This is a genomic window from Streptomyces katrae, assembly GCF_000717655.1.
In the GTDB taxonomy this organism is placed as follows: Bacteria; Actinomycetota; Actinomycetes; order Streptomycetales; family Streptomycetaceae; genus Streptomyces; species Streptomyces katrae_B.
In genome coordinates this window covers 1-114,164 of record NZ_JNZY01000016.1, presented here as the reverse complement: position 1 = coordinate 114,164, position 114,164 = coordinate 1, and the positions used below count along the sequence as shown (strand labels likewise).

Annotated in this window: 98 protein-coding genes, 4 tRNA genes and 2 pseudogenes (1 of these 104 running past the window's edge); 53 read left to right on the top strand and 51 right to left on the bottom strand. The window is 72.6% G+C overall.

The annotated features are described in order from the left end of the window. Positions 1-955, bottom strand: the 5' portion of a protein-coding gene (locus tag IF09_RS0121045; RefSeq protein WP_030297970.1) for a Gfo/Idh/MocA family oxidoreductase. The gene continues 152 nt to the left of window position 1, outside the view; the window shows 955 of its 1,107 coding nt (coding positions 1-955); it begins with the start codon at positions 953-955; the stop codon falls past the left edge of the window. Positions 956-996: 41 nt separating this feature from the next. On the opposite strand from IF09_RS0121045, the gene IF09_RS0121040 reads away from it, so the two are divergent. From IF09_RS0121040 to IF09_RS0120980, 13 genes are all read left to right on the top strand, one after another. Continuing rightward, positions 997-2,100 (top strand): ROK family transcriptional regulator, encoded by a 1,104-nt coding sequence (locus tag IF09_RS0121040; protein ID WP_037635572.1) that lies wholly within the window; start codon positions 997-999, stop codon positions 2,098-2,100. Between the two features lie 466 nt (positions 2,101-2,566). Further along, positions 2,567-3,307 carry a hypothetical protein gene (locus tag IF09_RS40450; RefSeq protein WP_037635571.1) on the top strand — a complete coding sequence of 247 codons (741 nt, stop codon included), beginning with the start codon at positions 2,567-2,569 and terminating at the stop codon, positions 3,305-3,307. A gap of 278 nt (positions 3,308-3,585) precedes the next feature. After that, positions 3,586-4,350: a GntR family transcriptional regulator gene (locus IF09_RS0121030; RefSeq protein ID WP_030297957.1), complete on the top strand. Its 765-nt coding sequence runs from the start codon at positions 3,586-3,588 to the stop codon at positions 4,348-4,350. 160 nt (positions 4,351-4,510) lie between these two features. Continuing rightward, positions 4,511-5,632, top strand: coding sequence for a TIGR03364 family FAD-dependent oxidoreductase (locus IF09_RS0121025; protein WP_030297956.1), 1,122 nt, complete (start codon positions 4,511-4,513; stop codon positions 5,630-5,632). A gap of 5 nt (positions 5,633-5,637) precedes the next feature. Continuing rightward, positions 5,638-6,345 carry a phosphonatase-like hydrolase gene (locus IF09_RS0121020; RefSeq protein WP_030297953.1) on the top strand — a complete coding sequence of 236 codons (708 nt, stop codon included), beginning with the start codon at positions 5,638-5,640 and terminating at the stop codon, positions 6,343-6,345. Then, positions 6,342-7,391, top strand: a complete 1,050-nt coding sequence (locus IF09_RS0121015) for an ABC transporter ATP-binding protein (protein WP_030297951.1) — start codon at positions 6,342-6,344, stop codon at positions 7,389-7,391. Before IF09_RS0121020 ends, IF09_RS0121015 begins: the two co-directional genes overlap by 4 nt. Then, positions 7,384-8,382, top strand: coding sequence for a 2-aminoethylphosphonate ABC transporter permease subunit (locus tag IF09_RS0121010; RefSeq protein WP_078613369.1), 999 nt, complete (start codon positions 7,384-7,386; stop codon positions 8,380-8,382). The genes IF09_RS0121015 and IF09_RS0121010 overlap by 8 nt, the downstream gene beginning before the upstream one ends. Then, positions 8,369-9,166, top strand: coding sequence for an ABC transporter permease (locus IF09_RS0121005; RefSeq protein ID WP_030297947.1), 798 nt, complete (start codon positions 8,369-8,371; stop codon positions 9,164-9,166). Before IF09_RS0121010 ends, IF09_RS0121005 begins: the two co-directional genes overlap by 14 nt. 26 nt (positions 9,167-9,192) lie before the next feature. Continuing rightward, positions 9,193-10,290 (top strand): 2-aminoethylphosphonate ABC transporter substrate-binding protein, encoded by a 1,098-nt coding sequence (locus IF09_RS0121000; RefSeq protein ID WP_051832708.1) that lies wholly within the window; start codon positions 9,193-9,195, stop codon positions 10,288-10,290. A gap of 179 nt (positions 10,291-10,469) precedes the next feature. Then, positions 10,470-12,008, top strand: coding sequence for an alkaline phosphatase family protein (locus IF09_RS0120995; protein WP_051832707.1), 1,539 nt, complete (start codon positions 10,470-10,472; stop codon positions 12,006-12,008). A gap of 135 nt (positions 12,009-12,143) precedes the next feature. Further along, on the top strand, positions 12,144-12,923 hold the full coding sequence (locus tag IF09_RS0120990) for an HAD-IIA family hydrolase (RefSeq protein ID WP_030297937.1): 780 nt from the start codon (positions 12,144-12,146) through the stop codon (positions 12,921-12,923). Between the two features lie 79 nt (positions 12,924-13,002). Then, the gene (locus IF09_RS0120985; protein ID WP_051832706.1) at positions 13,003-13,650 is read left to right on the top strand and encodes a hypothetical protein; all 648 of its coding nucleotides are present in this window, start codon (positions 13,003-13,005) and stop codon (positions 13,648-13,650) included. Positions 13,651-13,660: 10 nt separating this feature from the next. Beyond that, positions 13,661-14,398 (top strand): class F sortase, encoded by a 738-nt coding sequence (locus IF09_RS0120980; RefSeq protein WP_051832705.1) that lies wholly within the window; start codon positions 13,661-13,663, stop codon positions 14,396-14,398. Between the two features lie 187 nt (positions 14,399-14,585). Here IF09_RS0120980 and IF09_RS0120975 read toward each other — a convergent pair. Next, positions 14,586-14,659: transfer RNA gene (locus IF09_RS0120975), tRNA-Lys, on the bottom strand. Positions 14,660-14,899: 240 nt separating this feature from the next. Here IF09_RS0120975 and IF09_RS0120970 point away from each other — a divergent pair. The 5 genes from IF09_RS0120970 (at position 14,900) to IF09_RS0120950 (ending at position 21,313) form a co-directional block, all read left to right on the top strand. Further along, entirely contained in the window at positions 14,900-16,258 is a 1,359-nt protein-coding gene (locus IF09_RS0120970; protein ID WP_030297931.1) for a peptidoglycan-binding protein, read from the top strand. Further along, positions 16,255-18,633 carry an SPFH domain-containing protein gene (locus tag IF09_RS47105; RefSeq protein WP_234321093.1) on the top strand — a complete coding sequence of 793 codons (2,379 nt, stop codon included), beginning with the start codon at positions 16,255-16,257 and terminating at the stop codon, positions 18,631-18,633. The genes IF09_RS0120970 and IF09_RS47105 overlap by 4 nt, the downstream gene beginning before the upstream one ends. 217 nt (positions 18,634-18,850) lie before the next feature. Further along, complete coding sequence (locus IF09_RS0120960; RefSeq protein WP_199920460.1) at positions 18,851-19,444, top strand: lytic polysaccharide monooxygenase auxiliary activity family 9 protein; 594 nt, start codon at positions 18,851-18,853, stop codon at positions 19,442-19,444. Positions 19,445-19,496: 52 nt separating this feature from the next. Then, complete coding sequence (locus IF09_RS0120955) at positions 19,497-21,176, top strand: AMP-binding protein (RefSeq protein WP_030297927.1); 1,680 nt, start codon at positions 19,497-19,499, stop codon at positions 21,174-21,176. Between the two features lie 63 nt (positions 21,177-21,239). Then, positions 21,240-21,313 (top strand) — tRNA-Lys (locus tag IF09_RS0120950). A gap of 120 nt (positions 21,314-21,433) precedes the next feature. Here IF09_RS0120950 and IF09_RS0120945 read toward each other — a convergent pair. Then, a complete protein-coding gene (locus IF09_RS0120945) occupies positions 21,434-22,192 on the bottom strand; it encodes an IclR family transcriptional regulator (RefSeq protein ID WP_030297926.1) in 759 nt (252 codons plus the stop codon). Positions 22,193-22,422: 230 nt separating this feature from the next. On the opposite strand from IF09_RS0120945, the gene IF09_RS0120940 reads away from it, so the two are divergent. Further along, positions 22,423-23,547: an LLM class flavin-dependent oxidoreductase gene (locus IF09_RS0120940; RefSeq protein ID WP_030297924.1), complete on the top strand. Its 1,125-nt coding sequence runs from the start codon at positions 22,423-22,425 to the stop codon at positions 23,545-23,547. 254 nt (positions 23,548-23,801) lie between these two features. Next, positions 23,802-25,499: a glycosyl hydrolase family 18 protein gene (locus tag IF09_RS0120935; protein ID WP_030297922.1), complete on the top strand. Its 1,698-nt coding sequence runs from the start codon at positions 23,802-23,804 to the stop codon at positions 25,497-25,499. Between the two features lie 88 nt (positions 25,500-25,587). Here the strand turns inward: IF09_RS0120935 and IF09_RS0120930 are convergent, their stop codons facing one another. Further along, positions 25,588-27,417: a putative bifunctional diguanylate cyclase/phosphodiesterase gene (locus IF09_RS0120930; protein WP_418953065.1), complete on the bottom strand. Its 1,830-nt coding sequence runs from the start codon at positions 27,415-27,417 to the stop codon at positions 25,588-25,590. Positions 27,418-27,805: 388 nt separating this feature from the next. Here IF09_RS0120930 and IF09_RS0120925 point away from each other — a divergent pair, with 388 nt between their 5' ends. After that, entirely contained in the window at positions 27,806-28,999 is a 1,194-nt protein-coding gene (locus IF09_RS0120925; RefSeq protein ID WP_078613367.1) for a M6 family metalloprotease domain-containing protein, read from the top strand. A gap of 81 nt (positions 29,000-29,080) precedes the next feature. Here the strand turns inward: IF09_RS0120925 and IF09_RS0120920 are convergent. Together IF09_RS0120920 and IF09_RS40440 are read right to left on the bottom strand one after the other, a co-directional pair. Next, a tRNA-Lys gene (locus tag IF09_RS0120920) sits at positions 29,081-29,154 on the bottom strand. Further along, positions 29,145-29,724 (bottom strand): annotated as a pseudogene (locus IF09_RS40440) (hypothetical protein). The gene IF09_RS0120920 and the pseudogene IF09_RS40440 overlap by 10 nt, the downstream one beginning before the upstream one ends. A gap of 377 nt (positions 29,725-30,101) precedes the next feature. Here IF09_RS40440 and IF09_RS0120910 point away from each other — a divergent pair. Then, positions 30,102-30,368, top strand: coding sequence for a hypothetical protein (locus tag IF09_RS0120910; RefSeq protein ID WP_030297919.1), 267 nt, complete (start codon positions 30,102-30,104; stop codon positions 30,366-30,368). A gap of 37 nt (positions 30,369-30,405) precedes the next feature. Here the strand turns inward: IF09_RS0120910 and IF09_RS0120905 are convergent, their stop codons facing one another. The 5 genes from IF09_RS0120905 to IF09_RS0120885 all read right to left on the bottom strand — a co-directional run bounded on the left by IF09_RS0120905 (position 30,406) and on the right by IF09_RS0120885 (position 35,650). Continuing rightward, on the bottom strand, positions 30,406-30,756 hold the full coding sequence (locus tag IF09_RS0120905; RefSeq protein WP_030297917.1) for a hypothetical protein: 351 nt from the start codon (positions 30,754-30,756) through the stop codon (positions 30,406-30,408). 77 nt (positions 30,757-30,833) lie between these two features. Then, complete coding sequence (locus IF09_RS0120900) at positions 30,834-32,168, bottom strand: AAA domain-containing protein (protein WP_030297915.1); 1,335 nt, start codon at positions 32,166-32,168, stop codon at positions 30,834-30,836. Continuing rightward, positions 32,165-33,742: a hypothetical protein gene (locus IF09_RS0120895; RefSeq protein ID WP_030297903.1), complete on the bottom strand. Its 1,578-nt coding sequence runs from the start codon at positions 33,740-33,742 to the stop codon at positions 32,165-32,167. Before IF09_RS0120895 ends, IF09_RS0120900 begins: the two co-directional genes overlap by 4 nt. After that, positions 33,730-34,899, bottom strand: coding sequence for a hypothetical protein (locus tag IF09_RS0120890; RefSeq protein ID WP_051832703.1), 1,170 nt, complete (start codon positions 34,897-34,899; stop codon positions 33,730-33,732). The genes IF09_RS0120895 and IF09_RS0120890 overlap by 13 nt, the downstream gene beginning before the upstream one ends. Beyond that, the gene (locus tag IF09_RS0120885) at positions 34,814-35,650 is read right to left on the bottom strand and encodes a phosphatase PAP2 family protein (RefSeq protein WP_030297900.1); all 837 of its coding nucleotides are present in this window, start codon (positions 35,648-35,650) and stop codon (positions 34,814-34,816) included. Before IF09_RS0120885 ends, IF09_RS0120890 begins: the two co-directional genes overlap by 86 nt. 143 nt (positions 35,651-35,793) lie before the next feature. Between IF09_RS0120885 and IF09_RS0120880 the strand changes: the two genes are divergently transcribed. Beyond that, positions 35,794-36,390: a histidine phosphatase family protein gene (locus IF09_RS0120880; RefSeq protein ID WP_030297899.1), complete on the top strand. Its 597-nt coding sequence runs from the start codon at positions 35,794-35,796 to the stop codon at positions 36,388-36,390. Between the two features lie 66 nt (positions 36,391-36,456). Continuing rightward, the gene (locus IF09_RS0120875) at positions 36,457-36,798 is read left to right on the top strand and encodes a VOC family protein (RefSeq protein WP_030297898.1); all 342 of its coding nucleotides are present in this window, start codon (positions 36,457-36,459) and stop codon (positions 36,796-36,798) included. Between the two features lie 28 nt (positions 36,799-36,826). Here the strand turns inward: IF09_RS0120875 and IF09_RS0120870 are convergent, their stop codons facing one another. Then, entirely contained in the window at positions 36,827-38,122 is a 1,296-nt protein-coding gene (locus tag IF09_RS0120870; RefSeq protein WP_030297897.1) for a hypothetical protein, read from the bottom strand. A 275-nt stretch (positions 38,123-38,397) separates the two neighbouring features. On the opposite strand from IF09_RS0120870, the gene IF09_RS0120865 reads away from it, so the two are divergent. The 3 genes from IF09_RS0120865 (at position 38,398) to IF09_RS0120855 (ending at position 40,101) form a co-directional block, all read left to right on the top strand. Beyond that, positions 38,398-38,859, top strand: a complete 462-nt coding sequence (locus IF09_RS0120865; RefSeq protein ID WP_030297895.1) for a hypothetical protein — start codon at positions 38,398-38,400, stop codon at positions 38,857-38,859. After that, positions 38,850-39,755 carry a fused MFS/spermidine synthase gene (locus tag IF09_RS0120860; protein ID WP_051832702.1) on the top strand — a complete coding sequence of 302 codons (906 nt, stop codon included), beginning with the start codon at positions 38,850-38,852 and terminating at the stop codon, positions 39,753-39,755. Before IF09_RS0120865 ends, IF09_RS0120860 begins: the two co-directional genes overlap by 10 nt. Positions 39,756-39,897: 142 nt before the next feature. Continuing rightward, on the top strand, positions 39,898-40,101 hold the full coding sequence (locus IF09_RS0120855) for a cold-shock protein (protein WP_030297891.1): 204 nt from the start codon (positions 39,898-39,900) through the stop codon (positions 40,099-40,101). A 7-nt stretch (positions 40,102-40,108) separates the two neighbouring features. Here the strand turns inward: IF09_RS0120855 and IF09_RS0120850 are convergent, their stop codons facing one another. Beyond that, entirely contained in the window at positions 40,109-40,651 is a 543-nt protein-coding gene (locus tag IF09_RS0120850; RefSeq protein ID WP_030297889.1) for a hypothetical protein, read from the bottom strand. A 79-nt stretch (positions 40,652-40,730) separates the two neighbouring features. Between IF09_RS0120850 and IF09_RS0120845 the strand changes: the two genes are divergently transcribed. The 4 genes from IF09_RS0120845 (at position 40,731) to IF09_RS0120830 (ending at position 43,985) form a co-directional block, all read left to right on the top strand. Beyond that, entirely contained in the window at positions 40,731-41,420 is a 690-nt protein-coding gene (locus IF09_RS0120845) for a response regulator transcription factor (RefSeq protein ID WP_030297887.1), read from the top strand. A gap of 7 nt (positions 41,421-41,427) precedes the next feature. Then, positions 41,428-42,813: a sensor histidine kinase gene (locus IF09_RS0120840; RefSeq protein WP_030297884.1), complete on the top strand. Its 1,386-nt coding sequence runs from the start codon at positions 41,428-41,430 to the stop codon at positions 42,811-42,813. A 110-nt stretch (positions 42,814-42,923) separates the two neighbouring features. After that, positions 42,924-43,610: an NADPH-dependent F420 reductase gene (locus IF09_RS0120835; RefSeq protein ID WP_030297883.1), complete on the top strand. Its 687-nt coding sequence runs from the start codon at positions 42,924-42,926 to the stop codon at positions 43,608-43,610. 81 nt (positions 43,611-43,691) lie between these two features. Then, complete coding sequence (locus tag IF09_RS0120830; RefSeq protein WP_030297881.1) at positions 43,692-43,985, top strand: hypothetical protein; 294 nt, start codon at positions 43,692-43,694, stop codon at positions 43,983-43,985. Here IF09_RS0120830 and IF09_RS0120825 read toward each other — a convergent pair. Together IF09_RS0120825 and IF09_RS0120820 are read right to left on the bottom strand one after the other, a co-directional pair. Continuing rightward, a complete protein-coding gene (locus IF09_RS0120825; protein WP_051832701.1) occupies positions 43,909-45,207 on the bottom strand; it encodes an MFS transporter in 1,299 nt (432 codons plus the stop codon). The genes IF09_RS0120830 and IF09_RS0120825 overlap by 77 nt on opposite strands. Positions 45,208-45,342: 135 nt before the next feature. Continuing rightward, complete coding sequence (locus IF09_RS0120820; RefSeq protein ID WP_051832700.1) at positions 45,343-45,846, bottom strand: MarR family winged helix-turn-helix transcriptional regulator; 504 nt, start codon at positions 45,844-45,846, stop codon at positions 45,343-45,345. A gap of 170 nt (positions 45,847-46,016) precedes the next feature. Here IF09_RS0120820 and IF09_RS0120815 point away from each other — a divergent pair, with 170 nt between their 5' ends. Then, entirely contained in the window at positions 46,017-46,838 is an 822-nt protein-coding gene (locus tag IF09_RS0120815) for an NAD(P)H-binding protein (RefSeq protein WP_030297874.1), read from the top strand. A gap of 223 nt (positions 46,839-47,061) precedes the next feature. Further along, on the top strand, positions 47,062-47,283 hold the full coding sequence (locus IF09_RS45700) for a hypothetical protein (protein WP_030297873.1): 222 nt from the start codon (positions 47,062-47,064) through the stop codon (positions 47,281-47,283). Positions 47,284-47,592: 309 nt separating this feature from the next. Here IF09_RS45700 and IF09_RS0120800 read toward each other — a convergent pair. The 4 genes from IF09_RS0120800 to IF09_RS40435 form a co-directional block, all read right to left on the bottom strand. After that, positions 47,593-47,665 (bottom strand) — tRNA-His (locus tag IF09_RS0120800). Between the two features lie 107 nt (positions 47,666-47,772). After that, positions 47,773-48,375, bottom strand: a complete 603-nt coding sequence (gene orn / locus IF09_RS0120795; protein WP_030297871.1) for an oligoribonuclease — start codon at positions 48,373-48,375, stop codon at positions 47,773-47,775. Between the two features lie 92 nt (positions 48,376-48,467). After that, positions 48,468-49,640, bottom strand: coding sequence for a helix-turn-helix domain-containing protein (locus tag IF09_RS0120790; protein WP_030297869.1), 1,173 nt, complete (start codon positions 49,638-49,640; stop codon positions 48,468-48,470). A 374-nt stretch (positions 49,641-50,014) separates the two neighbouring features. Next, entirely contained in the window at positions 50,015-50,488 is a 474-nt protein-coding gene (locus tag IF09_RS40435; RefSeq protein ID WP_030297867.1) for a hypothetical protein, read from the bottom strand. Between the two features lie 354 nt (positions 50,489-50,842). Between IF09_RS40435 and IF09_RS0120780 the strand changes: the two genes are divergently transcribed. After that, complete coding sequence (locus IF09_RS0120780) at positions 50,843-51,373, top strand: universal stress protein (protein WP_030297865.1); 531 nt, start codon at positions 50,843-50,845, stop codon at positions 51,371-51,373. A gap of 99 nt (positions 51,374-51,472) precedes the next feature. Then, a complete protein-coding gene (locus IF09_RS0120775; protein ID WP_030297861.1) occupies positions 51,473-52,042 on the top strand; it encodes a GPR1/FUN34/YaaH family transporter in 570 nt (189 codons plus the stop codon). Positions 52,043-52,123: 81 nt separating this feature from the next. Here IF09_RS0120775 and glmS read toward each other — a convergent pair whose 3' ends face one another. The 3 genes from glmS to IF09_RS0120760 all read right to left on the bottom strand — a co-directional run bounded on the left by glmS (position 52,124) and on the right by IF09_RS0120760 (position 55,307). Continuing rightward, on the bottom strand, positions 52,124-53,941 hold the full coding sequence (gene glmS / locus IF09_RS0120770) for a glutamine--fructose-6-phosphate transaminase (isomerizing) (RefSeq protein ID WP_030297859.1): 1,818 nt from the start codon (positions 53,939-53,941) through the stop codon (positions 52,124-52,126). 76 nt (positions 53,942-54,017) lie between these two features. After that, positions 54,018-54,293 carry a hypothetical protein gene (locus IF09_RS0120765; protein ID WP_030008735.1) on the bottom strand — a complete coding sequence of 92 codons (276 nt, stop codon included), beginning with the start codon at positions 54,291-54,293 and terminating at the stop codon, positions 54,018-54,020. Between the two features lie 108 nt (positions 54,294-54,401). Further along, a complete protein-coding gene (locus IF09_RS0120760) occupies positions 54,402-55,307 on the bottom strand; it encodes a DUF4429 domain-containing protein (protein ID WP_030297857.1) in 906 nt (301 codons plus the stop codon). Between the two features lie 51 nt (positions 55,308-55,358). Between IF09_RS0120760 and IF09_RS0120755 the strand changes: the two genes are divergently transcribed. Beyond that, positions 55,359-56,942: a beta-N-acetylhexosaminidase gene (locus IF09_RS0120755; RefSeq protein ID WP_030297855.1), complete on the top strand. Its 1,584-nt coding sequence runs from the start codon at positions 55,359-55,361 to the stop codon at positions 56,940-56,942. Positions 56,943-57,069: 127 nt separating this feature from the next. On the opposite strand, the gene IF09_RS0120750 is transcribed toward IF09_RS0120755, so the two are convergent. From IF09_RS0120750 to IF09_RS0120705, 10 genes are all read right to left on the bottom strand, one after another. Next, positions 57,070-58,854: an IucA/IucC family protein gene (locus IF09_RS0120750; protein ID WP_030297854.1), complete on the bottom strand. Its 1,785-nt coding sequence runs from the start codon at positions 58,852-58,854 to the stop codon at positions 57,070-57,072. Continuing rightward, the gene (locus IF09_RS0120745; protein ID WP_030297852.1) at positions 58,851-59,435 is read right to left on the bottom strand and encodes a GNAT family N-acetyltransferase; all 585 of its coding nucleotides are present in this window, start codon (positions 59,433-59,435) and stop codon (positions 58,851-58,853) included. Before IF09_RS0120745 ends, IF09_RS0120750 begins: the two co-directional genes overlap by 4 nt. Continuing rightward, positions 59,432-60,742 carry a lysine N(6)-hydroxylase/L-ornithine N(5)-oxygenase family protein gene (locus tag IF09_RS0120740; RefSeq protein ID WP_030297850.1) on the bottom strand — a complete coding sequence of 437 codons (1,311 nt, stop codon included), beginning with the start codon at positions 60,740-60,742 and terminating at the stop codon, positions 59,432-59,434. Before IF09_RS0120740 ends, IF09_RS0120745 begins: the two co-directional genes overlap by 4 nt. After that, a complete protein-coding gene (locus IF09_RS0120735) occupies positions 60,726-62,207 on the bottom strand; it encodes a pyridoxal phosphate-dependent decarboxylase family protein (protein WP_030297848.1) in 1,482 nt (493 codons plus the stop codon). The genes IF09_RS0120740 and IF09_RS0120735 overlap by 17 nt, the downstream gene beginning before the upstream one ends. A 141-nt stretch (positions 62,208-62,348) precedes the next feature. Then, positions 62,349-63,278 (bottom strand): siderophore-interacting protein, encoded by a 930-nt coding sequence (locus IF09_RS0120730; protein ID WP_030297846.1) that lies wholly within the window; start codon positions 63,276-63,278, stop codon positions 62,349-62,351. A gap of 52 nt (positions 63,279-63,330) precedes the next feature. After that, positions 63,331-64,374, bottom strand: coding sequence for an ABC transporter substrate-binding protein (locus IF09_RS0120725; RefSeq protein WP_030297845.1), 1,044 nt, complete (start codon positions 64,372-64,374; stop codon positions 63,331-63,333). Positions 64,375-64,508: 134 nt separating this feature from the next. Further along, positions 64,509-65,669: an acyl-CoA dehydrogenase family protein gene (locus IF09_RS0120720; RefSeq protein WP_030297843.1), complete on the bottom strand. Its 1,161-nt coding sequence runs from the start codon at positions 65,667-65,669 to the stop codon at positions 64,509-64,511. A 7-nt stretch (positions 65,670-65,676) separates the two neighbouring features. Next, positions 65,677-66,597, bottom strand: coding sequence for a hydroxymethylglutaryl-CoA lyase (locus tag IF09_RS0120715; RefSeq protein ID WP_030297841.1), 921 nt, complete (start codon positions 66,595-66,597; stop codon positions 65,677-65,679). An 11-nt stretch (positions 66,598-66,608) separates the two neighbouring features. Beyond that, entirely contained in the window at positions 66,609-68,720 is a 2,112-nt protein-coding gene (locus IF09_RS0120710; RefSeq protein WP_030297839.1) for a biotin carboxylase N-terminal domain-containing protein, read from the bottom strand. A 16-nt stretch (positions 68,721-68,736) separates the two neighbouring features. After that, positions 68,737-70,353, bottom strand: a complete 1,617-nt coding sequence (locus IF09_RS0120705) for a carboxyl transferase domain-containing protein (RefSeq protein WP_030297837.1) — start codon at positions 70,351-70,353, stop codon at positions 68,737-68,739. Positions 70,354-70,452: 99 nt separating this feature from the next. Here IF09_RS0120705 and IF09_RS0120700 point away from each other — a divergent pair, with 99 nt between their 5' ends. Together IF09_RS0120700 and IF09_RS0120695 are read left to right on the top strand one after the other, a co-directional pair. Beyond that, positions 70,453-71,031 carry a TetR/AcrR family transcriptional regulator gene (locus IF09_RS0120700; protein ID WP_030297834.1) on the top strand — a complete coding sequence of 193 codons (579 nt, stop codon included), beginning with the start codon at positions 70,453-70,455 and terminating at the stop codon, positions 71,029-71,031. A 56-nt stretch (positions 71,032-71,087) separates the two neighbouring features. After that, positions 71,088-71,909: a phosphatase gene (locus IF09_RS0120695; RefSeq protein WP_051832699.1), complete on the top strand. Its 822-nt coding sequence runs from the start codon at positions 71,088-71,090 to the stop codon at positions 71,907-71,909. A gap of 68 nt (positions 71,910-71,977) precedes the next feature. Here the strand turns inward: IF09_RS0120695 and IF09_RS0120690 are convergent, their stop codons facing one another. Then, the gene (locus IF09_RS0120690) at positions 71,978-72,838 is read right to left on the bottom strand and encodes an SDR family NAD(P)-dependent oxidoreductase (RefSeq protein WP_030297831.1); all 861 of its coding nucleotides are present in this window, start codon (positions 72,836-72,838) and stop codon (positions 71,978-71,980) included. Between the two features lie 77 nt (positions 72,839-72,915). Between IF09_RS0120690 and IF09_RS0120685 the strand changes: the two genes are divergently transcribed. Next, entirely contained in the window at positions 72,916-73,377 is a 462-nt protein-coding gene (locus IF09_RS0120685) for a MarR family winged helix-turn-helix transcriptional regulator (protein ID WP_030297829.1), read from the top strand. Here IF09_RS0120685 and IF09_RS40430 read toward each other — a convergent pair. From IF09_RS40430 to IF09_RS0120660, 5 genes are all read right to left on the bottom strand, one after another. Continuing rightward, a complete protein-coding gene (locus tag IF09_RS40430) occupies positions 73,355-73,855 on the bottom strand; it encodes a hypothetical protein (protein WP_037635559.1) in 501 nt (166 codons plus the stop codon). The two genes, IF09_RS0120685 and IF09_RS40430, sit on opposite strands and share 23 nt — an antisense overlap. A gap of 83 nt (positions 73,856-73,938) precedes the next feature. Then, positions 73,939-74,817, bottom strand: coding sequence for an acyl-CoA thioesterase (locus tag IF09_RS0120675; protein ID WP_030297825.1), 879 nt, complete (start codon positions 74,815-74,817; stop codon positions 73,939-73,941). Positions 74,818-74,852: 35 nt separating this feature from the next. Next, entirely contained in the window at positions 74,853-76,010 is a 1,158-nt protein-coding gene (locus tag IF09_RS0120670; protein WP_030297823.1) for an acyl-CoA dehydrogenase family protein, read from the bottom strand. Between the two features lie 171 nt (positions 76,011-76,181). Beyond that, positions 76,182-76,505 carry a hypothetical protein gene (locus IF09_RS0120665; RefSeq protein WP_030297822.1) on the bottom strand — a complete coding sequence of 108 codons (324 nt, stop codon included), beginning with the start codon at positions 76,503-76,505 and terminating at the stop codon, positions 76,182-76,184. Between the two features lie 131 nt (positions 76,506-76,636). Continuing rightward, positions 76,637-78,160, bottom strand: coding sequence for a PucR family transcriptional regulator (locus IF09_RS0120660; protein WP_030297819.1), 1,524 nt, complete (start codon positions 78,158-78,160; stop codon positions 76,637-76,639). A 115-nt stretch (positions 78,161-78,275) separates the two neighbouring features. On the opposite strand from IF09_RS0120660, the gene speB reads away from it, so the two are divergent. The 4 genes from speB (at position 78,276) to IF09_RS0120640 (ending at position 85,699) form a co-directional block, all read left to right on the top strand. After that, positions 78,276-79,238, top strand: a complete 963-nt coding sequence (gene speB, locus IF09_RS0120655) for an agmatinase (protein ID WP_030297817.1) — start codon at positions 78,276-78,278, stop codon at positions 79,236-79,238. 38 nt (positions 79,239-79,276) lie between these two features. Beyond that, complete coding sequence (locus IF09_RS0120650) at positions 79,277-80,962, top strand: thiamine pyrophosphate-binding protein (protein WP_030297810.1); 1,686 nt, start codon at positions 79,277-79,279, stop codon at positions 80,960-80,962. A gap of 102 nt (positions 80,963-81,064) precedes the next feature. Next, a complete protein-coding gene (locus IF09_RS0120645) occupies positions 81,065-81,670 on the top strand; it encodes a GntR family transcriptional regulator (protein WP_418953066.1) in 606 nt (201 codons plus the stop codon). A 192-nt stretch (positions 81,671-81,862) separates the two neighbouring features. Then, complete coding sequence (locus IF09_RS0120640) at positions 81,863-85,699, top strand: ABC transporter ATP-binding protein (RefSeq protein ID WP_030297806.1); 3,837 nt, start codon at positions 81,863-81,865, stop codon at positions 85,697-85,699. 60 nt (positions 85,700-85,759) lie between these two features. Here IF09_RS0120640 and IF09_RS0120635 read toward each other — a convergent pair whose 3' ends face one another. Continuing rightward, positions 85,760-85,966 carry a hypothetical protein gene (locus IF09_RS0120635; protein ID WP_030297804.1) on the bottom strand — a complete coding sequence of 69 codons (207 nt, stop codon included), beginning with the start codon at positions 85,964-85,966 and terminating at the stop codon, positions 85,760-85,762. A 415-nt stretch (positions 85,967-86,381) separates the two neighbouring features. Here IF09_RS0120635 and IF09_RS0120630 point away from each other — a divergent pair, with 415 nt between their 5' ends. Both IF09_RS0120630 and IF09_RS0120625 read left to right on the top strand, forming a co-directional pair. Continuing rightward, the gene (locus IF09_RS0120630; RefSeq protein WP_234321091.1) at positions 86,382-86,783 is read left to right on the top strand and encodes a hypothetical protein; all 402 of its coding nucleotides are present in this window, start codon (positions 86,382-86,384) and stop codon (positions 86,781-86,783) included. Positions 86,784-86,867: 84 nt separating this feature from the next. Further along, the gene (locus IF09_RS0120625; protein ID WP_030297799.1) at positions 86,868-88,301 is read left to right on the top strand and encodes a S28 family serine protease; all 1,434 of its coding nucleotides are present in this window, start codon (positions 86,868-86,870) and stop codon (positions 88,299-88,301) included. 78 nt (positions 88,302-88,379) lie between these two features. On the opposite strand, the gene IF09_RS0120620 is transcribed toward IF09_RS0120625, so the two are convergent. Both IF09_RS0120620 and IF09_RS0120615 read right to left on the bottom strand, forming a co-directional pair. After that, complete coding sequence (locus tag IF09_RS0120620; protein ID WP_037635583.1) at positions 88,380-90,233, bottom strand: glycoside hydrolase family 3 protein; 1,854 nt, start codon at positions 90,231-90,233, stop codon at positions 88,380-88,382. A 55-nt stretch (positions 90,234-90,288) separates the two neighbouring features. Further along, positions 90,289-91,263, bottom strand: coding sequence for a LysR family transcriptional regulator (locus tag IF09_RS0120615; protein ID WP_030297797.1), 975 nt, complete (start codon positions 91,261-91,263; stop codon positions 90,289-90,291). 111 nt (positions 91,264-91,374) lie between these two features. Here IF09_RS0120615 and IF09_RS0120610 point away from each other — a divergent pair, with 111 nt between their 5' ends. Further along, positions 91,375-92,331, top strand: coding sequence for an EamA family transporter (locus IF09_RS0120610; RefSeq protein ID WP_030297796.1), 957 nt, complete (start codon positions 91,375-91,377; stop codon positions 92,329-92,331). Here IF09_RS0120610 and IF09_RS0120605 read toward each other — a convergent pair. After that, a pseudogene (locus IF09_RS0120605) lies at positions 92,282-92,779 on the bottom strand (GNAT family N-acetyltransferase); the annotation flags it as partial. The gene IF09_RS0120610 and the pseudogene IF09_RS0120605 sit on opposite strands and share 50 nt — an antisense overlap. Before the next feature lie 52 nt (positions 92,780-92,831). Further along, on the bottom strand, positions 92,832-93,359 hold the full coding sequence (locus IF09_RS0120600; RefSeq protein ID WP_037635554.1) for a DUF937 domain-containing protein: 528 nt from the start codon (positions 93,357-93,359) through the stop codon (positions 92,832-92,834). Positions 93,360-93,648: 289 nt separating this feature from the next. Between IF09_RS0120600 and IF09_RS0120595 the strand changes: the two genes are divergently transcribed. Continuing rightward, positions 93,649-95,895 (top strand): ATP-dependent RecD-like DNA helicase, encoded by a 2,247-nt coding sequence (locus IF09_RS0120595; RefSeq protein WP_030297793.1) that lies wholly within the window; start codon positions 93,649-93,651, stop codon positions 95,893-95,895. 182 nt (positions 95,896-96,077) lie between these two features. Further along, positions 96,078-97,367: a citrate synthase gene (locus IF09_RS0120590; RefSeq protein ID WP_030297792.1), complete on the top strand. Its 1,290-nt coding sequence runs from the start codon at positions 96,078-96,080 to the stop codon at positions 97,365-97,367. A gap of 381 nt (positions 97,368-97,748) precedes the next feature. Here the strand turns inward: IF09_RS0120590 and IF09_RS0120585 are convergent, their stop codons facing one another. From IF09_RS0120585 to IF09_RS0120575, 3 genes are all read right to left on the bottom strand, one after another. Then, positions 97,749-100,031, bottom strand: a complete 2,283-nt coding sequence (locus IF09_RS0120585; protein ID WP_030297791.1) for a heavy metal translocating P-type ATPase — start codon at positions 100,029-100,031, stop codon at positions 97,749-97,751. An 87-nt stretch (positions 100,032-100,118) separates the two neighbouring features. Continuing rightward, the gene (locus tag IF09_RS0120580) at positions 100,119-100,355 is read right to left on the bottom strand and encodes a heavy-metal-associated domain-containing protein (protein ID WP_030297789.1); all 237 of its coding nucleotides are present in this window, start codon (positions 100,353-100,355) and stop codon (positions 100,119-100,121) included. A gap of 146 nt (positions 100,356-100,501) precedes the next feature. Next, positions 100,502-101,170 (bottom strand): TetR/AcrR family transcriptional regulator, encoded by a 669-nt coding sequence (locus tag IF09_RS0120575; RefSeq protein WP_030297787.1) that lies wholly within the window; start codon positions 101,168-101,170, stop codon positions 100,502-100,504. 131 nt (positions 101,171-101,301) lie between these two features. Between IF09_RS0120575 and IF09_RS0120570 the strand changes: the two genes are divergently transcribed. Then, entirely contained in the window at positions 101,302-103,602 is a 2,301-nt protein-coding gene (locus tag IF09_RS0120570; protein ID WP_030297785.1) for an MMPL family transporter, read from the top strand. Positions 103,603-103,696: 94 nt separating this feature from the next. On the opposite strand, the gene IF09_RS0120565 is transcribed toward IF09_RS0120570, so the two are convergent. The 3 genes from IF09_RS0120565 to IF09_RS0120555 all read right to left on the bottom strand — a co-directional run bounded on the left by IF09_RS0120565 (position 103,697) and on the right by IF09_RS0120555 (position 106,095). Further along, entirely contained in the window at positions 103,697-103,897 is a 201-nt protein-coding gene (locus tag IF09_RS0120565; protein WP_030297784.1) for a helix-turn-helix transcriptional regulator, read from the bottom strand. A gap of 252 nt (positions 103,898-104,149) precedes the next feature. Beyond that, complete coding sequence (locus IF09_RS0120560; RefSeq protein WP_030297782.1) at positions 104,150-105,160, bottom strand: Gfo/Idh/MocA family protein; 1,011 nt, start codon at positions 105,158-105,160, stop codon at positions 104,150-104,152. 20 nt (positions 105,161-105,180) lie between these two features. Next, the gene (locus tag IF09_RS0120555) at positions 105,181-106,095 is read right to left on the bottom strand and encodes a sugar phosphate isomerase/epimerase family protein (RefSeq protein WP_030297780.1); all 915 of its coding nucleotides are present in this window, start codon (positions 106,093-106,095) and stop codon (positions 105,181-105,183) included. A gap of 80 nt (positions 106,096-106,175) precedes the next feature. Here IF09_RS0120555 and iolC point away from each other — a divergent pair, with 80 nt between their 5' ends. Genes iolC through IF09_RS44755 form a run of 4 tightly spaced genes read left to right on the top strand, consistent with a single transcriptional unit; the run spans position 106,176 to position 111,381 of the window. Beyond that, the gene (gene iolC, locus IF09_RS0120550; protein ID WP_051832712.1) at positions 106,176-107,087 is read left to right on the top strand and encodes a 5-dehydro-2-deoxygluconokinase; all 912 of its coding nucleotides are present in this window, start codon (positions 106,176-106,178) and stop codon (positions 107,085-107,087) included. Positions 107,088-107,107: 20 nt separating this feature from the next. Beyond that, positions 107,108-108,004, top strand: coding sequence for a 5-deoxy-glucuronate isomerase (gene iolB, locus IF09_RS0120545; protein WP_030297776.1), 897 nt, complete (start codon positions 107,108-107,110; stop codon positions 108,002-108,004). Next, the gene (iolD, locus tag IF09_RS44760; protein ID WP_030297771.1) at positions 108,001-109,869 is read left to right on the top strand and encodes a 3D-(3,5/4)-trihydroxycyclohexane-1,2-dione acylhydrolase (decyclizing); all 1,869 of its coding nucleotides are present in this window, start codon (positions 108,001-108,003) and stop codon (positions 109,867-109,869) included. Before iolB ends, iolD begins: the two co-directional genes overlap by 4 nt. 12 nt (positions 109,870-109,881) lie before the next feature. Then, entirely contained in the window at positions 109,882-111,381 is a 1,500-nt protein-coding gene (locus IF09_RS44755) for a CoA-acylating methylmalonate-semialdehyde dehydrogenase (RefSeq protein ID WP_030297770.1), read from the top strand. Positions 111,382-111,547: 166 nt separating this feature from the next. Here the strand turns inward: IF09_RS44755 and IF09_RS0120530 are convergent, their stop codons facing one another. Then, entirely contained in the window at positions 111,548-112,582 is a 1,035-nt protein-coding gene (locus tag IF09_RS0120530; RefSeq protein WP_030297769.1) for a WxL protein peptidoglycan domain-containing protein, read from the bottom strand. A 106-nt stretch (positions 112,583-112,688) separates the two neighbouring features. Then, positions 112,689-113,981, bottom strand: coding sequence for a hypothetical protein (locus IF09_RS0120525; protein ID WP_030297768.1), 1,293 nt, complete (start codon positions 113,979-113,981; stop codon positions 112,689-112,691). Positions 113,982-114,164: the final 183 nt, after the last annotated feature.

Genomic DNA, 114,164 nt, shown 5'->3' with positions numbered 1-114,164 from the left:
CGGGGTAGTCGCCCGGCACGGTCGGCACCGGGGCCCCGCCGCCGGTCAGCGGGGACTCGCCGGAGCCCACCCGGCCCCACAGGTGCTCGGGCTCCTCGCCCCACGGGGTCTCCCCGACGCCCGGCCGCTGCCCGTCGCGCAGGGCCGCCTCCTGCGGATCCAGCCCGTACTTCACGTAGCCCGCGCGGGAGCCCAGCACACGGAAGCGCGGACCCAGCTGCGCGGTGGTGGCGCTGACGTAGAAGTGGGAACGGACGCCGTTCGCATGCGTGACGGCGATGAAGGTGTCGTCGTCCGCCTCGGCGCCGGGGCGGCGTACGTCGGTCTCCGCGTACACGCGCACGGCCGGGCCGAACAGCACCAGCGCCTGGTCGACGACATGGCTGCCGAGGTCGTACAGCAGGCCGCCGACCTCCTCCGGGGCCCCGGACTCGCGCCAGCCGCCCTTGAGCTGCGGGCGCCACCGCTCGAACCGGGACTCGAAGCGCTGGATCTCGCCGAGTTCGCCGTCGGCGAGGAGGCGGCGCAGGGTGAGGAAGTCGTTGTCCCAGCGGCGGTTCTGGAACACGGACAGGAACGTGCCGGTCTTGTCGGCGAGGGCGGCGAGTTCGCGGGCCTCGGCGGCGGTGGCGGCGAGCGGCTTGTCCACGACGACCGGGACGCCGGCGTTGAGCGCGGCGCTGGCGAGCGGGACGTGGGTCTTGTTGGGGGAGGCGACGACGATCAGGTCGAGGGCCGGGGTGAGGTCCCAGAGCTCCTGCGCGGAGCCGACGATCCGGACGCCGGGGTACGCCTCGCGCGCCTGGGCCTGCCGGCCGGGGTCGGAGGTGACGACCGTGTCGAGGACGAGGCCGTCCGTGGCCGAGACGAGCGGCGCATGGAAGACGGAGCCGGCGAGTCCGTAGCCGACGAGGCCGACGCGGAGGGGGGCGGAGGCGGAGGTGGTGGCGGTCATGGCTCCCACTTTGGCAACAGTGTTGCCTAAGTGCAAGGAGGGTGGACAATGGAGAGGTGGACCGGGAGAGCAAGGGCAACGGAAGCGGCGTGAACCTGCCGGCGCTGCGCGGGCACAACGACGCGCTGGTGCTCGGCCTGCTGCGCGAGGCGGGCATCGAAGGCCTCAGCCGCGCTGACCTCGCGGCGCTCACACGTCTCACCCCGCAGGCCGTCAGCAAGATTGCGGCGCGGCTGCGGGCGGAGGGGCTGGTCGCCGAAGCCGGGCGCGGCGAGTCCACCGGGGGCAAGCCGCGGACGCTGCTCCGGCTGGTCTCGGGTGCCCGGCACGCCGTCGGCGTCCACGCGGACCGCGACGAGCTGCGGGCGGTACGGGTGGACATTGCGGGCACCGTCGTCGACCGGCTCCGAGGCCCCCTGGACTTCCGGGCCGGACCGGAGGCCACCGCGGAGGAGGTCGTACGCGCCGTGATCCGGCTGTGCGGGGAGGCGGGAACGCGGTCCCTGCTGGGCGTGGGCGTCGCCACGCCGGGGCCGCTGGACTGGCAGACGGGCGTACTCGGGCGGGTGACGGGACACCCCGACTGGGAGGGGTTCCCGCTGCGGCAGGCGGTGGCGGAGCGGCTCGGAGCCGAGGCCCCGCCGGTGGTGCTGGACAAGGACACCAGCGCGGGCGCCGCCGCCCCCGGCCGCCGTGCCTTCGAAACCTCGCTCTACCTGCACCTGAGCACCGGGCTGGGGGCCGGGCTCCGGCTCAACGGCGAGGTCTACCGGGGGGAGCGGTCCGCGGCCGGGGAGTTCGGACACCAGGTCCTGAGCCTGGACGGCCCGCCCTGCCGGTGCGGAGGCCGCGGTTGCGCGGAGGTGCTCTGTCTCGCCGCGGTGGCCCGCGGCGACCTCCCGGAGGCAGCGCGGATCCTGGGCGAGGGCGCTGCGAACGTGGTCGCGCTGCTGGACGTGGACCGGGTGTGGCTCGGGGGGCGGGTGGTGGACTCCGCCCCGGAGGTTTTCACGCAGGGCGTCCGCCGCGTCCTGGCGGCCCGCACCCTGGGCGGCCCGATTCCGGAGGTCGCCGCGTCCGAGGACGGCGTCGCCGAAGGCGCGGCGGAACTGGCCCTGGCCCCGCTCTTCGGCCGCGTGCGCTGAGGGTCCATCGCCCGGCGCGATCACGCAGCCTTCCGCGGTGGCCGTCCGTGCGTCGCGGCGCCGTCCGTGCATCGAGGCCGTCCGTGCATTGAGTGAGGCGCCGTCCGTGCACCGAGGCCGTCCGTGCTTCACGTCCGTCCCCCGGAACCGTGATGCGGCGGCGGATTCCTGGCGCGACGTCATGCAACGCGCCGGCCTGCGTGTGGGGGTGAGCCGGTGCTGTCGCCGAGGGGCGCGGTGACGGTGGTGACGGTGTGGGTGCCGCCCGGCGGTGGGTGCGCCGCCGGCGGCGAGCCCGTGGGGGCGGTGGCCCGGCCCCGTGGGCCGATCAGGCGTAAGCGCGGGGTGGGGTGGCGTGGCGGGAGGAGGGGGGTGTGGGGGCGTGGGAGGGTGCGGGGAGGCCGGGGTGATTGTCGCCTCGTCCGACCATCCTCCCGTCCGGCGAGCAGCGAAGCGAAGGTCTTCCATGCGACTGCGCAAAGCCCTTGCCCTTTCCGCCGCCCTGGTCGTCGTCGCCCTCTCCGCGCCGAACTCCGCCGCGGACATCGGCAACGGCGGCGGCGCCCACCCCGCGCCCGCGCTGCCGTCCCGGATCGAGGCCACCTGCGGCGACGGGAAGAGCACCGCCTTCCCCATCGGTGCCCGGATCCGGGGCGGGCCGGCCGTGTACCGGACCGGCGGCGGGCCGCAGACCTGGTTCCTGGACCTCACGAACACGACGAACTCCGAGTGCACCGCCATCCACCCCGTCGTGGTGTTCACGGACAAGGCCCGCGCCCTGCTCCCCGCCCACTTCCGGATGGAGTTCGAGGCCCCCGGCGGAACCCTCCCCGTCAGCCTCGAGCGGAGTGACCGCGACGAGATCATCGCCGTCTTCGACGGCGGCGAGGCCTTCTCCGGCTTCGCCGTGCGCGGCGGAGGCTCGCTGACCGTCACGGTCCGCCTGTCCTTCGCGCCCAGCGCCCCCGCCGGCGAGGTGGTCGCCGACGCCGCCCTCGTGCAGCGGCGGGCCGACGACGGCGACTGGGTCGGCGAGGCCGGCGGCTACCGGTTCTCCATCGAGGGCCCCGAGGAGGAGAGGGGCGAGGCCGGCGCCCTCGCCCACACCGGGCCCCGCGACTGGGCGTTCGCCGCGGGCGCCGCGGCCGCCCTCGCCGCCGGCGGCGGCCTCCTGCTGACGGCCCGCCGACTGCGAACCCCCGCATAGCCGGGCCGCCGCCCCGACCCCGGGCCCGCCGACGCCCGCCGACGCCCGCCGACGCCCGTCGACCCCCGCCGGCCCGCCCCCGCGCACGCCGGGTGCCCCGCCGGTCCCCGTCCCCCTCGGCACCCCCGGGTACGGCCGGGCCCCCCGCGTACCCTCCCCGCACCCGGGGCCCCCGGTGCGGGGAGGTCCCCAGCCCCGCCGGGTACTCCCCGGCACGCCGCCGCCCCCGTACCCCGTCGCGCTGATCTGCGTACACCCCCGCCGCGTACAGTCCCAGGGTGGAAGAACAGAACCGGCATCACCGTCCCGGCTCGCCCGTTCGGTCCGGGATTCCGGAGCACGGGCGCATCCCCAAGTACTACGCCGTCAAGGCCCTCGTCGCCGACCTCCTCGACGACCTCGGCGAGGGCGGGCTGCTGCCCACCGAGCGGGATCTCGCCGAGCGGTACGAGGTGTCCCGCGAGACCGTGCGGCAGGCCCTGCGCGAGCTGCTGCTGGAGGGGCGGCTCCGCCGCTCCGGCCGCGGGACCGTCGTCGCCGGGCCGAAGCTCGAACAGCCCCTCTCCCTCGCGAGCTACACCGAGGGCGTACGGCGCCAGGGCCGCCGGCCCGGCCGTCACCTCATCGGGCTCGAGCAGTTCCCCTGCCCGCCCGAACTCGCCCCCGGCATCGGCGCCGAGCCCGGCGAGCCCGTCTGGCACCTGGAGCGCGTCCTGCTCGCCGACGACGAGCGGGTGGGCCTGGAGAGCACGTACGTCCGGGTGGCGCGGGCGCCCCGCCTCGACACCGAATTCCAGCCGGACTCCTCCTTCTACGGGTACCTCCTCGACCGGCTCGGCATCTCGTTCGGGGACGCCGACGAGAAGCTGGAGACCGTCCTCGCCACCCCCCGCGAGGCCCTGCTGATCGGCACCCCGCCGGCCCTCCCCATGCTGCTCATCCACCGGTTCTCCCGGGACCGGGACGGGCGTCCGCTGGAGCGGGTGCGTTCGCTCTACCGTGGTGACCGGTTCAGCTTCACGACCCACCTCCGCCCTGAGTAGCCCCGAGCGGATCACCGGTAAGGCGGCCCAAAAGGGACGTATTCACGACGCGTTCAAGTAACGAGAAGATAACGGGTCTAGTCCAGGCGTCGAGGGCTGTTCACCGTCCCGTCGTCACCGCGATCCCCCCGGTCCACGGGCCGCGACCACCGTGGAACGCGTGAGAGTCATAGTCGTCGGAGGCGGCGTGGTCGGCACCATGCACGCCTGGCAAGCAGTCGAACGCGGCCACGAGGTCGTCCAGATCGAGCGAGAGGCGGAGGCCCGAGGCGCGTCACTGCGCAATTTCGGCCAGATCTGGGTCAGCGGACGGGCCGGGGGCGAGGAGCTCGAGACCGCCCTGCGGGCCCGCGAGCTCTGGGAGCGGATCGGCGCGGAGGTGCCCGGCCTGGGCTTCCGCGCGATCGGCTCCCTCACCCCCGTCCGCAACGCCCGCGAGTACGCGGTCGCCGAGGCGGCCGCCGCCCGCCCCGACGCCGCCGCCCGGGGCTACGAACTGGTCACCGCCGAGGAGGCCCGGCGGATCAACCCCGCCCTGCGCGGCGCCTTCGAGGCCGCCCTGTGGTGCGAGCGGGACGCGGCCGTCGAGCCGCGCACCGCCCAGCTCCACCTGCGCGAAGCCCTCGAGGCGAGCGGCCGCTACACCTTCCTGCCCGGACGGGAGGTGCGCGAGGTCGTCGGCAACGGTGCCGTCCGCGACGACCACGGCGACGTCCACCAGGGCGACGCCGTCATCCTCGCCACCGGCGCCTGGCTGTCCGGACTCGTCCGCGAGCTGGTCCCCGGCCTGCCCGTGCGCCGCGTCCGGCTCCAGATGATGCAGACCGCCCCGCTAGGCGAGGAGCTCACCACCTCCCTCGCGGACGCCGACAGCTTCCGCTACTACCCCGCGTACCGGAGCGACGCGCTCGACGCCCTCAACGCCGAGCAGGCGCAGGCGCCGATCGCCGCCGCGCACAAGATGCAGCTGCTGATGGTCCAGCGCCAGGACGGGGGACTGACCATCGGTGACACCCACGAGTACGAGCACCCCTTCGCGTTCGACACCCGCGAAGACCCGTACGCGTACCTCACCGAGGTCGTCGAGTCCTTCCTGGGCCGCCCGCTGCCGGAGATCCGGCGCCGCTGGGCGGGCGTGTACGCGCAGTGCACCGACACCACCCGCGTCGTCCACCGCCAGCAGGTGGCCGACGGCGTATGGCTGGTGACCGGACCCGGCGGCCGCGGGATGACCTGCTCGCCCGCCATAGCCGAGACCACCGCGAACGAACTGGGCTGGTAGAGAACATGAGCGACAGCAGCATGAAGAACGCGTCCCGCAACCTCGTCGTCCTCGACATGGCCGGCACCACCGTCGCCGACGGCGGCCTCGTCGAGCGCGCCTTCGAGCGCGCCGCCGAACGCATCGGCGTCGAGCCGGGCACCACCGAGCACGCGGCCAAGCTCCAGTACGTCCGCGACACCATGGGCGAGTCGAAGATCTCCGTCTTCCGCCACCTCTTCGGCACGGAGGAGACGGCCCGGCGCGCCAACTCCGCCTTCGAGGAGGCGTACGGCGAGCTCGTCGACGGCGGGCTCATCGCCGCGGTCCCCGGCGCCCGCCGGGCCATCGAGAAGCTCCGCGCCGACGGCCGCACCGTCGTCCTGACCACCGGCTTCGCCCGCGTCACCCAGGACGCCATCCTCGACGCCCTCGGCTGGCAGGGCCTGGCCGACCTCACCCTCTGCCCCGCCGACGCGGGCGGCCGCGGCCGGCCCTACCCCGACATGGTGCTCGCCGCGTTCCTGCGCACCGGCGCCGCAGACGACGTACGGGAGGTCGTCGTCGCCGGCGACACCGCGTACGACATGCTCAGCGGCCGCCGCTCCGGCGCCGGGACCGTGGCCGGCGTCCTCACCGGCGCCCACGACCTCGCCGCGCTCACCGAGCACGGCGCGACCCACGTCCTCGACTCGATCGCCGAACTGCCCGCGGTCCTGATGGAGTCGCCGTGAGCGGCATCCGCTTCGAGGGCGTCAGCGTCGCGTACGGCGGCAACACCGTGCTCGACCGGCTCGACCTGACCGTCGGGCCGGGCGAGGTCATGGCGCTGCTCGGCCCCTCCGGCTCGGGCAAGACCACGGCGCTGCGCGCGGTCGCCGGTTTCGTACGGCCCTCCGCGGGCCGGGTGCTGATCGGCGGCCGGGACGTCACCGCGCTCCCGCCGCACAAGCGCGGCATCGGCATGGTCGTCCAGCAGTACGCGCTCTTCCCGCACATGCGGGTGGAGGACAACGTGGCGTTCGGCCTCAAGGCGCAGAAGGCCCCCAAGGCCGAGATACCCGGGCGCGTCGCCGAGGCGCTGGAGATGACCGGCATGGCGGCGTACGCCAAGCGCTACCCGCGCGAGCTCTCCGGCGGGCAGCAGCAGCGCGTGGCGATCGCACGGGCGCTGGCCATCCGGCCCGGGGTGCTCCTGCTCGACGAGCCGCTGTCCGCGCTCGACGCGCAGCTGCGCTCCGGGATGCTCGCCGAACTGGCCCGGCTGCACCGCGAACTGCCCGACGTGTCGATTCTGTACGTCACGCACGACCAGGTGGAGGCCCTGACCCTCGCCGACCGGATCGCGGTCATGGACAAGGCGCGGCTGCAGGACTGCGGCACTCCGCAGGAGCTGTACCGGGCGCCGCGCACCGAGTTCACCGCGTCGTTCGTCGGCAACGCGAACCTGCTGCCGGTCACCGTCGCCGACTCGGGGGCGCTCTTCGCCGGGCGGGTGCTGGAGCTGGACCGCGGGCAGGCGGCGCCGGGCGCGAGCGCGACCCTGTGCGTACGGCCGCACCTGCTCGGCCTCGGGGCCGGGCCCAACGCGCTGACCGGCACGATCACCGAGGTGCAGTGGCGGGGCTCGACGCACCGGCTGTACGTCGACGTCGACGGCCACCGCGTCAAGGCGGACCTGCCGGAGCTGCGCGAGACGCCCGCGCTGGGCGACCCGGTGACGCTGCACTTCGAACCGCGCGACGCGGTCCTGCTGTCGGCGGGGGTCTCCGATGGCTGAGGTCCCCGCCCCGGCCGCCACGACCGTCCCGCAGCAGACCCGCCCCGGGCACCGGGCCGGGGCCCGGCACCGGAACAAGACCCAGACCGTACGAAGCTTCGCACCGGGCCGTCCCGACGGCCCGGGCGGAGCCCCGGGCGGCTTTGCGGCCCCCGCCTCACGGGCGCCCCGTACCGTGCCCGGCTGGCTCTGGTCAGTACCGCCCGTGGCTGTGCTCGCGCTGGTCTTCCTCTACCCGCTCGCGCTGGTCGTCCAGCAGTCCCTCACGCCCGAGAACGGCGGCGGCGCCTTCGACGCGTACACCTCCGTCCTCGGCTCCCACGCCTTCCGCGAGGCGCTCGGGACCACGGTCTGGCTGGCCGCCGGCGCCACCGTCGGCTGCCTCGCCCTCGGCTTCGTGCTCGCGCTGATCATCGCGTTCGTGTCCTTCCCCGGGGCGCGCGGCGTCGCGAAGTTCATCGACGTCTTCCTCTCCTTCCCCTCCTTCCTCATCACCCTCGCCCTCCTCTTCATCTACGGCACCGTCGGCATGGCCAACGGGCTCTGGACCGACGCGACCGGCGCCGCCGAGGGGCCGTTCCGCTTCCTCACCACGCCGTGGGGGGTGCTGCTCGCGGAGATCACGTACTTCACGCCCTTCGTGATGCGTCCGCTGCTCGCCGCCTTCTCCCAACTCGACACCGCGCAGCTCGAAGTGGCCTCCTCGCTCGGGGCGAAGCCCGCCCGGATCATCCGGCGCGTGATCCTCCCCGAGGCCCTTCCGGCGCTCGCCGCCGGCGGCAGCCTCGTCCTGGTCATGTGCCTGAACGAGTTCGGGATCGTCCTGTTCACCGGAGCCAAGGACGTCACCACGCTCCCGATGCTCATCTACGGCAAGGCGATCCTCGAATCCGACTACTCGGCCGCCTGCGTGGTCGCCGTCGTCAACATCGTGATCTCCGTGGGCCTGTTCGGCCTCTACCGGGTGGTGAGCAAGCGTGCTGGTGCATAGCAGGACCGGCCGCTGGGCCGCCCGGGGCCTGTTCGGGCTCCTCTTCCTTCCCCTCTTCGCACTGCCGCTGCTCGTGGTGGTCGCCGCGTCCTTCTCCACCCACTGGTCGGGCGCCTTCCCCTCCGGCCCGACCACCGAGAACCACGCCTCCGCAGTACGGGGCGAATCCCTCCGGGCGCTGACCACCTCGCTGGTCACCGCCCTCGTCGCGAGCCTGCTCGCGCTCACCGTCGGCACCTGGGCCGCGCTGGCCGCAGCCGGGCTGAAGAAGCGTGGACGGCATTGCCTGGACGCCCTGTTCATGCTGCCGGTCGCCGTGCCGTCCGTGGTCGTCGGCCTCGCCGTCCTGGTCGCCTTCAGCAAGCCCCCGCTGCTGCTCAACGGCACCAGCTCAGTCGTGATCCTGGCGCACACGATTCTTGTCACGGCGTTTGCCCACCAGTCGGTTTCCGCCGCCATCGTTCGTCTCGACCCCGCGTACGAACAGGCGGCGGCCTCCCTGGGCGCCCGTCCCGCGTACGTGCTGTGGCGGGTCAAGCTCCCCCTCCTGCTGCCGTCCCTGACGGCGGCCGCCGGACTCTGCTTCGCCCTGTCCATGGGCGAGCTGAGCGCCACGATGATGCTCTACCCGCCGGACTGGACGCCCCTCCCGGTCCGGATCTTCACCGCCACCGACCGCGGTTCGCTCTTCGGCGGCTCCGCCGTCGCCGTGGTCCTGATGACCGCCACCCTGCTGGTCCTCCTGGCCGTCTCCCGCATCCGCACCAGGGCCACCTACCGCTGACTCCCTTTTCCCCGTAAGGAAGTTCCATGTCCAGCAACCTCGCAATCGCCCCCAGCCGTCGCCGCTTCCTGCGCATCACCGCCTCCGTCACCGGCAGCCTCGCCCTCGCCGCCGGCCTCACCGCCTGCGGCGGCTCGTCCTCCGACGGGTCCAAGGGCGGCGAGAAGACCGTCACCGTCTACAGCGCCGACGGCCTCAAGAGCGACAAGGGCGACGGCTGGTACGACAAGGTCTTCGCCGACTTCACGAAGAAGACCGGCATCGAGGTCAAGTACGTCGAGGGCGGCTCGGGCGAGATGGTGCAGCGCGCCGTCCGCGAGAAGACCAACACCCAGGCCGACGTACTGGTCACCCTGCCGCCGTTCATCCAGCAGGCGGACGGCAAGGGTCTGCTCCAGGCCTACGAGCCGCAGGGATCCGACAAGGTCAACGGGGCGAACAAGGCCGCCGACGGCAAGTGGACCTCGGTCGTCAACAACTACTTCGGCTTCGTCTACAACAAGAAGGAACTCGCCGAGGCGCCCAGGACCTGGGAGGAGCTGCTGGACGGCGAGTACAAGGGCAAGCTCCAGTACTCCACCCCGGGCGTCGCGGGCGACGGCACCGCCGTCCTCATCAAGGCGATGCACGACTTCGGCGGCAAGGAGCCGGCGCTGGAGTACCTGAAGAAGCTCCAGGCCAACAACGTCGGCCCGTCCTCCTCCACCAGCAAGCTCGCGCCGAAGACCGACAAGGGCGAACTGCTCGTCGCCAACGGCGACGTCCAGATGAACTTCGCGCAGTCCAAGTCCATGCCGAACCTGGGCATCTGGTTCCCCGCCAAGGACGCCGGCAAGCCGACCACCTTCGCCCTCCCGTACGCGGCCGGCCTGGTGGACAAGGCCCCGCACACCGAGAACGGCAAGAAGCTCCTCGACCACCTGCTCAGCGAGGACGCCCAGAAGCTGGTCAGCGAGGTCGGCGGCGGCTTCCCCGCGCGCACCGACGTCAAGCCGACCGACGCCAACGCCGTCGAACTCACCAAGCTGATGACCGGTGTCGAGGTCTTCGAGCCGGACTGGGCCGACATCGACAAGAACCTCGCGGGCTACGTCGGCGCGTGGAAGTCGGCAACCGGAAGCTGACCGGTTGCCTCCTGGTCACCCACGACCAGGAAAGTGACGCTTGCATAACGGGTCTGGACCGAAGACCGCACCTTCGGTCCGGGCCCGGCGCACGTCCACGCACTTCGCGGCGTACGCCCTCAGGTACGCCCCAGGCAAGTCCACCTGCGCCTTCCCCACGATCACTCCCGGAGGAGTACGTGCCCACTGTCCTGTCAGGACGCGCCCTCGCCGTGACCGCCACCGCCACGGCCCTGCTCGCCACCGCCCTCACTGCGCACGCCGCCACCGCCGAAACGGCCGCCACCACCACTGCGACGATCACCGGCAAGGTCCTCGTCATCGGCATCGACGGCACGGTCCTGGACCGCGTCAAGGCCGCCGACGCCCCCCACCTGCAAGGCCTGATGGCCCAGGGCCTGACCGCGAAGAGCACCCTCTACGCGAACCCGATGGCCGCCACCTCCTCGGGCCCCGGCTGGTCCACCATCGCCACCGGTGTCTGGCCCGACAAGCACGGCGTGAAGGACAACACCTTCACCGGCCGGAACCCCACGGCCCACCCCGACTTCCTGACCCGCATCGAGAACGCCAAGCCGTCGCTCAACACGTACGCGGCCGCCGACTGGGAGCCCATCACCTCCACCGACGCGGGCGGCCCGATCTTCTCCGCCAAGGTCGACAAGCGCCTCAGCCTCAAGGGTGACCGTGACGGCTACGGCACCGAGGACCCGAAGATCGCCGCCGCGGCCTCCGCCGAGCTGCGCGATCAGAACCCGGACGCCGCGTTCGTGTACTTCGGCCAGGTCGACGGCGCCGGGCACTCCTACGGCGCCGCCAGCCGGCAGTACCTCGACGCGATCGGCCGCGTCGACGCGATGGTCGGCCAGCTCCTCACCGCCGTCCAGAACCGCCCCACGTACGCCCAGGAGAACTGGAAGATCCTGGTCACCACCGACCACGGGCACACCGACGCCGGCGGCCACGGCGGCTCCACCATCCAGGAGCGCGGCACCTTCGTCATCGCCAAGGGCGGAGGCATCCCGGCCGGTTCGGTCCGCGCCGACGTCAAGCTCGTCGACGTGGCGGCCACCGCCCTCGCGCAGGTCGGCGTCGACCCCGGCTCCGCGATCGACGGCATCCCGCTGAACGCCCCCGGCGACAACGACCCGTTCGACACCCTGCGGCCGAACCTCCAGGGTCGCGTGGACGAGACGGGCATCCCCGCGGGCGTCAAGGGCTTCACGCACACCCCGCCGGCCGGCTGGGCGGTCGACAACTCCAAGATGGGCACCGGCGGCGTCACCGAGTGGGCCGGCTGGGCCTTCGCGACCGACGAGTTCTGGAGCCAGGCCCAGCGTGACCAGTGGCGCGAGCTGAACGTCCGCTCCCGCGACGTGTTCGCCGTCGCCGACTCCGACGAGTGGGACGACAAGTCCCACACCGGCTCCTACGACTCCACCCTGATCACCCCCAAGTGGGCGGTCACCGGCGGTACCACGAGGAACCTGACCTTCCAGACCCACTACCACCACGAGGCCGGCCAGACCGCCCAGGTCCTGGTCTCCTACGACGGCGGTACGCCGACCGTCGTCAAGAACTACACCGCCGACGCGGTCGCCAGGTCGGAGTCCCTGGGCCTCCAGGTCCCGGCCGGCGCCACCGACGTCCAGATCCGCTTCCGCTACGCCGGCACCAACAACTGGTACTGGACCGTCGACAACGTCGAGCTCGGCTGATCCAGACCCCCGCGTTCCGGGCTGTGGACGCCCGCAGCGTCCATGGCCCGGCCCCGATAGGGTGGTTCAGACCAGCGGTCACCGGCCGAAGGTGACAGGTCAGAGTCACGGCCACCGAGAGCGGAGAACAGTCCAGTGGCAGAGCGCAAGCCGATCGAATCCTGGCTCACCGACATGGACGGGGTCCTGATCCACGAGGGCACCCCGATCCCGGGCGCCGATGCCTTCATCAAGCGGCTGCGCGAATCCGGCAAGCCCTTCCTGGTCCTGACCAACAACTCCATCTACACCCCGCGCGACCTCCAGGCCCGGCTGTCCCGTATGGGCCTCGACGTCCCCGTCGAGAACATCTGGACCTCGGCGCTCGCCACCGCCAAGTTCCTCGACGACCAGCGGCCGGGCGGCACCGCGTACGTCATCGGCGAAGCCGGCCTCACCACCGCCCTGCACGACATCGGCTACATCCTGACCGACCACGAGCCCGACTACGTCGTCCTGGGCGAGACCCGGACGTACAGCTTCGAGGCGATGACGAAGGCGGTCCGCCTGATCAACGCCGGCGCCCGCTTCATCTGCACCAACCCCGACGAGACCGGCCCCTCCACCGAGGGACCGCTCCCGGCCACCGGCGCCGTCGCCGCGCTGATCACCAAGGCGACCGGCAAGCGGCCGTACTTCGCCGGCAAGCCCAACCCGCTCATGATGCGGACCGGCCTGAACGCCATCGGCGCGCACTCCGAGAGCAGCGCGATGATCGGCGACCGCATGGACACCGACGTCCTGGCCGGGCTCGAGGCCGGCATGCAGACCTTCCTCGTCCTGACCGGACTGACCTCCGCCGCGGACACCGAGAAGTTCCCCTACCGCCCGACCAAGACCGTCGACTCCATCGCCGACCTGGTCGATCTCGTCTGATCCGAACGGGTCAAGCCCGCGGCGCTCCGGATGCGGAGCGCCGCGCCGCGCGTGAACCTCTTTGTTGAGGAGGTTCACCATGCGCAGTGCTCTGATCGCTCTCCGTGTCACCGGGGTGGCCGTCGCCCTGACGGCGCTCACCGCCGTGTCCGCGCCCACCGTTCTCGCGGCGGGCGAGGAGAACCGCGGCGGCGTCTCGGTCGATCCGCACCAGGCCGAGCCGGGGGCGCAGGTCAAGCTGCGCGTCCGCGGATGTGAGGACAGATGGGCGTCCGCCAGGTCCGCCGTCTTCGTGTCGGAGGTCCACCTGTCGTCCGGCCGCGACGGGGACAGGACGCTGACGGGCGACGCGATGGTCAGCTCCACGGCCCAGCCCGGCTGGCACGACATCCGGGTGAAGTGCGACGGGGGTGAGGACCGCGTCCGCGGCTCCATCGAGGTCGTCCGCCGGCGCGACGGCCACGAGAAGGACCGTGACAAGGAGCGCGAGAAGGAGCACGACCGGCCGAATCCCCACCGGTCTCCCGTCTGGCCCGTCCACGCGGGCGGCGGCGGCATGTCCGCCGAGCTCGCGGCGCAGGAACAGGCCGCGGCCGCCAAGAAGAACCACGGGGGCGACGGCCCCGGCCTCCCGCACACCGTGATCGGCGCCGTGCTCGCCACCGCGGCCACCCTGGCCGTCGCGTTCCGGGCGCTGACGCTGCGCCGGCGCCGCAGCGGCGAGTGAGGGCCCGCCGGTGACGGGCTCGGGGGAGCCCAGGTCCTCCGGCGGCGGGCGGCTGCTGACCTTCGCCGCATGGTCCGTGCTGGTGCTCGGCCTGTGGCTGTGGGGCCGCGAGATCACCGGCGTCCCGCCGAGCCCGTCCGCCGCACCGGCGGGCGGATCGTCGATCCCGGTCCCGGGGCTGCCCGTCGCGCACGCGCCGCTGGCGGCGTCCGTGCCGGCACGGGTCGACGTGCCGTCGATGGGCATCCAGGCGCCGGTGATCTCCCGCGGCCTCGATGCCCAGGGCGCCGTCGATCCGCCGCCGTTCGACCGCCCCGGCACGGTCGGCTGGTGGGGCGGCGGCGCCAAGCCGGGCGAGGCCGGGGCCGCGCTGCTCGTCGGGCACGTGGACACGGCCTCGAAGCCGGCGGTGTTCTACGGCCTGAGCTCGGCACGCCCGGGCGGCACGGTGCGCGTGGTGCGGATGGACGGTTCGGTCGCCGAGTTCACGATCGAGGACGTACGGGTCTACGAGCGGGCCCGCTTCGACGCGCACCGCGCCTACGGTCCGCGGGTCCCCGGCCGGGCCGAGCTGCGCCTGGTGACCTGCGGGGGAACGTACGACAAGGCGGCCAAGGAGTACACGGCGAACGTGGTCGTCTCGGCCTACCTGACGGGCACGACCCCGCCCCCGGGGCCGGGTACGGGCGCACGTACCGGCGCGGGCGGTGGCGCCGGAGCGGGAGTCCGGTCCGGCGCGGCGGCGTGAGGCGACACGCGCACGGTCGCGCGCACCCGCCCCGGCACCGCCGGACGTCCGGTCCTCGACCGTGCGGCGCGCCCGGGCCGCGGGAGGAGTCCGGGGACCGGCGCAGGAGGCCCCCGCCACCCTAGGGCCGGGCGGCACGACGAAAAAGCCCCTCGCAGCTTTCGCTGCGAGGGGCTTTTCCTGTCTGTGCGCCGCCAGGGACTCGAACCCCGGACCCGCTGATTAAGAGTCAGCTGCTCTAACCAACTGAGCTAGCGGCGCTTGCTGACAGGGAAAACTCTACCCCACCTCGAGTGGTGCTCGTGACCAGCCGCGCCCGCCTTGTCCGATTAACCCATGTTTAAGGGGTTTATCGTGCACGATATGTCTGGGCCGAACCGAATCTGATGCCCCGACAGATGCGTGGCCCGCCGGACCAGCGACGAGCAGGGGAGTGGACGGAACCGCATGACGATCCAGCCGCCGATGCATGTGCAGATGCCTGCACCCATGCCTGCAGCGATGCCGATGCCCGTTTTCGAGGAGTACGAGCCCGCAGGCGACTGCGCCTGCCTCGGCTGCACGCAGCGCCGTCGTGCCCTCGCCCGCGCACGGGCCATACCGCTCCGTGACGGCGGCCACCCGGCCGCCCGCGGGACCCGCCGGGCGCTGGTGCTGGCCACCGCGGCGGGCGTGGTCCTGAGCGGTGGCGGCTCGGCCGCACTGGCGGCGGCCACCCCGGTGGCCGGCCCGGAGCCGGTCTCCCTGGACACCCCCGCCCCCGACGCCCCCGACGCCGACATCCCCGGCTCGCCGCAGGGCGGCCGGTCCCCGCTGCACGGGCGCCCGGCACCGGCCAAGCCGGCGGGTCTGCCCGGGGCGCCGTCGGCCGTCAAGCGGATCGACCGGACGTCGATCATCACCCGGGCGAAGCTGTGGCTGGACGCGCAGGTCCCGTACAGCATGTCCGCGTACTGGTCCGACGGCTACCGGCAGGACTGCTCCGGCTACGTCTCGATGGCCTGGAACCTTGGTACGAACGAGTGGACCGGCAGCCTCGACAAATTCGCCACCAAGATCACCAAGGAGGAGCTGCTGCCGGGCGACATGCTGCTCTTCCACAACCCGTCGAACCCCACCAACGGCTCGCACGTGGTGCTCTTCGGCGGGTGGGTCGACGAGACGCGCACGCACTACGTCGCGTACGAGCAGACCCGCCCGACCACGCGGAAGGGGACCACCCCGTACGGCTACTGGACCAACGCGACGAAGTACGTGCCGTACCGGTTCAACGGGGTGACGGGCGGCATCGCGGAGCCGGACCCGGCGACCGACCCGAAGCCGGCGGTCCCGACGGTCTTCCCCGGCGCCACGCAGTTCGGGCCGGGCGCGAACAACGAGTACGTCGCCCAGCTGGGCCGGATGCTGATCGACCGCGGCGGCCGCCGCTTCTACCCCAAGGGCGCGAGCAAGGCGTGGAGCGACTCCGACCGGCTGGCCACCCAGGCCTTCCAGACCGCCCAGGGCTGGACGGGCGCGGACGCCGACGGGATCCCGGGCGCGCACACCTGGCAACTGCTCGTCGAACACAAGGGCAATGACATCCGGCCCACGGTGGACGCCGCACCGGGCCCCGCCGGGGTGCCGGCCTATCCGGGGCCGTCGGCGTTCCGCCCCGGGTCCACCCACCCGTTCATCGCCGTCCTGGGCCGCCAGCTGGTGAAGAAGGGCTTCGGCAAGAACCACCCGTCCGGCCCGGGGGGCCGCTGGAGCGAGGCCGACCGCCGCGGCGTCGAGGCCTTCCAGCGCGCCCAGGGCTGGCGCGGCGCCGCGGCCGACGGCTACCCGGGCCCGGAAACCTGGCGCCGGCTGTTCGCATGACGGAGGCAACGATGTACCCCACGCACACCACCTCGACGACGGGCACCTTCCGCGTCCCCTCCGCGGCAGCCACGCCCCCGCCCGCCCCCCAAGCCCCGGCCCTGCGGGGCACCGGCAACCTGTACCCGACCCCACCCCACCCGCTGCGCGTCACCGCCGTGCTCACGGATCCGCTCCCGGACACGGCGCAGGCAGCTCCGACGGCCGGGCTTCCGGCCGCGGACCCCGTCGTCCCGGACTCCGGGCAGGCCGCTCGGGTGGCCGGGGCAGCGGCGGACCTGCCTGCGCACCCGGCCGGGGCGGGGGCCGAGCCTCCCGCCGAGACCTTGCGGCTCGTGGCTCCGCTCCCGCACGCGGCGCAGGCCGCTCCGGCTGCGGGCCCGCTCTCGTACGCCGCTCAGGCCGGCCCCGGGGCGGGGTCTCCGGGCATGGTGGCCGGGGTGGCGGATTCCGGCCGGCGGGGGTGGGTTGCCGGGACTCCGGCCAGGCTGGTGGCCGCGCCACGCGAGGTCGCCCTGCCGCACGGGCGCCCGGCGGCGGACGCCGCCCGGAGCGAGGTCCCGGCGGCCCGGAACCGGGCCGAGGCCGAGCCGGTGCCCGCACTGGCCGGGGCCGTCGACCGCGCCGAGTCCGGCGGGGGCCCGTACCGCCACGAACCCGATCCGCTGGTCTGCGTACCGGCCCCGGCGGGGCCCGGCCCGGACGAGGCCGCACACACCGGCGTGGCCACCCTGCGCCTGCGCGGCTTCGGCGGCGGGGGCGAGCCGCCGCCCCCGCACGGGCAGGTCTGGCCGCCTGCCGGTCCCGAGGCGGATGCCGGGACCGAGCCGGTGACGGACCGCCCCGCACAGCGGTACGGCGAGGCGTGGCCGCCCGCCGGTCCCCAGGCCGAGCTCGAGCCCGAGCCCGAGTCCGAGCCCGAGGCCGCGGCACACGGTCGCGCCCCCGCGTACGGCGTGGCCGACCCCGAGGCCTACCCGGAGGCCGGCCCCCAGCCGGCGCACCTGCACGGGCAGATCGGCCCCCAGGCCGGCTCCGACTCCGCGCACCCGCACGGCCAGGCCGGCCTCCAGGCCGATCCCGAGCCCGTCCACGCGTCCGGCCAGGCCGGCCTCCGAGCCGCCTCCGAGTCCGCCCACGGGCACGCGCACGGGCACGGCACAGCAGGGACCGGGGTGCCGTACGGCCCGGCCGAACCGGCCGCCGCAGTGCCCGCCGCAGTGCCCGGACCCGCGGTCGCGGACATCGTCGCGCAGGCCGTGGCCCGCGGGATGGGCGCGGAGCGCCAGGAGCCCGACACGCAGGAGCTGCCGCGCACCGCGCCCGCCCGCGGGACCGCGGTCACCGAGGTGCCGGTGCACCTGCCGTTCCCCGGGGAGTCCCGGCCGGCCCGAGCCCAGGCCCGGCCCCCGGCCGCCGCCCCCGCCGCCGTGCAGCGGTCCCGTGCCGCCCGTCCCGCCCCCGGCCGCCGGGTCCCGCGCGGCGACGACCGGCTCAGGGAGCACCGCGGGCCCGTACTGCCCGGCTGGGTCGGCGTCGGCGTCGGAGGGCTCGCCCTCGCCGGATGCCTGGCGGTGCTCTGGCGGGCCGGGGCGGTGCCGGCCACCCTCGTGGCCGCGTTCGGCGCGACCCCCCGCGCCTACGAGGGGCTCCGCGCCACCCACTGGCCGCCGCTCGCCTTCCTCGGCATCGTCGCGCTGCTCGCGCTCGGCGGACTGGGCCGCGCCAAGGCAGGCCACGCCTGGGTGCTGACCCTCTTCGGCCGCTACCGCGGCACGGTCCGCCGTACCGGCCTCACCTGGGTCAGCCCGCTCCTCCTGCGCCAGCGCGTCGACGTCCGGCTGCGGCACTGGCGCAGCGAGCCCATGCCGGCCGTGGACTCCGGGGGCCTGGCCCTGCGGGTCGTCGTCCAGGTCGTCTGGCAGGTCAAGGACACCGCCCGGGCCACCCTCGCCGTCGAGGACCACACCGACTACCTCGCCGAGCAGGTCGAATCCGCGATGGCCCGGGTCCTGTCCCAGCTGCCCGCCGATGCCTTCCACGACGACGCCCCGACGCTGCGCGACGCCGAGGCCGTCGGCGACGCGCTGACCCGGATGCTCGCGACCGAGACCGAGGCGGTCGGGATCGAGGTGTACTCGGCCCAGCCGACCCGGATCGAGTACGCCCCCGACGTCGCCGAGGCGATGCGGCGGCGCCGGGTCGCGGCCATCGACGCCAAGCACCGGGACACGGTGCTGACCTCGATCGTGGACGCGGTCGACGACACCGTCCACCGGCTGACCTCACGCGGGCTGGTCGAACTCGACGACTACGAGCGCAAGGCCCTCGTGAAGGACCTCACCGTCGCCTTCTACACGGGGCGCCCGGAGTAGGGCGGAGCGAGGGACACGGATCGCATACGGAACGGGTGGCCGGAATCGACCGGACCACCCGTTCCCCCATTGGTCTGGACATGGCCAACTTCCGTCCATAGTCTGGTACTTGGTCTAGACCTGAATCCCCACGCTCGACCCCACGCGTGCGCACGCTCTCGCCGAACTCCCCCCACGTTCAAGGAGCATCATGCGTCCCCTTCGCATGCCCGTTCACCTGCCAGGACGAGCCGGCGCCGCTGCGCTCGGCCTGGGTGTCGTCGCCTCCCTGGCGCTCCTCACCGCCCCCGCCGCCAGCGGCCACGGCTACACGGACACCCCCATCAGCCGCCAGAAGCTCTGCGCCAACAAGACGGTCTCCGACTGCGGCCCGGTCCAGTGGGAGCCGCAGAGCGTCGAGGGCTACAAGGGCTTCCCGGCCGCCGGTCCGGCGGACGGGCAGATATGCGCCGGCGGCCACAGCGAGTTCGCCCAGCTCGACGACCCGCGCGGTGGGACCTGGCCCACCACCAAGGTGACCAGCGGGCAGAGCTACGGCTTCCGGTGGCAGTTCACCGCCAACCACTCCACCACCGACTTCAAGTACTACGTCACCAAGAACGGCTGGGACCCCACCAGGCCGCTCACCCGCGCCGCCCTCGAGTCCCAGCCCTTCCTCACCGTCGCCTACAACGGCGCCCGGCCGCCCATGACCACCGTCCACCAGGGCACCATGCCGAGCGGCAAGACCGGCCGGCACATGATCCTGGCCGTCTGGACGGTCAACGACACGGCCATGGCCTTCTACGCCTGCTCCGACGTCCAGTTCTGACCTTCCATTCCGACCTTCAATTCTGACGGGACGTCAGCTAGCCTCCGGCGGCATGCGGACGACACCCGAAACCGTCGCGGAGCTCATCGCACGCCAATGGGGCGACCACAGGCCCGGGCTGCAGTACGGCGGCAGCACGCACACCGCCGTCCTCAGCCGCCACCGGACCGCCCAGGCGGCCGCCGCGCGCGCCGCGCTGCTCGTCGACCTGCTGCCGGCGGACGCGGAACCGCACATCGGGGTGCTGCTCGACAACACCCCCGAGTTCCCGTTCTGGCTCGGCGCGGCGGCCCTCGCCGGGGCCGCCGTCGCCGGGATCAACCCCACCCGGCGCGGCCCGGAGCTCGCGCGCGACGTCCTGCACACCGACTGCCGGATCCTGGTCACGGAGCGCGCCCACCTGCCGCTGCTGCGCGGCCTCGACCTGCCGGGCGTACGCATCCTCGTGACCGACACCGAGGAGTACGCGGACCTGCTCGCCCCGTACGCGGCCGCGAAGCCGGGCGAGGCGGTGATCGGCACCCCGGGCCCCGGCTCCCGCTACCTCCTCTACTTCACCTCGGGCTCGACCGGCGCCCCCAAGGCCGCCCTGTGCAGCCAGGGCCGGATCGCCGCCGCCGGCGACTCCCTGGCCCGCCGGTTCTCGGTCACCCCGGACGACGTCCACTACATCTGCATGCCGCTCTTCCACGGCAACGCGGTCATCGCCGACTGGCTGCCCGCCCTCGCCGGGAGCGCGTCCGTGGCGCTGCGCCCCCGGTTCTCCGCCTCCGCGTTCCTGGACGACGTCCGCGCGTACGGGGCGACGTACTTCACCTACGTCGGCCGGGTCGTCCAGTACCTGCTGGCCACCGAGCCCCGCCCCGACGACCGCGTGCACAGCCTGCGCCTCGGCTTCGGCACCGAGGCCGGCGCGGTGGACGCGGCCCGCTTCGCCGAGCGGTTCGGGGTCCGGCTGGTCGAGGGGTACGGGGCCACCGAGGGCGGGGCCTCCGTTCAGCGGACCCCGGACACCCCGCCGGGCGCCCTGGGCCGGGCGGGGGCCGGGGACGACCTGGCCGTGATCGATCCGGAGACGGGCGCCGAGTGCCCGCCGGCCGTCCTGGACGCGCAGGGCCGCCTCCTGGGCGGCTCCGCGGCGATCGGTGAGCTGGTCAACCGCGGCCGGAGCCTGTTCGAGGGCTACTGGCGCAACCCCGAGGCGGAGGCCGCGCGGACCCGGGAGGGCTGGTACTGGACGGGCGACCTCTTCTTCCGCGACGCGGCCGGGTTCCTCTACTTCGCGGGCCGCACCGACGACCGGCTGCGGGTCGACAGCGAGAACCTCGCCGCCGCGGTGATCGAGAACATCCTGGCGCGCTGGTCCCCGGCGGCCGCGGTCGCCGTGTACGCGGTGCCGGACGAGGCGGCCGGCGACCAGGTGATGGCGGCGGTCGCCCTCGAGGAGGGGGAGCGGTTCTTGCCGGAGGCCTTCTCCGCGTTCCTGGCCGCCCAGCCGGACCTGGGCACGAAGATGTCCCCGCGCTACGTCCGGATCGTGGAGTCCATGCCGACCACGGCGACGAACAAGGTCCACCGGGTCGCGCTGCGCCGGGCCGGCTTCCGCTGCCCGGACCCGGTCTGGTGGTCCCCGCCCGGCACTGCCGGCTACCGCCTCCTGGGCCCGGCCGATCTCTCCGGGCTGCTCGCGGCGTACGCGGCCCACGGCCGCGACGAGCTCCTGGAGCGCTGATCCGCGGGCCGCGGGTATGGGTTTTGAGCACCCCTGAGGAGCAGGTAGTATTTTCTCTGTCAGGCGCCGCTAGCTCAGTTGGTTAGAGCAGCTGACTCTTAATCAGCGGGTCCGGGGTTCGAGTCCCTGGCGGCGCACCTGTACTTCGGGCGGTTTCCGGTTCACCGGGAACCGCCCGAAGTGTTTCCGGGGCTCCTCTGCCGTCTCCCGCCGTTCCCGCCGTGAGATCCGCCGGCAACGCCCGACCGTGACCGTTGTCACAGGGTGAGCGAAAGAAGCAGCGGCGCTGCCTTCCGGTTCAGCGCGTCCGCGGCGGCCCGCAGCCGGTGCGCGTGCTCGACGGGCATCGACAGGGCCAGGCAGCCCACCGAGGCCCCGGCCGTGATCGGTACCGCGGCGCAGACGGTGCCCACCGCGTACTCCTGCAGGTCCAGCACCGGCACCGTGGCCGGCTGGGCGTCCAGCTTGGAGAAGAGGATCCGCTCGTTCACGATCGTCTTCGACGTGAGCCGGGCGATCTTGTGCCGCGAGAGGTGGTCGCGCCGCCCGTTCTGGTCGAGCTGCGTCAGCAGGCACTTGCCGACCGCGCTGGCGTGCGCCGCGGAGCGGAAGTCGACCCACTCGTGCACCTTCGGGGTGCGCGGGCTGTCCGCGAACTGCGTGATCTTCACTTCGCCGTCCACGTACCGGCTGATGTAGACCGCCGCGCCCACCGAGTCCCGCAGCCGGTCCAGGGTGTCCTGCAGCTTGTTCTGGAGGGCTTGCTGCCTGTCTATGCCTGAGCCGAGCAGGACCAGGGAGTCCCCTATGGCATAGGCGCCGTCCGCCACCTGGAGGACGTACCCCTCACGGCGCAGCATGAGGAGCATGGGGGCGAGATGGACCGCGGGCAGGCCGGTCTCACGCGCGATCTGTACATCGGTCACACCGCCGGTATGGCGGGCGATCGTTTCGAGTACGCGCAGGGCGTACTGCACCGAGTGGAACGGCGCGGTCGGCTCGGGCTTCAGCGCCACGGTTTTCCCCCTAGCAGGTTGTTACCGCTTGCCCTACCACGATAGCCATCAAGAGGCCCATGTGGAGCGCCTGTTGATGAGATTGATGGCGCAATCAGGTCCCCTAGCCTGTGTCTAATCCGGTGGCATATGCCAAGGTCACGCTTGCTGTCCCGGGATGCCGGGAATGGCCGCAGGCCGCCGATGGTTCGAGTTCTTCGTACGGACGGCGAACCGAGACGGGAGCGACTATGAGTGACACCGGGGACGCGGGCCGGGCTGCGGACGGGGACGGCCCCGGAGATCCGGTCCGGGGTGCGGTACGCGGCCGCGCGCCGGTGCCGCTCTCGGTGCTCGACCTCGTCACGGTCGGCAGCGGCAGCACCGCCCACGACTCCCTGCGCACCAGCGTCGCGATCGCCCGGCTCGCCGAGTCCCGCGGGTACCACCGCCACTGGGTCGCCGAACACCACTCCATGCCCGGGGTGGCCAGCTCCTCCCCGGCGGTGATCCTGGCCCACCTCGCCGCCCACACCTCCCGCATCCGGCTCGGCTCGGGCGGGGTCATGCTGCCCAACCACGCTCCGCTCGCCGTCGCCGAGCAGTTCGGCACGCTGGAGGCGCTCGCCCCGGGGCGGATCGACCTCGGGCTCGGCCGCGCGCCCGGCACCGACGGCCGCACGGCCGCGGCCCTGCGCGGCCCCGGCCGCCTCGACGAGGCGGCGCAGGAGTTCCCCCGGCAGCTCGTGGAGCTGACCCGCTTCCTCGACGACGACTTCCCCGACGGGCACCCGTACGCCCGTGTCCACGCGGTGCCCGGCCCCGTGCAGGGCCCCGCCGGGCGGCCGCCGCTGTGGCTGCTCGGGTCCTCCGGGTTCAGCGCCCGCCTCGCCGCCGAGCTCGGCCTGCCCTTCGCGTACGCCCACCACTTCTCGGCGGCCGGCACCCTGCCCGCGCTGGACCTCTACCGGCAGGCCTTCCGCCCCTCGGCGGTACTGGACGCCCCGTACGCCGTGATCGGGGTCGCGGCGCTGGCCGCCGACACCGACGGGCAGGCCCGCGCCCAGGTGCTCACGGGGGCGCTGTCGATGCTGCGGCTGCGCAGCGGCCGGCCCGGGCTGATCCCGACGCCCGAGGAGGCGGCGGCGTACGCCTTCTCCCCACCGGAGCGGGAGTTCGTGGACGGCTGGCTCGCGAACGTCGTCCACGGCACCCCCGACGAGGTGGCCGCAGGGCTCGACGACCTGGCCAAGCGCACGGGCGCCGACGAGCTGATGCTGACTTCCAACGCGCACAGCGGCGCAGCCCGGTTGCGCTCCTACGAGCTCGTCGCAGATGTGTACGGGATGCCGGTGGAGGCGCCGCGAGCTGCTTGATCGCGTGCGAACGCAGTTCGGCTGGTTTGTTGCCGAAACCTTGCGCGAGGGTGCCCTAAGGCACCCTTAAACCGCTCGTCACCCGGGGTGGCGGGCGGTTTCTGCTGTGCTTGCAGGCCTCTGACAAGGGGATTTGCGTGGCGAATGGTCTAGTCCTTCTTTGGTCCAAACCATTGACGCGACCCTCGGGTGATCGCTATCTCTTCTCCCACCCGAACCTCTTGCTCTCCCCTCCCACCCCCCGGAGGCAGTTCATGCACTTCCGTAAACCCCTCCTCGCGGCCGCCGCCACGGCCGCGCTGGCCGCCGGAACGCTGGCCGGCTTCGCGGGGCTCGGCACCGCACAGGCCGCCGGTGCGGCCACCGCCGCGGGCGCAGGCGGCAACGTCAAGATCGCGTACTACGACCAGTGGAGCGTGTACGGGAACGCCTTCTACCCCAAGCACCTCGACACCCGCGGCATAGCGGGCAAGCTGGACGTCATCAACTACTCGTTCGGCAACATCCACCCCACGAACCTCACCTGTTTCGAGGCGAACAAGGCGGCGGGCGACGACAACAACCCCAATGCCGGTGACGGCGCGGGTGACTCGTACGCCGACTACCAGAAGTCCTTCGGCGCGGCGGACAGTGTCAGCGGCGTCGCCGACAAGTGGGACCAGCCGATCGTCGGCGTCTTCAACCAGTTCAAGCAGCTCAAGGCCAAGTACCCGAACCTGAAGATCAACATTTCGATCGGCGGCTGGACGTACTCGAAGTACTTCAGCGACGCGGCCAAGACCGACGCCTCCCGCAAGAAGCTGGTCTCCTCCTGCATCGACCAGTACATCAAGGGCAACCTGCCGGTCGAGGGCGGCTACGGCGGCCCGGGCACCGCGGCCGGCATCTTCGACGGCATCGACATCGACTGGGAGTACCCCGGCTCCTCCGGCGGGCACCTGGGCAACCACTACGCCCCCGAGGACAAGCAGAACTTCACGCTCCTGCTCAAGGAGTTCCGCGAGCAGCTCGACGCGTACGGCGCGGCCAACGGCGGCAAGAAGTACCTGCTGACCGCGGCGCTCCCGGCCGGCCAGGACAAGATCAAGTACATCGAGACGGACAAGATCGGTTCGTACCTCGACTACGCGAACATCATGACGTACGACATGCACGGCGCCTGGGACGGCGACGGGCCCACGTACCACCAGTCCCCGCTGGACAACTCGGCGGCCGACCCGACCGACCCGATCGCGCCGGGCACCCAGAAGTACGGCATCAAGAACGCCATCGACTCCTGGATCGACGGCAACGCGGCGTACGGCATCGCGGGCGGCTTCCCGGCGGGCAAGCTGACGCTGGGCTACGAGTTCTACTACCGCGGCTGGAAGGGCGTCCCCGCCGGGACCGCGGGCGGCCTCGCCCGGAGCGCGACCGGCCCCTCCGCGGCCCGGCCCACCAGCCAGCAGGCCGGCATCGCCAACTACAAGGAGCTCGGCGGGATCGTCGACAACCCGGCGACCACCTTCTGGGACGACCAGGCGAAGGCCTCGTACTTCTACAAGGACGGCGAGTTCTTCACCGGCCTGAACCAGCGGTCCGTCCAGGCCCGCGTCGACTACGGCAAACAGCGCGGCCTGGCCGGCGCGATGATGTACTCCCTGCTCGGCCTGGACGACAAGACCACGCTGCTCAACCAGATCTCGGACGCCCTCGGCGGCACCACGCAGCCCCCGACGACTCCGCCCACCACGCCCCCGACCACCCCGCCGACCACTCCTGCGACGACTCCGCCGACCACGCCGCCCACCTCGGGCTGCCCGGCGCCGGCGTACGTCGCGGGGACCGTCTACACCGGCGGCAGCGAGGTCTCGCACAAGGGCCACAAGTGGAAGGCCCAGTGGTGGACGCAGAACGAGGAGCCCGGCACGACCGGTGAATGGGGTGTCTGGAAGGACCTCGGCGCCTGCTGATCTCCCCCCACCCCGCGCCGAGCGGCAGCCCGCCCCGTACCCCTGCACAGGAGGGGTACGGGGCGGGCGTGCTCCAGCGCAGACGGGGTCAGGCTCCGGGGCGGGTGCCGATCATCTCGGCGATCAGCTCCGGGGCCACCGCCCGCGAGTACAGCCAGCCCTGGCCCGTGTCACAGCCGACGCGGCGCAGCCGGGCCGCCTGGCCGGCCGTCTCCACGCACTCGGCCGTCACCGTCAGGCCCAGCCGGTGCGCGAGCTGCACCAGGGCCTCGACGATGGTCTCGTCGGCCGGGTTCGGATGGGTGCCCTCGTCGTAGCGGAAGCCCTGTACGAAGGAGCCGTCCAGCTTCAGCACGGACACCGGGAGCCGGCTCAGGTACGCCAGGTTCGAGTACCCCGTGCCGAAGTCGTCGATGGCGATGCGCACCCCCATGTCGCTCAGCGCCTGGAGGGCCTGCAGCGGCCGTCCCGCGGAGCCCATCACCGCCGACTCGGTCAGCTCCAGCTGGAGCAGCTGCGGGGCCAGCCCGGTCTCGGCCAGGATCTCCGCCACGTCGCCGACCAGGTCCGAGTCCCACACCTGCCGGACCGCCACGTTGACGGAGACGAAGACCGGGCAGTCGCTCGGCTGCTCGATCTGCCAGCGCCGGGCCTGCCGGCAGGCGGTCCGCAGCACCCACCGCCCCAACTGGACGATGGAGCCGTCCTCTTCCGCAATTCCGATGAACCGATTCGGCGTCAGCGTGCCGAACTGCGGGTGGTTCCAGCGGACCAGCGCCTCCACCCCGCGCACCGCACCGCTCTCCAGGTCCACGAGCGGCTGGTACTCGAGCGCGAACTCGCCCCGTTCCACGGCCGGCCGCAGCGTCGAGCTGAGCGCCTGGCGGGTCATGCGATGCGCGTTGCGCTCCGGGTCGAACAGCGTCCAGCGGGCCTTGCCGTCCGCCTTCGCCCAGTACAGGGTCGTGTCCGCGGCCTGCATCAGCCCGGTCGCCGAAGTCCCGTCCGTGGCCCGCTCCACCACGCCGATCGACGCCGAGACCGACAGCCGCTGCCCGGCCAGGTCGAACGGCTCCTGTACGGCGGCCAGTACGCTGCGCGCCAGGTCGGCGAGCTGCTCGGTGCCGGTGGAGTCCTCGACCAGCAGGGCGAACTCGTCGCCGCCGAGCCGCGCCACGAGGTGCCCGCCCGTGCGCCCGTACCCGGACTGGTCGGCGCACTGGGTCAGCCGGGCCGCGACGGCGGTCAGCAGCCGGTCCCCGACGCGGTGGCCGAGGGTGTCGTTGACGGCCTTGAACCCGTCGAGGTCGAGGTAGCACAGGCCGATCCGCCCCGTGCCTCCCTGCTCGTACGAGGAGGCCTCCAGGGCGGCGGAGAGCCGCTCGAAGAACAGCGCCCGGTTGGGCAGCCGGGTCACCGGGTCGTGCATCTGGAGGTGCCGCAGCCGGGCCTGGAGGTCGCGGCGGTCGCTGATGTCGGCGACGGACAGCAGCACGTCCCGGGTCCCGGGCACGGGCCCGAGGGTGACCTCGGTCCACAGCGAGTGCCCGTCCGGGTGTTTGAGCCGGCGGGTGCAGCGGAGTCTGGCCTGCCGGCCGCGCAGCACCTCCTGGTAAGCCTGCCAGGTACGGGCCTCGGCGCCCAGGTCGACCAGGTCGGCCGCGCACTGCTCGACGAGCGCGTGCGGCTCGGTGCCCAGCAGCCCGGCCAGCGCCGCGTTGGCGGCGACGACGTAGCCGGAGCGGTCGACGACGGCCATCGCCAGGTGGGCCGCGTTGAAGGCGGCCCGGTAATCATGCAGTTCGGACTCGGTGCGGGGCGGCGACGTCGGCACGGCCGGCACTGCTTGGTGACGCTCCGTAATGGCCGATCGGATGCTGTCGGCCGCCGAACCGGTTCCCTCTGAGGTTCCGCTCACCGTTGGCTCCCGCAGTGCTCGTGAGTGTCCGTGCAGGAAAGTGTGCCGATCATAGAGGCACCGTACGGCCCTATCCAGCGGCGTCGCCGTGCGGGGCACGGGACTTCGGCGTGCTGACGCCCCGCCGGGCGGATCCCGGGCGATCGTTTCTGCACGGCTCTGAGCAGCGGAAGTCTCCTGCTGATCTCCCGTGATCGGTCGTGACGTTCTGTAGGCGTGTGGGTGAACCCCGTGGGTCACCGGCTTGCCGTAGTGCTCACTCTTGTGGGGCAGCGGAACAGGGCATTAGTAAGACAATCGCCCCAAGGTGGAACGAGATGGCACGAATCCACCACCGGAGGTCGATGTGGCGCGACAGCAGACACCCGGGGGAGTGGAACGCTCCCGCATGAGAAGCACGGCGGCCGCGCTCACCTCCCTGACGGCGCTCGCCGCCATGTCGCTCGTCGCGGGTCCCGCGGTCGCCGTTCCGGGGGCCGCGCCGTGCGCCCTGACCCGTACGTCCGCGCACCACTCCCTCGGCCTGGACAGCTGGAACCGCGCCTACCCCAAGCCGGAGCGCACCCTCGACGCGGTCATGGTCTTCCTCTCCTTCCCCGACCACCGGGCCACCCTGACGACCGAGCAGCTGACCGGCGACTACTTCCCCGCGACCGGCGACTTCTTCGAGCGGGCCTCGTACGGCAGGTTCCGGCTGGTCCCGCACCCGCAGAAGCAGTGGATCCGGATGCCCAAACCGTCCACGGCGTACGGGATACAGCGCGACTGGGCGTCGCAGGACCGGGCCGCGTACCTGCGGGACGCGGTCGCCGCCGCCGACCGGGAGGTGGACTTCTCCCGGTACGACGTCGTGTACTTCGTCGCCGACCCGGACGCGCCCGGAGTGGATTCGGACGCCACCAAGGTCGTCAACTTCGACCGGCCGATCAGGGCGGACGGGACGGACCTGCGGCGGATCGTGACCGTCTTCGAGCGGCACCCGCCGGACCGGAACGTGCTGGCGCACGAGACCGGGCACGTCTTCGACCTGCCCGACCTCTACCACCGGCCGACGGACGGCAAGGGCGACTGGGACACGCACGTCGGCGACTGGGACGTCATGGGCAGCCAGTTCGGGATGGCCCCGGACCTGTTCGCCTGGCACAAGTGGAAGCTCGGCTGGCTGGACGCGTCCCAGGTGGACTGCGTGCAGTCGGGCTCCTCGCTGCACACCCTGCTGCCGCTGGCCCAGGCCCCGGTGGCCGGCGCCTCGGGCGGGACCCGGCTCGCGGTGATCCGTACGGGGACCGGCAGTGCGATCGCCGTCGAGGCGCGGGGATCCGCCGGCAACGACGGGGACACCTGCACGGAGGGGGTCCTGGTCTACCGGGTGCGCAACGAGGCGGCGTCCGGCGGCGGGCCGATCGAGGTGCTCGACGGGCATCCGGACACGGAGGCCTGCTGGGACCGCTCGGTGTACCCGCCGCTGGCGGACGCGCCGCTCGAGGTGGGGCAGGCGTTCACGGTGCCGGGGGAGCGGATCAGGATCGAGGTGGCGGACCGCACTCCGTCGGGTGCGTACACGGTCAAGATCACCACGTAGCGCGTTCTGCCGGAACGCGCACCGGAACGCGCACCGGACACGAAGAAGGCCCCCACTTGCGTGAGGGCCTTCTTCCGTCTGTGCGCCGCCAGGGACTCGAACCCCGGACCCGCTGATTAAGAGTCAGCTGCTCTAACCAACTGAGCTAGCGGCGCTTGCTGACGAGGAAGACATTAGCAGGGAGACGGCCGGAAGGAAAAATCGATATCCGCAGCTCGGGCGGCGCGGACGTACGCCCACAGGAGTGCCTCGGGGCCGGGGAGCCAGGGGGCGCGGGTGTCGGGGGCGACGAGCCAGCGTGACGGCCCGGGGGTGGCGGCGAGCGGCGGCACGGTGACGGCGTCGCCGCGGCCGTGGCACAGGGGTGCGGGCGCCGAGCTGCCCCACTCTTCCCAGGCGAGCAGCGCGGGGAGCCGGTGGGCGGTCCCGGTGGCGGCGAAGAGCAGCATCCGCCCGCGGTGCACGGCGACCGGCCCCGAGCCGGGGCCTTCGGCCCGGAGCAGGTCGAGCATGCGGCGGCCGAGGACGAGCGGGACGTTGACGACGTCGAAGGCGGTCCCGCAGGGCAGGGTGGCGGGGGCGGTGGCCCGGGCCTCCCAGAGGGCGAGGGTGCTGTGCGGGTGCGCGGACGCGGAGGCGAGCCAGGCGGCGCCCTGGGGGGTGACGTGGGTGGCGGTGCGTGCGTCGTGTGTGGGGCAGGCGGGTGCCGTCGTCAGCGTCGTCATGCGGACCGGTCTACCGGGCGTAGTGATCCGGTTTCCGGGAGTTACGGAAAACCGGGACAGGGCGGGGGATGGTGGGCTATGTTGCGCCCCGCATATGCCAGGTGCGTCGTACGCCGCGGCCGCGGCGTGAGGGCGGAGCGAGGGCGGTGCGTAGCCGGTGAACCGGGCCCGCGGGCGAGCCGTGGCGGTCGCGAGTGCGTGCGTTCCGGAACTGTTCTAGCGTCGTATGAGCGGGGGTCCGCCCGCTCGGTGCGCCGGTGAGCCCGCTCTCCGGCACCGGCGACTCCGGCCTCCGCCCCAGGTCGCCCGGCTGCCGCCCCCGTGCGCGGTCCGGGACACCCGGGACCGCGGTCCCGACCGAGAGCAGGTGCATTCCCATGCGTCGTTCGGCTCGTATCCCCGGTGTCCTCGCCGCCCTGGCCCTCGCCCTGGGCGGCGTCGCCGTCGCCGCTCCGGCGGCCCACGCCGACATCGAGGCCTGCCAGGACATCGTCCAGCTGCAGGGTGCCGAGGTCACGGACGCCATCAGGATCGCGTGCTACGTGGGTCTCGTGGGAGACGAGGACGGCTGCACCAACGGGCTGACCCAGGCCGGGGTGGCGGGGATCGTCGCGACCGCGGCATGCCGCCAGGCCCCCCAGTAGCCGGGCCCGTCCGGGCCCGTCCCGAGACCACGGCGGCCTACGGGGCCTCCGGGCCCGCCTCGCGCTGCAGGGATTCGCCGAACTCGATCATCTTGCGCGCGTAGTCCTCGGTCCACTCCGCCTGCGCGGCGATCGCCGCCGGCGGCAGCCGGTCGAACCGCCGCGGATCGGCGAGCTGCGCGGCGGCCAGGGCCTGGAACTCCACCGCCCGGTCCTGCGCCGCCCGGAACGCGAGCGTCAGCTCGGTGGCGCGGGTCAGCAGCTCCCGGGGGTCCTCGATCGACTCCAGGTCGAAGAAGTGCTCCGGGTCCGTGGCGGCCTCCGAGGGCTCGAAGAGCAGCGGCGCGGGCCGCAGCTTCCGCTCGGTCGTCCGCTCGGGCTCTGCCATGCGTGTCCTCCTGCTGCGCGTTCGGGATCCTTCCGGGCCACCCTCCATTGTCCAACGCCGCGCAAGAGCGCCGCCCCTCAGGGCTTCCAGACCACCCGGTGCTCCGCCAGGTGAGCCAGGACCGAATGGTTGGCCTCCCAGCCATCCGGGAACTTCACCGTCACCCCCAACTGGACCGGCTCCGTGGACGGGTGGTCGTCCAGCAGTTCCGCTATGCCCGCCCGGGCCACGACCACGCAGGCGTGCCGGTGCCGCGAGGCCAGTACGCACAGGCGGCCCGTCTCCAGGTGGAACGCCGTCGCGTCCGGGCGGCCGGACAGCGGGTGGAGCACCACCGTGAGGTCGTACTCCCGGCCCTGGAGCCGGTTCGCGGTGTCCACCGTGACCCCGGCGACGCCCAGTTCCGCCAGGGCGGCGCGGACCGCCGCCGCCTGGTCGCGGTGCGCCGTGCCGACCGCGATCCGGTCGGCGGTCAGCGGGGCCGGCGTCCCGGACTGCTCGTCCGCCGTCACCGCCCCCCGGTCCAGCGCCCGGCGGACCACCAGGGCCACCGCCCGCACGGCCTCCGGGTCGGTGCGCGGGGTGTGCCGGGCGGGCAGCTCCAGCAGGCCCCAGCCCGACTCGGCGGCCTCGTCCAGCACCCGGTCCGGGCCCGATCCGTCGCCCGCGACCCCGTACGACAGCCGCCGCTCGCCCGGACCCGTACCGCTGCGGAACTGCGTGTACGGGTAGAACGCCTGCGAGACCAGCGGCGCGGCCGTCGCCGGGAGCCGCCAGGACACGGGCAGCCGGTGCTGCGGCAGCTGCGGGTTGTGGGCCAGCAGGGTGCTGACCGCCGAGGCCGACGGGTCGTACGACAGCCCGGCCCACTGCTCGGCGCCGACCACGCTGAACGGGTCCAGCTGTCCCGGGTCGCCGACGAACAGCGCCCGCTCGAACAGCCCGGCCACGGCCAGCAGCGCGTCCGAACGCATCTGGTACGCCTCGTCGACGATCGCGTGCTCCCAGGGCTCCGTGTCCTTCACGTACGCCCACTTCGCCGCCGTAGAGATGGTGATCGGCAGCTCGGCCAGGTCCCCCGGCTTGGCCGAGAGGGTCACCGAGGGCAGCTCGCGCAGCGCCGGGTCGTACGCCTCGCCGTCGCTGCTGTGCAGCCGGCCGACCTTCAGCTCCGGGTCCTTGCCGGCGAGCCGCAGCACCAGGTCGTCGACCTGTGCGTTGGTCTGCGCGACCACCATCAGCCGACGCCCGGCCGCGGCCAGCTCCCGGGCGGCCCGCACCACGAGGGTGGACTTGCCGGCCCCCGGCGGGGAGTCGACGACCACGCCGCGCTCGCTCCCGTGCAGCGTGTCGCGCAGGATGGCGGCGGTCGCCTCGGCGGCGGCCGTACCCGGATCGAAAGCGGTGCTCACAGGATGTCCTCGGCGGTCACTGGGTCGGGCACGGCGTCGGGCAGCACGGCGGCGGTCGCGGATCCCGGCGGTCCGCCGTGCGTCCACGGGGTCTGCTCCGGCTCCGGCAGCTTCGGGCCGCCGCGCGCGTCGTGCTCGAACAGCGTCCAGCAGACCCGGTCGCCCTTCTCCGGCACCGAGCCGGGCTCCGGCTCCCGGCCGCGGCCCATCTTGTCCAGCAGCCGCAGCACGAGCCGGCCGTCGTCCTCGAAGCGGACGAACTGCGCCGCCTGGGGGCGGCCCTCCAGCGAGCGGTAGACCTTGCCGCCGCCGCCCTCCGCGAGCTGCGGACGGTCCTCCGTGGCCACCGTCACCAGGGGGCGCGGGCTCGGCCGCTTCGACTCCGTCCATTCCATCACCACCTCGGTGACCTCGCCCGCGAAGGCCTCGCCCGACAGCCGCCGGCCCGCCATGACCAGCGGATCGTCCAGCGCCTCCTGGGCGTCGAGCCGCACCTGCTCGGTCTCCCGCGTCGCCAGCTTCCGGGCAGCCGTCACCGCGTCGTCGCGGCGCGGCTGCGGGGGCTCGCCGGCCCGGACCCGGTCGCGGTGGCCGGTGTACGACCAGCGGTCGCGGGTCCAGCGCTCCTCGGCGCGCTCCCCGGGCGGCAGCGCGCGCAGCAGCTCCAGCGACTGCCACACCGCCCGCCAGGTGGGCCGCATCTGCTCCGCCAGGAGCTCCCGCACGGCCGCTTCGGCGCGGGCCAGGGCCTGCGGATCGCCGCCGGTGCGCGCCGCGTCGTAGCGGGCCATCGCCGGGGCGAGCAGCTTGTTGTCGAAGGCCGGGTCGGTGGCCGGTCCGGCGGGCGGGACCAGCAGCTGCCCGTCCCGGTCGCGGCCGAGTTCGGCCCGCAGGGCCGCCTCGGCGCCCGATTCCCCTTCCGGCGGAACCATCCACGACAGCAGCGCGCCCAGGTGCTGGTCCTCCAGGTGGCTCTGGCCGGTGGCCCAGTGCCGCCCCAGCAGCTCCGTCGCCGACAGCAGCATCGAGGCCCCCGGGACCCGGGAGCGCTCGCCGAGGTGCGTGAACCAGCGCCCCAGCAGCGGGACCCGGGTGGGCGCCGGATACGGATTCTCCGGATCCTCCTCGGCCGTCCGCCGGAACCGCATCGACCGCCCCAGCAGCCGGACGTACTCGATGCCGGCCCGGCTCGGCACGATCACCTGGGGCGCGTCCAGGCACAGCTCGGCGCAGACCTTGCTCTTCGCGCCGGTCTCCGGATCGGTCTCGGTCCGCTCCACGTACTCGACGTCGTCCGCGTACCCGTCCACGTACGGCAGGACCACGTCCGCCAGCTCCGCCAGGAACGCCCAGCGCAGGTCCCGGTCGCGTGGCTGCGGCACCACCAGCAGCCGCGGCTCCGCGGGATCGGTCCCGATCAGCGCGCCGAGCGGGGCCCCGGCCTCGCCCGCCGTCGTCAGGGGCACGAGGACCAGCGGGCGCTCGCTCAGATGCCGGTGCCGTACGGTCGCCAGCGCGCGGGCCCGGCCCGCCCGGACGGCTTCGAGGCGCGCGAGGGTGTTCAGGAGGGACATGCGGCCGCCTCGAGGGCCTCGGCGCGCAGCCGGGCCGCCTGGTGCAGCGCGGCCGCGGTCGGGTCGTCGGGGCAGCCGTCGCCGGCGGCGGCTGCGAGCGCCTCCTCGACGGTGGTGAGCGCACCGAGCTCCCCCCGTACGGAGCGGCCGAGGGCGGTCACCTCGGCGGCGGCGCGGGCCCGCTCCCGGCAGTGGAAGGCCAGTTCGCAGGCGGCCAGGCACTCGGGGGCGTAGGCGGCGGAGACGGCGGAGACCGCCTCGGTCAGCTCCTCGGCGGGCCGCGCGGGGTCGAAGCTGAGCCCATCGGGCAGGGCCGCGGCCAGCTCCTCGACCCGCGTCAGCCGGTCCAGCTGGCGCCGGGTGACGGCCCGCTCGCGGCGGACGTCGACGGGCGCGGCGGCGGGCAGGTTGGAGAAGTCCTTCGGGCAGACGAGCAGCACGGTGTGCCCGACCACGGCGGAGGCCAGCTTCTCGGCGGTGTTCTCCAGGGCCAGGACGTACACGGCGGCCTGCCGGGCGGCGGCGCCGACCTTCGCGGGATCGGCCGCCCCGTCGATCAGCGGGAACGACTTGATCTCCACGACGGTCCAGCGGCCGTCGGGATGCACCACGACGGCATCCGGTTCCAGATAGGCGGGGGTGCCCGCCACCTCCAGGGCCAGCATCGGGTGGTCCAGCAGGGTCCAGGCCCCGGAGGCGGCCCCGGCGGCGGTGGCCTCGCGCAGGGCGAGCGCGGTGCGCGCGGCGCGGCCCTCGGGCCCGGCGGCGGTCAGGTCGGGGACGCGGGCGCCGGGGCCGGGCGGCTCGGCGCCGGCGCCCAGGTACCGGTGGACCAGCTCCAGCAGGACGGCTCCGCCGTCGCCCTTGACCCTGGCCTCGAAGGAGTTCCCGCGGACGATGGCGAACTGCGACTGGCCGAAGGCGGCGGGCGAGCCGAGGGCCGCGGCCAGGGCGGTCTTGTCCACGCCGGCGCCGTCGAGCAGGGCTCGTCTGCCGCATCCGGGGTTGGCGGCGAGCGCCGCCAGCGCGCGGGCGTCGAGCGGGCGGGGCGGCACGGCGGGGCCGCGCAGGTCAGCGAGCCGCTGCCGCAGAGTCGTCTTCCGGGGCGGGTCGCTGGGCGGGTAGGAGCTCACGGGCGGAAGTGTCCCATCCGCCACTGACAATCGTGGTCTTACTGCGGAATCCGGCCGTTCGGGCGGGCAGCCGGCGCGAGATCGCGTACCCGGAGGCCATCACGGCGGCCCCGGCGGCCGCGTCCAGGAAGTAGTGGTTGGCCGTGCCCATGACCACGAGCGTGGTGACGGCGGGATAGGCGATGCCCAGCCCCCGCAGCAGGGGGTGGCGCCCGTACCGCCACAGCAGGACGCCGCACCACAGGGCCCAGCCGACGTGCAGGCTCGGCATGGCCGCGTACTGGTTGGTCAGGCCCCCGAGCCCGCGCGGCGCACTGGCCTCGGCGCCCCACCAGCCGTAGGCGCTGTACTGGGCCATCGTGTCGGTGAACCCGTACGCGGTGTCCAGCAGCCGGGGCGGGCAGGTGGGCATCAGGGTGAAGCCGACGAGCCCGAGGAGGGTGGAGACCACCAGCCAGGTGCGGGCGCTGCGGTACTGCTGCGGCCGGCGCAGGTACAGCCAGACCAGCACGGCCGGGGTGACGAGGTAGTGCAGGGAGGCGTAGACGAAGTCGGCGGGTATGCCGAGCAGTCCCTCGTGGGAGAACAGCCGGTTGAGCGGCCGTTCGAAGTCGATCCCCAGCACTTCCTCCGCCCGGAGGATCGCGAGCCCGTGCCCGACGGCGAGGTGCACGTCGCCCCGGGCGAGGAGTCTGCCACCGGTGTACGCGCCGTAGACGAGCCCCAGGAGCAGCAGTTCGGCCCACCACCGGGTGGGCTTCTGCCGATCAGTCATACGGTGTAGGACGCTTGTGCGACAGGGTGGGTTGCCTGGTGTTCATGTGATGGATGATGGACGGACGACGCAATCGCCCGAACCGCCACGAAAGCGCGCGAACCCTTACGGCCTTAGGCCCTTACGTACCGGGAGAATCTCCTATGGCCCCCCGCATCCTCCTGGCCCGCCACGGCCAGACGGCGTGGTCCCAGCTCGGCAAGCACACCGGACGCACGGACGTCCCCATGCTGGAGGAAGGCAGGCGGGGCGCGAAGCTGCTCGGCGAGCGGCTGGCCCGCGACCCGTGGAACGGCCTGCCCGGCGTGGAGGTCCGCACCAGCCCGCTGGTCCGCGCGAGCGAGAGCTGCGACCTGGCGGGCTTCGGCGCCCGGGCGGAGCCGTGGGACGCGCTGATGGAGTGGGACTACGGCGACTACGAGGGCATGACCCCGGCCGAGATCCAGGCGGTCCGTCCGGGCTGGCTGATCTGGCGCGACGGCGTTCCGGGCGGCGAGTCCGTCGCCGACGTGGCGGCCCGTGCCGACGAAGTGGTCGCCTGGGCCCGTGCGGCGGAGCGCGACGTGCTGGTCTTCGCACACGGCCACGTCCTGCGCACCCTGGCCGCCCGCTGGCTCGGCTTCGAGGCCTCCTTCGGCGCCCGCATCCGCCTGGAGCCCACCTCCCTCTCGGTCCTGGGCTGGGCCTACGGGGCCCCCGCGCTGGAGCGCTGGAACGACACGGGCCATCTGGACGCCTGACCGCAGCCGGAAATCCCGTACGGAGGCGGGTGGTTGAGCGATCGCTGCGGCTGCGAGGATGAGGCCATGACGATCACTTCCGTGGTGCTGCGACGACGCGTGGACGACCTCGACGCGGCCTCGGCCTTCTACGAAGAGCTGACCGGCGAGCCCGCGAACCGGTTCGCGTTCGCCGGCCTGGAGCTGGCGGCCGTCGGCCCCTTCCTCCTCTTCAGCGGACCGGACGCGGTCGCGGAGCGGTTCGCGGGGGTGGCGGCGACCCTGGGCGTGGCGGACCTGGACGCGGTCGTCGCGCAGGGCGAGGCGGCCGGCGCCGAGGTCGTCGCCGCACCCGCCGGGACGCCGAACGGCCGGCGGGCCGTGCTCCGGCACCCGGACGGCGCCGTGTACGAGTACGTCAGCGGCTGACCGGACCGGGCGGTGCGGCCGGTGCCGGTCAGGCCGTGGCGTGTCGGGTCAGGAAGTCCGCCACGCGGGGACTGCGCTGGTGCGGGACCAGGGTGCGGGCCGTCCCCGCCAGCATGGACCGGATCCGCGTGGACTGGACCTCGGTGAGCAGGTCCAGGACCCGGCCGCCCGCCCAGGCCGCCTCGTCGGGGGCGCCGGCCCGGGCCAGGTCGTCGGCCAGCTCGGCGGTGTAGAGGGCCACGTTCCGGGCGAAGTGCGGGTCCTGGAGGTCCGCCGCGCGGCGGGCGTGCCGGGCCGCGCGGGCGTGCTCCCCGAGGGCCGCCCAGCACCGCGACTCCAGGGACTCCAGTTCGGCCTCGCCGAAGAAGGACATCCACTCTGGGTCCGCGCCCGCCTCGCCGCGGGAGAACTCCGTGTGCGCGCGGGTCAGCGCCTCCTCGCAGGCCTTGCGGTCCGCCAGGCCCGCCCAGCCGCCCGCCTCGCGCAGGGCGAGCAGCGAGAGCAGCCGGGGGGAACCGAGGGGGCGGGCCGCGCGGCGGCCCGCCTGGGCCGCCCGTACCGACTCCCGCGGCCGTCCGCAGTCCCGGGCCAGGAAGGCCATGTTGCTGAAGGCGTGCGCCTCCAGGCCCGGGTCCCCGGCGACCCGGGCCGTCGCCAGGGCCTCCGCGTAGTGCGAGCGGGCGTCTTCGAAGCGGCCGGAGTCGTGGGCCAGCCAGCCCACCGAGATGGCCAGTTCACCGGCGCCCGCGTGCAGCCGGTCCTCGGTGGACTGCCGGGTGGCTCCCGCGTCCAGCAGCGCGTAGGCGGCGCGCAGGGGTTCGGCGGCCCGGCGGTACAGGGCGTCGGCCCCGTGCCGGTCGTCCAGCAGCCGGATCTGGCGCACGGCCTCCTCGACCGCCACCGCCTCGGACTCGCCGGCCCGGGAGGGCGGCCGCCGGGTGTCGCCGAGCAGGGGGAGGCCGATCGCCGCGGCCGCCACGGTCGCGGAGCCGCCCGCCATGAACGCGCGACGCAGCACGTCGCTCTCCTTGTGGGTGAAGGGGCCGGTGCGCTGCGCCGACCGGCCGCGCACCGCCTCGCGCGGGGAGAAGCCCAGGTCGGCCAGGGTCCGGCCGGGGAACATGTGGAGGAAGACCCGCTCGTACGCGTAGTTGGGGCAGCGGATCTCGCCGGATTCGACCCGGCCGATGTAGCGGGCGTCGCAGGAAACCGTTTCTCCGATCTCCTTCGCGGCCCGGCGCACCATGCCCGCGAACTCGGCCGGGGAGCGCTGCCCGCGCAGCCGCCGGAACGTCTGATTGGGTGAGTGGGGGAACGCCGCCATGGACGTGGCCTCTCTGGCAAGGGACGCACCGCCGGTTCCGCGGGATGGAGCCGGGCCCGGCGCGCATGAACGTACCGCCAGCGGCGGGCGGTTCATGCGGTGTTTGGCTACAAAAGGGATATCTCACCCGCGATCCGCCATGAACTGCCATCCTTTGCAGCGTCTTGCCGCCGCACCCGTTGACGTTTTGGCGCGTTGAGCCCATGCGGGGTGTGAGCTGACTCACGCCCCGTTCGTACGCGGATCGAGGAGGGGTTCCCTTGGTGGAGGGCGGCATGGAGAGCACTGGAACGAACACCGCGCCCGCGTCTTCGGGCGCGACCCCCGTCCCGGCCGTCGCGGTCGCCCCGGGCATCGTGGCCGTCGCGGTCGCCGCGCCGGCGGAGGCGCCGGACCTGGTGACCGTGCCCACCCGGCAGGGCCTGGAGGCCGTGGACATCATCCGCCGCGCCGCCAGCCTGGCCGGCGGGGTCGGCCCGGTGCTGCACGACGGGGCCGGCGACACCCTCGGCTTCCTCGTCCCGCCCGGCACCGCCGACGCCTGGGACCTGCCGGGCAGCGCCTGTACCCAGACCAACGGGCGCGGCATGCGCTTCGGCGACGTGTCGCCCACCGCCGGCGACACCGGCTGGCTGCTCCCCCCGGAGGCCGTCGGTCCGGTCACCGACCCCGAGGTGCTGCGCGCCGCGCTCGGCGAGGCGGCCCGCCTGATCGAGGCGGCGGACAACTGCCGCTGACCGGCGACAATGGGGTGGTGGCAGGCAAGGGCAGAGGCAGCAGCAGACAGCGCGGGCGCGGTACCTCCGAGGCGGTCGTCGGGCAGGTGGCCGGCGGCACGGCGGAGCTGGCCCCCGACCGCGAGCGCGCGGACGCCTGGACGCTGCTCATCGACGGTGCTCCGCAGTCGCATGTGGACCTGGCCGATCCGGCGTACCTGGACTTCGCGTACCAGCGGCGGATCGGCCATCTCATCGACCTCGTCGCGCCCGCCCGGCAGCCGCTGAACGTGGTGCACCTGGGCGGCGGCGCCTTCACCCTCGCGCGCTACACGGCCGCCGCCCGCCCCCGCTCGACCCAGCAGGTCGTGGAGATCGACGCCGCGCTGGTGGCCTTCGTACGGGAACACCTGCCGCTGGACCCGCAGGCGCGGGTCCGGGTCCGGGCGGTGGACGCGCGGGCGGGCCTGGCCAAGGTCCCGGACGGCTGGGCGGACCTGGTGATCGCGGACGTGTTCAGCGGCGCGCGCACCCCGGCGCACCTGACGAGCGGAGAGTTCCTGGACGACGTACGCCGCGCCCTCGCGCCCGGCGGGTGGTACGTGGCCAACCTCGCGGACGGCCCGCCGCTCGCGCACCTGAAGGGCCAGATCGCGACGGCCGCGTCCCGCTTCGAGCACCTGGCGCTGGCGGCCGACCCGGTGGTGTGGCGGGGGAAACGGTTCGGCAATGCGGTGCTGGCGGCCGCCGACCGGGAGCTGCCGGTCGCCGAGTTCACCCGCCGCGTGGCGAGCGACCCGCATCCCGGCCGGGTCGAGCACGGCCGGGCCCTCGCCGATTTCGCGGGCGGCGCGGCCGCGGTCGCCGACGCCTCGGCGGTGGCCTCGCCGGAGCCCCCGCCGTCGGTCTTCCGCTGAGGGGCCGTGACCTGCCGCGCCACGCCCTCGTACGGATGACCTTGCGCTCCGAACGCCGCGGGAGCGGGTAGGTCTTCGTCACGAACGCCCCGTCGGGGTGAGCGGTCATCAGCAGGTCTGCAGGCAGCAGGGAGACACGGACATGGCTCAGGGCAACGTCAAGTGGTTCAACGCGGAGAAGGGATTCGGCTTCATCTCGCCGGACGGCGGAGGCCAGGACCTCTTCGCCCACTACAGCGAGATCCAGGGGCAGGGCTTCAAGGAGCTCCAAGAGGGCCAGCGCGTCCAGTTCGAGGTCGGGCAGGGGCACAAGGGGCCGCAGGCGCAGAGCATCGTCACCCTCTGACGGCGGACTACCTCTCGTACGTCTCCACCAGCGGCGGATGGCCGTTCCAGGTGCAGAAGACCGACATCTCCCGGCCCGCCTTGGTGAAGGTGACCCGGATCCAGTACGGCTGCTTCCACACCTGCATCTGCCAGCCGGGGTCCGGCGTCGCCGAGACCAGCTCGGCCGAGGCCGTGCCCAGGTCGAAGACCACCCGGCCACCCGTGACCGGGTAGGCCTTCACCTTGCCCGGATCCCCGCCGCCGCCCTGCTGCTCCTCCGGGCGCGGGTTCGGCGGGGCCGCCTTCTGCGGGGGCTTCGCGGAGGAGGCGCCGGCGGAGGCCGACGCCGACGGGGAGGCCGGCGGGGACGGCGAGTCCGCGGCCGGTTCGGGCGACGGCGCCGCCGCGCGGTGCGTCGAGGAGGACAGCGGCTGCGTGGTCAGCGGCACCGCCAGCGGCGGATCGTAGGCCGTTCCGGACATGACGGTGTGCACGCCCCACCAGGACAGCGTCACCGCCGCCCCGGTCGCCAGCGTCCAGGCGAGAGCATGAACAAGTCCTCGGTGCATCAGGGCACATACTGCACCACTCGCCCCAGAGGCGTCCCGACACCCCGCGTGGTCCCCCGAATGGACTACGGTGCCGCCCATGGCAAGTGTGCTCGTGGTCGAGGACGACCAGTTCGTGCGTTCCGCCCTGATCCGGCACCTGACCGAGGCCTCGCACACCGTGCGGAGCGTCGGCACGGCCCTCGAGGCGCTGCGCGAGGTCGCCCACCACCGGTTCGACGTGGTCATCCTCGACCTCGGGCTGCCCGACCTCGACGGGTCGGAGGCGCTGAAGATGCTGCGCGGCATCACCGACGTGCCGGTGATCATCGCCACCGCACGCGACGACGAGGCCGAGATCGTCCGGCTCCTCAACGACGGCGCCGACGACTACCTGACCAAACCCTTCTCCGTGGAGCACCTCTCCGCCCGGATGTCCGCCGTGCTGCGCCGCGCCCGCGCCGCCGTCGGGGCCGAGCCGCCCTCGCGGGTCCTGAGGGTGGGCGGGCTGGCCATCGACCCGCTGCGGCGGCAGGCCGAGCTGGACGGGGCCGTGCTGGACCTGACCCGGCGGGAGTTCGACCTGCTGGCCTTCCTGGCCGGGCGGCCCGGGGTGGTCGTGGCCCGGCGCGAGCTGCTCGCCGAGGTCTGGCAGCAGTCGTACGGGGACGACCAGACCATCGACGTGCACCTGTCCTGGCTGCGCCGCAAACTGGGTGAAACGGCCGCCAACCCCCGCTATCTGCACACCCTGCGGGGGGTCGGCGTCAAGCTGGAGCCGCCCAGGTGAGCGCGCGATGAGATGGGCGCTGGTCAAGGTGTGCCTCGCGGTCACGGCCATGGTGGTCGTGGCCTTCGCCGTGCCGCTCGGGCTGGTCGTCCAGGAGATGGCCAGCGACCGGGCCTTCTCCAACGCCGAGCGGCAGGCGGCCACCATCGGGCCGACCCTGTCCATCACCACCGACCCGGTGCAGCTGCGCAAGGCCGTGGAGTCCACGCAGATGGGCGCGGCCCAGCGGATGGCGGTCCACGTGCCGGCGATCGGCGGCAGCGCGCCGGTGGAGATCGGCACGGCCCGGGCGGGGGCGCACGCCGTGGCGGAGACCCGGCGGATGGGCCGGGCGATGACGACCCCGCTGGCCGGCGGGGGTTCGGCGCTGCTCCAGCCGACCGCGCTCGGATCGGGGGACATCGCCGTCGTGGAGATCTTCGTACCGGAGAGCGAGGTCAGCAACGGCGTCGCGACGGCCTGGGTGGTCCTCGCGGGCGTCGGCCTGGCGCTGATCGTGGGCTCGGTGGCGGTCGCCGACCGGCTCGGCGCCCGGCTGGTACGGCCCGCCGAGCGGCTCGCGGACGCCGCGCACCAGCTGGGGGAGGGCCGGCTGGGGGCGCGGGTGCCGGAGGACGGGCCGAAGGAACTCCGCTCGGCGGCCGTCGCGTTCAACTCGATGGCGGACCAGGTGGTGGAACTCCTCGCCAACGAGCGGGAGCTGGCCGCCGACCTCTCGCACCGGCTGCGGACGCCGCTGACGGTGCTGCGGCTCAACACGGCCTCGCTCGGCGACGGGCCGGCCGCGGAGCAGACCCGGGCGGCGGTGGAGCAGCTGGAACGGGAGGTCGACACGATCATCCGTACGGCCCGTGAACAGCGCGCACCCGCGGCCGCCGCGGGCGGGGCCGGGGCGGGCTGCGACGCCTCTGAGGTGATCCGCGACCGGATGGACTTCTGGTCGGCGCTGGCGGAGGACGAGGGTCGCGAGGTGCGGCTCGCGGGCGTCGACCGCACGGTACGGCTCCCCGTCGCCCGTCCGGAGCTCGCGGCCGCCCTCGACGCCCTGCTCGGCAACGTGTTCCGGCACACCCCCGAGGGCACCCCGTTCGCGGTGGACGTCCACGACGCGGGGGACGCCGTCATCGTGCTCGTCTCGGACGCGGGCCCCGGCATCGCCGATCCCGACGCGGCTCTGCGCCGCGGCAACGACGGCGCCCGGGACGGCTCGACGGGCCTCGGCCTGGACATCGTGCGCCGGGTCGCGGAATCGACGGGCGGCGACGTGCGGATCGGCCGTTCGATGCTCGGCGGGACCGAGGTCCGGGTGTGGATCGCCCTGGACGACCGGGCGCGGGGCGGCGCGGGCGGTGTGCGGACGCGCCGCGGCCGCCGCAAGCGGCGCGGCGGCTGACGGGCTGTTCGCCGGTTCGCCGGTGCGCCCGCCTTCGCCCGCGGCGGGCGCGGGCGGCATACCGTACGGGGTGGTTGGTTGTCCTTCCCCCGAACGGAATGGAACTGGTCATGCGCTACGCAGTCCTCGGCACCGGGATCGTCGGCCGTACGGTGGCCGGCCGCCTCGTCTCGCTCGGACACGAGGTGGTCATCGGCACCCGGGACCCCCGGGCCACCCTCGCCCGTACCGAGTACGCCGAATGGCAGGAGGCCCACCCGCAGGCCGGCCTCGCCTCCTTCCCGGAAGCCGCCCGGCAGGGCGAGGTCCTGGTCAACGCCACCGGCGGGCAGGTCAGCGTCGCCGCCCTGACGGAGGCGGACGCCGCGCACCTGGACGGCAAGGTGCTGATCGACATCGCCAACCCGCTGGACTTCTCGCAGGGGTTCCCGCCCACCCTGGACCCGGTGGACGACGACAGCCTGGGCGAGCTGCTGCAGCGGACGTTCCCGCGGCTGCGGGTGGTCAAGACGCTGAACACGATGAACTGCCGGATCATGGTCGACCCGGCGCGCGTGCCGGGCGAGCACACCGTGTTCCTCTCGGGCGAGGACGCCGACGCCAAGAAGTCCGTACGCGAGCTGCTGTACTCCTTCGGCTGGCCGGAGGCGAGCGTGCTGGACCTCGGCGGCATCGAGACGGCCCGCGGCACCGAGATGCTGCTCCCCCTCTGGCTCCGCCTGATGGGGACCCTCGGCCACACGGACTTCAACTTCCACATCCAGGGCGCGCAGCAGAGCGCGCAACAGGGCGGCTGACCTGCCCGTCCCGGATGGACGCCGAGAGGTTGCCGGTCCCGGTGGCCGCGCCGAGTGTGGGCCTGACGGAAGGAGTCAGGCATGAGAGTCATGCTCCGGGCCCACTTGGACACGGCGGCCACGAACGAGGGCATCAAGAGCGGAGCCCTCCAGCAGACCATGAAGAAGCTCACGGACGCCATCAAGCCGGAGGCCGCCTACTTCGGGCTCCACGAGGGCGTCAGGTCGTGCTGGCTCGTCTTCGACCTCCAGGACAGCTCGCAGCTGCCGCCGCTGCTGGAGGACCTGTTCGTGCAGTTCAACGCCGAGATCGAGGTCGGTCCGGTGATGAACACCGAGGACCTGGCGAAGGGTCTCGGGGCGATGAAGCCCTAGTAGGGCGGGGCGACGGCCCCCGTACCCCACCCCGCCCCCGGCCGGCGGCCGCCCACGCGAGCACCGCGGAGGCGGCCGCCGCCGCGCACGACACGGCGAACGCGGCCCGGTGGCCGTATGACGCCGCCAGCGGTCCGGCGGCCGCGGCGGCCAGTGCCTGACCGACGATCAGGCCGCTGCCGACCACGGTCATGGCCTCGCCCCTCCGCTGCGCCGGTCCCGCCCGCTCGACGAGCCCGAACAGCGCGATGAGGTGCGGGGCCACGGCCAGCCCGATCCCGGCGACGGCCAAGGCGGCGCCGGGCAGTCCCGACACGGCCAGCAGCGGCAGCGTGAGCAGCGCCTGGACGCCGATGGTCCGGCGCAGCCGTACGCCCAGGTCCGCGGACCCGGGGCGGGCGACCGTCACGAAGCCGGCGATCGAGCTGGTCACGGCCATGGCCGCCCACACCAGCCCGGCCGCTCCCGGCTCGCCCAGCGACTGGGCGAGCGCGTTGACCCCGGTGTTGGCCCCGCTCCACGCGGCGCCCTGCAGCACGGCCATCGTGCACAGCAGCACGAGCTCCGGCGACCACAGTCGTACGTCGGCACGAGCATCGGCATCCGGTGCTCCGAGGGGGCCGGGCGCGGTCGGGTGGACGGCGAACAGGGTCCCGAAGAGCAGGATCAGCCCGGCGGCGAGCACGAGCGCGGAGGCCGGGTGCACGGTCACGGCCAGGATCCCGGCGAGCGCGGGCCCGACCACGAACCCGACCTCGTCGAGGGTGGTGTCGAAGGACAGGGCCGTACCGACCAGGGCCTTGTCCTCGCCCGCCAGGTGCGCCCAGCGGGCCCGGGCCAGCGGGCCGACCTGCGGCACGGTGAGCCCGGCGGCGACGGCGAGGGCCGTCCGGGCGGGCAGCGGCAGCCCGGCCAGGACGGCCGCGACGAGGGCGGCCAGCACGGCGGCGTTCGCGACGCAGGCGACGAGGAGCACGGGGCGGTGGCCGCGCCGGTCGGCGAGCCGGCCGATGACCGGGCCGCCGAGGGCCTGGCCGAGCCAGAGGGCGGCCGCGACGGTGCCGGCGTCGCCGATGCCGTCGCGTTCGTTGATGAGCAGGAGCGTCCCGATGGGGCACAGCGCGGCGGGCAGCCGCGCAAGGAACGCATGGACGGGCAGGGCGCTGCCGCCGAGTGCGAACACTCCGCGGAAGCCGCCGGGGGCGGCTTCGGATCCGGACACGGACAACCTCCATCCGCACGCCGACCCTCCCGTGTCTCCGGCGCGCACCGTTGCCCGTTGAGCAGGACCGTAGCCGCGGAATGCGGGCTTCGGGAGTCCCGCGTGTTCGGCCGGGGGAGTGGGGTGGCCCGGAGGTCAGCCGCCGGAGTTGAGGCGCTGGGCCTGGGACCGGCCGACCTCGGCGGCGCGGTGCAGGTAGTCGGCGATGACCGCGAGTTCGGAGTCGGAGTAGCTCTCCAGGACCGCGCCGAAGGCCCGGCCTGGGGTGTCCCAGGCCTCGCCGATGCGCCGGCGCGCCTCGGGGGCGAGGGAGACGAGGGAGCGGCGGCGGTCGTGGGGGTCGGCGTGCCGCTCGACGACGCCGGCCTTGACCAGCCGGTCGACGAGGCGGGTGGCGGAACCTGAGGTCAGGCCGGTGAGGCGGGCGATGTCGCCGGTGCTGACGGGGCCGGGTTCCATGTCGAGGAGGGCGATGCACTGCATGTCGGTGGGGTGCAGCCCGACGTGGTCGGCCATGGCCTGGTTGAAGAGCGAGTAGTCGGCGTAGTGCCGCTGGCTCTCGGTGACGATGCGCGTGAGCAGTTCGGCGCGGCTCCACTCAGCACGCGAGTCACTCGAACGGGGGGAATCGGTTGACATCGGCTTCTCCATGCCTCAAATTTATCTGCGTGACGCAGAATATTGATCGTGCAGAATCTGTGCCACGTACTCATCCTAGCGTGAGCTCCACGCCAGGACAGCAACAAGAACAGCCAGAAGAACTGCAAGAAGAACTGCAACCAGAACCAGAACAGGAACAGGAACCCGCCATGTCGATCCTCGTCACCGGTGCCCGCGGCGCCGTCGCCCGCGGCCTCGTCCCCCTCCTCGCCGCCCGCGGCATCCCGCACCGCCTCGCCTCGCGCGAGCCGGATACGCCCGATGCCGTCCACTGCGACCTCACCGATCCGTCGACCTTCCCCGGCGCCCTGGCCGGCGTCCGGTCCGTCTTCCTCTATGCCGAGGCCGCCGCCATCGGTGCCTTCGTCAAGGAGGCCGTCACCGCCGGAGTCGAGCACGTCGTGCTCCTGTCCTCCTCCTCGGTGCTCGGGCCGGCCGCCGCCGGGAGCCCGTTGTCCGCCTCGCATCTCGCCGTCGAGGAGGCCCTGCTGGCCTCCCCGCTGCGCACCACCCTGCTGCGTCCCGGCGCGTTCGCGAGCAACGCCCTCGGCTGGGCCTGGTCGCTGAAGTCCGGCCGCGCGGTCCAGCTGCCCTACCCGGGCGCCCACTGCGACCCGGTCCATGAGGCCGACCTCGCCGAGGCCGCCTTCGCCGTCCTCACCGACCCCGCCCTCAGCGGCCGCGCGTACCACCTGACCGGCCCGCACTCCCTGACCTTCGCGACCCAACTGGCCATACTCGGCGGGGTGCTCGGTGCCCCCGTGCCCTTCGAGTCCGTCACCGCCGAGCAGTGGAAGTCCGGGGTCGAGGGCTACATACCCGGCCCCTATGCCGATGCGCTCCTCGACTACTGGGCCGCGAGCGACGGCCTTCCGGTCGAGATCACCGACGCCGTCGAGCGCCTCACCGGCCACCCGGCCCGCTCCTTCGAAACCTGGGCCGAGGACCACGCGGCCGCTTTCCGCGCCTGACCGCTCAGGCCGGAGCGTCAGAGCCAGCCGCGCTGGGCTGCCTTGAGGCCGGCCTCGAAACGGCTGGTGGCGTGCAGGCGTTCCATCAGCCCGGCCCTCTGGCGGCGTACGGTGCGCAGCGAGACCCCCGAGGCGCCTGCCCGCGCCCTCGTCCGTCAGCCCGGACGCCGGCAGCTTCAGCAGCTTCCGTTCGCCCGCGCTGATCCCGTCCTCCGGCGGCTGCTTGCGGTCCGCGCCGAGCGGTACCGCGGTCTCCCAGGTCTGCTCGAACAGCGTGATCAGCGAGGCGACGATGCCCGGCGCCGTCGTGCACAGCGCCGCGAGCCGGGAGTTGGCCGGGTCGATCGGGACGATGGCCGTCGTCCGGTCGAAGACCAGCAGCCGCGGCGGCAGCATGGGGCTGGTGCGCACCTGGCCGCCGCGTTCGGTGGTCCACTGGGCGTAGCCCAGCGTGGGCGGGTCGTTGCGGACGCTGCGCCGGCGGCTACTTCAACGCCCCGGCCACCGTCACCGGAGGCTGGAACTTCTCCCAGACCGTCGCGGCCGACTTCACCGGCGACGGGAAGTCCGACCTGATCGCCCGCGACGACAGCACCGGCGAGCTCCGCAGCCGGGCCGGCCACGGCGACGCCTCCTTCGCCGGCCCCACCACCCTGACCGGCGGCTGGTGACCGGCCACAGCGCCCGGAAAACGCAGCGGCCGGAAAACGCAGAGGGCCCCGGTCCGCTTTCGCGGACCGGGGCCCTCTCGCAGGGTGAGTGACGGGACTTGAACCCGCGGCCACCTGGACCACAACCAGGTGCTCTACCAACTGAGCTACACCCACCATGTCCGGTCGGAAAACCGACCGGCCGAAGAAAAGGGTACAGGGTCCGGGAGGGTGCTCGCGCCCTCCTTTTCCCCCGACCCGTCTCCGGAGCGTCCTGCCGGGTCCTATTCGGCGGACAGGGTGTGCTTGGCGGCGATGGCCCGGGCGGTGTCAGAGTCGGGCCCGGGCTGCGGAACGAAGACCGCCTCCCGGTAGTAGCGCAGCTCGGCGATGGATTCCTTGATGTCCGCGAGCGCCCGGTGGTTGCCGGTCTTCGGCGGGCTGTTGAAGTAGGCCCGCGGGTACCAGCGGCGCGCCAGCTCCTTGACCGAGGACACGTCCACGATCCGGTAGTGCAGGTGGCTCTCCAGCGCGGGCATGTCACGCAGCAGGAAACCGCGGTCGGTGCCGACCGAGTTCCCGCAGAGCGGAGCCTTGCGGGGCTCCTTCACGTGTTCCCGTACGTACGCCAGGACCTGCGCCTCGGCGTCCGCGAGGGTGATCCCGCCGGCCAGCTCGTCGAGCAGTCCTGAGGCGGTGTGCATCTCGCGCACCACGGCGGGCATGGTCTCCAGGGCCGCGTCCGGCGGGCGGATCACGAGGTCCACGCCTTCGCCGAGCACGTTGAGCTCCGAGTCGGTGACCAGTGCGGCCACCTCGATAAGTGCGTCGTCCGTCAACGAGAGCCCGGTCATCTCGCAGTCGATCCACACCATGCGATCGTTCATGCGGCCCAGCTTATGCGGATTACGCGGAAGGTCCCCCGCCTCGGTGACGACCGATGCGGGGGACCTTCCTCAGGCAGTGCCCGTCGCGGGAGCTACGCGTGCTCGCGCAGGACCCGGTTCGGTGCGTACAGCTCCGTCACCGTCGGGCCGGCCGCGGCCAGGGCCGCTGCGGCCCGCTGGGGCTGCGGCGTGCGCTGGTGCGGTACCGGGGACCCCTGGATCTCGGCCACCTGGGACACGTCGGCCTGCGGCCGGCGCGCCCGGTAGGCCGAGCGGTAGGCGGCCGGGGAGGACCCCAGCTGGCGCCGGAAGTGCCCGCGCAGGGCGACCGGCGAGCGGAACCCGCAGCGCCCGGCGACCTCGTCGACCGAGTAGTCGGAGGTCTCCAGCAGCCGCTGCGCCTGGAGCACCCGCTGGGTGATCAGCCACTGCAGCGGCGCGCTGCCGGTCAGCGAGCGGAAGCGCCGGTCGAACGTGCGCCGGCTCATGTACGCGCGGGCGGCGAGCGTTTCCACGTCGAACTGCTCGTGGAGGTGCTCCAGCGCCCAGGCGACGACCTCGGCCAGCGGGTCGGCGCCGATCTCCTCCGGCAGCGACCGGTCGAGATAGCGTTCCTGGCCGCCCGTGCGGCGCGGCGGGACGACGAGCCGGCGGGCCAGTGCCCCGGCCGCCTCGCTGCCGTGGTCCGTGCGCACGATGTGCAGGCACAGGTCGATTCCGGCCGCGGTGCCCGCGGACGTCAGCACGTCGCCGTCGTCGACGAACAGCTCGCGCGGATCGACATGGACGGACGGGTACCGCTTGGCCAGCGTCGGCGCGTACATCCAGTGCGTCGTCGCGGGCCGGCCGTCCAGCAGACCGGCGGCGGCGAGCACGAAGGCTCCCGTGCACAGTCCGACGATCCGGGCGCCCTCCTCGTGCGCCAGGCGCAGTGCGTCGAGCGCCTCCGGAGGCGGCGGTGAAGTGATCGAGCGCCAGGCCGGAACGACGACCGTGCCTGCCCGGGCGATCGCCTCCAACCCGTACGGCGCGGTGAGCTCGAGCCCGCCGGTGGTCCGCAGCGGACCGTCCTCCCCGGCGCAGACGAGCAGTCGATAGCGTGGAACTCCCGCGTCCTGCCGGTCGATGCCGAACACGGAAAGTGGAATGGAGCTCTCGAAGATCGGCCCGCCGCTGAACAGCAGCACCGCGACGATCTCCCTGCGGCGACGCCCCGCGAGCTTCCTGCCGGCGTCCGCGACGACGGCGGTGGAATCCTGGCTCATGGCTAAGCCCCCCTTGGGTGTCGCGACTCCTTGGTCTGGTCGCACCTGCACGTTTCCCCTCGGCCTTGCACGTGGATCCCCCGCCGTAAATACATGATCGAATCTACTGCGTCCCGTGGTGTCGGCGTGACAAGTTCAGCACGCAGCGCTATGTCGACTTGGCAACTTGGCGAAAAGCATTCGATCAGGAAGCGTTCCACTCCGCTACCGGAGTGGGAAGCTCGCCGTCCGGCCATGGCCAGTACCCGTAGGGTCTCGGAGCCCCCTTGGCGGTGTAGTTGCTGGTGGTAGGGGGGTTGATGGGGCATTCCGGCAAGAACGCCACTGTGCCGGGAAGTTGGCTGAAAACGTGCGGGTGTGGGTGTACGAATCAGTCAGTCCTCAGGGGAGATTCCACCAGAGGTGTGACATCCCCGGTGCGCACGGCCCGCGGGGCCGGCCCCGGCCCGCGGACGGCGGCGGCGCCCGCCCGGCGGCAGCCGGCCCTCCGCGAGGACCAGGGAGGCCCGCTCCGCCTTCTCCGAGTACCGCAGCATCGCCCGGCACGCGGCCGTGACGGCGACCAGCCCGAGCGTGGCGACGGCGGCCCCGCCGAAGGAGGTCCCGTAGACGACGAGCACCACGGGGACGAGCAGGCAGCTGAAGGCGGCCCAGCGCACCACGTCACCCGCGGGGTCGTCATGGGGGCGTCTGCCGGGATGCACGGACGGGTGAACGGGGGCGGGGGTGACATGCGGGGTCATGTCGGTGTGCTGCGCGGTCCGGTCGGTGTGCTGCGCGGTCCGGACGGAGCGGACGGACTGGGGCGGCTGAGCGGGCTGGACGGGCTGGACCGGATGGCCGGGCACGGCGTGCTCCCTGCGGGCTCTTCCTGGACGGTCGGACGCCTGTCCAACGGTGCGCGGCGGTGCTCGGTCACTGCGCGCACGGGTGGCGCGCGGCGTCGCTCGTCACTGGCTGTAGGGGGCAGCGGCCATTGCCAAGGAGCCCTCGCTCCGGCATGCTCCCTGGGACGCTCTCCAAGGGCGGCATGCCCTGTGCAGGACAGGAGTGTCGCCGTACCCTGGGGGTATGGGCTTGGGAAGATGCTTCCCGGACAGAGCTCCGTCACACTGCGTCGTCGTTTTTTCAATCGTCGCTTCCGCTCATTGCCGCCCCGTCGCCTTGTCCCTTCCCCCGAGGACCCCTTCGCCGAGACATCCATGGCCGGTCACGAACTCCCCGAACCCGCGGACCGCAAGCGCAAACCGCTCGCCGATCACGCGTCGAGCGATCTGCGCGCGGCGGAACAGGCACGTCATCCCTGCGATCCGGCCTTCCGGCACGGGGTCGTGGTGGGGTTCGACGGGTCCACGTCCAGTGAGCGCGCCCTGGCGTACGCGATCGGGATGGCCCGCAGGTCCGGATCCGGCCTGATCATCGTGCACGTGGCCAACCGGCTGCCCACCACCGTGTGGGCCGGCTGCGAGCCGCCCGTCTTCGTGGACGTACCGGACCACCGCACCGAGGTGCTGGGGCTGGAACTCGCCTGCGCGGACTATCTGGCCGAGGTGCCGTGGATCCTGGTGGAGCGGGGCGGGGACATCTGCCACGAGCTGGAGGAGGTCGGCCGGGAGTACTCTGCGGACGCCATCGTGGTCGGCTCCACGCACGGGATCGTGGGCCGGATCTTCGGGTCCGTGGCGGGCCGGCTGGCCAAGCGCGCACAGCGACCGGTCGTTGTCATTCCGTAACCCCCTGTACGTCGGTCGTGCGGTTGTGAACCCCCATGTAAAGGGTAGATAAGTGCTGCTGGGACGCAGCAAACAACTGCAGATCGAAGGGAGCCCGCCGTGGACAATGGTGTCTCTGCGGGAAGCACGGCCTCGACTTCGACCCTCGGGAACATAGCCCTGGGTCTCACCCTTCTCGCATTCGGTATCGGCCACACCGCCATCGTCAGCGGAGTGTCCGTCGCCAACTCCGTGTCACTCGCCACCTACGTCGGCGGTCTCGCCCTGTTCGTCCTCGGGATCCTCGAATTCCGCGGCGGCAACGGATTCAACGGCACCGCGTTCGCGGGCCTCGGCGCCTTCTGGTTCACCTGGGCCGCGGGGGCGGACGGAAAGGTTTCGGCACACGCCGCCGGACTGTTCCTGGTCCTCTTCGCCCTGCTCGCGCTGACCCTCACGGTCAGTGCCTCGAGCGGACTGTTCGGCCAGGGCGCGTACGCCCTGCTCACCCTCTCCCTGCTGCTCCTCGCGGTCGGCTCCTTCGCCGGCAGCGGCGGCCTCGCCAAGGCCGCCGGCTGGGTGGCCGCGGTCTCCGGGCTGCTGTTCTGGTACGGCGCCACCGCGGCGCTGGCCCACTGGCCCACCGCACTGGGCAAGGCCTCCGGCCGAGGCGCGGTCGCCGCGGGCTGAGGCGCGTGGCGAAGCGGACGTACGGGAACGGCCCCCGGGATTCCCCGGGGGCCGTTCCGCGTGCTCGGTGCGACTGCCCGGCTACTCGACGGTGACCGACTTCGCCAGGTTGCGCGGCTTGTCGATGTCCCGGCCCAGGGCCAGGGCCGTGTGGTACGCCAGCAGCTGGAGCGGGATGCCCATCAGGATCGGGTCCAGCTCGTCCTCGTTCTTGGGCACGAGGATGGTGTGGTCGGCCTTCTCCTGCTCGCGGTGGGCGACCGCGAGGATCCGGCCGCTGCGGGCCTTGATCTCCTCCAGCGCCGCGCGGTTCTTCTCCAGCAGGTCGTCGTCCGGGACGATCGCGACCGTCGGCATCGCCGGCTCGATGAGCGCGAGCGGACCGTGCTTGAGCTCGGAGGCCGGGTAGGCCTCGGCGTGGATGTAGGAGATCTCCTTCAGCTTGAGGGAGGCCTCCAGGGCCACCGGATAACCGCGGACCCGGCCGATGAACATCATCGACTTGGCCTCGGCGTACTCGGCCGCCAGCTTCTTGATGTCCTCTTCGCCCTCGAGGATCTCCTGGATCTGCTCGGGCAGCTTGCGCAGGCCCTCGATGATCCGCTTGCCGTCGGTGACCGACAGGTCCCGGATCCGGCCCAGGTGCACGGCGAGCAGAGCGAAGGCCACGACCGTGTTGGTGAAGCACTTGGTGGAGACGACGCAGACCTCGGGGCCGGCGTGCACGTACACGCCGCCGTCGGCCTCGCGGGCGATCGCGGAGCCCACCACGTTGACGACGCCGAGGACGCGGGCACCCTTGCGCTTGAGCTCCTGCACGGCGGCGAGCACGTCGTACGTCTCACCGGACTGCGAGACGGCGATGTAGAGCGTGTCGGGGTCCACGACCGGGTTGCGGTAGCGGAACTCGGAGGCCGGCTCGGCGTCCGCGGGGATGCGGGCCATGCTCTCGATGAGGCCGGCGCCGATCAGGCCCGCGTGGTACGAGGTGCCGCAGCCCAGGATCTTGACCCGGCGGATGCCGCGCGCCTCGCGCGGGTCCAGGTTCAGGCCGCCCAGGTGCACGGTGTTGAAGCGGTCGTCGATCCGGCCGCGCAGCACGCGGTCGACCGCGTCGGGCTGCTCGGAGATCTCCTTGTGCATGTACGTGTCGTGGCCGCCCATGTCGTACGAGGCGGCCTCCCACTCCACGGTCTCCGGCGTGGCCGTGGTGGTGGCACCGCTGGTGGTGTAGGTGCGGAAGTCGTCGGCCTTGAGGGTGGCCATCTCGCCGTCGTCGAGGGTGACGACCTGGCGGGTGTGGGCGACGAGCGCGGCGACGTCCGAGGCGACGAACATCTCCTTCTCGCCGATGCCCAGGACGACCGGCGAGCCGTTGCGGGCCACGACGATGCGGTCGGCGAAGTCGGCGTGCATGACGGCGATGCCGTAGGTGCCCTCGATGGCCTTGACGGCCTCGCGGACCTTCTCCTCGAGGGTGTCGGCCTGGGAGCGGGCGACCAGGTGGACGATCACCTCGGTGTCGGTCTCCGAGAGGAAGACGACGCCCTCGGACTCCAGCTTGGCGCGGAGCTCGGCGGCGTTGTCGACGATGCCGTTGTGGACGACGGCGACCTTGCTCTCGGCGTCCAGGTGCGGGTGCGAGTTGATGTCGCTCGGCGCGCCGTGGGTGGCCCAGCGGGTGTGGGCGATGCCGGTGGTGCCGGTGAAGCGCTTGGGGACCCGGGACTCCAGCTCGCGGACGCGGCCCTTGGCCTTGACCACCTTGAGCGCGGGGGACTTCGGGCTGTTGACGACGATGCCCGCGGAGTCGTATCCGCGGTACTCCAGTCGCTGCAGGCCTTCCAGCAGCAGCGGTGCCACGTCACGCTTGCCGATGTAACCCACGATTCCGCACATAAAGTCTTGCCCCTCCTGAAGTTCGGTTGCTCTTGCCGCTGTTGTCCGCGCCCGGTCCGTCGGCCGGCCCTGTTGCTCAGCCGTAGACGATGCGGCGCAGCTGCCGGAGCGAGAGCTCCGGCGGCGCCACGGCGCGGTGCGGCAGCTCGGCCGCGATCCGTTCGAAGATCTCCGCGTTGACCGCGCCGCCGGACTGGAGCTCCCGGTGGCGGCGGCGCACGAATTCCTCCGTCGTCTCGTCGAAGTACGCGAGTACGTCGAGGACCACCCGGGCTGCCTCACCGCGCTGCAGCGCGGTGCTGCGCACCAGGTGGTCGACAAGATCGTCATGAGACGGGCGGCGGTCGAGCACCCGTAGATACTGACGGGATACGGCCGGGAACGCAAAGATCCTGCCCGAAAGCGGGCAGGATCCATCTGGTCCAGACCAGCGGAATGCGTAAATCCACTCACTAAACGGTTAGAAACGGCGCAAAACGGCCTGCTTGGCTGCGGCGAACTCCTCGGCCGTGAGGATGCCCCCCTGATGCAGATCGCCGAGCTCGCGCAGCCGGCGCAGCAGCGCGTCGTGGTCCTCGGGGGCCGTCGGCTCGGCCGCCGAGGCCGCCAGCTCCGGCACCGGCGCCGCGGACAGGACCGCGGCGGCCTCGGCCGGCGCAGAGGCGCCCCGGGGATGGGGCATCCGCACCGCCACGGCCGCCGCCACCAGCGCCATCAGCGGGTCCTTCTTGAAACCGAACAGCTCCACCGTGTACGGGTCGTACTTGGGTGCCGGAGCCGCCGGAGCGCCCGCCAGCGTGAACCGGATCCATCCGTTGTCCAGGCCCTTCGAGGGGGACCACTCCACCGCCCGCAGGTCCGCGACCCGGAACTCGCGCGGACCGCCCGAGCTCTTGGCCTCCTCCGTCGTCCAGTTCCAGTCCAGCCCCACCCGGTCCCCGTCGAAGGCCACTGTCCCGTCCCCCGCGGCCACCGTGATCGGCACGGCCGGCCCCGGCAGCAGGTACGCGTCCGCCGGGCCGGGGTCGACCTGGTCCAGCAGCAGCGCATTGCGGACCTCGTCCACGAAGTACTCCGCCACCCCCGTCCGGTCCGCCTCCACGGTCAGCCGGTACGGGTCGGAGGCCTCCGGCAGCCGCCCGCCCGTCACCTGGAGCAGCGGGTCGGCGCCGTCACGCAGCTTCAGCCGCAACCGGCCCGTCTTGCGGCCCGGTTCGTAACTGACCCCGGCGAGCGCGCGCAGCGGTACGACCACTTCGCCCAGCGTCTGGCGCAGCAGCCCCACCCCCTTGTCGCGGCCGGGCACGATACGCACCGCGTCCCCGTCGAAGGTCCATGTGCCGTCCTTCTGGATGATTTCCGCCATCCATCGATTCTCGCACCGGCCGCAGCAGGCCAGTTGGCCTATACCTGCCCTATGAGAGTCCTGCGACGCACGCTCGGCACCCTCCTCGTCCTCGGCACGGCCGTCTCCTGCGCCACGTCCCCCCGCGACGACGCCAGAGCCGGGGACGAGCGCCCCGCCGCCCTCGCCCCCTACGAACAGCTCCTGCCGGCGCCCGCCTCCGTACGCGCCGAAGGCTCCGGGTACGCCGTCGGGGCGGGCACGGTCGTCCGTACCGGCGCGAGCGGCGGCGAGGAGGTCCGCCGGGTCGGCGAGCTCCTCGCCGAGCAGCTCAGGGGCCCCAGCGGGCTTCCGCTGCCGGTGGTCGACGGGGCCGACGGCGACGGGATCCGGCTGCGCCTCGACGAACAGGCCGAGGGCGTCGGCGCCGAGGGGTACCGGCTGGAATCCGCTCCGAGCGGGGTCACGCTGACCGCCCGGACCCCGGCGGGGCTCTTCCACGCCGGGCAGACGCTGCGGCAGCTGCTGCCGGTGGCCGGTCCTGGCACGGTGCCCGGCGGCGAGATCACCGACGCGCCGCGCTTCGCGTACCGGGGCGCGATGCTGGACATCGCCCGCCACCACTTCCCGGCCGAGCAGGTCAAGCGGTACGTCGACCAGCTCGCCCAGTACAAGGTCAACACGCTGCACCTGCACCTGACCGACGACCAGGGCTGGCGGATCGCGATCGACTCCTGGCCGCGGCTGGCGGAGTACGGCGGCGGCAGCGAGGTCGGCGGCGGGCCGGGCGGCCACTGGACGAAGGACCAGTACCGGGACCTCGTGGCGTACGCGGCGCAGCGGTACGTGGACGTGGTCCCGGAGATCGACATGCCGGGGCACGTGAACGCCGCCCTGGCCTCGTACGCGGAGCTGAACTGCGACGGGAAGGCGCGCGAGCGCTACACCGGGATCAAGGTCGGCTTCAGCTCGCTGTGCGTGGGCAAGGAGCGGACGTACGAGTTCATCGACGAGGTGCTCGGCGAGCTGGCGGAGCTGACGCCGGGCCGCTACCTGCACATCGGCGGCGACGAGGCGCTCTCGACGCCCGCGGCGGACTACGCGTCGTTCATGGACCGGGCCCAGCAGGTGGTGGGGCGCCACGGCAAGACGGTGGTGGCCTGGCACCAGCTGGCGACGGCCCGCCCGGCGCCGGGGGCGGTGCTCCAGTACTGGGGCCACGACCGGACCGGGGCCGCCGAGAAGGCGGCGGTGGCCACGGCGGCGAAGGCGGGCCACCCGCTGATCCTGTCGCCGGCGGACCGGCTGTACCTGGACATGAAGTACGACCTGACGACGAAGCCGGGACTGGCCTGGGCGGGCTTCGTCCCGGTGCGCAGGGCCTACGACTGGAACCCGGGGGCGTACCTGGCGGCGGCCGGAGTCCCGGAATCCGCGGTCCTCGGCGTCGAGGCACCGCTGTGGACGGAGACGATCGCGACCCGGTCCGACCTGGAGTTCATGGCCTTCCCGCGGGTCCTGGGCCTCGCGGAACTGGGCTGGAGCCCGGGCCCGCGCAACTGGACCGAATACCGCCGGCGCGTGGCGGCACAGGGCCCCAGGCTGGACGCCCAGGACATCACGTACCACCGGGCCCCGGACGTGCCGTGGTCCTGAGACGCCGTTCCTCCGGCAAAGCCGCACGCCGGCCGGCGGTGGGTCCGGGCTCCGCGGCCCCCGCCTCATGGCGTAGGTGCGGGTGCGGCGTCGAGGGACCGTATCGGCGCCGCACCCGCCCCCTTGATCACCGTCGCGATGCGTAAGGCGCGACGGGGTTCTTGAGGGTGCCGATCAGCTGGAGGGCGGCCGACGGGTCGGAGAGGTCCACCATCTGCTTGTTGTTGCGCAGCTGGAGCCGGTTCAGGCAGGACAGCTGGAACTCCTCGGCGAACAGGTCGTACCGCTCGAACCGCTCCGCGAGCTGCGGCATCGACTCCTGGTAGGCGTGGCCGCAGTCCGCGACCGCCCGCCAGAAGGTGTCCTCCTCGCAGATGCCCTCCGTGACGAGGATCGAGCCCAGGAAGCGGAAGAAGCAGTCGAAGACGTCCGTGAAGATCGACAGGAGCTTCATGTCCTCCGGGATGTCGGCCCTGACGCGCTCGACGGCCGGCGGGAGCACCGCGTCGGGGTCCATGACCACGATCTCCTCGGCGATGTCCTTGAAGACCGCCCGCTTCACCACGCCGTTCTCGATGACGAGGATGGTGTTCTCGCCGTGCGGCATGTACGCGAGGTCGTACTGGTAGAAGCAGTGCAGGAGCGGGAGGAGGTAGGCCCTCAGGTACGGCTTCAGCCACTCCGACGGGGTGAGGCCCGACTCCTCGATCAGCGCGCCGACGAAGGACTTGCCCTCGGAGTCGACGTGCAGCAGCGAGGCCATCGTCGCCAGGCGCTCGCCCTCCCGGAGGTGCTCGACCGGGGACTCGCGCCACAGGGCGGCCAGCATCTTGCGGTACGGCGAGTAGCGGTCGGTGGCGCGCTCGTACTGGCGGTGGTGGTAGCCGATGGCCGCGCGCTCTCGGATGATCGAGAAGTCCACCGACTGCAGGACCTCGTCGCCCTCGATCAGCTGGTGCAGCCAGTCGTTGATCGCCGGGGTGGCCTCCATGTAGGCCGCCGACAGGCCGCGCATGAAGCCCATGTTGAGGACCGAGATGGCGGTCTTCACGTAGTGCTTCGCCGGCGTCGTGGTGTTGAAGAACGTACGGATCGACTGCTGGGCCAGGTACGCGTCCTCGCCCTCGCCGAGCAGCACCAGACGGCGGTTCGCGATCTCGGCCGCGAAGGTCACCGTGGTCTTGTTCCACCACTGCCAGGGGTGCACCGGCAGGAAGTGGTAGTCGGCCGGGTCCAGGTCCAGGGCGGACAGCTTGGCCTCGAACCCGGCGATGGCGGCTTCGCCCAGCTCCTCGCGCATGAACGAGTCGTGGTCGAGGCCGGCGCCGGCCGTGAACGTCGAGACGTCCTTGCGGGCCGCCACCCACACCAGGTGGACGGGGCTCGCGGTCTCCGGGGCGTACGAGAGGTACTCGTGCACGCCGAAGCCGAGCCGGCCGTTGTTGGCGACGAAGCAGGGGTGGCCCTCGGTCATGCCCGTCTCGATGTCCTGGAAGGAGGACTTCGCCAGGACGGCGGCCGGGACCTGCGGCTTCGTGTACTTGAAGCCCGAGCCCGCCAGGGTGGAGGAGATCTCCTCCAGGTACACGGGCAGGACCTCGGCGCTCAGGCCGAGGGAGTCCTTCAGCTCGATGTGGAAGTCGATCGCGTCCAGGGGCAGCTCGGCGCCGTCCCGGTGGCGCGTGACGGAGGCCTCGTCGACCGCCCAGTGGTCCAGGGCGTGCAGGGCCGCGGTGAAGCGGTACTCCACGGTGCCGTCGTCGCTCAGGACCGAGTACGCCGAGCCGCCGAGCGGCTTCGGGGTCAGCAGGCGCTCGTGCGAGAACTCCGCCAGGGCCTTGCGGACCAGTGCACGGTTCGCGCGGGCCCACAGTTCGGGGGAGAGGTGCGAGATCGCATCGGCGAGGCTCATATGGACGCTCCCGTCAGGCCGGTGGCCGCCTCGAACTGCGCACGGGTGCAGAAGCTCAGCAGCGCTTCCTTCTCCGGCTTGGTGACCTGCCGCTCCGGTACAAAGCCGACGGCCTCGTTCAGGGCCTGCACGGCGGTGTTGGCGACGTCCGGCTCGACGACGACGCGTTCGGTCGCCGGGTCCGCGAAGGCGGCCGCCATGACGGTGGTGATGACCGCGCGGGTGAAGCCGTGCAGCGGCCGGTCGCTCGGGGCGACGAGGAAGTGCATGCCGACGTCGCCGGGCCGGGCGTCGTACAGGCCGACCAGCTCCAGCCGGCTCGGGTCGTACGTCTCCATCAGGAAGGCCGGGCGGCCCTCGTGCAGGCCGATGAAGGCATGGTGGTGTTCGTGGGCGGCGATCCGCATGTACTCGCGCTCGACGTCCGGCAGCGAGGCGTCCTGCATCATCCAGAACGAGGCCTTCGGGTGGGTGACCCAGCCGTGCAGCAGCTCCGCGTCGGCGAAGGGGTCCAGGGGCCTCACGGAGAAGGTTCCGAGGTCCGCGTCGACGCGGCTGTACAGGATTTCGGCGGTGCTCATGCGTGCGTGCCTTCCGGGGCGGCGAACTGCTGGAACGCGATGGACTTCTCGACCTTGTAGTACTCGCGGCCGAGGAGCTCTCCGATGATGTACGCGTTGCGGTACGCGGCCATGCCCAGGTCGGGCGAGGTGATGGAGTGGTTGTGGACCGTGCCGTTCTGCAGGAAGATCCCGCGGCCGGTCACGTCGATGCTGTAGTTGCGGGCCGCGTCGGGGCGGCCGTGGCCGTCGAAGGAGAGGCGCTCGCGCACGGGGTTCAGGAACTCCGGGAGCGTGTACGTGTAGCCCGTCGCGAGGATCAGGCCCTCGGTGGCGAGGGAGAAGTCGCGCTCCTGCTCCTCCTGGCGCAGCCCGAGGGTGTACGCGCCCGTGGTGGTGTCGTACGCCGCCGAGTTCAGCGAGGTGTTGGTCAGCAGGGTGGTCCGGACCGGGCCGGGCGAGGTGACCTTCTTCTGGTAGAGCAGGTCGAAGATGGCGTTGATGAGCTCGCCGTCGATGCCCTTGAAGAGGTTCTTCTGCTGGTGCTCGAGCCGGTAGCGGGTCTCCTCGGGCAGCGCGTGGAAGTAGTCCACGTACTCCGGGGAGGTCATCTCCAGCGTCAGCTTGGTGTACTCCAGCGGGAAGAACCGCGGGGAGCGGGTCACCCAGTTGAGCTGGTAGCCGTACACGTCGATCTCGGACAGCAGGTCGTGGTAGATCTCCGCCGCGCTCTGGCCCGAGCCGACCAGCGTGATCGACTTCTTCTGCTGGAGCTCCGCCTTGTTCTGCATGTACGCGGAGTTGTGCGTGAAGTCTCCGCCGAGCCCGGCGCAGGCCTGCGGGACGAACGGCGGGGTGCCGGTGCCCAGGACCAGGCGGCGGGCCAGGTGGGTCTCGCCGCGGTCGGTGTGGACCTCGTACAGGCCGGCCTGCCCGTCGTACTCCACCTCCGTGACGGAGGTGGAGTACTGCACGTTGTCGAGGCGGTCGGCGGCCCAGCGGCAGTAGTCGTTGTACTCGGTCCGCAACGGGTAGAAGTTTTCCCGGATGTAGAAGGAGTAGAGCCGGTCCTTGTCCTTCAGGTAGTTCAGGAAGGAGAACGGCGAGGTCGGGTCGGCCAGCGTGACCAGGTCCGACATGAACGGCGTCTGCAGGTGCGCACCGTCGAGGAACATCCCGGCGTGCCACTCGAAGTGCGGCTTCGTCTCGATGAAGAGGCCGTCGAGCTCGTCGATCGGAGCGGTCAGGCAGGCGAGCCCCAGGTTGAAGGGACCGAGGCCGATACCGATGAAATCGAACGGCTGGCGGGGCTCACGAGGCGTGGACAAGGGATTCTCCCAGGTACTGCTCGGCGTGGGACGCGAGGAGGTCGAGGACGGCCGCGATGTCGGCCGTCGTGGTCTGCGGGTTGAGGAGGGTGAACTTCAGGTACTGGTCGCCGTCCACCTTGGTGCCGGCGACGACTGCCTCGCCGGAGGCGAACAGCGCCTTGCGGGCGTGCAGGTTCGCCTCGTCGACGAGGTCCTTGCGGACGTCGCCTCCGGGCACGTAGCGGAAGACCAGGGTGGAGATCTGCGGCTTGACGACGACCTCGAAGCGCGGGTCGGCGTCGATGATGTCCCAGCCGGCCGCGGCCAGATCGATGACCTCGTCGAAGAGCGAGCCGAGGCCCTCGGCGCCCATGGTGCGCAGGGTCATCCAGAGCTTGAGCGCGTCGAAGCGGCGCGTGGTCTGGATGGACTTGTCGACCTGGTTCGGGATCCTCTCCTCCGCCATGCGGCGCGGGTTGAGGTAGTCCGCGTGGTACGTGGCGTGCTTGAGGGTGTCGCGGTCGCGGACCAGCATCGCGCTGGAGCTGACCGGCTGGAAGAACGACTTGTGGTAGTCGACCGTGACCGAGTCGGCCCGTTCGATGCCGTCGAGCAGGTGCCGGCGGGTGGGGGAGATCAGCAGTCCGCAGCCGTACGCGGCGTCCACGTGCATCCACGCGGAGTGCTCGGCGGCCAGGTGGGCGATCTCGGGGAGCGGGTCGATGGACCCGAAGTCGGTGGTGCCGGCGGTGGCGACGACGGCCATCGGGAACAGGCCCTCGGCGGCGCAGTTCTCCAGCTCGAGGGCGAGCACGGAGGTGTCCATGCGGCGGTTGCGGTCGACCGGGACGGCGATGACGGCCTCGTAGCCGAGCCCGAGCATCGCGGCCGACTTCTTGACGCTGAAGTGGCTGGCCTCGGAGGTGAAGATGCGCAGCTTGGGCAGGACCTCGGACTTCGGGAGCGCCCGCTCGCTGCTCTGCATGACCTTGCGGCAGGCCTCGTCACGGGCCAGCAGCAGCGCGTGGAAGTTGGACTGGCTGCCGCCGGAGGTGAAGATGCCGTCCGCGTCCGGGCCGAGGCCGATGCGCTGCGCGGTCCAGTCGATCAGGCGGCGCTCGATGAGCGTGCCGCCGATGGACTGGTCCCAGGTGTCCAGGGAGGAGTTGACGGCCGAGAGGACGGCCTCGCCGAGGACGGCGGGGATGACGACCGGGCAGTTGAGGTGGCCCAGGTAGCGCGGGTGGTGGAAGTACACCGCGTCGCGCAGGTAGACCTCTTCCAGCTCGTCGAGGACGGCGGCCGGGTCTTCGAGCGGCCGGTCCAGGTCGATCCCGTTGATGACCGGGGCGAGTTCGTCGACGGATATACCGGAGTGGGGCCGTTCGGTGGTCGCGAGTTTGGCAGCGACGCGCTCGACGCCTTCGGTGACGGAACGGCGGTACAGGTCCGCGGTCGTCTCATTCAGCAGATGCGAGCGCATCAACGTTCCTCCGGGCAGGAAAGAGGCGGGTGGGGAAGAGATTCTTAGGTTAGCCTAACCTAACTTTCCGGCCAAATGGCGATGGGCCCCGGCCGGAAGCCGGGGCCCATCGCTGAAAAGGGGTGAGGAGAAGGAGAGTTGCTACAGCTCTGAGGTGGGTTCCTCGCTGGCCGCCTGGCCCGCGTAGGCCTCGGCGAGGAGTTCCTCCTCGCTCGCACCGAGACGCCAGTAGCCGGTGAAGCGCACCGCGCGCCGGTCGATGGAACGTTCCTGCACGACATGCCTGCGGACCGCCCGAACCGTGCCGGCCTCGCCCGCGAGCCAGGCGTACGGAGCTTCGGCGACGGGGAGTTCGGCCGCCCGGAGCGCCGCCAGCACGCGCTCGGTGCGCTCCTTGCCCGCGCCGCCCTCCCGCACGATCCAGGTGATGTCCGCGTCGGCGGGCGTCGGCAGGGTGAGCCGGTCGTCGGCGTGAGGGACCTCGAACCACGCGGCGACCCGGGTCCCGGCGGGGAGCCGGTCCAGGATCGCGGCGGCCGCGGGGAGCGCGGTCTCGTCCGCGTACATGAGCAGTGCGTCGATGCCGGCCGGCGGCTGGAACCGTACGGACTTGTTCTCCGCGACGGCCGGGCCGATCGCCATGATCCGGCGGCCGGTCACGGCCCGCCCGGCCCAGTACGCCGCCGGGGAGCCCGCCGCGTCAGCGGCCGATGCCGCAGTCCCGTGGAGGACGAAGTCGATGTCGACCTCGTCGGCGCCCTCGGGCGTACGGCGCTGCTCGCGCACGGTGTACGAGCGCATCACCGGCCGCTCCTCGTCCGGCATTCCGCGCCAGGCCGCGAACCAGGTGTCCTCGTCAGTGGACGGGAGCACGGTGTGCTCCCGGTGGGCGGGCGGCAGGAAGAGCGAGAGGCTCTGGTCGTAGCCGCCCGAGCGGAAGCCCGCGAGGGACTCCCCGCCGAAGGTGACCCGCAGGAACGAGTGCCCGAGCCGGCGCGTGCGGAGCACTTCGAGTTCGAAGAACCGGAAGTGGGCGGCGGCCGGGACGGCGTCGGATGCGGTGGCGGTCATGCGGAGAGTCCCCCTCGTCGGTGGAAACGGCGCCTGGTCGGGGCGCCGAGGGTCAGCTGACCTTCTTGGCGTTCTGGATGGACTTCGCGAGGTCCTCGAGGATCTTGGCGCACTTGTCGTACGAGTAGATCGGCTCGGTCACGCGCGGGGCGACCTGGCCGGCCTTGACGGCGGGCAGCTCGGTCCAGGTGGGCTTGGCCTTCAGCTCCTCCGGCTGCAGGGTGCCGGTGCGGTTGTCGAGCAGGACCAGGTCGGCCTTGTACTTGCCGGCGTTCTCCCAGCTGAGGCTCTCGAAGAAGCCGCCCGCGTCCAGCTTGCCCTGCTCCGGGGCGACGAATTCGACGCCGAGGGTCTCGAAGTACTTCAGGTCGGCCGAGGTCTTCGGGGTGGAGACGTAGAACAGGTCGGCGGAGCCGGAGCCGACGAGCACCTTGACGCCCGGGTTGGCCTTGGTGGCCTCGCGGACCTTGGTGGCGGCCGACTCGAAGCGGGCCTTGGCGTCTGCGGTCTGCTTGGTGTTCAGGTCGGCGCCCAGGGACTTGGCGAGGTCGGCCGTGCGCTCCAGCGCCTTGTCGAGGGAGGCGTCGCCGCCCACGCCGATCGCGACGGGCGGGGCCAGCTTCAGGATCTTGTCCTTGGAGGCCTCCGGGACGAACCAGTAGCTGCCGTCCCAGGTGTTGGTGACGAGCAGCTCGGGCTGGAGGGCCGCGTACTTCTCGACGTTGAACTCGTCGTAGACGTTGCCGAGGATCTCGACCTTGGAGATGTCCATCGAGCCGGCCATCGCGTCGGCCTTGCCGTCGGCGGTCTTGGTCGGGCCGAAGACGCCCTTGACCTGGATGCCGTAGTCGTAGAGCGCGGCGGCGGTGCCGGTGTAGGCCACGATGTTCTTGGGCTTGGCCTTGAGGCTGACGTCCTTGCCGAGGTCGTCCTTGAAGCTCCAGGCGCCCGAGGCCGCAGCGCCCGCGTCCTTGTCGCCCGCCTCGCTCTTCGCCGAGTCGGAGCCGCCGCATGCGGTCAGGGCCGCGACGAGGCCGAGGGCGCCGCCGGCGGCGATGAGACCGCGACGGGAGAGGTAGGTACGGGACTTGGGCATGTCTATGTCCGCTTTCGTGCGTGCCGGGCGGCCACTGGGCCGTTCGGAGGGAAGGTTAGCCTAACCTTGGCTGAAAGCGGTAAGGGGGCCCTAAGTTTTCAGGGCCCCCTCGTGGTACTGCGACGTTGCGGTGCCTAGCCGGCGAAGCCCAGCTCACGGGCGATGAGCATGCGCTGCACCTCACTGGTGCCCTCGCCGATCTCCAGGATCTTGGAATCCCGCCACATGCGCGCCACGGGGTACTCGTTCATGAACCCGTAACCGCCGTGGATCTGGGTGGCCTCGCGCGCGTTGTCGACGGCGACCGTCGAGGAGTACAGCTTCGCGATGGCCGCCTCCTTCTTGAACGGCTCTCCGGCCACGAGGCGGGAGGCCGCGTCACGCCAGCCGATCCGCGCCATGTGGGCGCGCATCTCCATGTCCGCCAGCTTGAACTGGATGGCCTGGTTGTCGCCGATGGGCCGGCCGAAGGCCTTGCGCTCCTTCGCGTACTTCACCGACTCGTCCACGCAGCCCTGCGCGAGGCCCGTGGCGAGCGCCGAGATCGCGATGCGGCCCTCGTCGAGGATCCGCAGGAACTGGGCGTAGCCGCGGCCCTCCTGGCCCACCAGGTTGGCCAGCGGCACCCGTACGTCGTCGAAGGCCAGCTCGCGGGTGTCCGACGAGTTCCAGCCGACCTTCGAGTACGGGGCGGCCACCGTGAAGCCGGGGGTGCCGGACGGGACGATGATCGAGGAGATCTCCGGGCGGCCGTCGGCCTTCCGGCCCGTCACGGCGGTGACGGTGACCAGACCGGTGATGTCCGTACCGGAGTTGGTGATGAAGCACTTCGAGCCGTTGATCACCCACTCGTCGCCGTCCTTGACGGCCGTGGTGCGGGTGCCGCCGGCGTCGGACCCGCCGTCCGGCTCGGTCAGGCCGAAGGCGCCGAGCACCTCGCCGGCGCACATCTTCGGCAGCCACTGCTGCTTCTGCTCCTCGGTGCCGAAGAGGTAGAGGGGCATGGCGCCCAGCGAGACGCCCGCCTCCAGGGTGATGGCGACCGAGGAGTCGACGCGGGCCAGCTCCTCCAGGGCGATGCCGAGGGCGAGGTAGTCGCCGCCCATGCCGCCGTACTCCTCCGGGAAGGGCAGGCCGAACAGGCCCATGCGGCCCATCTCGCGGACGATCTCGTAAGGGAACTCGTGCCGCTCGTACAGGTCGCCGATCTTGGGTGCGATGACGTCGTGCGCGAACGCCTCGACGGTACGGCGGAGTTCCTCGTGCTCGGGGGTGAGCCGGTGGTCGAGGGGCATGTCTTCGTTACTCCTTGTGGGAGAGGGCGCGGACGGTACGGGAGGGGCTGGGACGTCCCAGCTGTTCGGCCATCCACACGCTCGTGGCGGTGAGGGCGGCCAGGTCGACGCCGGTCTCGATGCCGAGCCCGTCGAGCATCCACACCAGGTCCTCGGTCGCGAGGTTGCCGGTGGCGCTCTTCGCGTAGGGGCACCCGCCGAGCCCGCCCGCGGAGGCGTCGACGGTGGTCACCCCGTGCTGGAGCGCGGCGAGGGTGTTGGACAGGGCCTGGCCGTACGTGTCGTGGAAGTGCACGCCGATCCGGTCGGTCGTGACGCCCTCCTCGTTGAGCTCGCCGAGGAGGGTCCGGACATGGCCCGGGGTGGCGACGCCGATGGTGTCGCCGAGGCTGAGCTCGTCGCAGCCGAGGTCGAGCAGGGCCTTGGCCACGCTCACCACCTGGTGGACCGGGACGGGGCCCTCCCAGGGGTCGCCGAAGCACATGGAGAGATAGCCGCGGACGTGCGCCCCGCCCTCCTTGGCGCGGGCCACGACGGGCTCGAACATGGCGAGGGACTCGGCGACGGTCCGGTTGAGGTTGCGGGAGGCGAAGGTCTCGGTGGCCGAGCCGAAGACCGCGATGCGGGTGGCGCCGAGGGCCAGGGCGCGGTCGAGCCCGCGCTCGTTGGGGACGAGGACGGGGAGGTGGACCCCGGCCAGGCCCTGGAGCTGCTGGAACAGCTCCTCGGCGTCCGCCAGTTGGGGCACCCACTTGGGGTGCACGAAGCTGGTCGCCTCGACGGTGGTCAGCCCGGCCGCGGCCAGCCGGCGGATGAACTCGGCCTTGACGTCGGTGGGTACGGCCGACTTCTCGTTCTGCAGCCCGTCGCGGGCGCCGACCTCGTGGATGCGGACGCGGGCCGGCAGTCCGGGGGCCGGGACGGTCATGGGCAGCCCGTTCACGACGCCACCTCCTTCTCTTCGTCGTCCGGGGTGACGACGGCCAGGACCTGGTCCATGGCCACGGTCGTGCCGGGGGAGACGTCCAGCTCGGTGACCGTGCCGGAGTGCGGGGCGGAGATGACGTGCTCCATCTTCATCGCCTCGACGACGAGCAGGCTCTGCCCGGCGGCGACGCGGTCGCCGACGGCGACCTTGACGACGGTGACGGTGCCGGGCATGGGGGCGGCGAGCGTATCGGCGCCCGCGCCGGCCGCGCCCTTCGCGGTGACGGGGTCGTGGATCTGGACGTGCCAGGAGTCGCCGTCACGCCCGAGCCAGGTCCCTTCGGGGGAGCGGGCATGGCCGAAGGTGTGGGTGACCCCGTCCAGCTCGACGGTGACGCGGTCGCCGCTCCGGCTGACGATCCGGCCCCGGGCCGGTGTGCCGGGGCTCTGCCCCAGACCCCGCGCCTCGATCGCCGGCGGGGCTGAATCCTCCCCGGCGTCCGCGAGCAGCAGTTCCGTCTCCGTGCCCGACGGGCGGGTGCGGACCGTGATCGGATCCTGGCCCGGGAGGCGGAAGTGGTGCACCGTCCAGGCGGGAGTGCCGCCGAGGCGCCAGCCGTCGGCCGCCCCGAAGGGGTCGACCCACCCGTCCAGCCCCGCCGGCGTTCGAGGCGCGGGATCCGGGGCGGAGCCCCGGTTCCGGGAAGGGGCGGGGTGGGGGAGGGACAACAGCGCCGCTGCCGCGAACACCTCCGGCGGGACGCCCTCCGGGAGCAACGAGCCCAGGTCGCGCTCCACCAGCCCGGTGTCCAGGTCCCCGGACACGACGTCCGGATGCGCCAACAGCCTCCGCAGGAAACCGGCGTTGGTCTGGACACCCAGGATCACGGTGTCGGCGAGGGCACCCCGCAGCACCCGGAGGGCAGCGGCCCGGTCGGGACCGTACGCGATCACCTTCGACAGCATCGGGTCGTACGTCGACCCCGTGTCGACCCCCGCCACCAGGCCGGAGTCCCTCCGTACGGAACCTCCCGACGGCTCCGACAGGGCCAGCACCATCCCACCCGACGGCAGGAATCCCCGCGCCGGATCCTCCGCGCAGACGCGCGCCTCGATCGCGTGCCCGGTCAGGGTGACATCGGACTGCGAGAAGGCCAGCGAAGCGCCCGCCGCAACCCTCAGCTGCTGTTCCACCAGGTCCAGCCCGGTGATCAGCTCCGTCACCGGGTGCTCGACCTGCAGCCGGGTGTTCATCTCCATGAAGTAGTACGAGGACGGGTCCCCGCCCGGGACGATGAACTCCACCGTGCCCGCGCCGACGTACCCGCACGAGCGCGCCGCCTCCACCGCCGCCGCGCCCATCGAGGCCCGGAGCTCCGGCGTGAGCAGGACCGACGGGGCCTCCTCGATCACCTTCTGGTGGCGCCGCTGCAGCGAGCACTCGCGCTCGCCCAGGTGCACCACGTTCCCGTGCGCGTCCGCCAGCACCTGGATCTCGATGTGCCGCGGCCGGTCCACCCACCGCTCCACGAGCAGCGTGTCGTCGCCGAAGGACGACCGCGCCTCGCGGCGGGCCGCCGCGATCTCCTCGGCCAGCGCGCTCGCGTCGCGGACCAGCCGCATGCCCTTGCCGCCGCCGCCCGCAGAGGGCTTCAGCAGCACCGGCATGCCGATCTCCTCGGCGGCCGCCACCAGTTCGGCGTCCGACAGGCCGCTCCCCGAGGAGCCGGGCACGACCGGGACCCCGGCCGCCTTCACGGTCTCCTTGGCGCGGATCTTGTCGCCCATCAGGGAGATCGCCGAGGCCGGCGGCCCGATGAAGGCCAGGCCCGCCTCGGCGCAGGCGGCCGCGAAGGCCGCGTTCTCGGCGAGGAAGCCGTACCCCGGGTGGACCGCCTCGGCCCCCGTGCGCCGCGCCGCGTCGAGCAGCCGCTCCACCGACAGGTAGCTCTCGGCGGCCGCCGCCGGGCCGATCCGGACGGCCGTGTCGGCCTCCCGTACGTGCCGGGCGTCCGCGTCCGCGTCGCTGAAGACGGCGACGGACCGCACGCCGAGCTCGCGCAGCGTGCGGATGACCCGTACGGCGATCTCGCCCCGGTTCGCGACCAGAACAGTGCTGAACATCAGTGAGGTCCTCACGTCACATACGGAAGATGCCGAAGCCCGAGTCGCCCAAGGGGGCGTTCGCGCACGCGGTCAGGGCCAGTCCCAGCACCTGCCGGGTCTCCATCGGGTCGATGACCCCGTCGTCCCACAGCCGCGCGGTGGCGTAATAGGCGTTGCCCTGTTCCTCGTACTGCGCGCGGACCGGGGCCTTGAAGGCCTCCTCGTCCTCGAGCGGCCATTCCTGGCCGGCGCCCTCGATCTGGTCCCGCTTGACCGTGGCGAGCACGGACGCGGCCTGTTCGCCGCCCATCACGGAGATCTTGGCGTTGGGCCACATCCACAGGAACCGCGGCGAGTACGCCCGCCCGCACATCGAGTAGTTGCCCGCGCCGTACGAGCCGCCGACGACCACGGTCAGCTTCGGGACCCGCGTGCAGGCCACGGCCGTGACCATCTTGGCGCCGTGCTTGGCGATGCCGCCGGCCTCGTAGTCGCGGCCGACCATGAAGCCCGAGATGTTCTGGAGGAAGAGGAGCGGGATCCCGCGCTGGTCGCACAGCTCGATGAAGTGAGCGCCCTTCTGGGCCGACTCGGAGAAGAGGATGCCGTTGTTGGCGACGATCCCGACCGGGTGGCCGTGGATCCGGGCGAAGCCGGTGACCAGCGTCTGCCCGAACTCGGACTTGAACTCCTGGAAGCGGGAGCCGTCCACGATCCGGGCGATGATCTCGCGGGCGTCGTACGGGGTGCGCGAGTCGACCGGGACCGCGCCGTACAGCCCGTACGGGTCCACCTTCGGCTCTTCCGGGGCCTCGACCGACCAGGGCAGGGCCCCGCGCTCGGGCAGGGTCGCCACGATGTTCCGTACGATCCGCAGCGCGTGCGCGTCGTCCTCCGCGAGGTGGTCGGTGACGCCCGAGGTCCGGGAGTGGACCTCGCCGCCGCCGAGCTCCTCGGCCGTGACGACCTCACCGGTGGCGGCCTTCACCAGCGGCGGGCCGCCGAGGAAGATCGTGCCCTGGCCGCGGACGATGACGGCCTCGTCGCTCATCGCCGGGACGTACGCGCCGCCCGCCGTGCAGGAGCCGAGGACGGCGGCGATCTGCGGGATGCCGGCGCCGGACATGCGCGCCTGGTTGTAGAAGATGCGGCCGAAGTGCTCCCGGTCGGGGAAGACCTCGTCCTGCATGGGGAGGAAGGCGCCGCCCGAGTCGACCAGGTAGAGGCAGGGGAGACGATTCTCCAGGGCCACCTCCTGGGCGCGGAGGTGCTTCTTCACGGTCATGGGGTAGTACGTGCCGCCCTTGACGGTGGCGTCGTTCGCGACGATCACGCACTCGCGGCCGCTGACCCGGCCGATGCCCGCGATGACCCCGGCGGCCGGGGCGGCGCCCCCGTACATGCCCTCGGCGGCCAGCGGGGCCAGCTCCAGGAAGGGGGACCCGGGGTCCAGGAGGGTGTCCACGCGGTCGCGGGGGAGCAGTTTCCCGCGGGCGGTGTGGCGGGCGCGGGCCTTCTCACCGCCGCCGAGCCGGGCCGCTTCGAGCCGGGCCCGCAACCCCTCGGCGAGCTCGCGGTGGGCGGCCTCGTTGGTCCGCCAGGCCTCGGACGCCGGGTCCGCGGCGCTCGTCAGCACTGGTGCCTGCTGCATCGGTCGAGCTCCCTTGCTCGGTGCACGCTGTTAATGAGCGTTAACGCATGTACCGCCTAGGTTAACGAGCGCTAACGGCCCTGTCTAGAATGGACTCCCATGAGCACCAGAGCGGCCGCCCCGACCCGTCGCGAGCAGATCCTCAGTGAGGCCGCCCGCCTCTTCGCCGAGCGCGGGTTCCACGGCGTCGGCGTGGACGAGATAGGGGCCGCGGTCGGCATCAGCGGTCCCGGCCTGTACCGCCATTTCGCGGGCAAGGACGCCATGCTCGCCGAGCTGCTCGTCGGGATCAGCGAGCGGCTGCTGACCGGCGGACGCCACCGCGTGGCCGAGGCCGCGGGCGACCCGGACGGTGTACTGGCCTCCCTCATCGACGGCCACATCGACTTCGCCCTCGACGACCGGGCGCTGATCACCCTGCACGACCGGGAGCTGGACCGGCTGCGGGAGACCGACCGCAAGCTCGTCCGGCAGCTGCAGCGCAAGTACGTCGAGCTTTGGGTGGAGGTCGTACGGGAACTGCACCCGGAGGTCGGCGAGGCGGAGGTCCGGGTGTCCGTCCACGCCGTCTTCGGCCTGCTCAACTCCACCCCGCACCTGGCGGCGCTCGGCCGGGAGGCGACGGAATCGCTGCTGCGGCGCCTGGCGCACGGGGCGTTCGGGGCGCTGTCGGGGTGAAGCGACGCGCCCGCTGGTCGGAATGGAACCGGCGACCGGGGCCCGGCGGCGGCAGAATGGGCCGCATGCCGAAGCCGATAGAGACGCCCGCCTTGTCAGTTGAACCGCCGAGCCGCACCGAACTCGTCGACCACCTGGTCCGCACCCGGATCGCGGGCCAGGTCGCCACGCCCCGTGAGAACAACCTGTCGCACTACCGCAAGCTCGCCAACGGCGACCGGCACTACTGGCTGGGCCTGGAGCTGGGCGACCGCTGGGCGGACGAGCAGGACGTGCTCGCCGTGATGGCGGAGCGGGTCGGCGTCGTCGACGACGCCGCGTACCGCTTCGGCCAGGACACGATCGACCCGGAGCTGACGGTGTCCGGCCTGGACCGGATGGCGGCGCGGCTGCGGAAGGCGGCGCTGGACCGGCAGAGCGTCCTGCTGGCCACGGGGCACCCGGGCGGCCTGCTGGACGTCCACCGGGCGACGGCGGCCGCGCTGCGCGCCGCGGGCTGCGAGATCGTGGTGATCCCGCCCGGCCTGGTCGCGGACGAGGGCTCGGTGTGGCAGTTCGCGGACGTCGCCGTCCTGGAGCGGGGCGCCACGCTGTGGCACACCCACTCCCCGGAGCCGATGGCCGCGATCCTGGACGGCCTGACGGCGGCGGGCCGCCCCCAGCCGGACCTGGTCGTCGCCGACCACGGCTGGGCGGGGTGCGCGGCGCAGCGCGGGCTGGACGCGGTGGGCTACGCGGACTGCAACGACCCCGCGCTGTTCATCGGCGAGGCGGAGGGCACCCTCGAGGTGGCGGTGCCGCTCGACGACCACGTCCGCGACCCGCGCTTCTACGACCCGATGGTGGCGTACCTGCTGTCGGCGGCCGGCCTGCTCTAGCCGGCCCGGCGGGGCCCCGTTCCGGCCCCGCCGGCGTTTGCGGCCCGGAAGGGACGGACCGAGACCGCTCAGCCGAGCCAGCCGGTCATCTCGGTCTGGACGGCCGAGCCGTCGAGGTCGGCGAGCTTCATGCCCACGAAGTCGCGGGCCCAGTCGGAGGTCTGGATCCGGAACGGCATCTTCTCGGCGGTCAGCGCCTCGATGACCGGCGCCGCCGCCTGCTCGGAGGTCTGCGCGGTGTCGCTGCCGAAGGACCGCAGGGCGTGGTTGATGTAGCCCTGGAGCGCCGGGGCGTACGGACCCGCCTGGGTGAGGAGCGCCGGGATGTCGAGCCCGACGTTGTTCACGAACTCGCTGGCGACGGCGCCCGGTTCGACGACGGCCACCTGGACGCCCGCGGACGCGGCGACCGGGGCGAGGGACTCCATGAAGCCCTCGACGGCGAACTTGGCCGCGCAGTAAGACTCGTTGAACGGCTGGCCGACGACGCCGCCGACGCTCGTCACGGTGATGACCCGGCCCCCCGAGGCGCGCAGGTGGGGCAGCGCGGCCCGGGTGAGCTCGGCGACGCCGAAGAAGTTGACCTCCATGACGGACCGCAGCTGCTCCATGCTGTGCTGCTCGATGGTGCCGACGAAGCCGGCGCCCGCGTTGTTGACGACGGCGTCGAGGTGGCCGTGCTCGGCGACGACCTCGGCCACGCACGCCGCCACGGAGTCCGCGTGGGTCACGTCGAGCCGCTTGACCTGGACCAGGTCCGAGACGCCCGCCTCGGCGGCGGCCTTCTGCAGGGCGTCGGCGCGGGTGGTGTCCCGCATGGTGGCGACGGCGTGCCAGCCCGCCCGGGCGGCGGCGACCGCGGCGGCCAGGCCGATCCCGGAGGAGGTGCCGGTGATGAGGACGGTCTTGGCGGTGGTCTTGGTGCTCACGAGGGCTCCTTAGATTTGTGCGTGCACACACACATTAACCTTGTGTGCGTGTGCACGCAACCAGGTATCCTCTCCCCATGGCGCACACGCAGCTCAACTTGGACGGCCTCACCCCCCGCGACCACGCCTTCTACGGACTGGTCTGGGCCGGAACCACCCTCACCGCCCGGGTCGACCAGGTGCTCACGCGCCGCCACGACCTGCCGTTGTCGTGGTTCGAGGTCATGCTCTGGCTGAGCGTCCAGCAGGAGCCGGTCGCGCCCTCCGAGCTGGGTGCCAGGACCCTGCTCAGCCGCAGCCAGGTCTCCCGCGTCGCCGATTCCCTCCGGGCCCGCGGCCTGGTCGAACGGGTCCCCTCCCCGACGGACGCCCGGTCCGTGGGGATCGCCCTGACCGAGGCGGGCCGCCGCGCCTTCGCGGAGGCCGACGCCACCCGCCGCGAGGCCCTCGCCGAGGTCTTCGACGACCGCCTCGACGATGCGGACATAGCCGCGCTGGAGGCGATCTGGGCCAAACTCAAGGCCCGCCCGGAGAACTGACAGCCGGCTCAGGCCCGGGAGGTGTCGTCCGGCCCCCGAGCACCTTGCGCCGCCGCAGGGCCGCGAACGGCGCCGCGAACGCGCAGGCCGCAGCGGTTGCGGCGGCGGCCATGAAGGCCGGGTTCACCCAGTCCGGGATCAGCTGCCGCCCACCCGGATCCCCGGGGTGGTCGGCGCAGTGGACGGAGAGCGGGAGCGAAGATTCCCAGACGACCGTCTTTTCGTGCTCGCCCCACTGGGCGTACCCGCACACCTCGTCGGGATCGAGGACGTAGACGCCGTACGACACGCCCCAGATGTAGACCGAACCCGCGGCGCACAGCGCGAGGAGGGCGGCCAGCAGGAAGGTGCCCGCACCGAGCGGCTCCGGGGCGGAGCGCCGCCGGACCGTGACCACCGCGTGGACGGCGAGCCGGCCGAGGACCAGGACGCCCACGAACGGGGAGATCAGGGTGAAGGCGAACAGGAGAACGATCATGTTTGCAGTCGACGCCCTGCCCGTCCGGTCAGTTCCGCACTGTGGCCGAGCCCACGCGGTGCCCGGCCCGCGGAGCTCCGAGGTCAGGCGCGCGGGACGCGCACCACGCCCTCCTGGATGACGGTCACGGCGAGCCGCCCGTCCTGCGTCCAGATCCGGGCCTGCCCGAGGCCGCGCCCGGCGGCCGCCGACGGGGACTCCTGGTCGTACAGCAGCCACTCATCGGCGCGGAACGGCCGGTGGAACCACATCGCGTGGTCCAGCGAGGCGCCCACCACGTCGCCGACCGCCCAGCCGCCCCGGCCGTGCGCGAGCAGCACCGAGTCGAGCAGGGTCATGTCCGAGACGTACGTGGCGAGGCACGTGTGAAGGAGCGCGTCGTCGCTCTCCAGCTTGCCGGCCGTACGGAACCACACCTGCGAGCGCGGTTCGACCGGCACGCCGACGCTGCCCCAGGGCGGGACCGTCGCGTACCGCAGGTCCACCGCTCCGCGCGCCTCGACCAGCCGCTCCACCGTGCCCGGGTCGCGGAAGATCTCCCGGTACGCGGGCAGGGACTCGGCGGCCGTGGGCAGGGTCTCCGGATCGGGCGCGTCCGGCATCGCGACCTGGTGGTCGAGGCCCTCCTCGTACGTCTGGAAGGACGCGGAGAGGTGGAAGACCGGCTGGCCGTGCTGGACGGCGACGACCCGGCGGGTGGTGAAGGAGCGCCCGTCGCGGATCCGGTCGACCGCGTACACGATCGGCGCGCCCGGGTCCCCTGCGCGCAGGAAGTACGAGTGCAGCGAGTGCGCGGTGCGGTCCTCGGGCACGGTCCGGCCGGCCGCGACCAGGGCCTGGGCCGCGACCTGGCCGCCGAAGACGCGCGGTACCAGCGAAGGTCGGCTGGTACCGCGGAAGATGTTCTCCTCGATCTGCTCGAGGTCGAGCAGATCGAGGAGGGTCGTCAGTGCCTCGTTCATGAGGGGAAGGGCAAGTCCCTTGTCCCGAAGGGCCCTTACAGGCCCATCGACTTGGCGATGATGGACTTCATGATCTCGCTGGTGCCGCCGTAGATGCGGTTGACGCGGTTGTCGGCGTACAGGCGGGCGATCGGGTACTCGTTCATGTAGCCGTAGCCGCCGTGCAGCTGGAGGCAGCGGTCGATCACGCGGTGCGCGACCTCGGTGCAGAACAGCTTCGCGGAAGCGGCCTCGGCGGGGGTCAGCTCGCCGGCGTCCAGGGCCTCCAGGGCGCGGTCCGCGACGGCCTGGGCGGCGTCCACCTCGGCCTGGCAGGCGGCCAGCTCGAACTTGGTGTTCTGGAAGTGCGCGACGGGCTTGCCGAAGACGGTGCGGTCGGTGACGTACTGCTGGGCGAACCGGACGGCCGCGGCGGCCTGGGCGTACGCGCCGAACGCGATGCCCCAGCGCTCGGAGGCCAGGTTGTGGCCGAGGTAGTAGAAGCCCTTGCCCTCCTCGCCGAGCAGGTCCTCGACCGGGACCTTGACGTCGACGAAGGCCAGCTCGGCGGTGTCGGAGGTGCGCAGGCCCAGCTTGTCGAGCTTGCGGCCGATCGAGTAGCCCTCGGACTTGGTGTCCACGGCGAACAGGGAGATGCCGAAGCGGCGGTCGTCCTCGCGCGGGGCGGCGGTGCGGGCACAGACGATCACGCGGTCGGCGTGCACGCCGCCGGTGATGAAGGTCTTGGAGCCGTTGAGGACGTAGTGCGTGCCGTCCTCGGAGAGCTTGGCCGTGGTCTTCATGCCCGCGACGTCGGAGCCGGTGCCCGGCTCGGTCATTGCGAGGGCCCACATCTCCTCGCCGGAGACGAACTTCGGCAGGTAGCGCTTCTTCTGCTCGTCGTCGGCCAGCATCTTGATGTAGGGGAGGGCGAGCAGCACGTGGACGCCGGAGCCGCCGAAGTTCACGCCCGCGCGGGAGGTCTCTTCGTAGAGGACGGCCTCGAACTTGTGGGTGTCCAGGCCCGCGCCGCCGAACTCCTCGGGGACGTTGATGCCGAAGACGCCCAGCTCGCCGAGCTTGTAGTAGAAGTCGCGCGGGGCCTGGCCGGCCGCGAACCACTCGTCGTAGACAGGGACGACCTCGGCCTCTATGAAGGCGCGGATGGTCTCGCGGAACGCCTCGTGGTCCTCGTTGAAAACGGTACGGCGCACAGCCGCCTCCTCGATCCTGTCGCCCGTCGCGCTGTCGCGCCGTGTCTAAGCGCTTGCTCAGACCATTAAGTTACCCGTGGGTTGGGCGGGCTGTCCAGAGTCGCGGAGGCGTAGCGGGTGTGATGTCCGGCGGCCTTGTGGCACGGGCCGCCGGACACCCGGCGTTCAGGCCTACTTGCCGAGGACGCTGCCGGTCCACTGGCCGGCGGCACCCTGCATCAGGGACTCGTTGCTCAGGACCTGGGTCCCGGGCAGGGAGGCCATGCCGATGTCGCCGGCCGGTGCCGCGCCGTTGTGGGAGCCGACCGTGTTGTCGCGCCCGGCGTTGAACACGTCGTCGCCGGCCACCTGGGTCAGGTCGCCGAAGACGATCGAGTACGTGTTGTCGATCGGCGCGTACACGACGAAGTTGTCGTCGGCGGAGGCGGCGGACGCACCGGCCAGGATGATGCCGCCGGCGGCGAGAGCGGTCAGGGCGAGGCGGATCGATCGCACGAGTAGTGCCTTTCGATGAGGGGGTGGGGGGAACAGTGCGAACGTAGGCGGCCGCGCGCCGGGAGGCACTGCACCCGCCGCCGTACGGCCCGAGTCCATCCGTACGGCGCAGCCGCCCCCGGGGTTCCCCCTCACGCCCCGGTGTCCCGGGTCAGCGCGAACCACAGCTCCATCCGGGTGTCCGGGTCGTCGAGGTCGCTGCGCAGCAGGGCCGCGACACGGGCGATGCGCTGGCGGACGGTGTTGCGGTGGACGCCGAGCGCCGCGGCCGTCCGGTCCCAGCTGCCGTGGTGCGCCAGCCAGGTGCGCAGGGTCTCCCGGTGGGCCGGGGACAGCGGGGCGAGCAGGGCCTCGGCGTGGGCGCGGGCCTCGGCGGGGTCCACCAGGACGTGGAGCCCCGCCCCGGTGTGCCGGACCAGCGAGGTGCGGGCCGCCTCGGCACGCTCCAGCGCCCGGCGGGCCTGCGCGTCAGCCCTGGTCAGGGCTTCGGGTCCGGAGGGGGCGCTCACCCCGAGCCGCCATCCGGGCTGCGCGGCGGGCTCCCGGTCGGTGAGCAGGCGTACGCCGCCCTCGTGCGGCTCGAGCAGTACGGTGCCCAGCGCGGCGGCGAGGGCCTGTGGATCCCCGCCGCCGACGGCCTGGACGGCGTACCAGGGTCCGGGGCCGAGGGCCTCGGCGGGAGAACCGCCGAGCAGCAGGCGGGTGAGTGCGGCGGCCTCGGTCCCGGTGGGCCGTTCGGCGGTGAGCAGGGTCAGCAGGACGGCGGCGATGGAGGCGATGGTGTGGTCGCCCGCAGCCCGGGCCGGGGTGGCGAGTGCCAGCACCCGGCCGCCGCCGACGGCGTAGACGGCGAGCTGAATTCCGCCGACGGAATCGGTGGCGGTGGCCGCCGTCCCGCCGCCCACCCGCCGGGCGAGCACCCCGAGCGCCCCGAGCGCCTCCTCCCCGACCCCGGTCCCCGCGGCCCGCACGACCCCGACGGGGGCGGATCCGGCGCCGGCGGTCCCGGCGGGGGCGCCCGCGGCGTCGGGCCCGGGCGAGCCGCCCGCCGGGATCCCGGCGGTTGCGGATTCCGCCGGGACGTCCGCAGGACCCGACCCCGCGGCTGCCGCACCGGCCGGGGCCAGGAGGGCGGCCCAGCCGCCCAGGCTCGCCGCCAGGCGGGACAGCAGCGCCGGCACCGGGTCGGGGCGGGCGGCCGCTGCGGCGAGGGCCTGCTGCGCTTCGGCGACCCGGCGCAGCTCGCGGGTGCGCGCCTCGGCCATCAGGCGCCAGACCGCCCGGGCCACCGCCGTGAAACGGGTCCCCGGCGGTACTTCGACCAGCGGCAGCCCCTGCCGCTCGCAGGCGTCGGCCAGGGCCCGCGGCACGGACGCGTGCACCGGGGTCACCCCGAAGCCGACCCCGGCCGCCCCGGCCCGCACGAGTCGGGCCACGTACTCCCCGGCATCCGCGCCCCCGCCCGCACCGGTCTCCGCCCCCGCCGTCAGCAGCAGCTCCCCGCCGAGCAGGTAGGGCGACGGATCCGCCATCTCGGAGGCGTGCACCCCGTGCACCTCGGCCTCGGCGGGTCCGGCCAGCAGCCGCAGTCCCAGTTCGGCGTCGGCCAGCAGCCGGTCCAGCGGAATCGGCGGGGTCGGGGGCGAGGCCTCCATGGATACTCCGTACACAGTGCAGGCGGATAATGGATGAAACGTACACTTCGCGGCCCGGACGCATCCGCTTACGCTCGAAGGACCGCACCGTAGGACCTCCAGAAGGGCACCCCCCATGAGCACGCAGCCGCGCGGCCCCGTCGACTCCTCCCGCATCCCGCGCTACGCGGGCCCCGCGACCTTCGCCCGGCTTCCGCGCCTGGACGAGGTCGGCTCCGCGGACGTCGCCGTCGTCGGCGTGCCGTTCGACTCGGGTGTCTCGTACCGCCCCGGTGCCCGCTTCGGCGGCAACGCCATCCGCGAGGCCTCCCGCCTCCTGCGTCCGTACAACCCGGCGCAGGACGCGTCCCCGTTCGCGCTCGCCCAGGTGGCGGACGCCGGTGACATCGCGGTGAACCCCTTCAACATCAACGAGGCCGTCGAGACGGTCGAGGCGGCCGCGGACGAGCTCCTCGGTGCCGGCTCCCGCCTGATGACCCTCGGCGGCGACCACACCATCGCCCTCCCGCTGCTCCGCTCCGTCGCGAAGAAGCACGGCCCGGTGGCGCTGCTGCACTTCGACGCGCACCTGGACACCTGGGACACGTACTTCGGCGCCGAGTACACGCACGGCACGCCGTTCCGCCGCGCCGTGGAGGAGGGCATCCTCGACACCGAGGCGCTCTCCCACGTCGGCACCCGCGGCCCGCTCTACGGCAAGCAGGACCTCGACGACGACGCCAAGATGGGCTTCGGCATCGTGACCTCGGCCGACGTCTACCGCCGCGGCGCGGACGAGGTCGCGGACCAGCTGCGCCAGCGCATCGGCGACCGCCCGCTGTACATCTCGATCGACATCGACGTGCTCGACCCGGCGCACGCGCCCGGCACCGGCACCCCGGAGGCGGGCGGCATGACCTCCCGCGAGCTGCTGGAGATCATCCGCGGCCTGTCCTCCTGCAACCTGGTCTCGGCGGACGTGGTCGAGGTCGCCCCGGCGTACGATCACGCCGAGATCACCTCGGTCGCGGCCTCGCACACCGCGTACGAGCTGACGACGATCATGAGCCGCCAGATCGCTGCGTCGAGGACGAAGTGAGCGGCGGAGCAACCGTGACGAAGGGCGAGTAAGCGCACGTGACGCACGACCACGACCTGGTACTCCGTCCCACCGAGGCCCAGACGGCGGCCGCCCTCGCGCCGCCGCCGGGGCGGACGGGCGGGGACCTGGTCGTGGAGACGCTGCGCTCGCTCGGCGCCACCACCGTGTTCGGCCTGCCGGGGCAGCACGCCCTCGGCATCTTCGACGCGGTGGGCCGCTGCGACCTGCGGCTGATCGGGCTGCGTACGGAGAACAACGCGGGGTTCGCCGCCGACGCGTACGGCCGCATCACGGGCGAGGCGGTTCCCCTGCTGCTCTCGACCGGCCCGGGCGCGCTGATGGCCCTGCCGGCCCTGGCGGAAGCGGCCGCCGCCTCGGCGCCGGTCCTCGCCATCGCCTCGCAGGTCCCCGTCGCGGGCCTCGGCGGCGGCCGCCGCGGGCACCTGCACGAGCTGCGGGACCAGTCGGCGTCGTTCCGGGACGTGGTGAAGTCGGTCCACACGGCCCGCACCCCGTCGCAGATCCCGTCCGTGATCGCGGAGGCCTGGGAATCGGCGCTGACGGCTCCGCACGGCCCGGTCTGGGTGGAGATCCCGGAGGACGTCCTGCGCGCAGAGACGGTGATCCCCCAGGTCACGGGGGTGGACGCGACCCCGCACGAGCTCGCCCCGCGGCCCGAGCTCACCGCTCTGGCGGCGCACTGGCTGGGGCGGGCCTCCCGCCCGGTGATCATCGCGGGCGGCGGGGTGATCCGCTCGGACGCGGCCGGCAAGCTGCGGCAGCTCGCGGAGCGGCTGAACGCCCCGGTGGTCACCACCTTCGGCGGCAAGGGCGCCTTCCCGTGGACGCACCCGCTGTCCCTCCAGTCCTGGCTGGAGGACCGCCACATGACGGACTTCCTGGAGGACGCGGACGTCCTCCTGGTCGTGGGCTCCGGCCTGGGCGAACTGTCGTCGAACTACCACACGTTCTTCCCGACGGGCCGGGTCGTCCAGATCGAGGCGGACCTCGGCAAGCTGGAGTCCAACCACCCGGCCCTCGGCATCCACGCGGACGCCCGCCTGGCCCTCCAGGCCCTCCTGGAAACGGTCCCGGAACGCGAGGACGCGCAGGCGCCGGAGCGCGTCCGCATGGTCCTGGCGGAGATCGGGGCTCGCCTGTCGACGCAGGACGTGACGCTGGAGCGCGAGCTCCTCACCTCGATCCGCACGGCCCTCCCCGCCCGCTCCCCGTCCTTCTGGGACATGACGATCCTGTCCTACTGGGCCTGGTCGGCGTTCGACGCGAAGCACCCCAACACGATGCACTCGGCCCAGGGCGCGGGCGGCCTCGGCTACGCCTTCCCGGCGGCCCTCGGCGCCTGCGTCGCGGAGCCGGACACCCCGGTCCTGGCCGTCTCGGGCGACGGCGGCGCGATGTACTCGATCGCGGACCTGGCGACGGCGCGGCAGCACGACTTGGACGTGACCTGGCTGATCGTGGACGACGGCGGCTACGGCATCCTGCGCGAGTACATGGCGGACTCCTTCGAGGGCCGCACGACGGGCACGGAACTCACCCGCCCGGACTTCGTCGCCCTGGCCCGGTCCTTCGGCGTCCCGGCGTCGACGACGACCCCGCAGACCCTCCGCGAAGACCTGGCCAAGTCCCTCGGCACCCCCGGCCCCTCGGTGCTGGTGCTTCCGGCAAAGCTCCGCATGTTCGCCCCGACGCACGTCTGAGGGCCGGTCGGGTGGTGAAACCGCTCCCCAGCCCGTAGCCGCCGGCGGCAAGAGGGTCCGGACGCGTTCGATGCCGGCGCGTGTCGGCGGGCGAGCGGGGCTCTGCGTCGTGATCCGGTCCCTACGCTGTCGGCACATGACCGGGAGGACCGTATGACGAAGGACGTCGCGGGGCGAGCGGCCGGGATCCGGCGGCGCGGGATCCCGCGGCTCTCGGCCGAGGTGTGGGGCGCCGGGGGTTCCATCTGGGCGGCGGACGGCAAGGGCCACGACCCGGAGGCCGGCACCGAGGTCGTCGACGAGCCGGTGCCCGACGCCGTCGGGGCCGTGCTCGGGCTGGAGGGCGGAGCGCCCGCCTGCGTGCGGCGCCGCAGGTTCCTGCTCGACGGGAAGCCCGTCATGCTGGCCACCTCGTACCTCGACGCCGTGCTCGTCGCCGGTACGCCCATCGCCGAGCCGGACTCCGGCCCCGGCGGGATCTACGCCCGGCTCGCCGAGCTCGGTCACGGGCCGGCCCGGTTCCGGGAGGAGGTCCGCTCGCGGATGCCGTCCCCGGAGGAGACCGACCGGCTCGGCCTGGCGGCCGGGACCCCGGTGGTGCTGGTCCGCCGTACCGCCTTCGCCGCCGACGGACGGGCGGTCGAGGTCAACGACATGGTCCTCGACGCCTCCGCCTACGTGCTGGAGTACGAGTTCGACGCTCCGTAGCGGCCGTAGCGGCCGTGGCGCCTTGGCGCACGGACCGGCCGACGAGTGAGGGGCCCCCGAAGGGGCGAACTCTGCGTGCGGGCTTCCGTGCGGCAGTGCGATTGTTGCCGGGGGATGAAATCCGCCGGTCGGGGCGTTGGGGGAGGCGGCAGGACAGGATCAACGGGGAGGCTCCACGTGGCGGCGGCAGAGATGGCAGCGGGCGGGAAACAGGGCTGGGCCCGGCGGCTCGCCGCCTACACGTGGCGGTACCGGCTCAATGTGCTGCTGGCGCTCGGGTCCTCCCTGGGCGGCATGGCGGTCATGGCGCTCGTGCCGCTGGTCACCAAGGTCATCATCGACGACGTCATCGGCGACCACACCAAGCCCATGGGGATATGGGCCGGGCTGCTCATAGGCGCCGCGGTCCTCGTGTACGTGATGACGTACATCCGCAGGTACTACGGCGGCCGCCTCGCGCTCGACGTCCAGCACGACTTGCGCACCGACATGTACGACACCATCGCCCGCCTCGACGGGCGCCGCCAGGACGAGCTGTCCACCGGGCAGGTCGTCGGGCGGGCCACGAGCGACCTCCAGCTGATCCAGGGGCTGCTCTTCATGCTGCCCATGACCATCGGGAACTTCCTGCTGTTCGGGATATCCCTCGGCGTCATGCTGTGGCTGTCCCCGCTGCTGACCCTGGTCGCACTGCTCATGGCCCCCGCGCTCTGGTTCATCGCCAAGCGCAGCCGCAAGAAGCTCTTCCCCGCCACCTGGTGGGCCCAGGGCCAGGCCGCCGCCGTCGCCACCGTCGTCGACGGAGCCGTCACCGGCGTCCGCGTCGTCAAGGGCTTCGGCCAGGAGGAGCAGGAGACCGGCAAGCTGCGCGCCGCCGGGCGGCGGCTGTTCGCCGGGCGGATGCGGACCATCCGGCTCAACTCCCGCTACACCCCCGCCCTGCAGGCCGTGCCCGCCCTCGCGCAGGTCGCCATGCTGGCCCTCGGCGGCTGGATGGCCACCAACGGCCAGGTCACCCTCGGCACCTTCGTGGCCTTCTCCACCTACCTCGCCCAGCTCGTCGGCCCCGTCCGCATGCTCGCCATGGTCCTCACAGTCGGCCAGCAGGCCCGCGCCGGCGTCGAGCGCGTCTTCGAGCTCATCGACACCGAGCCCGTCATCGAGGACGGCACGCACGAACTGCCCGCCGACGCCCCCGCCACCGTCGAGTTCGACGGGGTCGTCTTCGGGTACGACCCCGAGCGGCCGGTCCTGGACGGCTTCTCGCTCTCCGTCACCGAGGGCGAGACCGTCGCCGTCGTCGGCGCCTCCGGCTCCGGCAAGTCCACCGTCTCCCTCCTCCTGCCCCGCTTCTACGACGCCGACCGCGGCGCCGTACGCGTCGGGGGTCACGACGTCCGCGGGCTCACCTTCGACTCCCTGCGCGCCGCCATCGGGCTCGTGCCGGAGGACTCCTTCCTCTTCTCCGACACCATCCGCGCCAACATCGCCTACGGCCACCCCGAAGCCACCGACGCGCAGATCGGGGCCGCCGCCCGCGCCGCCCAGGCCGAAGGGTTCATCAAGGCCCTGCCCGCCGGGTACGACACCAAGGTCGGCGAGCAGGGGCTCACCCTCTCCGGCGGCCAGCGCCAGCGCATCGCGCTCGCCCGCGCCATCCTCACCGACCCGCGCCTGCTGCTCCTCGACGACGCCACCTCCGCCGTGGACGCCCGCGTCGAGCACGAGATCCACGAGGCGCTGCGCGCCGTCATGTCCGGCCGCACCACCCTCCTCATCGCCCACCGCCGCTCCACGCTCGCGCTGGCCGACCGGATCGCCGTACTCGACCGCGGGCGGCTCTCCGACATCGGAACGCACGAGGAGCTGGAGCGCCGCTCGCCCCTCTACCGGCGGCTGCTCACCGATCCGGACGCGCTCGGCGCCGGCTCGCCGCGCACCCCCGAGGCGCCCGCGATGTCCGAGTTCGAGCGGGACATCGAAGGGGACCTCGAACGGGACATCGAGCTCGAGGCCGAGATCGACTCCGAGCCGGTCAACGCCAAGCGGCGGGTCGCCGACGGGGTGACCCCCGAGCTCTGGCGCCGCCAGGAGGAATCCGAGTCCGCCGCGGCGGCCGGGACCGCCGCAGCCGCCGCCCCCGGCGCCGCGCCCTCCATGGCGGGCGCCGTCGCCGGCATGCCGGCCACCCCCGAGCTGCTCGCGCAGGTGGCCGCGCTGCCGCCCGCCGACGACGAGCCCGCCGTGGACGAGGACCAGGCCGCGTCCGCCGAGAAGAGCTACAACCTGCGCCGGCTGCTCCGCGGCTTCTGGGCGCCCCTCGCCGTCAGCCTCGGCCTCGTCGCCGTCGACGCCGGCTCCGGGCTGCTGCTCCCGATCCTGATCCGGCACGGCATCGACAAGGGCGTCGAGCAGGCCGCCCTCGGCGCCGTCTGGGTGGCCGCCCTTCTCGCGCTCGGCGTCGTCGTCGCGCAGTGGGCCGCCCAGTTCGCCGAGACCCGGATGACCGGGCGCACCGGCGAGCGCGTCCTGTACGCCCTGCGCGTCAAGATCTTCGCCCAGCTCCAGCGCCTCGGCCTCGACTACTACGAGCGCGAGCTGACCGGCAAGATCATGACCCGGATGACCACCGACGTGGACGCCCTGTCGACCTTCCTGCAGACCGGGCTCGTCACCGCCGTCGTCTCCGTCTTCACCTTCTTCGGCATCCTGATCGCCCTGCTCGTCCTCGACGTCGAGCTCGCGCTGATCGTGTTCGCGACGCTCCCCGTGCTGGTCCTCGGCACGTTCGTGTTCCGCCGCAAGTCGGTCGCCGCGTACGAGCTCGCCCGCGACCGGGTCAGCCTGGTCAACGCCGACCTCCAGGAGTCCGTCTCCGGACTGCGCATCGTCCAGGCGTTCCGCCGCCAGCGCGCCGGCGCCGCCCGGTTCGCCGAGCGCAGCGACTCGTACCGCGAGGCGCGGGTGCGGGGCCAGTGGCTGATATCCGTCTACTTCCCCTTCGTGCAGCTGCTGTCCTCCGGGGCGGCGGCCGCCGTGCTGATCGTCGGCGCGGGCCGCGTAGAGGCCGGCACCCTCACCACCGGCGCGCTGGTGGCGTACCTCCTGTACATCGACCTGTTCTTCGCCCCCGTCCAGCAGCTCTCCCAGGTCTTCGACGGCTACCAGCAGGCCACGGTCTCCCTCGGCCGGATCCAGGGGCTGCTGCGCGAGCCCACCAGCACCCCGCGGTCCGCCGACCCCGCCCCCGTGCGGGAGCTGCGCGGCGAGATCGCCTTCGAGGACGTGCGCTTCGCGTACGGCACCGCCGAGGAGCGCGGCGAGAAGGGCGACGCGCTCGCCGGGATCAGCCTGCGGATACCCGCCGGGCAGACCGTCGCGTTCGTCGGCGAGACCGGCGCCGGCAAGTCCACGCTGGTCAAGCTCGTGGCCCGGTTCTACGACCCGACCTCGGGCCGGGTCACCGCCGACGGCGCCGATCTGCGGGAGCTCGACCTGACGGCGTACCGCCACCGGCTGGGGGTCGTCCCCCAGGAGCCGTACCTCTTCCCGGGGACGGTCCGCGACGCCATCGCCTACGGGCGGCCCGAGGCGGCCGACGCCGAAGTGGAGGCGGCCGCCCGCGCGGTCGGCGCCCACGACATGATCGCCACCCTCGACGGCGGCTACCTGCACACCGTCGCCGAACGCGGGCGCAACCTCTCGGCCGGCCAGCGCCAGCTGATCGCCCTGGCCCGCGCCGAACTCGTCGACCCGGACGTGCTGCTGCTCGACGAGGCCACCGCCGCGCTCGACCTGGCCACCGAGGCCCAGGTCAACCAGGCCACCGACCGGCTCGCCGGCAAGCGCACCACCCTCGTGGTGGCACACCGGCTGACCACGGCCGCGCGCGCCGATCGGGTCGTCGTCATGGACCGCGGCCGGGTCGTGGAGGACGGCACCCACGCCGAACTCGTCGCCCGCGGCGGCCACTACGCCGAACTGTGGCGCACCTTCGTCGGCGAGGACGAGCCGGCCGCGGCGCTCTAGGGGGTCTCGGGTGACGACGGCCCCGGATCCGTCACATGACGGATCCGGGGCCGTTGACCACTAACCCTGCTCAGGCACCGGCTTGGTTTGCCTGCCGCCTGAGGTGGCGGCAAGGCCGCCTCCCGCGAGTAGGCAGACGATGGTCTCGACGGCCCTGATCTGATCGGTTCCGAGGTCCGGACGGACCAGGAAGAGAACGATCACGACCACGATGACGACCGTCGGCCACGACGGCGGGAAATGCAGGGTCTTCGGCTTTGCCCTCACGGTTCTCCTTCAACGCACTCACGGGAAATGGTGGTTGTCGGGGCCCGCTTCCGGCTCAGCTCCCACGATCTGCCTCGGCCATCGCAGGATCAGGCGAGACCGGTCCCGACTCGTTCGGCTGACTGGGCGACGTGGGATGCACCCGTTAACCGGAGGCGGAACCGATGACGACTTCTCAACGACTCACCCTTCAGATCGGGCCGATGACGGGTGACAGCTCGTTCTGGTTCATCAACTGCCGTGCCTTACACCGGACTTGGATGGGACATCCCATTGTGGTCCGTACGGATCCGGGGCAACACGCAGGAACGCGCCACGCAGCGTCCCGCGGGCCGGATCTTGCTGTATGCAACCTTCCGGGGGATCCGTGCGTCGTACGTGCGTACGTGTTACGTACGACCGATCGGGGGGCAGGGTGGAGCACGGGCGGAAGGGGCGCGGCCGGGGGGCCGCGTCGGCGAGGGTGTTCACGGCGGGGCTGATGCTGTGCGTCGGCGGGCTGCTCGCCGCGCCTCCGGCGCACGCGGCGACCGGCGGCTGTGGGGGCGGGCTGGTCAGGACGCTGCCCCTGCCCACGGGCGAGGTGCGCATCTACAAGAGCCGTACCCAGGCCTGCGCGGTGACGGTGGCCCAGGACCCGGGCCGGCGCCGCGCGATGGCGGTGAGCATCCAGCCGCGCGGCGGGGTTCCCGTGGGCGATGCGGGGCAGTTCACCCGATATGCCGGTCCCGTCACCGTCGGCGCGATCAGCCGCTGCGTGTATGTAAAGGGGAGCATCGAGGCCGGATCCGTCGAATCCGGCTGGATCCTGTGCTGAACGAGCGACCCAACTAGGTCTGGTCAGCGATGCGTTGACCCCGCTAGGTTCACGGGCGACCGAAGTGAACTCAGGGGAGGGTGAATGCGCAAGACGCTCGGCTGGCTGCTGTCGCTCGTGGTGCTGATCGGCACCATGGGCGCAGCCGGCTTCACGGCTCAGGCGGCCACCGCCGCAGGGCCGTCCGCCGCGACGGACATCAAGGACGAGATCCTCGCCATTGCGGGGATGAGCCTGATCGAGGAGAAGGAGTACCCCGGGTACCGCTTCTTCGTACTGAACTACGAACAGCCGGTCGACCACCGGAACCCGTCGAAGGGCACCTTCAAGCAGCGCCTCACCCTGCTGCACAAGGACGTCTCCCGGCCCACGGTGTTCTTCACCTCCGGCTACAACGTCAACACCAACCCGCGCCGCAGCGAGCCGACGACCATCGTCGACGGCAACCAGGTGTCGCTGGAGTACCGTTTCTTCACGCCCTCCCGGCCCGACCCGGCCAACTGGGCGAACCTGGACATCTGGCAGGCCGCCAGCGACCAGCACCGGATCTTCACCGCCCTGAAGAAGGTCTACAAGAAGAACTGGCTCGCCACGGGCGGCAGCAAGGGCGGTATGACGGCGACGTACTACGAGCGCTACTACCCGCGTGACATGGACGGTGTCGTCGCGTACGTCGCGCCCAACGACGTCGTCAACAAGGAGGACTCGGCGTACGACCGGTTCTTCGCCAAGGTCGGCACCAAGGAGTGCCGCGACAAGCTGAACGCGGTGCAGCGCGAGGCGCTCGTCCGCCGTGAGCCGCTCGAGGCCAAGTACGCGGCCGCCGCAGCCGAGAACGGCTGGACCTTCACCACCGTCGGCAACCTCGACAAGGCCTACGAGGCCGTCGTGCTCGACTACGTGTGGGCCTTCTGGCAGTACAGCCTGCTCGCCGACTGCGCCTCCATCCCGGCCGCCGCGACCGCGAGCGACCAGGAGATCTGGGACTCGATAGACACGATCTCCGGCTTCTCGGCCTACGCCGACCAGGGCCTCGAGACGTACACGCCGTACTACTACCAGGCGGGTACGCAGCTCGGTTCGCCCGACATCAAGCAGCCGCACCTGGGGAGCCTGAGCCGCTACGGCTACCAGCCGCCGCGCAACTTCGTGCCGCGCGAGATCCCGATGACCTTCCAGCCGGGGGTCATGGCGGAGGTGGACAACTGGGTGAAGAACAACGCCAACCAGATGCTGTTCGTGTACGGGCAGAACGACCCGTGGGGTGCCGAACCGTTCCACCTCGGCTACACCGTCCGCGACAGCTACGTGATGATCGCGCCCGGCGCCAACCACGGGGCCAACGTCGCCAAGCTCCAGGAGGGCGAGAAGGCGCTGGCCACGCAGAAGATCCTGCAGTGGGCCGGGGTCGCCCCGGCCGCCGCGCTCGCCGACGCGGGCCGGGCGACGCCGCTGGCGAAGCCCGACGCGGTGCTGGACCAGAAGGAGATGGAGCGCGAGCCGCAACTGCGGCCGTAGCTCCCGGGCAGGGCCCGGGGGGGCCACGGGAGGGCAGTACGGCTGACCCCGGTCCTGGTCCTTGGTTCCAGGGCGTACTCAGTCGTACGACAGCCCGTGGCCCAGCGGGTAGCGGCCCGGCACCGGGACCGGGAGGCGGCCCGAGGGCCGGGCCGCCCCGGTGACCACCCGGGCCGCCGCCCGCATCTCCACGTCCGTCCAGGTGTACGTCGCCAGCTCCGCCGCGCAGGTGGGCAGCCGGGCCGGGTCGTACGGATTGCGGATCGCCACCACGACGACCGGCACCCCGGTGGCCAGCAGCTCCGTGACCAGCGTGCGCTGCGGATCGTCCCCCTCCGGGACGTTGTACGTGCACACCAGCACCGCCGCGTTGCCGGGAGCCGCGGCCACCGCCCGGGCGGGCGGTACGGCCCTCGCACGGCAGCCCAGGGCGGTCAGCTCCCGGGCCAGTACCGCCGTAGGGGGCCCTGTCGTACCGCTGGGGGAGGCCGGGTCGGTCCCGGTGACCAGCACCCGGGGCCCGGTCGTCGCATCCAGGGGCAGCAGTTTCACGGGATTGGCCAGCAGGGTCGTCGTACCCGCCGCGATCTCGTCGGCGGCGCTCAGATGCGCCGGGATCCCCACCATCGCGTCCATCTGTCCGGCGGCGGTGTGCGCCGCGTCGAACAGGCCCCGGCGGGCCTTCAGTTCGAGGATCCGCAGCACCGACTCATCGATCCGGTCCTGCGTCAGCTCGCCCGCCTCCACCGCCGCGAGCACGCTGCGGTGCGCGAGGCCCAGGTCCGGCGGGTTCAGCAGCTGGTCGCAGCCCGCCTTCAGGGCCAGTACCGGGACCCGGTCGTCCCCGTACTTCTGGCGGACCCCGGCCATGTCGAGGGCGTCGGTGACCACCACCCCGCGGAAGCCCAGGCGTTCTCGCAGGATGCCGGTCACGATCGGTCTCGAGAGGGTCGCCGGGTCCCCCGACGGGTCGAGCGCGGGGAAGACGATGTGCGCGGTCATGACGGCGTCGACGCCCGCCTCCACCGCCGCCCGGAACGGCGGCTCGTCGAGCTCCTCCCACTGGGCCCGGGTGTGCCGCATCACCGGCAGCCCGACGTGGCTGTCGGTCTCGGTGTCCCCGTGGCCGGGGAAGTGCTTGGCGGTGGCGGCGACCCCGGCGCCCTGGTAGCCGCGGACCTGGGCGGCGACCAAGGCCGCCACCGCCTGGGGATCGGCGCCGAAGGACCGTACGCCGATCACCGGGTTGGCCGGGTTGACGTTCACGTCGGCCACCGGCGCGTAGTCCTGCCGGATTCCCATCGCGGCCAGCTCGGCGCCCGCGATGCGCGCGGCGCGGCGGGCCTCGGCGGTGGCCGCGGAATCGGAGCCGGGGCCGGTACCACCCGTACTGCCACCCGTACCGCCCGTACCGCTCGCGCCGTGCCGCGCGCCCAGCGCCATCGCCCCCGGCAGCAGCGTCGCCGGCTTGCCGATGCGCGCCACGGCGCCGTGCTCCTGGTCGGTGGAGAGCATCAGCGGGATGCCGGAACCGGTGCCGGCTGCCGCCCGCTGGAGGGCGGCCGACAGCTCGGCGATCTGCTGCGGGCCACGGGTGTTGTGGGCCCAGGAGAAGTAGATGATCCCGCCGAGGTGGTAGCGGGCGACCAGCTCCGCGGCCGTGCGCACCCCGAACAGCTTCAGGTTCTGCTCGGCGTCCGCCGGGTCGGGGTCGGTCGCCGAATGTCCGTACGCGCGGGAGACGAAGAGCTGCCCGGCCTTCTCGGCCAGGCTCATCCCGGCCACCAGACGGCGCAGCGCCGCCCGGTCGGGCGCCCGGCCGGGCGGGCGGTCGCCCGGGCGGGGGTCGTCGGCGTGCGGTTCGCCGCCCTCGCCGCCCGGGCCACCGCCCACGGCGTACGAGGCCACCCCGGCGGCCGTGACGGCGGCCATGGCGGCCGCGGTGAGCAGGGACCTGCGGGACGCGTGGTACGACACGCGCCGGACCCTACTGCCGGGCCGCGCCCCCGGCGCCGCGGACACTCGGGAGGTCCCCCGGAAGGGGTGCCGCCAAGCGGCCCGAGGCTGCTTGGGCCCAGTGCTCCTGCAGGGTCCGCACCGCCTCGGTGATCGCCGGCCGGCGGGCCGCCCCCGTCCGCCACAGGGCGTACAACCTGCGTACGGGGCCGGGCTCCAGCGGTACGGCCACCGCTCCCGGCGGCAGCGCCCCGGTGCCCAGGCGGGGTACGACGGCCACCCCGAGCCCGGCCGCGACCAGCGCGACGATGGTGTGGTTCTCCTCGGCCACGTGCGCGATGTCGGGCTCGAACCCGGCCGTGCGCAGCGTCCGCATCAGCCAGTCGTGGCAGACCCGGCCGGGCGGCTGGCAGACCCAGCGCTGGCCGCCGAGGTCGGCCCTGCGGATGACCGCCCGTGCGGTGAACGGGTGGTCGTGCGGCACCACCAGGTCGCAGGGGTCGTCCCCGATGACCGCCTGCTCGACGCCCTCCGGGGCCGGCAGCGGGGCGATGTCCCAGTCGTGGGCCACCGCCAGATCGGTGACCCCCCGGGCCACCAGGTCCACCGACAGATGGGGGTCGACCTCCGTGAGGCGCACGTCCAGCGCGGGATGCCGGCGCGCGAGATCGGCGAGCACCCCGGGCAGGAGGCCGCGCGCCGCCGAGGCGAAGGCGGCCACCGTCAGCAGCCCGCTCGGCTGCCCGCGCCGCTCCTCCAGGGTGGTCTCGGCGCGCTCCACGATCGCCAGCAACTCCCGGGCGGTCTCGGCGAGATGCCGGGCCTCCTCGGTGAGCGCGACCCCCCGCCCGCGCCGCTCCAGCAGCGTGGTCCGGGTCTCCCGCTCCAGTTTGGCGATCTGCTGGGACACGGCGGAAGGGGTGTAGCCGAGGGCGGCCGCCGCGCCCGCGACGGAGCCGTGGACGGAGACGGCGTGCAGGGCGCGCAGCCGGGAGAGGTCGAGCATGCGGCCCATCGTAGGCATCGCCGGACCGCCGGTCACCCGTAAGCAGTGCTTCATCCATCCCGGAAGAAATCCGCGCTGGTGCTACATGGTTGCGCCGCCGATGCTCGAAGCATGCGTCCCGTTCACACTGCACTCGCCGTACTCGTCGCCGCCGTCTGGGGCTTCAACTTCGTCGTCATCGAGATCGGTCTCGGCCACTTCCCGCCGCTGCTCCTGTCGGCTCTCCGCTTCCTCGTCGCCGCGCTGCCCGCCGTGTTCTTCGTCGGCCGGCCCAAGACCGCCTGGAAGTGGATCATCGCGGTCGGAGTGGCCCTCGGCGTCGCCAAGTTCGGCCTCCTGTTCACCGGCATGGCCGCGGGGATGCCGGCCGGGCTGTCCTCCCTCGTGCTCCAGGTCCAGTCCGTCTTCACCGCCGTCCTCGCCTCCCTCGTCCTGCGCGAGCGGCCCGGACGGGTCCGCATCGCCGGCATGGCCGTGGCGCTCGCCGGGATCGCCGTCGCCGCCGTGGACGGGGGCACCTCCGGGCCGGTGCTCGGCTTCACGCTGGTCGTCGCGGCCGCCGCTTGCTGGGGCGTGTCCAACGTGCTGACGCGGAAGGCTTCCCCGCCCGATGCGCTGAACTTCATGGTCTGGGTGTGCACCGTCCCGGTGCTGCCGCTGTTCGGGCTCTCGCTCCTGCTGGAGGGGCCCGAGCGGGACCTGGCCGCGCTGCGCGGGCTGGACTGGTCCGGGATCGCGGTCATCGGGTACGTGGCCTGGGTGTCCACCGTGTTCGGCTTCGGCGCCTGGAACCACCTGCTGAAGCGCTACCCGGCCTCCTCGGTCGCGCCGTTCTCGCTGCTGGTGCCGGTGTTCGGGATGTCCTCGGCGGCGCTGGTCCTCGGTGAGGGCGTCTCGGGACTGCGCTGGGTGGCTGCGCTGCTGCTGGTCGGCGGGGTGGGCATGACCTCGCTGGCCCCCGCCCGCGCGGGAACCCGTACGAAGGGCGGCGGCGCGGCGCAGGGCGGTAACGCGGCGGTCAGTGCGGTGAGTCCTCCTGCAGCGGCAGCCGCCAGTCCTGCCCCGTGAGCGTGACGCCGTACGAGCGGTGCGGGCGCTCGGCGACCAGGGTGAACCCGGCGCGTTCGTAGAGGGAACGGGCCGAGGCCAGTACGTCGTTGGTCCACAGCACCAGCTCGCGGTAGCCGACCGAGCGGGCGAACGCGACGACGGTGTCGACGAGGAGGGACCCGATGCCGTGGCCGCGGCCCCCGGGCTCGACGAGGAGCAGTCTCAGCCGCGCCGTACCGGGCGAGCCGTCCTCGCGGACGCACATCACCGAGCCGACCGGCCGGCCGCCCAGCTCGGCGATCCAGACCCGCTCCAGATACGGGTCGTGGTCCTCGGCGAAGTCCGCGACGATCCGGGCCACCAGGCCCTCGAAGTCCGCGTTCCAGCCGTACTCGGCGGCGTACAGCGCGCCGTGCCGCTGCACGATCCAGCCCAGCTCCCCGGGCTGGGGGTCCCGCAGCCGCACCGCTGCGGCGGAGTTGTCAGCAGGGGGCTCCATGGCGCCCCAGGGTAGCGGGCTACTGCCTGCCGCCGCCCAGGATCCGGCCCGGCAGGTCGCCGAGTCCGCCGCCCTCCGCCGGGGCGGCTCCCGGCGCGGCTCCGGGAGCCGGGGTGCCGGCGGCGGCGCCCTCGCCGACGGCCGCGCGCTTGGCGAAGACCGTCAGCAGCACGGGGATCAGCAGTTCGATGACGCGGCTGACGGTGGCCGGGGGGATGCCGGTCTTCTTGGAGACCGCCGCGGCGGCCGGCTTGCTCACCTTGGCCAGCACTCCGGCCATCACCCCGCCGCCGAGCAGCCCGCCGCCGAGCGTGGCCACACCCTTCAGCGGGGGCTCGGCGACCTCGGCGAAGGCCTGGCGGACCTCGTCGTCGCCGGCGCCCGCGGCGTCCGCCTTCTCCCGGAGGCCGCCGGCCATGGCGCCGACCGTGGTCGCGACGGTCTCCCGGGCGCCCGCCGCGTCGGTGCCGAGCAGGCCGGCGATCTCGGTCAGCCCGCCGGGGCCCAGCTCGCCGAGCACGTCGTCCTGGAATGAAGGTTCGCTCATGCCGGAAACGCTACTTCTGTGGTGGTTCAAGGGCACTTCGGACCCGCCCCGGCGCGCCTGTAAGTAACGGAAACGTAAAGTTCCGATTCCGTGTGCAACCCCCGGACGGGGCAGCGGGTCGTATGGTGCGTCGGCACTTCCGGGGAGGGATCTGGGGGGATCGGGAAGTCCGGCACGGGAGGGGTAACCGTGAGGGGGTCCGGCCGCGAGGCCGGACCCCCTTCTGGGTTTTTGCCGGGTTGTCCACAGGCCTGACGGGCTGTCGGCGGCGGGCGGTACTTTCATTGCCATGGCAATCAACGGGGCGGTGCAGCTGGCCGTGGTCGAGGGGGTGCTCGAGCGCATCACCTACGCCAACGAGGAGAGCGGGTACACGGTCGCCCGGGTCGACACCGGCCGCGGCAGCGGGGACCTGCTCACGGTCGTCGGCTCCCTGCTCGGGGCCCAGCCCGGCGAATCGCTGCGCATGGAGGGCCGCTGGGGCTCCCACCCCCAGTACGGCAAGCAGTTCACGGTGGAGAACTACCGCACCGTGCTCCCCGCGACCATCCAGGGCATACGCCGCTACCTCGGCTCGGGCCTGATCAAGGGAATCGGCCCGAAGATCGCCGACCGGATCGTGGAGCACTTCGGCACCGACACCCTCGACGTCATCGAGGCCGAGCCGAAGCGGCTGATCGAGGTGCCCGGGCTCGGCCCCAAGCGGACCAAGCTGATCGGCGCCGCGTGGGAGGAGCAGAAGGCGATCAAGGAGGTCATGGTCTTCCTCCAGGGCGTCGGCGTCTCCACCTCCATCGCGGTCCGGATCTACAAGAAGTACGCCGACGCCTCCATCTCGGTGGTCAAGAACCAGCCGTACCGGCTCGCAGCCGACGTGTGGGGCATCGGCTTCCTCACCGCCGACCGGATCGCCCAGGCCGTCGGCATACCGCACGACAGCCCCGAACGGGTCAAGGCCGGGCTCCAGTACGCCCTGTCCCAGTCCACCGACCAGGGACACTGCTTCCTGCCCGAGGAGCGGCTGATCGCCGACGGGGTCAAGCTGCTCCAGGTGGACACCGGACTCGTCATCGAATGCCTGGCCGAGCTCGCCGCCGACCCGGAGGGCGTCGTACGGGAATCCGTGCCGGATCCGCAGGGCGGCCCGGACCCGCTCACCGCCGTGTACCTGGTGCCCTTCCACCGCGCCGAACTCTCGCTGGTCGGGCAGGTCCGGCGGCTGCTGAACGCCGACGAAGACCGGATGCCGGGCTTCCGGGACGTGGACTGGGACAAGGCCCTGGGCTGGCTGGCCGGGCGCACCGGGGCCGAGCTGGCCCCCGAGCAGCGGGATGCCGTCCGACTGGCGCTGACCCGCAGAGTGGCCGTCCTCACCGGCGGGCCGGGCTGCGGGAAGTCGTTCACCGTGCGCTCGATCGTGGAGCTGGCCCGGGCCAAGAAGGCCAAGGTCGTGCTCGCCGCGCCCACCGGCCGGGCCGCGAAACGGCTCGCGGAGCTCACCGGCGCCGAGGCGTCCACCGTGCACCGCCTGCTGGAGCTCAAGCCGGGCGGGGACGCGGCGTACGACCGGGAACGCCCGCTGGACGCGGATCTGGTGGTCGTCGACGAGGCCTCGATGCTGGACCTGTTGCTGGCGAACAAGCTGGTCAAGGCAGTGGCACCGGGTGCGCACCTGTTGCTGGTCGGTGATGTGGACCAGCTGCCCTCGGTCGGCGCCGGGGAGGTGCTGCGGGACCTGCTCGCCGAGGGCGGGCCGGTGCCCGCGGTCCGGCTGACCAGGATCTTCCGGCAGGCCCAGCAGTCGGGCGTGGTCACCAACGCCCACCGGATCAACACGGGCCTGCCGCCGCTCACCGACGGGCTGCCGGACTTCTTCCTGTTCCCGGAGGAGGACACCGAGGAGGCCGGGCGGCTCGCCGTCGACGTGGCGGCCCGCAGGATTCCGGCCCGGTTCGGGCTGGACCCGCGCCGCGACATCCAGGTGCTCGCGCCCATGCACCGCGGCCCCGCCGGCGCCGGAAACCTCAACGGCCTGCTCCAGCAGGCCATCACGCCGGCCCGGCCCAACCTGCCCGAGAAGCGGTTCGGCGGCCGGGTCTTCCGGGTCGGCGACAAGGTCACCCAGATCCGCAACAACTACGAGAAGGGCGCCAACGGCGTCTTCAACGGCACGGTCGGCGTGGTCACCGCCCTCGACGTGGACGAGCAGCGGCTGACGGTGCGGACGGAGGAGGACGAGGAGGTCGGCTACGAGTTCACCGAACTGGACGAGCTGGCCCATGCGTACGCCGTCACCATCCACCGGTCCCAGGGGAGCGAATATCCGGCCGTGGTGATCCCGGTCACCACCGGGGCTTGGATGATGCTCCAGCGCAACTTGCTCTACACGGCGGTGACCAGGGCGAAGAAACTCGTCGTGCTGGTCGGGTCCCGCAAGGCCCTCGGCCAGGCTGTGCGTACCGTTTCTGCAGGCAGGAGGTACACGGCGGTGGCGCCCAGGCTGTCCGGACGGATACCGGTGGGAAACATCACCTAAATGATCGATCATTTGGGGTTACGGCACCGGCGCGGAGGGGGCAGGATGAGCAGGTTGAAGGCACTCAGTGCCGTCAAAAAGACCGAACGCCGACCCCGAGTGCACTCTCCTGCGCCAAATGGGGGAAGGTAGAGGCAGTCAGGGCACCTCGAAGAAGAGGCACTACGTCGGTGAGGGATGACGTGAGCGACAACTCTGTAGTACTCCGGTACGCGGACGGTGAATACACCTACCCGGTGGTCGAAAGCACCGTCGGTGACCAGGGCTTCGACATCTCGAAGCTGAGGGCCCAGACCGGGCTCGTCACCTTGGACAGCGGCTACGGCAACACCGCCGCCTACAAGTCCGCGATCACCTACCTCGACGGTGAGCAGGGAATCCTGCGTTACCGCGGTTACCCGATCGAGCAGCTGGCCGAGCGTTCGACCTTCATCGAGGTCGCGTACCTGCTGATCAACGGTGAGCTGCCGACCGTCGACCAGCTCGCGTCGTTCCGCAACGACATCACCCAGCACACGCTGCTGCACGAGGACGTCAAGCGGTTCTACGACGGCTTCCCGCGCGACGCGCACCCGATGGCGATGCTGTCCTCCGTGGTCAGCGCGCTGTCCACGTTCTACCAGGACAGCCACAACCCGTTCGACGAGAAGCAGCGCAACCTCTCGACGATCCGGCTGCTGGCCAAGCTTCCGACGATCGCGGCGTACGCGTACAAGAAGTCGGTCGGCCACCCGGTGGTCTACCCGCGCAACGACCTCGGCTACGTCGAGAACTTCCTGCGCATGACCTTCTCCGTGCCGGCCCAGGAGTACGACCTGGACCCGGTCGTGGTCTCGGCGCTCGACAAGCTGCTGATCCTGCACGCGGACCACGAGCAGAACTGCTCGACCTCCACCGTGCGCCTGGTCGGCTCCTCGCAGGCGAACATGTTCGCCTCGATCTCCGCCGGCATCTCGGCCCTGTGGGGTCCGCTGCACGGTGGCGCCAACCAGTCCGTCCTGGAGATGCTCGAGGGCATCAAGAACGACGGCGGCGACGTCGACGCCTTCATCCGCAAGGTGAAGAACAAGGAAGACGGCGTCCGCCTCATGGGCTTCGGACACCGCGTCTACAAGAGCTTCGACCCCCGGGCGAAGATCATCAAGGCGGCGGCGCACGACGTCCTCTCGGCGCTCGGCAAGAGCGACGAGCTGCTCGACATCGCGCTCAAGCTGGAAGAGCACGCGCTCGCCGACGAGTACTTCGTCTCGCGCAACCTCTACCCGAACGTGGACTTCTACACCGGCCTGATCTACCGGGCCATGGGCTTCCCGACCGAGATGTTCACCGTGCTCTTCGCGCTCGGCCGCCTTCCCGGCTGGATCGCCCAGTGGCACGAGATGATCAAGGAGCCGGGTTCCCGCATCGGCCGTCCGCGCCAGATCTACACCGGCGAGGTCCTGCGCGACTTCGTCCCGGTCGAGGCCCGCTGACCCGAGGCACCTCGAGCAAGCGAAAAGCGCCCCGCCGTCGATCCCCCCACGGGTCGACGGCCGGGGCGCTTTCCTTTCCCCGGAACGGATTCCCCCCACGGGACCCGAGCCGGGGTGTCGGCGAGGAGCGCACGCGCGGTGCGCCCCAGTGGGTGTCTGCCGGGACCCGTACGGGTCGGGAGGGCCGCTCAAAGCACCCCGTTGAGCACGCGTCCCGGCCGGCTGATGCCCCGGACGTCCCCCAAGACCCCCGTGAACGTCCCCCAAGACGTTCCTGGCATCGCCCCATTAGACCCACTGCAGTGCCGGATGGTTACGTTCCAATCACTGTGATCTGCGTCTCCCGTGAAGGAAGTGTGCGTGCAATGGGGAGAAGATCCCCTAGCGGAAGGATCGCAACCGGAGGCTGTTGGTCACCACGAAAACGGAGGAGAACGCCATCGCTGCCCCCGCAATCATCGGGTTGAGCAGGCCGGCGGCCGCGAGCGGCAAGGCCGCCACGTTGTAGCCGAAGGCCCAGAACAGGTTGCCCTTGATGGTGCCCAGGGTCCGCCGGGAGAGCCGGATCGCGTCAGCCGCCACCCGCAGGTCTCCCCGTACGAGGGTCAGGTCGCCCGCCTCGATCGCGGCGTCGGTGCCCGTCCCCATGGCCAGGCCGAGGTCCGCCTGCGCCAGCGCGGCCGCGTCGTTGACCCCGTCGCCCACCATGGCGACCGTTCGGCCCTCCGCCTGGAGCCGGCGTACGACGTCCACCTTGTCCTGCGGGAGCACCTCGGCGATCACCTCGTCGATGCCCACCGCGCGGGCCACCGTCTCGGCCACGGCCTTGTTGTCGCCGGTCAGCAGCACCGGGGCCAGGCCCAGCGCCCGCAGCCGGGACACCGCCTCGGCGCTGGTCTCCTTGACGGCGTCGGCCACGGTCAGGACCCCGCGCGCCGCCCCGTCCCAGGCCACCAGGACGGCGGTGCCGCCCGCGGCCTCGGCGGCCGCCTTGGCCCCGGCGAGGCCGGCGGGCAGGGTGATCGACCAGTCGGCCAGCAGCTGCTCGCGGCCCACCAGAACGGCGTGCCCGTCGACCACGCCCTGGACGCCGAGCCCGGCGAGGGCCTCGAAGGACTCCGGGACCGGCAGGGAGCCGGCCCTCTCGGCGGCGCCGGTGGCGATGGCCCGGGCGATCGGGTGCTCGGAGGAGTGCTCCAGAGAGCCCGCGAGGCGCAGCAGCTCGCGCTCGTCCGTACCGGCGGCGGTGTGCACGCCGGACAGGGTCATCCGGCCGGTGGTGACCGTGCCGGTCTTGTCGAGGACGACGGTGTCGACGCGGCGGGTGGACTCCAGCACCTCGGGGCCCTTGATCAGGATGCCGAGCTGCGCGCCGCGCCCGGTGCCGACCATCAGGGCGGTCGGCGTGGCCAGGCCCAGGGCGCAGGGGCAGGCGATGATCAGGACGGCCACGGCGGCGGTGAAGGCGGCCGTCGGGTTGTCGGTGATCAGCAGCCAGGTGACCCAGGTGCCGAGCGCCAGCAGCAGCACGACCGGCACGAAGACCCCGGAGATCCGGTCGGCGAGGCGCTGTACCTCGGCCTTGCCGTTCTGCGCCTCCTCGACGAGCCTGGCCATCCGGGCGAGCTGCGTGTCGGCGCCGATCCGGGTCGCCCGGACGACGAGGCGGCCCGAGGTGTTGACGGTGGCCCCGGTGACGGAGTCGCCCACGGCGACCTCGACCGGGACGGACTCGCCGGTCAGCATCGAGGCGTCCACGGCGGAAGCACCCTCGGCGACCGTGCCGTCGGTGGCGATCTTCTCGCCGGGGCGGACGACGAACCGGTCGCCGACCGCGAGCTGCGCCACGGGGATCCGTACCTCGGCGCCGCCGCGCAGGACGGCGACGTCCTTGGCGCCCAGCTCCAGCAGGGCCTTCAGGGCGGCGCCCGCCTTCCGCTTGGAGCGGGCCTCCAGGTACCGGCCGAGCAGGATGAAGCTGACGACGCCGGCGGCCACCTCGAGGTAGATGGCGGAGGACCCGTTCGTGCGCGAGATCGTGAAGTCGAAGCTGTGCCGCATGCCCGGCATCCCGGCGTGACCGAAGAACAGGGCCCACAGCGACCAGGTGAAGGCGGCGAGCGTGCCGACGGAGACCAGGGTGTCCATGGTGGCGGCGCCGTGCCGGGCGTTGGTCCAGGCGGCCTTGTGGAAGGGGAGGGCGCCCCAGACCACGACGGGCGCGGCCAGGGTCAGCGAGAGCCACTGCCAGTTGTCGAACTGGAGGGCCGGGACCATCGAGAGCAGTACGACGGGCAGGGCCAGCACGGCGCAGACCAGCAGCCGCTGGCGCAGTGCGGCCAGTTCGGGGTCGCGGGGGGCGTGGGCCTGCGCGGCCTCCGGGGCCTCTGCTTCCGGTTCCGGTTCCGGCGGCGGGGGTTGCTCGGCGGTGTACCCGGTCTTGACGACGGCCGCGATCAGGTCGGCGACCTGGACCCCGTCGCCGTACGAGACGCGGGCCTTCTCGGTGGCGTAGTTCACCGTGGCGCTGACCCCGTCCATCCGGTTCAGCTTCTTCTCGATGCGGGCGGCGCAGGAGGCGCAGGTCATCCCGCCGATGCTCAGCTCGACCTCGGCGGCTGCGTCCGCCGCTATGGGCCCGTCGTGCACTGTGCTGCTGCTCATGTCCGGCTCCAGGGGGAGGGCCGGGTCGTACGGAACCAGTATGAGCTGGCCGGCACGACCCGGCGGGGTACTGCGGAGGAGGGGTGCTCAGGCGGCCCGGCCGGCGAACTCGTACCCGGCCTCGTCCACGGCGGCGCGGACGTCCTCGTCGGCGAGCGCTGCGGTGGAGACCACGGTGACCTCGCCGGTCGCGGCGACGGCCTTGACCGAGCTCACGCCCGGCAGGGCGGAGATCTCGGTGGTCACCGCGCCCTCGCAGTGCCCGCAGGTCATGCCGGTCACCCGGTAGACGGTGGTGGTCTGGGTGTCCGTCTCGGCGGTCATGTCGTTCTCCTCTTCAAGGGCGTGTCCGGTCGCCGGGGCCGGCGGTTTCGCCACCACCGTCCTCCCGACTCATGGAGACTATACCCCTAGGGGGTATCAATGCGAGTGTTCGCCGCCACTTCCGGCCGGTTCCGGATGTACGTACGTCAGTGCGCGCGGGGTGCGGTGACCATCGGCTCCAGGTAGCGCAGCAACACGGTCTTCAGCTCGGCGACGTACGCGGCCCGCTCGGCGCCCTCGCTCGCCAGGATCAGGTCGAGCGACGCCTTGAAGATGCCCAGGATCATGTTGGAGACGTGGGTGAGCTCGTCGGGCGTGCCGTCGGGGCGGAAGCTGCGCAGGATCCCCTGGACCCGGGTCAGCAGCCCGGAGTGCAGCTCCTCGTGCTCCTGGGTGATGCCGGGGATGCCGGAGCCGTGCATGAGGGCCCAGAACGCCGGGTTCTCGCAGTTGAAGGCGATGACCGGGTCCAGAACGGCGTCGAGCAGCTCGGGCAGGGGGCGGTCCAGGTTCTCGGGGAGGAAGGCCTGGCCGTGCATCTCGTGGGCGCGCCGCAGCAGCTGGCCTCCCAGCTCGATGGCGATGGCCTCCTTGTTCGGGAAGAACTGGTAGAGCGTGCCCGGCGAGACCTCGGCCTCGCGGGCGATGGCGTTGGTGCTGGCCGCGGCGTAGCCGGTGCGGCAGAACACGCTCGCGGCGGCCGCGAGGAGCTGGGCGATCCGGCGCTCCCCCCGGGCCTGGCGTCGGGGCGCGGCGGCCTTCTTCGCGGCCTTCGCGGCCTTTGTGGTGATTTCGACCTGTGGCCTCTCCGGCATGTCACGTCCCTTGCTTCCCGTGGGTGATTGACAAACGCGAGAGGGCGCTCGCATTCTTGGAAAACGCGAGCGACTGCTCGTGTTTGCCAGTCTAAGTTTCCTGGCAATCACGGTGAAGGGGACACCGAGTCATGTCCGAAGTCAAAAAACCGCCGTCGCCAGGGGAGAGCGGACGGTGGACCCGGATCGTCACGGCCCGGCCGCGGCTCTCGTTGCTGCTCGCCCTCGTGGTCACCGCGCTGGCCGTTCTGGCGGGCGGCGGCGTCGCCGACCGGATGGGCAGCGGCGGCTGGGAGGACCCGGACGCCCGGTCCACCTACGCCGCCAAGGTCCTGGAGCGCGAATTTCCCGGCTCCCAGCCCAATCTGCTCCTGCTGGTGGACGCCGGCACCGGGGCCGCGGCGGGCGCGGGGCCGGGGGCGGCCGGGGTGGACGATCCCGCCGTTGCCGCCGAGGCCGAGCGGCTGACCGCGCAGCTCGCCTCCGAGCAAGGGGTGGCCGGGGTCGGCTCGTACTGGCGCACGCACTTGCCCGCGCTGCGCTCCGAGGACGGCAGGCAGGCCCTGATCGCCGCCCGGGTGCTCGGCGACGAGAAGGCCCGCGCCGCGGTGCTGGAGCGGATCACCCCGCGCTACCGGGGCGAGCACGGGCCGGTGCGCGTCTCCCTCGGGGGGCCGGTCGCCGTCCAGCGCGAGGTGACCACCACCATCCAGGAGGACCTGCTGCGGGCCGAGGTGATCGCCCTGCCGGTGACCCTGGTCCTTCTCGTCATCGTCTTCGGCAGCGCCGTCGCCGCGCTGCTGCCGCTGGGCGTGGGCATCGTCGCCATCCTCGGCACCAATGCCGTGCTGCGCGGCCTCACCGAGTTCACCGACGTCTCCGTCTTCGCCCAGAACCTGACCACCGCGCTCGGCCTCGGACTCGCCATCGACTACGCCCTGTTCATCGTGCGGAGGTTTCGCGAGGAGCTGGCCGCCGGGCGGGATCCGGTGGCAGCCGTGGGGGCCACGCTGCGGACCGCCGGGCGCACGGTGCTGTTCTCGGCGCTGACCGTGGCCGTCTCGCTCTCGGCGATGCTGTTCTTCCCGATGTACTTCCTGCGGTCCTTCGCCTACTCCGGGGTCGCGGTGGTCCTGCTCGCGGCCGGCGCCGCCCTGATCCTGCTGCCGGCGGCCCTGGTGCTGCTCGGGGAGCGGGTCAACTCCCTCGACCTGCGGCGGCTGTGGCGGCGCAGGCGCGCCGGGGCGGCCGCAGGGGCGCCGGGTGCCGAGGCCGATGCCGGGCGGGAGGCAGGGCGGGGCTGGGCGCGGACGACCGCGCTGGTGATGCGCCGTGCCCCCGTGTTCGCCATCGCCACCACGGCCGGCCTGCTCCTCCTCGGACTGCCGTTCCTCGGGGTGAAGTTCGGCACCGTGGACGACCGGCAGCTGCCGGAGACCGCCTCGTCCCACCTGGTCCAGCAGCAGATCCGTGACGGCTTCCCGGGCAGCCCCGGCGCCGGGCTGACCGTGCTGGCCGAGGGTGCGGCCGGCCCCGCAGACCTGGCCGCCTACCGGGACCGGCTGGCCGCCCTGCCCGGGGTGCGGGTGGCCGGGCCGGTGAGCTCCGAGGCCCGGCCGGGGTACGCGTACTTCTCGGTGGCCACCAAGGGCGAGGCCGTGGGGCAGCAGGCCCAGGACCTCGTCGGCGAGGTGCGCAAGGTGGACGCCCCGTTCGACACCGCGGTGACAGGGCAGGCGGCGGTGCTCGTCGACGCCCAGAAGGCGATAGCGGAGAAGTTGCCGGCCGCGCTGGCCCTGGTGGTGCTGGCCACGCTGCTGCTGGTCTTCCTGCTCACCGGGAGCGTGCTGATACCCGTCCAGGCGGTACTGCTCAACGCGCTGAGCCTGACGGCGATGTTCGGGGCGGTGGTGTGGGTCTTCCAGGAGGGCAACCTGTCCGGACTGCTCTCCTTCACCTCCACCGGGGACATCGAGACCACCCTGCCCGTCCTGATGTTCTGCATCGCCTTCGGACTCTCCATGGACTACGGGGTGTTCCTCATATCCCGCATCAAGGAGGAGTACGAGCGGACCGGGGACCACGAGGGGGCGGTGCGCACCGGACTGGTCCGCACGGGCGGGCTGATCACCGCGGCGGCCGTGATCCTGGCGGTGGTGATGGTGGCGATCGGCAGCTCCCGGGTGACCAACACCAAGATGCTGGGGCTCGGGATCGCGCTGGCCGTGCTGATGGACGCGCTGGTCGTGCGGAGCCTCCTGGTTCCGGCGGTCATGAAGCTGACGGGGAAGGCCACCTGGTGGGCGCCGGGCCCGCTGCGGCGACTGCACGAGCGGTTCGGGCTGAGCGAGGGGGAGTCCGAGCCGCGAGGGCTGCCACAGGTGCCGGGGGAGACACCGGAGCCGGAGCGGATACCCGCGGGAAGCCGCTAGGTGTGTTGCCCGGACAGGTTGGTGGCGCGGCTGGGGGCGGCTCTTGCGGGCGGGGCCGCGGCGGTCCCGTCCGCAGGGGCCCCGGGCGTGGGGGTCAGTCCTCCCGGCGGCCCCGGTTGCCGGGGCGGCGGGCCACCCAGGTGCGGATCGTGTCGGCGTACCAGTAGGGCTTTCCGCCTTCCACGTGGTCGGGAGCGGGGAGCAGCCCGTGCTTGCGGTACGAGCGCACCGTGTCCGGCTGGACCCGGATGTGGGCGGCGATCTCCTTGTACGACCACAGCTGTCGGTCGCTCATCCACGACACCTCCTTGTCCACGCCGCGGGGCCGGCCTGGAGGCCGTCGGGGGAGCCGACGCGTGGACACAGACGATCAGTCAGGTTGTGCCCGGAGAACGAGGAGGGTGAAGGCGGGGGAGGGGCTGTTGAGTTGCTGTGACGGAAGACCTGCGTAATGCGGATATGCGTGACACAAGGGCGACGCCTGTGACAGATGCGGCACAACGGATAGGAGGTGTACAGAGAGCGGTGAGCGGGAGGGGAGGGCGGCTCAGCGGTACAGGGCCGGCCGTTCCACCAGCTCCACCGGGGTCCGTACCCCGCTGTGCGCGGCAGCGAGCCCTGCTGCGGAAACCGCGGCCGCCGCGTAGCCGTCCCAGGCGTCGGGCCCGGCCACCCTCCCCTGCGCGGCCGCGGCCACCCAGCGTCGCAGCTGGCGGTCGTACGCGTCGGCGAAGCGCACGGTGAAGTCCTGGGGGATCTCCCCATAGCTGCGCCCCGCGGACCGGACGACCGGCCCCTGCTGCGCGCCGATCTGGGCGCTCCCGGACTCGCCGACCGCCTCGCAGCGGACCTCGTAGCCGACGCCGCAGTTGACGAAGATCTCCACGTCCACGATGGCCCCGCCCGAGGTCTCCAGCAGGACCAGCCGGGGATCGCGCAGCCCCTCGGGGGCCGCCGAGGTGGGCGCCGGGGAGAGCACGGACACCGCCGTGATCTCCTGCCCGAGCAGCCAGCGCGCCGCGTCGACCTCGTGCACGACGGAGTCGCTGATCAGCATGTCGCTGGTGAAGAACGACGGCGAGGAGGCATTGCGGTGCCGGCAGTGCAGGAACAGCGGCCGGCCGATCCCGCCCGCGTCCAGCAGCTCCTTGAGCCACTCGTACTCGGAATCGAACCGCCGCATGAACCCCACCTGCACCAGCCGCCGGCCCAGCCGCTGCTCCGCCTCCATCACCCGCAGCGCACCCGCCGGATCGGGGGTCAGCGGCTTCTCGCACAGCACCGGCAGCTCCCGCTCCAGGGCCTGAAGGATCGCCTCCTCGTGGGCGGGCCCCGGGGAGGCGATCAGTACGGCCTGCACCCCGGGTGCGGCTATCGCGGCCACCGGATCCGTGTGCGCGCTCGCGCCGTCCAGCCCCGCCGCGACGGCCTTGACCCGGTCGCCGTCCGGGTCGGCCAGGGCCACCACCCGGGCTCCGCCCACCGTCAGCCCGATCCGGCGGACGTGGTCGGCGCCCATCTTCCCCGTCCCGATGACGGCGATGCCCAGCGTGCTCATGTTCGTGTCCTTCCGGATGGTCAGCGGGCGCCGCAGGAGCGCAGGTAGGCACGGGTGCGGCGGGCGATCGGCAGCGGCCGGTCGGGCGGGCACGGGTACATGTCCTGCTCCACGATCGCGAAGAGGTCCACGCCGAGCCGCTGGGCGGCCGCGAGTACGGGTTCCAGTGCGGGCACCCCCGACGGCGGTTCGCACATCACCCCGCGGGCCACGGCCGGCCCGAAGGGCAGCTGCTGCGCGACGACTTCGGCGAGGATACGCGGGTCCACCTGCTTGAGGTGGAGGTAGCCGATCCGCTCCGCGAAGGTCTCGACGGCCTGGACGCTGTCGCCGCCGCAGTAGGCGTAGTGCCCGGTGTCCAGGCAGAGGGAGACCAGGTCCGGGTCGGTGGCGTCCAGGAAGCGGGCCACGTTCGAAGGGGTGTCGATGTGCGTGTCCGCATGCGGATGGACGACGATCCGCAGCCCGTACCGGTCCCGGACCTCGCGGCCCAGGCGCTCGGTCTGCGTGGTCAGTTCACGCCATTGCGCGGGCGTGAGGGTCCGGTCCTCCAGCACCTCGCCGGTCTTGTCGTCCCGCCAGAACGAGGGAATGACGACGAGGTGTCCCGCGCCCATGGCCTGCGTGAGCGCCGCGATCCGCGACACGTGCTCCCAGGTGTCCGCCCAGACGGCGGGCCCGTGATGGAGTCCCGTGAAGACGGTGCCGGCGCTGACGCGCAGGCCCCGTTTGGCGGTCTCCTCGGCGAGGCGGGCGGGGTCGGTGGGGAGATAGCCGTACGGGCCCAGCTCGATCCACTCGTACCCGGAATCGGCGACCTCGTCGAGGAACCGGTCCCACGGGGTCTGCAGCGGATCGTCGGGGAACCAGACACCCCAGGAGTCCGGAGCCGAACCGATGCGGATACGGGTCAACGCGGGCGGGGAGGACGTCATGACGGCCACCTTAGGGTGCGAGACGACTGGGAGGACTGCCTGTGACCACCGCGGACGATGTCGCGTTCGACCTGATCACGATGGGGCGCATCGGGGTGGATCTCTACCCGCTGAGAACGGGCGTACCGCTGGCGGAAGCGGACACCTTCGGGAAGTTCCTGGGCGGCTCGCCCACCAACGTCGCCGTCGCGGCGGCCCGGCTGGGCCGCCGGGTGGCGGTGATCACCAAGACGGGAGCGGATCCCTTCGGGGCCTACCTGCGGGCCGAGCTGCGCGGGTTCGGGGTGGACGACCGGTGGGTGGGGGAGGACGCGCGCCATCCGACTCCCCTCACTTTCTGCGAGATCTTCCCGCCGGACCATTTCCCCCTCTACTTCTACCGGCTGCCGAAGGCCCCCGACCTGGAGATCGAACCGGCGGAGCTGGATCTGGCAGCGGTGCGGGCCGCACGCGTGTTCTGGATGACGGGGACCGGACTGAGCGCGCAGCCGAGCCGGTCCGCCACCCTGGCCGCGCTGGAAGCCCGCGCGAAGTCCGGCATCACGGTCTTCGACCTCGACTGGAGACCGATGCTGTGGGAAGGCGCGCCGGGGGACGCGTACGCGCAGGCACTGGGCCTCGCCACGGTGGCGGTGGGCAACGCGCAGGAGTGCGCGATCGCGACGGGCGAGTCCGAACCGCGGGCCGCGGCCCGGGCGCTGCTGGCGGCCGGGGTGGAACTGGCCGTGGTGAAACGGGGACCGGACGGGGTGCTGGCGATGCGGCGGGACGGAACGGTGGTGGAGGCCGCGCCGGTGCCGGTGGAGGTGGTGAACGGGCTGGGCGCGGGGGACGCGTTCGGCGGGGCGCTGTGCCACGGGCTGCTGGCGGGCTGGGACTTGGCGCGGGTGGTCCGCTACGCCAACGCGGCGGGGGCGATCGTGGCGTCACGGCTCGCGTGCTCGGCGGCGATGCCGTACGCGAAGGAAGTGGAGGAGGTGCTGGAGCCGTGACCGTGACTGCGTCGCACGAGATGGCGTTCACCGCGCTGCGGGTGCTGGAGCTGGGCCCGGGCGAGCGGTACGCGCATGCGTGCGGGGACCACGAGTGGATCGTCCTCCCGCTGGCCGGCAGCTGCACGATCCGCTGCGCGGAGCCGGTTCCCCGGCCCGCCCCTTCCCGAAACCGGGGCTCCGCCCCGGACCCGGCGCCTCGAACGCAGGCGGGGCCGGACCTGCCGCAGGTGTTCGAACTCCTCGGGCGGGACAGCGTGTTCAGCGGGCTGACCGATTTCGCGTATCTGCCCCGGGACGGGCAGGCCGAGATCGGGTCCTGCGCCGGGGGGCGGTTCGCGCTCGTCGGGGCGCGGTGCGAGCAGGTCCTGCCCGCCCGGTACGGGCCCGCCCGGGACGTCCCGGTGGAGATCCGCGGCGCAGCCCACTGCGCGCGCCAGGTCAACAACTTCGCCGCGGCCGGCGTCTTCGACTGCGACCGCCTCATCGCCGTCGAGGTCCTCACCCCCGGCGGGAACTGGTCCTCGTACCCGCCCCACAAGCACGACGAGTTCCACCCCGGCGAGGAGTCCCGCCTCGAGGAGATCTACTACTTCGAGATCGCCCCGCACGGGGACACCCCCGGCCTCGGCTACCAGCGTGTCACCCCCTCCCCCTCGGGGAAGACCGACATCCTCACGGAGGTGAGGACCGGCGACGCGGTGCTCATCCCGGACGGCTGGCACGGGCCGTCCATCGCCGCCCCCGGGCACGACATGTACTACCTCAACGTCATGGCCGGGCCCCCGGGCCCGCCCCGGGAGTGGCTGATCCGGGACCACCCCGGCCACGGCTGGATCCGGGACACCTGGCCCGGCCAGGACACCGACCCCCGGCTGCCCTTCTACCGACACCGAGCGGAGGACGAGACCCCATGAGGCTCACCGTCGCCCAGGCCCTCGTACGGTTCCTGGCCGCGCAGTACACCGAGCGCGACGGCCGCCGCGAGCGGCTGATCGCCGCCACCTGGGGGATCTTCGGGCACGGGAACGTCGCCGGCCTCGGGCAGGCCCTCCTCGAGAGCGGCCCGCAGGAGATGCCCTTCCTCCAGGGGCGCAACGAGCAGGCCATGGTGCACGCCGCCGTCGGGTACGCCCGCCAGCGCGGGCGGCTCTCGGCCCACGCCGTGACCACCTCGATCGGGCCCGGCGCCACCAACCTCGTCACCGGGGCCGCCCTCGCCACCATCAACCGGATCCCCGTCCTCCTGCTGCCCGGCGACACCTTCGCCACCCGGCCCGCCGATCCCGTGCTGCAGCAGCTCGAGGTGCCGTACGCCGGCGACGTGTCCGTCAACGACACCCTGCGGCCCGTCTCCCGCCACTTCGACCGGATCACCCGCCCCGAGGCCCTGATTCCGGCCGCCCTCCAGGCCATGCGGGTGCTCACCGACCCCGTCCAGACCGGCGCGGTCACCCTGGCGCTGCCGCAGGACGTCCAGGCCGAGGCGTACGCATGGCCGCCCGAGTTCTTCGCCGAGCGCGTGTGGGGCGTACGCCGGCCCCGGCCCGACCGTGACGAGCTCGCCCGGGCCGCCGCGGCCGTACGGGGCTCCGCGCGCCCGCTGATCGTCGCCGGCGGCGGGATCCGGCACAGCGCGGCCCAGGCCGCACTGGCCGAGTTCGCCGAGGCCACCGGGATCCCGGTCGCCTCCACGCAGGCGGGCAAGGGGGTGCTCCCCTACGACCACCCCGCCGATGTCGGCGGCATCGGGCACACCGGGACGGCCACCGCCGACGAGCTGGCCCGCGGCGCCGACCTGGTCATCGCCGCCGGGACCCGGCTCACCGACTTCACCACCGCCTCGGCGACCCTGTTCCAGAACCCCGCCGTCCGCTTCGTCGGGCTCAACCTCGACCCGTACGACGCCCACAAGCTCGCGGCCCGGCCGCTGGTCTGCGATGCGCGGGTGGGCCTGGAAGACCTCCGGGACGCGGCTGCCGGGTACCGCGTGGACCCCGCGTACGAGACGGCGTACAAAGAAGAGAAACGCAGCTGGGAGCAGCTGGTCGACCGGGCCTACGCGGCCCCCGACGAGGACGCCGCCCCGACGCAGGCCCAGGTGCTCGGGCTGCTCGACTCGGTCGTCGATGCCTCCGACATCCTGATCAACGCCGCCGGCTCGCTGCCCGGGGACCTGCACAAGCTGTGGCGGGCCCGCTCGGCCGACCAGTACCACGTGGAGTACGGGTACTCCTGCATGGGCTACGAGATCCCCGCCGCGATCGGCACCGCGCTCGCCGCCCCCGGCCGCCCGGTGTGGGCGCTGGTCGGCGACGGGACGTACCTGATGAACCCGACCGAGATCGTCACGGCCGTGCAGGAGGGCATCCCGATCAGGGTGGTGATCCTCGACAACCACGGCTACGCCTCCATCGGCGGCCTCTCCGGGGCCGTGGGCGGGGAGGGCTTCGGGACGGCGTACCGCTTCCGGGCGGACGACGGCTCGTACACCGGCGCGCCCCTGCCGGTGGACCTCGCGGCCAACGCAGCCTCCCTCGGGATGGCCGTGATCCGCACCCGCACCATCGGTGACCTGCGGAAAGCCCTCGCCGAAGCGCGTGAGGCGGACCGTCCCACATGTGTCTACGCACAGACCCGAACACCCGACACTGTGTCGGGCCCGCCCCCGGCACAGGCGTGGTGGGATGTTCCTGTGGCCGAGACCGCGACCCGTGCGTCAGCGAACGCGGCCCGCGAAGAGTACGACCGGCAAGCCGCGCAGCGACGTCGCCATCTGTGAAGGAGCAAGGCAATGAAGACCGTCAACCACTGGATCGGTGGCAAGACCGTCGAGGGCGCGTCGGGCAACTACGGCCCGGTCACCGACCCGGCCACCGGCGAGGTCACCACGCAGGTCGCGCTCGCGTCCGCCGATGAGGTCGACGCTGCCGTACGGGTCGCCCGGGAGGCCTTCCGGACCTGGGGCCAGTCCTCGCTGGCCGCCCGCACCAAGGTGCTGTTCGCCTACCGCGCCCTGCTGGACGCCAACCGCGACGCCATCGCAGAGCTGATCACCGCCGAGCACGGCAAGGTCCACTCGGACGCGCTGGGCGAGGTCGCGCGCGGCCTGGAGATCGTCGAGCTGGCCTGCGGGATCACCACGCAGCTCAAGGGCGAGCTGTCGACCTCCGTCTCCCACCGGGTCGACGTCTCCTCGATCCGCCAGCCGCTCGGCGTGGTCGCGGGCATCACCCCGTTCAACTTCCCGGCGATGGTGCCGATGTGGATGTTCCCGCTGGCCGTGGCCTGCGGAAACACCTTCATCCTCAAGCCGAGCGAGAAGGACCCGTCGGCCGCCAACAAGCTGGCCGAGCTGGCGGCCGAGGCCGGCCTGCCGGCCGGTGTGCTCAACGTGGTCCACGGTGACAAGGTCGCCGTCGACGCGCTGCTCGCCCACCCGGGCATCGCGGCCGTCTCCTTCGTCGGCTCCACGCCCATCGCCCGCCACATCCACACCACCGCCTCCGCCAACGGCAAGCGGGTCCAGGCGCTGGGCGGCGCCAAGAACCACATGCTGGTGCTGCCGGACGCCGACCTGGACGCGGCCGCCGACGCGGCGGTCTCGGCCGCCTACGGCTCGGCGGGCGAGCGCTGCATGGCGATCTCGGCGGTCGTCGCGGTCGGTTCCATCGGCGACGAGCTGGTCGAGAAGATCCGCGAGCGCGCCGAGAAGATCAAGATCGGCCCGGGCAACGACCCGACCTCCGAGATGGGCCCGCTGATCACCGCCGCCCACCGCGACAAGGTCGCCTCGTACGTGAAGGGCGCGGCCGACCAGGGCGCCGACGTGGTCCTGGACGGTACGGGCTACACGGTCGGCGGCTTCGAGAACGGCCACTGGATCGGCCTCTCGCTGCTGGACAACGTCAAGACCGACTCCGACGCCTACCGCGACGAGATCTTCGGGCCGGTGCTGTGCGTGCTGCGCGCCGAGACCTACGAGGAGGGCGTGGCGCTCATCAACGCCTCGCCGTTCGGCAACGGCACCGCGATCTTCACTCGCGACGGCGGCGCGGCCCGGCGCTTCCAGCTGGAGATCGAGGCGGGCATGGTCGGCGTCAACGTGCCGATCCCGGTGCCGGTGGGCTACCACTCCTTCGGCGGCTGGAAGGACTCGCTCTTCGGCGACCACCACATCTACGGGAACGACGGCATCCACTTCTACACCCGCGGCAAGGTCGTCACGACCCGCTGGCCGGACCCGTCCGAGGCCCCGTCGGGCGTGGACCTGGGCTTCCCCCGCAACCACTGACCGCGTAGCACCGTAAAGACCAGCTCGCCTTCCGCACCCCTCACGCGGGAGGCGAGCTTGCGTTCAGAGCAGGGACTTCGGCGGCGGTCGAGGCGTTCCGTCGGCCGTCTCCCCGTGGCCGGTGACGGCCGTATGCCGTCACCGGGGGGCACCACACCCTCGCCCGTCAGTGCGTTGCAGCCAAGTCCGGTGCGGAATCGGCCTGTTCCGCGGGGGCCCGGCGGCGGCGCCGGAGTGCCCGGGCGGTGAGCGCGGCGCCCGCCAGGACCAGCAGTGCGCCGGCGGCGGGCCACGGCACGGCGACGAACTCCGCCTCGGAGGCCGGGGCGAGGTCCGGATAGGCGCTCGCCCCGGCCGAGATCCGTACGGTGACCCAGTCCGACTGCGGTGCGTCCGCCCACGGTTCGGTCAGCTCGATGCGCTGGCCGGGCAGCAGCACCAGCTTCAGCTCGCGGGCCGGCCGGTCCAGCACCGTACGGCCGAACAGCCCCTCGGCGGACACCGCCACCTTGGGCTCGACGACCACGTTGCCCCGGTTGACCAGCGTGTACGAGACCGTGGCGCGGGCCTCCTCGACCCACGGCAGCAGCGGCGCGGACCGGCTGACCTTCACGTTCTCCACGCTCAGCCCCGGCGTCACCGGCCCCGGCACCCGGAAGTACAGCCGCGAGCCGACCTGCCGCTTCACCCCGACCTGGACCTTGCCCTCCTGCCGGATGCCCTCCACGGCGGTGTTGAGGGCGACGATCCCGCCGACGTGGTCGCCGGGCGTCGCGTCCTCGGGCACCTTCACCGTGAACGGGATGTCCTTGCGGCCCTTGGGCGGCACGGTCACCGTGGTCGCCGTCTCGGGCGGCAGCGCTGTCCACGCCCCCACGTCCTCGGGCTTCCGGTCCACCGGCAGCAGCGCGAAGGCGCCCCCGGCAGGGGTGTTCACCGCGTCGGTGGCGAAGACCTGGAAGGTCAGTTCCTTGTCGGAGGAGTTCAGGATCGTCACGCTGTCGCGGACGGTGGTCCCGGCCGCGCCCTGGTGGAAGAAGTACGCGCGGTCGGGCATCGCGGCGCCCGCCGGGGGAGTCGGGAACACCCCCCAGGTGCCGTTGTCCGCGGCCCTCGCCGTCGCGGCGGGCAGGAGCAGGCCCGCGACCAGCAGCAACAGCGCGAGGAGCGGGCCGTACGAAGCAGGGACGCGGGGGCGCATGGGCGGTTCTCCAGTCGGCGCGGGGAGGCGGTTCGGGGGCGGAAGGCGAAGGGGGTGGTGCGGCGCCGTGGCGCCGCACCACCCTGGGTGCACTGCTCCTGCCGGATCAGGCGATCGAGAAGGTGACGACCGTCTGGTAGGTGTCGGCGAACATGAACGGCGGGAGCTGGATCATCCCGGCGCCGCCGACGGCGAACTCACCGCCGGTCAGCTCGTCCCCGCCGGCGGCCTGCGAGGCCACCTTCATCGGGGTCTCGGAGATCGCGCCGGGCGTGCCCGCGGTGCAGGTGCTCGGGCTGTCCGGGTTGGTCACGGTGCAGGACGGCTGGATGCCGATCTGCGCCTTCGCCATCGAGTGGCCGGTCGTCTGGTTCAGGAACGGCGTACGGGTCGCCGTCACGTCCCAGCCGAGCGTGCCGCCGCGGAAGTCCTGGACGGTCGCGGCGTTGAACACGCCGACCACCGACTGGGCCTTGCCGTTGATGGTGACCGAGGGGAAGGCCACGGCCGGCTGGCCGTCCTTCGGGCCGAGCGCCAGCGGGCCGGGGAGGACCTCGATGTCGACCGGGTTCTTCACGCCCGCCTGGTCCTCGAGGTACACGAAGGACTTGTACGGGGTGACCGAGCCGTCGATCTTGAGGGCGTCGGCCTTCTTGGTGACGGTGATGTTGCAGGTGGCGGCGCCCGTGGCGTCCGCCGTACCGGTGCCGGTGTCACCGGTGGCCGCGCCCGCGAGGAGGGCGGAGCAGGTGACGGGCCCGGCCGCGAAGTTGGCGCCGCTGACGACGACGGCCGTGCCGGCCTTGCCGCTGTTGGGCGTCAGCTTGGTGGTGACCGGGTCCTTGGGCAGGGCCTCGACGGCGACCGAGCCGAGCGTGGCGCTCGGCCGGGGCGCCGGGGTGCAGGTCGTGGTGAACACCGAACCGCTGAGGTCGGCGTCCGTGACCGCCAGGTCGAGCTTGATGTCGACCGCGGTGCCCTCGGTACCGTCCGGGATCTTGATCGTTCCGGAGAAGGCCTTCGGGTCGAGCGGGGTACCGGCGACGACGCTGACGGTCTCGGGCGGGCTGGTGACCACCTGGGTGGTCGCGCCCACCTTGAGGGTGATCTTGGTGGTGTTCACCGTCGTGACGGAGAAGCCGGGGATCAGCGGGCTCGCACCCGGGTCGATCGTGATCGGTACGACGTCGCCGGCCTTGGCCGTGCCGGGCACCGTGACCGTGTAGTTCTGGTTGCCCGAACCGTCCGGCTGCGGAGCCGGGGCGTCGCAGTTCTCGAAGACGGGGGTGGTCACGGTCGCCGCCCGGGCGGTGCCGGTCAGGCCCACCACGCCGCCCGTCAGCGCGAGGGACAGGGCGCCCGCCCCGGCCAGAATTCTTCGTCGGAACGTTGTACTCACTGGGTCGCGACTCCTTCGTCAGACGAACCCCTCCCCCCCACCCGCTGTGTGGGGGAGGCCGAGCCGGTGCGGTGGCCGACATTGACGCGTCGCGGTGATGAGAAGTCAATGACTTGCTTTCGCCCAAAGCACACAGAAATTGATGTCCCATCAGGCCGGGGCTTCGGGGGCGGGGTGCGGGTG

Coding starts and splice junctions, on each gene's coding strand:
- IF09_RS40450 (WP_037635571.1), top strand. CDS start 2,567: ATGCGACTGCGCAAAGCCCTTGCCCTTTCCGCCGCCCTGGTCGTCGTC.
- IF09_RS0121020 (WP_030297953.1), top strand. CDS start 5,638: ATGAGCGACAGCAGCATGAAGAACGCGTCCCGCAACCTCGTCGTCCTC.
- IF09_RS0121010 (WP_078613369.1), top strand. CDS start 7,384: ATGGCTGAGGTCCCCGCCCCGGCCGCCACGACCGTCCCGCAGCAGACC.
- IF09_RS0121000 (WP_051832708.1), top strand. CDS start 9,193: ATGTCCAGCAACCTCGCAATCGCCCCCAGCCGTCGCCGCTTCCTGCGC.
- IF09_RS0120985 (WP_051832706.1), top strand. CDS start 13,003: ATGCGCAGTGCTCTGATCGCTCTCCGTGTCACCGGGGTGGCCGTCGCC.
- IF09_RS0120970 (WP_030297931.1), top strand. CDS start 14,900: ATGCCGATGCCCGTTTTCGAGGAGTACGAGCCCGCAGGCGACTGCGCC.
- IF09_RS47105 (WP_234321093.1), top strand. CDS start 16,255: ATGACGGAGGCAACGATGTACCCCACGCACACCACCTCGACGACGGGC.
- IF09_RS0120955 (WP_030297927.1), top strand. CDS start 19,497: ATGCGGACGACACCCGAAACCGTCGCGGAGCTCATCGCACGCCAATGG.
- IF09_RS0120940 (WP_030297924.1), top strand. CDS start 22,423: ATGAGTGACACCGGGGACGCGGGCCGGGCTGCGGACGGGGACGGCCCC.
- IF09_RS0120935 (WP_030297922.1), top strand. CDS start 23,802: ATGCACTTCCGTAAACCCCTCCTCGCGGCCGCCGCCACGGCCGCGCTG.
- IF09_RS0120925 (WP_078613367.1), top strand. CDS start 27,806: ATGAGAAGCACGGCGGCCGCGCTCACCTCCCTGACGGCGCTCGCCGCC.
- IF09_RS0120910 (WP_030297919.1), top strand. CDS start 30,102: ATGCGTCGTTCGGCTCGTATCCCCGGTGTCCTCGCCGCCCTGGCCCTC.
- IF09_RS0120905 (WP_030297917.1), bottom strand. CDS start 30,756: ATGGCAGAGCCCGAGCGGACGACCGAGCGGAAGCTGCGGCCCGCGCCG.
- IF09_RS0120895 (WP_030297903.1), bottom strand. CDS start 33,742: ATGTCCCTCCTGAACACCCTCGCGCGCCTCGAAGCCGTCCGGGCGGGC.
- IF09_RS0120885 (WP_030297900.1), bottom strand. CDS start 35,650: ATGACTGATCGGCAGAAGCCCACCCGGTGGTGGGCCGAACTGCTGCTC.
- IF09_RS0120880 (WP_030297899.1), top strand. CDS start 35,794: ATGGCCCCCCGCATCCTCCTGGCCCGCCACGGCCAGACGGCGTGGTCC.
- IF09_RS0120875 (WP_030297898.1), top strand. CDS start 36,457: ATGACGATCACTTCCGTGGTGCTGCGACGACGCGTGGACGACCTCGAC.
- IF09_RS0120870 (WP_030297897.1), bottom strand. CDS start 38,122: ATGGCGGCGTTCCCCCACTCACCCAATCAGACGTTCCGGCGGCTGCGC.
- IF09_RS0120865 (WP_030297895.1), top strand. CDS start 38,398: ATGGAGAGCACTGGAACGAACACCGCGCCCGCGTCTTCGGGCGCGACC.
- IF09_RS0120855 (WP_030297891.1), top strand. CDS start 39,898: ATGGCTCAGGGCAACGTCAAGTGGTTCAACGCGGAGAAGGGATTCGGC.
- IF09_RS0120850 (WP_030297889.1), bottom strand. CDS start 40,651: ATGCACCGAGGACTTGTTCATGCTCTCGCCTGGACGCTGGCGACCGGG.
- IF09_RS0120845 (WP_030297887.1), top strand. CDS start 40,731: ATGGCAAGTGTGCTCGTGGTCGAGGACGACCAGTTCGTGCGTTCCGCC.
- IF09_RS0120840 (WP_030297884.1), top strand. CDS start 41,428: ATGAGATGGGCGCTGGTCAAGGTGTGCCTCGCGGTCACGGCCATGGTG.
- IF09_RS0120835 (WP_030297883.1), top strand. CDS start 42,924: ATGCGCTACGCAGTCCTCGGCACCGGGATCGTCGGCCGTACGGTGGCC.
- IF09_RS0120830 (WP_030297881.1), top strand. CDS start 43,692: ATGAGAGTCATGCTCCGGGCCCACTTGGACACGGCGGCCACGAACGAG.
- IF09_RS0120820 (WP_051832700.1), bottom strand. CDS start 45,846: ATGTCAACCGATTCCCCCCGTTCGAGTGACTCGCGTGCTGAGTGGAGC.
- IF09_RS0120815 (WP_030297874.1), top strand. CDS start 46,017: ATGTCGATCCTCGTCACCGGTGCCCGCGGCGCCGTCGCCCGCGGCCTC.
- orn (WP_030297871.1), bottom strand. CDS start 48,375: ATGAACGATCGCATGGTGTGGATCGACTGCGAGATGACCGGGCTCTCG.
- IF09_RS0120790 (WP_030297869.1), bottom strand. CDS start 49,640: ATGAGCCAGGATTCCACCGCCGTCGTCGCGGACGCCGGCAGGAAGCTC.
- IF09_RS0120780 (WP_030297865.1), top strand. CDS start 50,843: ATGGCCGGTCACGAACTCCCCGAACCCGCGGACCGCAAGCGCAAACCG.
- glmS (WP_030297859.1), bottom strand. CDS start 53,941: ATGTGCGGAATCGTGGGTTACATCGGCAAGCGTGACGTGGCACCGCTG.
- IF09_RS0120760 (WP_030297857.1), bottom strand. CDS start 55,307: ATGGCGGAAATCATCCAGAAGGACGGCACATGGACCTTCGACGGGGAC.
- IF09_RS0120755 (WP_030297855.1), top strand. CDS start 55,359: ATGAGAGTCCTGCGACGCACGCTCGGCACCCTCCTCGTCCTCGGCACG.
- IF09_RS0120750 (WP_030297854.1), bottom strand. CDS start 58,854: ATGAGCCTCGCCGATGCGATCTCGCACCTCTCCCCCGAACTGTGGGCC.
- IF09_RS0120745 (WP_030297852.1), bottom strand. CDS start 59,435: ATGAGCACCGCCGAAATCCTGTACAGCCGCGTCGACGCGGACCTCGGA.
- IF09_RS0120735 (WP_030297848.1), bottom strand. CDS start 62,207: ATGCGCTCGCATCTGCTGAATGAGACGACCGCGGACCTGTACCGCCGT.
- IF09_RS0120730 (WP_030297846.1), bottom strand. CDS start 63,278: ATGACCGCCACCGCATCCGACGCCGTCCCGGCCGCCGCCCACTTCCGG.
- IF09_RS0120725 (WP_030297845.1), bottom strand. CDS start 64,374: ATGCCCAAGTCCCGTACCTACCTCTCCCGTCGCGGTCTCATCGCCGCC.
- IF09_RS0120720 (WP_030297843.1), bottom strand. CDS start 65,669: ATGCCCCTCGACCACCGGCTCACCCCCGAGCACGAGGAACTCCGCCGT.
- IF09_RS0120715 (WP_030297841.1), bottom strand. CDS start 66,597: ATGACCGTCCCGGCCCCCGGACTGCCGGCCCGCGTCCGCATCCACGAG.
- IF09_RS0120710 (WP_030297839.1), bottom strand. CDS start 68,720: ATGTTCAGCACTGTTCTGGTCGCGAACCGGGGCGAGATCGCCGTACGG.
- IF09_RS0120705 (WP_030297837.1), bottom strand. CDS start 70,353: ATGCAGCAGGCACCAGTGCTGACGAGCGCCGCGGACCCGGCGTCCGAG.
- IF09_RS0120700 (WP_030297834.1), top strand. CDS start 70,453: ATGAGCACCAGAGCGGCCGCCCCGACCCGTCGCGAGCAGATCCTCAGT.
- IF09_RS0120695 (WP_051832699.1), top strand. CDS start 71,088: ATGGGCCGCATGCCGAAGCCGATAGAGACGCCCGCCTTGTCAGTTGAA.
- IF09_RS0120685 (WP_030297829.1), top strand. CDS start 72,916: ATGGCGCACACGCAGCTCAACTTGGACGGCCTCACCCCCCGCGACCAC.
- IF09_RS40430 (WP_037635559.1), bottom strand. CDS start 73,855: ATGATCGTTCTCCTGTTCGCCTTCACCCTGATCTCCCCGTTCGTGGGC.
- IF09_RS0120675 (WP_030297825.1), bottom strand. CDS start 74,817: ATGAACGAGGCACTGACGACCCTCCTCGATCTGCTCGACCTCGAGCAG.
- IF09_RS0120660 (WP_030297819.1), bottom strand. CDS start 78,160: ATGGAGGCCTCGCCCCCGACCCCGCCGATTCCGCTGGACCGGCTGCTG.
- speB (WP_030297817.1), top strand. CDS start 78,276: ATGAGCACGCAGCCGCGCGGCCCCGTCGACTCCTCCCGCATCCCGCGC.
- IF09_RS0120640 (WP_030297806.1), top strand. CDS start 81,863: ATGGCAGCGGGCGGGAAACAGGGCTGGGCCCGGCGGCTCGCCGCCTAC.
- IF09_RS0120625 (WP_030297799.1), top strand. CDS start 86,868: ATGCGCAAGACGCTCGGCTGGCTGCTGTCGCTCGTGGTGCTGATCGGC.
- IF09_RS0120620 (WP_037635583.1), bottom strand. CDS start 90,233: ATGGCCGCCGTCACGGCCGCCGGGGTGGCCTCGTACGCCGTGGGCGGT.
- IF09_RS0120615 (WP_030297797.1), bottom strand. CDS start 91,263: ATGCTCGACCTCTCCCGGCTGCGCGCCCTGCACGCCGTCTCCGTCCAC.
- IF09_RS0120610 (WP_030297796.1), top strand. CDS start 91,375: ATGCGTCCCGTTCACACTGCACTCGCCGTACTCGTCGCCGCCGTCTGG.
- IF09_RS0120600 (WP_037635554.1), bottom strand. CDS start 93,359: ATGAGCGAACCTTCATTCCAGGACGACGTGCTCGGCGAGCTGGGCCCC.
- IF09_RS0120595 (WP_030297793.1), top strand. CDS start 93,649: ATGGCAATCAACGGGGCGGTGCAGCTGGCCGTGGTCGAGGGGGTGCTC.
- IF09_RS0120585 (WP_030297791.1), bottom strand. CDS start 100,031: ATGAGCAGCAGCACAGTGCACGACGGGCCCATAGCGGCGGACGCAGCC.
- IF09_RS0120580 (WP_030297789.1), bottom strand. CDS start 100,355: ATGACCGCCGAGACGGACACCCAGACCACCACCGTCTACCGGGTGACC.
- IF09_RS0120575 (WP_030297787.1), bottom strand. CDS start 101,170: ATGCCGGAGAGGCCACAGGTCGAAATCACCACAAAGGCCGCGAAGGCC.
- IF09_RS0120570 (WP_030297785.1), top strand. CDS start 101,302: ATGTCCGAAGTCAAAAAACCGCCGTCGCCAGGGGAGAGCGGACGGTGG.
- IF09_RS0120565 (WP_030297784.1), bottom strand. CDS start 103,897: ATGAGCGACCGACAGCTGTGGTCGTACAAGGAGATCGCCGCCCACATC.
- IF09_RS0120560 (WP_030297782.1), bottom strand. CDS start 105,160: ATGAGCACGCTGGGCATCGCCGTCATCGGGACGGGGAAGATGGGCGCC.
- IF09_RS0120555 (WP_030297780.1), bottom strand. CDS start 106,095: ATGACGTCCTCCCCGCCCGCGTTGACCCGTATCCGCATCGGTTCGGCT.
- iolC (WP_051832712.1), top strand. CDS start 106,176: ATGGGGCGCATCGGGGTGGATCTCTACCCGCTGAGAACGGGCGTACCG.
- iolB (WP_030297776.1), top strand. CDS start 107,108: ATGGCGTTCACCGCGCTGCGGGTGCTGGAGCTGGGCCCGGGCGAGCGG.
- iolD (WP_030297771.1), top strand. CDS start 108,001: ATGAGGCTCACCGTCGCCCAGGCCCTCGTACGGTTCCTGGCCGCGCAG.
- IF09_RS44755 (WP_030297770.1), top strand. CDS start 109,882: ATGAAGACCGTCAACCACTGGATCGGTGGCAAGACCGTCGAGGGCGCG.
- IF09_RS0120530 (WP_030297769.1), bottom strand. CDS start 112,582: ATGCGCCCCCGCGTCCCTGCTTCGTACGGCCCGCTCCTCGCGCTGTTG.